The following is a 115,343-nucleotide window of genomic DNA, read 5'->3' as shown; positions in this document are numbered from 1 at the left end:
GACCACCTATAAAGTAAGCACTTTGTAAATCCTCACTTTGTAGCCACTTATATGTATCGTTTGTAAGACTGTCTTTATCACTTAATATAATTGGTTGCTTATCTTGACCTGCTTTTGCTGCAATAGTAAGTGCATCTACTTCTCCACCATTTGCATTTGTTATATATACTTTATCTACATCATGATTTTTATCTATTTCTTTTGCTATCAATAAAGATGTCTCATATCTATTAGAACCATTCAAACGTGTTTGACTAGCACTTACAGTTGATTTTATTTGATTAGCAGTAGTTTTAGAAATAGAATTCTCATCTCCAATTATAATTATATCTTTAGGATTTAGACGCTTTAATTCTGCTTTTACACTGGCTGGTACACTGTTTTTTTCAACTAAAAGTATTGGTGCATTATATGTAGTAGCTAGTGGAGTTGATATAATACCGTCGATGCTTACATCTCCACTTATTATAATTACTTTATCTGAACCATTTTTCCAGCCTTCTTTACTTATCTTAACTGCTGTTTCATATCTATCACTTCCTGTAAGTTCTGTTATAGGAGCAGAAGTTTTTCTCATATATTTATTTACATCTTTTCTCGAAGTTATATCTTCAATTATACATTCCTGTGTTACATCATAATCTTTTAAATTTAATCCCATAGCTTCTAATTCTTGTTTATCTAAAGTCTTAGGATTAGTTGTGCTATTTATTGTTATACCCTGTAATTCCCATACATTTAAATATTCTGGGTCTTTATTGTAGTTGATTGTTCCTTCATATAATCCAGTTGATTGATTGTAGTTCAGAGTTGTATCTAGTGGCATGTCATAACATTTATATTTTAAAGTAATGCTATCAGCATCTGGCTTTTCTTTAAACTTCACACTTACTTTTGATGTACTTCCTAAAACTATACTTTTTTTCTCCAAATTTATATTTAAGTTAGCATTATTTTCCATAGCATTAGACTCAGTAGCAAATGCCATTGTAGGTGCAACAATTGCCATTGAAAGAATTCCTGTTGTTATCAATCTTGCATTTTTTTTCATATTAATCTCCTTATTTAACACAAATTTCTATTTTATTTATTTTTTATCCTACTTACTGTTAAAATTACTTTTAAAACATATGTCAAAGTGTATCTCCCAAAAATTTTAAAGAAAGTTATAAAAATAAACTTACAAAAAAACAAAAAAAATTAAATATTTAAATATTTAATTATATTCACTATATCATTTATTGCCAAAAAAATCTATAAAAGACAAATAAAAACATATAATAATTAGATTTTTATAAAATTTTATGCAAAAAAAAATTACGTGGCTACGTCCTACTCTCCCAGGCAGTTTCCCACCAAGTACCATCAGCGCTAGAGAGCTTAACTTCTGTGTTCGGAATGGGAACAGGTGTATCCTCTCTGCTATTGTAACCACATAATCTTTTGGAGCGGGTGAAGGGGATCGAACCCTCACAGCTGGCTTGGAAGGCCAGAACTCTACCATTGAGCTACACCCGCATTAAATTTTTATAGCTAGTAAAACTAGTTTTTTAAAGTTAACACTCTAAAAACTACATATATATTTTAATTAATGAACATCAAATAAATATTGGTCAAGTCCTCGACCTATTAGTATCGATAAGCTAAATACATTGCTGCACTTACACCTTCGACCTATCAACCAGATAGTCTTTCTGGGGTCTTACCCTTGCGGTGGGAAATCTTATCTTGAAGTTGGCTTCGCGCTTAGATGCTTTCAGCGCTTATCCATTCCGTACATAGCTACCCAGCCATGCCCTTGGCAGAACAACTGGTACACCAGAGGTACGTCCATCCCGGTCCTCTCGTACTAAGGACAGGTCTCCTCAAATTTCCTACGCCTGCGACGGATAGGGACCGAACTGTCTCACGACGTTCTGAACCCAGCTCGCGTACCACTTTAATGGGCGAACAGCCCAACCCTTGGGACCTACTACAGCCCCAGGATGTGATGAGCCGACATCGAGGTGCCAAACCTCCCCGTCGATGTGGACTCTTGGGGGAGATAAGCCTGTTATCCCCAGGGTAGCTTTTATCCGTTGAGCGATGGCCCTTCCACGCAGAACCACCGGATCACTAAGTCCGATTTTCATCCTTGCTCGACCTGTATGTCTTGCAATCAAGCTCTCTTTTGCCTTTACACTCTACGTACGATTTCCGACCGTACTGAGAGAACCTTTGAGCGCCTCCGTTACCTTTTGGGAGGCGACCGCCCCAGTCAAACTGCCCACCTGACAGTGTCCCAAGACCAGATTCATGGCCTATGGTTAGAGTCCCAGTACTACAAGGGTGGTATCCCAAGGATGGCTCCGCCAAAACTGGCGTCCTGGTTTCAAAGCCTCCCACCTATCCTGTACATGTAGTACCAAGACCCAATGTCAAGCTACAGTAAAGCTCCATGGGGTCTTTCCGTCCTGTCGCAGGTATCCGGCATCTTCACCGGAATTACAATTTCACCGAGTCTGTTGTTGAGACAGTGCCCAAATCGTTACGCCTTTCGTGCGGGTCGGAACTTACCCGACAAGGAATTTCGCTACCTTAGGACCGTTATAGTTACGGCCGCCGTTTACTGGGGCTTAAGTTCACTGCTTCGATTACTCTAACAGATCCCCTTAACCTTCCAGCACCGGGCAGGCGTCAGCTCCTATACATCGTCTTGCGACTTAGCAGAAACCTATGTTTTTGGTAAACAGTCGCTTGGGCCTATTCTCTGCGGCCACCGTATGGTGGCACCCCTTATCCCTAAGTTACGGGGTCATTTTGCCGAGTTCCTTAACAACAGTTCTCTCGCGGGCCTTAGGATACTCTCCTCACCCACCTGTGTCGGTTTGCGGTACGGGTACCTTTAACCTCGATAGAGACTTTTCTTGACAGTGTGAAATCAGCTACTTCGCTACTAAATTTCGCTCCCCATCACATCCCAGCATTATCAAAGCGGATTTACCTACTCTGACTGCCTCAATGCTTGGGCACACATAACCAACAGTGTGCTTAGCTTATCCTACTGTGTCATCCCATCTCTCAAACGGTTATCGGTAGTACAGGAATATCAACCTGTTGTCCATCACCTACGCCTTTCGGCCTCAGCTTAGGTCCCGACTAACCCAGGGCGGACGAACCTTCCCCTGGAAACCTTGGGTTTACGGCCTGTGGGATTCTCACCCACATCTCGCTACTCATGCCAACATTCTCACTCCCATACTGTCCACATGTCCTTACGGTCATGCTTCAACCCGTATGGGAAGCTCCCCTACCCATCATTACTGATGCCGTAGCTTCGGTAGTAAGTTTTAGCCCCGGAAATCTTCGGCGCAGGATCACTCGACCAGTGAGCTATTACGCACTCTTTGAATGAGTGGCTGCTTCTAAGCCAACATCCTGGTTGTCTGTGCAATCCCACATCCTTTACCACTTAACTTACATTTAGGGACCTTAGCTGACGATCTGGGCTGTTGCCCTTTCGACTATGAATCTTATCACCCACAGTCTGACTCCCAAGTATAAGATGACGGCATTCGGAGTTTGATAGTCTTCGGTAGGTGCAATACCCCCTAGGACATTCAGTGCTCTACCTCCGTATCTCTCACCTTGAGGCTAGCCCTAAAGCTATTTCGGGGAGAACCAGCTATCTCCGGGCTCGATTGGAATTTCACCGCTACCCACAAGTCATCCCCGAGCTTTTCAACGCTCGTGGGTTCGGACCTCCACGAAATTTTACTTTCGCTTCATCCTGCTCATGGGTAGGTCGCCCGGTTTCGGGTCTACGTCAAGTAACTGAACGCTCAGTTAAAACTCGCTTTCGCTACGGCTCCACACCTTAAGTGCTTAACCTTGCTACTTAACGTAACTCGTTGGCCCGTTCTACAAAAAGTACGCGGTCACACAAGAAATGTGCTTCCACAGCTTGTAAGTGCAGGGTTTCAGGTTCTATTTCACTCCCCTCCCGGGGTTCTTTTCACCTTTCCCTCACGGTACTATACGCTATCGGTCACTAGGTAGTATTTAGCCTTGGAGGGTGGTCCCTCCTGCTTCCCACAGGGTTTCACGTGTCCCGTGGTACTCTGGATCATATCTGAAGTTTTCTCGTTTGACATACAGGACTATTACCTTCTGTGGTGGGTCTTTCCAAACCTCTTCAATTACGATACCTCTTCGTTTAAGATATGTCCGCAACCCCAATAAAGAAAACTTTATTGGTTTGGGCTATTCCGCGTTCGCTCGCCGCTACTTACGGAATCGAATTTCTTTCTCTTCCTTCAGGTACTTAGATGTTTCAGTTCCCTGAGTTCCCCTCATTAAGCTATGTATTCACTTAATGATACTTAGACATTACTCTAAGTGAGTTTCCTCATTCGGAAATCTTCGGATCAAAGTTTACGTGCAACTCCCCGAAGCTTATCGCAGCTTATCGCGTCCTTCATCGGCTCCTAGTGCCAAGGCATCCGCCCTGCACCCTTAATAACTTGACCAGTTAAAAAGGTTTGATAGATTAGAAGCTATCAACTTCGATAATTTTTAAAAGTTATCAACTTTATATATTACAAATTAGATGTCATATCACTAAATATATATATGCAGTTTTCAAAGTGCTAACGCACAGCGCCAACAGATAAATCCTGTTGCTTAAAGTGCTAAGGCACGTCGCCAACGAATAAATTCCGTTGCTCAAAGTGCTAATTGAGTATTCGTAAAAACGAACCCTCAAAATTAAACAGTAGGCAATTCTCCTTAGAAAGGAGGTGATCCAGCCGCACCTTCCGATACGGCTACCTTGTTACGACTTCACCCCAGTTATTGATTCCACCTTCGACGACTTCTTCCAAAAGGTTAGATAATCGGCTTCGGGCGTCTCCAACTCCCGTGGTGTGACGGGCGGTGTGTACAAGACCCGGGAACGCATTCACCGCAGCATTCTGATCTGCGATTACTAGTAACTCCAGCTTCATGTAGGCGAGTTTCAGCCTACAATCCGAACTGAGAGTAGCTTTAAGGGATTAGCTCCACCTTACGGCTTGGCAACCCTCTGTACTACCCATTGTAGCACGTGTGTAGCCCTAAGCATAAGGGGCATGATGATTTGACGTCATCCCCACCTTCCTCCAGGTTATCCCTGGCAGTCTCTCTAGAGTGCCCAACTTAATGATGGCAACTAAAGACAAGGGTTGCGCTCGTTGCGGGACTTAACCCAACATCTCACGACACGAGCTGACGACAACCATGCACCACCTGTCACCAATGTCCCCGAAGGGAACTCTCCGATTAAGGAGATGTCATTGGGATGTCAAGCTTAGGTAAGGTTCTTCGCGTTGCTTCGAATTAAACCACATGCTCCGCTACTTGTGCGGGTCCCCGTCAATTCCTTTGAGTTTCACTCTTGCGAGCGTACTTCCCAGGCGGAGTACTTAATGCGTTAGCTGCGGCACCGAGGGGGGTAACCCCCGACACCTAGTACTCATCGTTTACAGCGTGGACTACCAGGGTATCTAATCCTGTTTGCTCCCCACGCTTTCGTGCCTCAGCGTCAGTTACAGTCCAGAGAGCCGCCTTCGCAACTGGTGTTCCTCCTAATATCTACGCATTTCACCGCTACACTAGGAATTCCACTCTCCTCTCCTGCACTCAAGTCTCCCAGTTTCAAGAGCTTACTACGGTTGAGCCGTAGCCTTTCACTCCTGACTTGAAAGACCGCCTACGCACCCTTTACGCCCAGTAAATCCGGATAACGCTAGCCCCCTACGTATTACCGCGGCTGCTGGCACGTAGTTAGCCGGGGCTTCCTCCTCAAGTACCGTCATTATCTTCCTTGAGGACAGAGTTTTACGACCCGAAGGCCTTCATCACTCACGCGGCGTTGCTGCATCAGGCTTTCGCCCATTGTGCAATATTCCCCACTGCTGCCTCCCGTAGGAGTTTGGACCGTGTCTCAGTTCCAATGTGGCCGATCACCCTCTCAGGTCGGCTACTGATCGTCGCCTTGGTAAGCCGTTACCTTACCAACTAGCTAATCAGACGCGGGTCCATCCTGTACTGGCTCACCTTTGATATTCAAGAGATGCCTCTCAAATATGTTATCCCGTATTAGCATACCTTTCGGTATGTTATCCGTGTGTACAGGGTAGGTTACCCACGCGTTACTCACCCGTCCGCCGCTCTTTACCGAAGTAAATCGCTCAACTTGCATGTGTTAGGCACGCCGCCAGCGTTCATCCTGAGCCAGGATCAAACTCTCAAATAAAAGTTTATCAGGCTCAGATACTATTATTATCTAAATATCTGGCTTTATGGTTTGTTTCTTGTTTTATAAATTAACCTACTGTTTAATTTTCAAAGTTCATTTTGTTCTCTTTCGAGTACAGTAATAATAATATCACCTTTCAAATAACAAGTCAATACATTTTTTTATGTTTTTTTACATTTTTTCTATTCTTTTGTATAAAACAAATTTATCTTGTTACACTTTCATGTAGAATTAATCCTTATTTTGTTTCCACTTTATTATCTATTAATTGTAAGTTATAGCTTCTAATAACCTCTATTAGTAGTTCTGCATATATACGATTCCCACTTTTATCTTCAGCTGTACTATATCCAGCATCTTCTAATGCTTGTGCCTGACTAATATAGTCTTTTGCTTCAAACAATCCATTTTTTCTATACCTTTTATTATTTACTAAAAATAAACCATGGTCTTTTACAGAGTCCTCTAATGAACCATATGACCTAAAACTTGCTACAATTTTTTCATTATAATGTTCAGAAGTTGAAATTGCTACACTTTTTCCCTTCCACGCTTTATCTGCCTTTATACCAAATAAATTATTACTTTGCTTTGTAAGTTTAGAATTGCCCCACCCAGATTCTAATATTGCTTGTCCAATTGTTATAGATGGTAATATACCATAATCGATATACTCTCTTATAGCTGAGTCTTCTAATTTCTTTATAAACTTAATTTTTTCATCACTATCTTTTAGTTCCTTATTTCCAAGATATGTGTATTCTAAATCCTTCATGTATTTTTTTGCTCTACTTTTTTGAGAAGCGTCAAATTTCAATTCATTCAATACTTTCTTAAACTTTTTTACCTTGTATACTTTTTCTCCTTTATCATTTTTGTCTTCTACTATAAATTTTTCACCAACATTTAATGTATCTTTCTTTTTTATATTACTTAAATCTTCATCATAAATTACCATATCTATAGCAAGTAACTCCTTCCAGCTTAATTGAACTTTTCCGCCCCCTGCTTCATCAGCTACATCCATATAGTATTCAATTTTAGTAGTTTTTATATCTCTTACCTTATATAAGTCTTCAAAATATTTTGTTATATTAAAAACAGCTATTATACTTGCTATTATAAACACAGTAATAAGTATCTTCTTAAATACAAGCTTTAACCTTCTTACAGCTTTATTTTTGCCTAAATTTTTTATACATTTTCTAGCCATATTATTCCCCCTTGCTAATTGTATTCCTTATCTTATCATAATTTTTATATTAAGTCGTTATATTTTAATTCTGTCTTATATAAAATTTAAATTAAGCTAACAAAAGCTAATTTAAGTATCTTCAATTAAATTTTTTTACTATTATATCCACTATATACTTGCTTGCATTTCCATCCCCATATGGATTTGAAGCTTTACTCATTTGAATATAATTATTTCTATTTGTTAATAATTGTTTTACAGAATTATATATATTTTCTTCATTTGTACCTATTAATTTAAGTGTTTTTGCTTCAATTCCTTCTATTCTTTCTGTCTTTTTTCTTAACACAAGTACTGGTTTCCCTAGCGATGGAGCCTCTTCTTGTATTCCACCACTATCAGTCATTATCATATATGATTTGTTTAAAAAATTGTGAAAATCAACTACCTCCAAAGGCTCTATAATGTGAATTTTTTTAGTGTTTTTCCCAAATACTTCACTGGCTATACTACGTATTTCAGGATTTAAATGTATAGGATATACTACCTGTACATCTTCAAATTCATCTACTATTCGCTTTACAGCTCTAAATATATTTCTCATAGGTTCTCCTAAGTTTTCCCTCCTATGAGAAGTCAATAAAATCATTCTGTCATCACCAAGCTTATCCATTATAGGGTGAGTATAATTTTCTCTTATTGTCATCTTTAATGCATCAATTGCAGTATTGCCTGTTACAAATATATTGTCTTCAGACTTTCCTTCTGAAATTAGGTTTTGTTTTGCCAAATTAGTAGGAGCAAAGTGTATATCAGCAATAATTCCTGTAAGTTGTCTATTTAGTTCTTCTGGAAATGGAGAATATTTATCATAAGTTCTAAGTCCTGCTTCTATATGACCTACTAGAACTTTACTATAAAATGCAGTTAAACTAGTAGCTAGAGTTGTCGTTGTATCTCCATGTACTAAGATTACGTCTGGCTTTTCTTTATCTATAATCATGGGAAGTTCATTTAAAACTTTACATGTTATATCATTTAAACTTTGCCCTTTTTTCATTATGTCTAAATCATAGTCTACATTTATATTGAAAGTTTCTATAACCTGGTCAAGCATTTCTCTATGTTGTGCTGTCACACACACAATACTTTTTATATGCTCTCTTTTTTCAAGTTCCTTAATTAAAGGAGCTACTTTGATAGCTTCAGGTCTAGTTCCAAATACAGTCATAACCTTGATGTCATCCATTTATATCTCTCCTAATCAACTATTTATATACTATAATTGTCTATTTATATAACAAATTTATTTATACCAAGATTTAATAATCTTTATACTCTCTTTTGATGGATAAAAGTTTTTTTCTTCATCAATTTTACCTACACAAAACACAGAAAAACCATTTATCCAATCCTCTTTTTCAAAAACTCTCCTATATGCTTCAAAGCATCTCGCTTGTTCTTCATCATTTATAATTTCTGAAGGAACATGATTCCATGGTTGAGAACTTGCATTTTCTCTATTTGAAAAGCCTAATTCTCCAAAAAATATCGGTTTATGATGAACCTTATAAAGATTATATAGTTCTTCTTTTATATTTTGTCCTCTATTATTCACAGTAGATGAATGTAAAGCAGAAACCAATTCATCAACTGTATTGACAGATTTATCACTTAACTCAAAATACGCTGCTATGGATATAAAGTCTAACTTATCAAAAAAATTATTATTTAGTTTTTGTTCATAAGATAATTTACTATTTAAATCACCTTTTCTTGTATACCACCAATTAGTTCTATATGTTACAAGCCCATCAAATTTTGATTGTACAAAATCTATTATTTCACCCCAATTTTGTTGATATTCTTCTAGGTATACAAAATTAGAGCCTACATTTAAAACCTTTACATCCAATGGATTTGCTACATCTTCTATAAGTTCATTTAATACAGTATTTTGCCAGTTATAAAAAAATCTTTTTTTATTCATAGGATTCCAATCTGTCTCATACAACTCTCCATTTTTTATCCATGGATATGCTTCCAATATTGTGGAAATACCCTGCTTGTTTAATTTTTTTATTAGTTTGATTGCCTTTTTTTTGCTATTATTATCTATTGACATGATATCAGAATTAATATCATCTACAGTTATAACTATAGGTACATTTATTGTATTCAATCCTAGCTTATCTATATCCTTCATAACTTGATTTATTTCATAATCTATAGATAAATTGGCTGATTTAATCTTGCCCTCATACTGGCTATTTACTAAACTTCTATTTTTTAATTCAATATTTACAAAATAAATTATAAATACAAAAGTTAAAATAATTCCTAAGATTAAAATATTTTTCTTAAATTTAAATTTGTTTATATTTTTATTCAAATCATATACCTCATTTTAAAATAATAAGTTTACTGTATTATCTTCTTTTATATTTCTTGATAAATAATATTGATAGAATTATAGCTACAGTTATAACAATAAAAGAAACAACAAAAAAAACTTTAGCTGTTTTACTTATATTCAATTCTCTACTTGAATCTTTTATTTCTTTATTTATTTTTGTATTGTAATTTAAATCTTTTACTTCTCCATATTCATCAATTGTTAGTGTATCTCCTTTTAAATCATTGCCTTGACTTTTATTTAATAAATAATCCATTCCTAAATATAAATTTTTTTCATCTATTGAGCTGATTACCATAATATTTCTTTGATTATTGTAAGGTGATTTTATCAATTGTATTGATGAAATGTTTTTACCATAATCGTCAATAAAGCTTATCTTATCATTTGATAAAAAGTTAGAATAGTTTTTATTGAACTTTACATTTAAGTTGCTATTTATCATCTTTATAACAGAGTTGTTAAGTGGTACTCCAAAAACTATAATATTCGTATCTTTATATTTATTGATAAACTCTTTTCCTCTAATTACATTTATATTTCCTTCATGCGAACTAATATTTGCACCTAAATTAACACCTAGTCTGGACATCCATGTCATTGCTTGAGACCCAGAATAATCTGGCATTATTACAGTTAAATCATTAAACTTATCATTCTTAACAAATGGATATGGATAACTTTCAAAATTCAGTGACTGATTTTCTTTTGTCGATAATTCCAAGTAAGAACTATTTGACACGTATGCCCAAGGATTATTACTTTCTCTTGTAACACAATTTAAATTTTTTATATTTAAATTAAACACCAACTTAACTTGATAGTAGTTTTTATTATCTATATCTTTAGGTATTTTTAATTCTAGCTTGTCATTGTCTGAATATGCTCTATCTAATTTTTTACTTCCTACAACAACATCATTTATATATACTGTAACTAATGACTTGTCAAAATCCAAATTATCAGAATATCTTAAATTTAAAACAATCTTTGAACCATTATTTAACTTTCTACCTTTTGGTATTCTAACATCAAATAAAGCTTGTTGACTAAATGCACCTTCCAATAAAATATCTGCATATCCTAATTCTTCTAAAGTCATATGTCCTAAATTTAATTCTTGTTCACCATCAATCTTTATATTAGTATCTTTATTTACAAGTATTGATGATGATAGAATTTGATTAGAAAGTCTATTGTCTATCAATACTTTAGATGCTTTTATTAAATCTTCTTCATTACTACCTATTACCACCAGCATCTTCTTATTATTGTTATACGGAGAATTTATCTGCTTAATTATACAATTTGAAGATAATAAAGTTTGTTCCTTTGCACTTAGAATATTCAAAATTTCTTCTGCTGTATTTTCAGGTTTACCAATGTATATAATGTTATCATCTGACCAGTTCTTCATTTCTGAATATAATTTAACGTCAAACTGTAACTTATCGTTCTGTGTTATTTTTCCAAATTCTGATGCTAAATTAAACACAGCTGTAGATTCACCTCTACTCATATTATCTGGAACTACTAAAGTTGTATCTAATTTAAAATTTTCTTCAATTTCTATATATGGATATGGATACTCATTTATTGAATTGCCCAATTTTTTCTGCTTATATCTAATTGATGTATAAGATTCCTTATGAATAACCATCCAGTTTCCAGTGTTAGAATCATCCTGACATATTTTGTCAGATATTGTTTTATATGCTTTTACTTTTATTTCATTATATCCTTGTATTATATAATCTTTAGGTATTGATACTTTTAATGTATCTTTATAATCTTTTTTGGCATTTAGTTTAATCGATTTTATTGGTACATTATTTATTAAGATAGTTAAACTTGAAACATCTCCATTTAATATTTGACTCTTACTAAAATTAAGATTAAATAATACTTCCTCAACATCCCAATTTTTGTTTACTTCAAAAAAAGTACTATTGCTACCTATAACTCCATCAATAGTTACATCTCTTTCAAACTTATAATTTTTGACTTTGGTTTCATCAGCTTTTACTTCATCTACAAATGCGATATTTGAAAAAAACAATACTAAAGATACAATTAATACAACAAATTTTTTCATGTTAATACCTCCTGTACATGAATTAAAATCTTTCCGTTTTATACCATTTAACTTCTCTTTTGAAAATTATATCTTTTAAATACTCTACCATTCCTTTTATAGCAACAAATAGCCATAGTTGAGAATATGTAAAATACATAAGTGCTACTATAAATATATTCTCAATTGTAGCCTCACCTTTTTCTATAGTTAAGCTTATACTCACTTCTATGATAAATAAAATGTATGATAGTATCCATATTATAATAAAGTTGATTGGAATAGAAATCTCTATTAATTTAAATACACTTAAAACAAATAAAATATCTGAGATAATAACAGATGTTAAAAATAGAAAATATACAGAAAAAAAGTAGGCTATATCAAATACAATTTTATTTTTACCTTGTTTAAATATATTTTTTATATATTTCATTAAAACGTATATATTCCCTTTTGCCCATCTGGTCCTTTGCTTTATCCAAACTTTAATAGTTTCTGGTTCCTGTTCCCATGTTATCGACTGTGGCACAAGCTTTATTTTATATCCTAACTTATATATTCTAAAGCTAATTTCTGTATCTTCTGCAATTGCTTTGCTATCCCATCCCCCAATTTCTTCTATAATACTTTTTCTCAATATAAAGTTAGTTCCTGGTATTGTACATAAATTAAATAATTGCCATCTACCAGCTTGAGACATCCATTGAAAGCTTAAGGTTTCAATATTTATAAATTTCGTCAATAGATTTTTACTTTTATTTCTAGTTCTAAACTTTCCAATAACAGCACCTAATTCATCATCTAGAACTATTGTTTGTATTAAATACCTAAGTGCATCTCTATCTGGGGTATTATCTGCATCATATACTGCTATAAACTCTCCTTTTGAAATTTTATATCCAATATTTAATGCATTTGATTTTCCCTTACCTCCAGTCATGCTATCTGTATTTATAATAGTAAAATTATAGTTTTTGTATTTACTCTTTATGCTTTCTAAAATTTCTCTACTATTATCAGAAGAGTTGTCATTTATCACAATAAGTTCCATTTTATCTTTAGGATAATTAAGTAGTAATAAAGATTCCACAGTCCTACCTATCACCTTTGCTTCATTATGAGCAGGAACAAGTATTGATACCACTGGATATCTATCAATTTTTTTTATTTTTTTATCAAAGTTCTTAAAATAAAATAGATATCCCCCCATAGCTAAAACTATATTTATAAGTAGTAAAGACCATATACTAAATAAACTAAATATAAATAGATACTCTGATACATTTAATCCTCTCATAAAATTCACCTAAAATCTTTTTAAATATTAGCACTTCATCTAAACTTTTTTATTTTAAAAATTTCTTTTTATCTATTTTTTTAAAATATATAAATATAATTACAAAAACTAAAACACTTATAGATACTATTGATATTAAAATTTTGCTGATTTTAGATATAGATTTAAACCTAGTTTCATCTTCTTTATTTTTTTCTAAATTTCTATCATAGTTGACTTTAATTTCATTACCATTATTTCTTATTTGTATCTCATCAACCTTTACCCAATTATCAAAATCTCTTAAATCCAAAAACTCTATATTTTGTTTTTCTAGGTATTCTATTGTATCTTTCAAATATTTTATATCTAAATACGAATGAAAGAAAAAACCACCACTAAAACCTCTGACAATAGATAGTGTATCTAAATTTTCTTTTATGTTTTGAAAAGTAAGTTTATCTTCTGGGTCTATATATCCCAAATTTTCAGGAATGAATATGTTAAATTCTTCTGTATCCCTAATTACATATGGATACGTATTTGTGCTAAATTTTTTATCATTATTTTGATGTTGCCCTACATAAGTAGAAAAATATTTTTTTAATTCTTTATATCCTTCAGATTCTATTGCATAATGAGGAGCTTCAAATGCAAGAGGATAAATTCCATTTTCTATACATATTCTAAGCCCTTTTAAAACCCTATCTTTCACAAAAATTGTCATATTTTCTTTTAATGGCTCATCTTTTTCCCCATCCCAAAATTCATATCCTTCTCCAGAAACTTCTTCATTTTTATATTTATGTGTGTATCCATGTAATATCACTGTACCACCCTTATCTTGCATATATTTTACTGCTTTAACAATCTCAGGGCTTTCTGATAAAGTCGTTATCTTATGATTTTTAGGATTTACATAAGCTGGTATCAAAGCAATTGTAAATGGTATATTCTTATTGCTTAAATAATCAGCTATTTTTATTAATTCTTTTGGTTCTCTAAATGCATGTACATCTTCTATTCTTACGAATATACGACCTTTATTGAAAGTTTTAACATTAAACACATCATTTAGTGAATCACAAAATATATAAAATAAAACACCATCTAAATCCAACTTTGACACATAGAAAAGATTTTTATCATTTACAATATACGGATATTCATTTACTGTATCACTAATAGTTCCTATAATTTTATTGTTTTTATCTGTTGATTTTACAATATTAAATAAATAGTGTTCCTCCAAGTTATACTCTTTACCTTTATAGGTTACACTGTTTATATTATTTGTTTTTTTTACATATTCTAAGTTATATTTCTTATATTCCAACAGATTTTCTATACCATGCCCTAACCAGCAGATGACTCCTTTATAGGAATCTAATGAATTAATTAAGGTGTTAGTTTTTTCATCATTACTATATGAATTTTCATTTATTCCTATAATAAATATATGACTATAATAAGTTTCATTTATCTCATTATCATAGTTGCTTAATTTTAATAACTCTATATTTGAGCTAAATCTACCTAATAGAGTCCTCACAATTTTCAAGATATCTCGATTGTAAGATGTTTCTTTCTTAGAATCATAAATAACCAGTACCTTATTTGTATTAGAATAAGTCTCTACCGCATATGAGCATATATTAAAATTTGACATTATCAATACTATTAAAAGCGCAATTAACACTTTAGATAAATTTTTATTGTAAGTTTTAAACATCATACTGCAATTCCTCTTCAACCATATTCTTAAAATTTATACTGTCTCCAAAAGTATCTTTATACTCTAAAATTGCAATTTTCACATCTATATTTACATATCTTCCTTTATTATTTAAATCTAAGTTTAACTCTTTTATCCTCTTCTTTATTCTATCTCTAACAACTTTTGAGCCTTCTAATGCTGTGTTTGGCATCAGTATTCCTATCATATCTTTTTGTAAACTGTATATTATATCTTCATTTCTTGTACATTCCACAATATTTGAACTAATATATTTTACTATTTTGTTAGTTTTACTTTCACCAAATATAGTCTGTAGGTTTTCATAATATGGTAATTTTACTATCATAAGAGAAAAAGTAGTAGTATATCTGACTGACTTACTTATTTCCATATCTACATCATTATAAAAAATTTTTAAGTTTCTAAGCCCAGTTTCATTATCTATAGTTACTAGTTCCTTATATTGTTCAGTTAATTTTATATTTGTAAGTTGTAATTCATTTATGTTTTTATTTATGTTCCCCATTATAATTGAAGATATTGGTATTGCTATTATCCATATATATGATATAAACTCAACATCTATATTGTGAGTAATATTGTTATATAAAATATAGGATGTATATATAAATATAGTTATTGAACTTGTTATTAAACCAACTACTGAGTTTGATAAATAAGTTAACATTATTATAAAAAAAATAACTGATAACATTATAAATACATTCAGTTTATTTTCTGTTCTAATAGATAGTATTACTATCCCAACAATTAAAAATATAAAAACAAACAAACTTAACATTAATAAATCTATCTTTTTATTTGTCCCATTCATTTTTTATAAATTTACACCTCCAATTATTTTATTAAGTTGCCCATTTTTTCTAATTATTATTAAAATCAATATGTAAATAATTTTTTAACTTAATAAAAATAAATTAAATTATATATATATAAATAAATAATAAAAAAACAAGCAAATATTTAAAATTAATGCTATCTATTTGCTTATCTTTAAAATAATTATCATGTATGTATTTATAGTAAATAAATTATATATATCTATAACATATACATATTTATGTATAAGCAAAAAAATAAAACTGTTCAATAATTAGAAAATAATTTCTAAATAAGAACAGTTTTATTAAGTAAATATTATTAAATAAATAATACTCTATTTTGATTTTAACTCTATCCAAGCCTTATCATATAACTTGATGTTTTCACCAATATCTTCAAAAGTTTCACATTTAGCAAGTACATCCTTAGATGGATATGCAACAGGATTGCTAGTTATTTCTGGGTCCAATAACTTTAGTGCTCCTGTATTAGGTGTTGAATATCCAATATACTCAGCATTTACTTTTGCATTTTCTGGGTCTAGCAAGAAGTTTATAAATAACTCAGCTTCTTTTTTATTTTGTGCTGTTGTAGGTACACACATAGCATCCACCCACTTGTTTGTACCTTCTTTAGGTATAGCATAATCAAGGTCAGGATTTTGATCCATCAATGTAACTGCATCTCCAGAATACAACATGCCCATTGCAACTTCTCCACCTAATAATCTATCTTTTCCTTCATCGTTTACATATGCTAAGACCAAATCCTTTTGCTTTATTAAAAGATTTTTTGCTTCATTTATTTCTTTTGGATTTACACTATTCATACTGTATCCTAATTTTTTAAGGGTTATCCCTATAGTATCTCTAACAGAGTCAAACATCATCATGTTTCCTTTATATTTTGGATTCCAAAGTATATTCCAACTATCTATAGGCTCTTTAACTTCTTTTTTATTATATAAGATTCCAAGAGTACCCCACATATATGCAACACTATATTCATTAGTTTCATCATATACAGGATTTAAAAAACTCTTATCTAAATACTTCATATTAGGTATATTTTTAAAATCTATTTTTTCCAAAAGACCTTCATTTTTCATTTTTTCTACCATATAATCTGATGGAAAAACTAAATCATAATGAGTGCTACCACTCTTAACCTTTTGATACATCATTTCATTAGTATCATAAGTTGAATACTGAACTTCTATTCCTGTTTCTTTTTCAAACTTATCTATAAGAGATTCATCTATATAATCACCAACATTATATACATTTAGAACCTTTGTAGAATCTGTTGACTTATTACATCCTGTAAATAAAGTTGCTGTAATCATACCTACAGTTATAAGGGATATTATTTTCTTAAACTTAATCATTATTTAGTCCCCCTTACTATAGATTCTTTTTTATTAGCCAATAGAAGTAATCCTAAAACCACCGCAAACATTATCGTTGATAATGCATTTATTTCAGGCTTTATACCTCTTCGAGCCATTCCATAGATTTCTATAGAAAGATTACTTACACCATTTCCAGCATTAAAGAAACTTATTATAAAGTCGTCTATTGACATAGTAAATGCAATCAAAAATCCAGAAACTATACCTGGTTTTATTTGTGGTAAAATTACTTTTCTAAGAGCATACATAGGTGTTGCTCCTAAGTCCATAGCTGCATCTTCTATATTATCAGGTAATTGCTTCATTTTTGGTAAAACTGAAAGTATAACATATGGCAAACAAAACATTATATGTGCTAATAACATTGTTGTAAAACCAAATTCCATTTTTACAAATACAAATAGACTCATAAGGGCTACTGCTGTAACTATTTCTGTATTTAAAATAGGAAGGTAGTTTACATTCAGTATTAATTTTTTACTCTTCCCTCTCATCTTATGTATTCCTATAGCACTTATAGTTCCTACTATTGTTGATATTACAGATGCTAATATAGCTATAACAACAGTGTAATATAAAGCACTCATTATACTTTCATTTTGAAGTAATTGACCATACCATTTCCACGTAAATCCATTCCATCTTGCCATTGATTTTGAATCATTAAAAGAAAATAGTACCAATGCAAATATGGGTGCATACAAAAATAAGAATACTAATGCTAAATATATATTAGAAGTTATTTTCTTTAATTTTAAAATAGTAACCCACCACCTTCTTTGTCAGATTCATCTCCAAATTTTGACATTATCGACATGGATATTAATATTACTATCATCATAAATATCGATATAGCTGAGCCAAAGTTCCAATCTCCAACAACTGTGAATTGTTGTTCAATTAAATCTCCAACTAACATTATTTTACCTCCACCTAGCAGTCTTGATATTGCAAAAGTAGTAACTGCTGGCATAAATACCATAGTTATTCCAGACATTACTCCAGGCAAACTCAAAGGAAATATAATTTTTCTAAATACTGTCATGTTATTTGCACCTAAATCATGAGCAGCATTTATTAAATCATTATCCATCTTTGAAAGTGCTGTATATATTGGAAGAACCATAAATGGTAAAAAGTTATATACCATACCTAAAAGTATAGCAACATTAGTATACAAAATTGCTAATGGCTGTATTCCAAACCATCCTAAAAACGTATTTAAAAGTCCATTTTTTCCTAATATAGCTACCCATGCATACGTTCTTAAAAGAAAATTCATCCACATAGGAAGAATAAACAACAGTATTAATGAACCTCTTCTACTTACATGAGCTTTTGAAATTATATATGCCACTGGATAACCAACTACAAGACATATCAATGTAGCTACTCCTGCTAAAAGAATAGAACGAGCAAATACTTTAATATATATAGGGTCTATTACTTCTTTATAATTCTCAAGTGTAAATGCATAACCTGTACTTGAGTCTTTTGTAAAACTGAAAAATACTACTAGTATTAAAGGAATTATTACAAATATCGCACTCCAAACTACATATGGATATGCTAAAAAAGATTTCTTCTTCATATTAGTTACTCTCTTTTCTCATTATATGGATGTCTTCTGGATATATGTCCATGCCTAGTTCTACTCCAACTTCAGCATTTTTAGTATTATGAAGTATCCACAATCTTCCATTTTCATTTAATTCTATTTCATAGTGCACTCCTTTAAATACTGTAGATGTAACTTTCCCCTTTAACATTCCTTCTTCTGGCTTTACCATTTTTATATCTTCTGGTCTTATTACTACTTCTATATTTTCATTTTTTTCAAATCCTTTATCTACGCACTCAAACTCTCTATTACAGAAATTTACTTTATAATCTTCCATCATAATTCCATCAAATATATTACTTTCACCTATAAACTTTGCTACAAATGAATTTTTAGGTTCATTGTATATATCTTGAGGTGTTCCCATTTGTTGTATTTTACCTTTGTACATTACAACAATAGTATCTGACATAGTAAGAGCCTCTTCTTGGTCATGAGTTACAAACACAAATGTTATTCCTAATTTTTTTTGAATTCTTTTTAATTCTATTTGCATTTCTTGTCTTAATTTTAAATCTAATGCTCCAAGTGGCTCGTCTAGTAACAATACTTTTGGTTCATTAACTAAAGCTCTTGCTATTGCAATCCTCTGTTGTTGTCCTCCACTTAATGAGTCAACTTGTCGTCTTTCAAAGCCTTCTAGTGCAACAAGTTTTAAAACCTCTTTCACTTTAGCATCTATTACATCTTTTGGAGTCTTTTTAATTTTTAGTCCAAAAGCTACATTTTCATATACATCCATATGTGGAAATAAAGCATATTTTTGAAACACTGTATTTACTTGTCTTTCATACGGTGGCAAATTATTTATCTCTTTACTTTCAAATAAAACTTTACCATCATCAGCATACTCAAACCCTGCTATTATTTTTAATGTAGTAGTTTTTCCACATCCACTTGGTCCAAGTAAAGTTAAAAACTCATTTTTCTTTATATCTAAATTGAAATTATCTAAAACAGTAAGTTCCTCATAATGCTTAGATATATCTCTTAATTCTATTATATTTTCTACCACTTATTAAACACCTCTATTCTAAAATGATGGTGGCGTACTTACCCAAATCACTTTTGCTGTCGTTTTACCTTCGTTTGATATATAGTGATTTGCTCTTGGTCTAAAGTAAAAGCTTTCTCCTTTTTTTACCTTATTTTTCTTTTCGCCTATATGAACATATATTGAACCTGCTAATACATATCCAAATTCTTCACCTTCATGTGGCTTTTCTTCTTTATATTGTCCACCTGGATACAATGTTATTATTATTGGCTCCATTTCATTTTTTTGTGAATTTGGAATTAACCACTTTAATTTATATTTTAAATCTTCATCTTCAGTTTCAAACATGTCTTCTTTTGTAAAACTAATTCTTTCGTCATCTATTTCATTAAAAAATTCCCTTAAATTTGTACCTAATATCTCAAGTATATCTATAAGGGTAGCTATGGATGGTGATGTTAAGTTATTTTCTAGTTGAGAAATAAATCCTTTTGACAATTCACATCTATTAGCTAACTCTTCCTGGGTCAGTTGTTTTTCTGTTCTTAATCTTTTTATCTTTTCACCTATATCCATGTTGCACCTCCTAATTTTTGTTTTATTTTACTAAACATTTTGTTTACTAAACATTGAGTTTAAAATTTGTAAACAACATAGGTAATTATATATAAAATTTAGATATAATACAAGACTTTTTTGCTAATTTTTTTATTTTTTTAGTTAGAATAAATACAAGTATTTTAAAGGCTTTGAAAATACACAATTTGAATGTGTTTATATTAATATCTATAAAGTTTAGTATCTCTAATTATAAATAAATCAATTCATATAACATATATAAAAGCTTTTAAAGTCTTAGAATATGTTAAGTAAATAAAAAATTGCTAAAAATCTATATTTTATAGTTTTTTAGCAATCCATATCTTTTAATATTTGAAATTTTATATATTTACAAGAAAATTTTTATTTATAATTACTATATACTTCTAATTAATTCTTTATAGAGCTATTTAGCCATATTTTGAGTAGCAGGTTTTTTATCTCCGCTCACATACAATTTTATAAATTTTATATCATCTATTATAAATCTATGTTTGATTTTACTACAATCTAATTTAAACAAATTGAATAATATTTGTGTAAGATATCCTAGACCAAATGCACTTATTATAGTTCCTATGCCAACTTTTCCACCTAAGAAAAATCCAACTATTAATGCACCAACTTCTATAGTTCCTCTTATTAAGTTAAGTGATTTTCCTGTTTTCTTTTGAAGAGCAACCATCAAACCATCTCTGGGTCCACTTCCTAGACCACTTCCCATGTAAAATACCATTCCAAGAGCTACAAGCCCCAAACCTAAAATTAACATAATTATTCCTATTAATACACTATCCGTCTTTGGAATTAAGTTAGTATATAGAAGTAAGTCCATAAAAAAGCCAATTAATAACATATTGAATACAGTTCCCCATCCTACATTTTCACCTAGAATAACATCAGCTATAACTACTATAGAGCCTACAATTATAGAGGCAGTCCCTATAGTTATTCCTACATGATTTGAAAGACCTTGATGAAACACATCCCAAGGAGATAAACCTAGGTTACAATTTATCGTCAATACTATACCAATTGAACATATAAATAGACCTAAAACCAGCTTTGAAAATTTCCATAATACTTTTTGTAACAAAATCTACCCCTCCTAAACATAATTTAACTACTCACCTTAAATACCAAAAGTCAGCAGTTTTCGTGCAAAAATCCTATCTTATAAATTTTATAATCTAACTCTATGATACATCATTTTATGCTAAATAACTACCATTTTATTACAATTTGGTTACAAATTTTCAGATTATTTTTTTGAAGAAATAATTTATGTTTTCTACAATTAAACACTATATTTTCAATTTTATTTATAATTAAATAATAAAAGCTATTTAAACATATTTTATTATATTTAAATAGCTTTTATTTTATTATGGTAATATTATTGTTAGTATGCAGCATTTAGTTTTTCTTCTATTTTCTTTTGAATAAATCCAAATACAAATAATATGAACCAATACACAAATCCTGCTACTAAGAAAGCTTCTAGATATTTATATTTACTACCGCCATTATAATTTGCTGTTGCCATTATTTCTATTACCCCTATAGTAAAAGCTAGTGATGAACCCTTAATTAAATCTACAAAGTGATTAGATAATGCAGGTATAGCTACTCTTATAGCCTGTGGCATAACTATTCTTCTAAATATTTGTACATTACTTGATGATATTTTTATTTACATGAATTTAAACTTTATTTATATACTATAATTTAGTTTTATAATTTTTAAACTTACACATCACTCTTTACTTTAATATAAGTTAAATTTAAAACATTCATTTTTATGGATATTTCTACAAAATATAAATTTATTTTCCATTTACCCCAAAATAATCGTATTATACTTTTCATACTTTGTCTAATCGTTTTTTTCTATGTACTTTTTTAATAGAATTAAATTTTACTATATCATTGTAAAATTATAAATGTACGAAATTACAACGATTATTAATCTAACACTAATAAGAAAATACTTTTTATTAAAAACAAAGATATTAAAATAAAAAAAATACTGTTAAGTAGATATTTACTTAACAGTATCAATATTATTTGTATCTAAATCTATTTTGACTTTATAAATCTTCTTCGGTTTATCTTTGATACACCTACTAGCATAACTGACATGATTATCATTGAAACTCCACCTAAAATTAATTTAGAGTATGTTGTTGTTTTATTCATAGAGTCGCCTCCTTTATTACCAAAACCCCCAGCTTCCTTTGGATTACCTTGACTTCTATCTATATTCATATCTCCATTTTTACCATTCATATCACCCTTATCCATATTTCCCATTCCTGGTGGTGTTTTACCATCCATGCCTTCAGGTGGCTCTGGCATGCCACTCATCTTATCATCAGAATTTTCTGTGTCTTTACTTTCACTTGAACTATTATCATCAGAAGTTTCCTTAGTTGAAGAAGATTCTCCACTTAATTGAGCTTTTATAGTTTTACTCATATTTTCTGCAACTTCTAAAACTCCTGGTATTGACTTTCCACCTTTACCCATAGGCCCTCCTGACTTTTCATTAGTATCATCACCACTTTTATTGGTATTTGTATTATTCTCATTTTCACTATTATCTGTAGTGTTATTTTGAGTATCATTATCCGTATTAGTTTTGGCTTTGCTTAATGTTAATTCAGCATTAACTTCTTTTTCATTACTTTTGTTTTCAAAACTCTTATTTTTATTGTTAGAATCTTTATTATTAGATTCTTTATCACCAAATCCCTTATTATCACTAGAGTCTTCAATTGAAGATGTTATATTTTTTTCAAATTCTTCATAAGTATAAAATGCTGTTGGGTCTTCTTTTACATATGATGCTATCAAGTCATGTAATTTTGTTGTCATATTTTCCAGATAATCTGAATCCAAGTACTTGGTTACTATTTCTTCTAGATATTCATGATACTTAGCTTTATATGTATCATTTTTTAATAATGCAGATATTAAAGGTCTCTCTTCCAAATTACCTGTTGTAGGTTCATCAATAGCTATAGATTGACTACCTCCACCAAAACCACTAAATCCACCAAATGACATATTAAAGTCCCATGGCAACATAGAAAACACTCCATCTTGTTCATATAAATAGTAATTATGAGCGAAACTACCTTGATAACTATCAAGATTTAATAAAGCTGTACTTATTGCTATATTTTTGAGGACAGAATCTACATCAAGATATTTTTCAACATCCTCACCTGTATCTAAAGATTTTAGTAGTTTTGTAACTTTAGACCAATCAGCAGTTTTCTTGTCACTTTCAACGATTAGATTTGAGTAACTATCTGGGTCATCACCCTCATATTGTAATGAGGCTCCTTCATCTGATTTGTATAAGTCTCCAGTTACATCTCCAAAATTATTTTCAAGATAAGATTCTTTTAACCCTTCTACTGCCAAATATAATCCATGATATTCACCATTTATAGAAACTTTAGCATATGCAAATTCTGGAGTAGCTAATCCCATCTCCTCACAGACACTATAAGTTAAAAATTCTCTCATATAAGATGGGTCAGAATAACAGTTATTAAGGTTTAATTGAGTAAGACCTTCCATACTTTGACTAGTATTATATTTATCGAAATTAATCTTATAGCTATATCTATCACTATCACTATTTGCTACAGATGTAAGACTTGAATTTCCTTTAGTTCTTATACCAACGTTTCCATATGTGTCTCCATTTACAGTTACTTTTGCAACTTTAAATTCTTCTTTTATAGCATTTTCATTCATATCTTCCAAGTCACTTTCATCTATTTCTATATTAACTTCCATAACCTTGTCTCTGTCAAAATATTTTTCAATATATACATTGCTATATAAATCAACATTTTTATTACCATATGTACTGTAAACTCCAACTACTGCACATAAAAATATAACCATAATTGAGATAAGAAGGGTAAATTTTTTATCTTTCATAAAAGATTACTCCTCTCTATGCTACATAGTCACCATTATAACTTACAAGAACTGCATTAGTAACTCCATCGACTTGGCTTAAGTCATTTATAAGACTTGTTTCTCCGTCTTTCATTCTTACTTCAAATACCAATTCTATACCTTTTTCTGGTGTAACACTTTTTGATTTTATTTGATATTTAGAAAATACTTTTTTAATTTTGTCAGTTGCAATATCTTCTGAATTCTCATTATTACAATTTACCATCAGTATATATGGTGTTTCAGATATTGTTTTGTTTGAAAAGAATATTAGAATCAATCCCATGATTATTGAACCCATAACAGCTAATGGAATCAAACCTGCACCTAAAACTATGCCTGAGCCTAATGACCAAAATAGAAATACCAAATCCATTGGGTCTTTAATTGCTGTTCTAAATCTTACTATAGATAAAGCACCAACCATACCTAGAGATAAAACTACATTTGATGTAACTGCCAATATTACGAAAGTTGTAAGCATTGTAAGTGCTACAAGTGACACATTAAATGGTCGAGAATACATAATACCCATATAGGTTTTTTTGTAAATCATATATATAAACAAACCTACTAAAAATGCTGAACCTAGAGCTAAAGCACTATCTACAAATGAAAAACCTGATACATTTTCTATAAAACTTGATTTAAAAATATCGTTAAACGTCATAACTAAAATCATCCTTCCTATTTTTTAATTTTTTTATTTTATTTGGACGCTCTTTACCTAAAATTTGAATTTAAATCCTATATATACAATCTACTTGATGCATACTTTGAAACTGCTGTAGAAGTAGTTTTATTAATCTGAACCAAATCTTTTATAAAATCTGGTATAAACTCATCATATTTAACTTCTAATACAGTCATATTTTCATCAATAACTGATACTGTTGGCAATTCTTTATTGAATAAATTGACTGAATTTACAGAAGTCTTAATATTGCTATCGATTGTAACTCTTACATTTCCAAGTGGATAGACAAAAGCTTCTCTATCATAATCAACTATACTTTTTGCCTCCAATCTTTCACATTTTATTTTTAAATAAAATTCTCTTAATAAGCAGTTTGTCGATTCTTTTAAAAACTCAATGTCATTTTTTAATATCTTCTCTACTTCTTTTTTAGTTAAACTAGCTGACAGTTTTGATGTCATATTATAATGTTTTATTTTCTTCTCCAATTTTATATAAGAAAGGTCATTATTATAAAATCTTATTCTAAACTTTTCTCTCATTGCAACTCCATTTAACTTATCTAAAAGTGCTTTATCTTCAGGAGTGTCAAAATATAAACTTCTGATAAGATACTTTCCATCTTTTGATGCATTTCTATCTTTTTTCATTATTGGATAAAGCCTTGATTTTAAAGCTAGGACATCAGCTTCAGTTATTTTGTGTTTCATCTCAAATCTATAGTTTAACTTCTTATCCATTATTATCACCTCTCAATTCATTTAACTATGTTTGATTTATTTTATATTTAGAGTATACTTCACTTGACTTTGTTAAATCTCCGTAAAATAAGTGCATCTTTATGGCATATATGTGGCAAACAAGATTAAGCTGATGAGATTTCTATAAATTTATTAAATTTTATATGGTATTAGATTCTGTATAGTCAGTGAATAGTTGTTTTAGAGGTAAAAAAAAGAAGATGTTATTTATAGATAAATTAAATATTTCAAATAAAAAATCAAGTTTCTTATTCAAAATGATATAATCCATAATTCCATCTTCTAAATTTATAATACTAAATAATTAAATTTATATGCTTAATTATGTTAAAATTAGTTTTACTGCACTCCAAACAAGTACTAGTGCCATAATAATATTAATTACTTTATAATGCTTGTTTATATATTTTTGTAAAATACCTCCTGCTAGAGCCCATGTCAAAGTCCCAGATATGCCTACAATACTATTACAAACTGCTGCTGATAATAAATATTCAACTGACTGTGACACAGGTATTACATACCCTGTATATACAGTAATAGCAAATATTATAATTTTTACATTGACAAACTGCAGAATAAATCCAGTCCAAAAGGATTCTTTCTTCACATCACTATCATTGTTTGGCTTGCTCTTAGCTACTTGTATTGCTAACCAAATAATATAAAGTGCTCCTATGTACTTCATAATACCAGTAATCATTGGTATAAACTTTGATAATTCAAGGCATCCAAGAGCACATATAAACATAATACATATAAATCCCATACTAATTCCTATAACCACTGACTTTCCTTTTTTCCATCCATTATTACTAATTGTGTTTAATGCAAGAATATTATTAGGTCCTGGTGTAAAACCTGTAACAAATGCGTATGGTAAAAAAGACAATAAAACTTCACTCAACACTTGTAATCACTCTCCTTTTATATTATAATACTATAAATCAAACAATAAAAAAAATCGAAATATTTAAATCTATACTTCAATTATATTGAATGAAATGAGGATGAGCATGTATTTTAAATACCTACAAACTTTTAAAACCATAATAGAAGAAGGTAGTTTTTCTAAAGCAGCAAATAAACTCAATTACACACAATCAACAATAACATTCCAAGTACAACAGTTAGAACAAGAGCTATCTACACACTTATTTGAAAAGATAGGAAGAAAAATGGTTCTAACTAAAGCTGGCAAAAATCTAATACCTTATGTGGATGACGTTCTATGTTCTGTTGATAAAATGAAGAATTTTGGTACTGACTTGTCTGAGTTACGTGGTGATTTACATATCGCAATGGGAGAAACTCTTATTTGTTATAAAATACCTCCTATTTTAAAACGTTTTCATGAAATGGCACCAAATGCAAGGCTATTTCTTCGCTCAATGAATTGCTATGATATTAGAAATTCTTTGCTTGCAGGAAGCATTGATTTAGGAATATTTTATAAAGATATTGGAGGCTTGGGAAATTCTATTTCTACCTATACTGTTGGAGAATCACCTTTGACACTAGTTGCATCTCCAAAAGTAAAAAAACAATTCCCTGATTTTATTACTCCAAACCAAGAATTAGATATACCTTTCATAATAGATGAGCCAGCATGTATTTTTAGACAAATGTTTGAATCATATTTAAATGAAAAAAATATTACTCTAGACCATACGATTGAACTCTGGAGTATACCTACTATTAAAAATTTAGTAAAAAATGATATGGGAGTGTCATACCTTCCTACGTTTGCAGTAGAAGATGATTTGAAGACAGGAGAACTATGTGCAATAGATACAGAGTTAGATGATAGAAGCATTGTAGCAGTATGTGGCCATCATAAAAATAAGTGGATTAGTCCACTTATGCAATTATTTATTGATTTAGTTGTTTCAAATGAAAAATAGATAGACTTATTTAAAATAAGTCTATCTATTTCTTATCATATTAATTATTTTAATTACACAACTTCTTCGTCATATTCACTTGAAAATTGGCTATTATAAAGTTCTTCATAAAATCCTTTATTTTCAATAAGTTCTTTGTGATTTCCTTGTTCAATAATAGTACCTTCTTTCATTACTAATATTAAATCCGCATCACGAATAGTGGATAATCTATGTGCAATAACGAAGCTAGTTCTTCCCTTCATTAAGTTATTCATTGCCTTTTGAATCTCAACCTCTGTTCTAGTATCTACGCTAGAGGTTGCCTCATCAAGAATTAACACTGATGGGTCTGAAAGTATTGCCCTGGCAATTGTTAAAAGTTGTTTCTGACCTTGAGATAGATTAGAAGCATCCTCAGTCAATACGGTATCATAACCTTTAGGTAAAGTTCTTATAAAGTGGTCTACTCTTGCTGATTTTGCTGCATTTACAATCTCATCCATTGTAGCATCTGACTTACTATAAGCAATATTTTCTTTTATACTACCATTAAATAGCCATGTATCTTGTAGAACCATTCCAAACATAGTTCTAAGTTCTCCACGTTTTAAGTCTTTTATATTAACTCCATCAATAGTAATTCTTCCACCTTGTATCTCATAAAACCTCATAAGTAAATTTACAAGAGTTGTCTTCCCAGCTCCTGTAGGTCCAACAATTGCAATCTTATCTCCTGCATTCAATTTAATATTAATGTCTTTCATAAGAATAGAATCATCACTATATCCAAATTTAACATGTTCAAATTCCACTTTACCTTTAGGCATGTTGATAACTTTTGAATCTTCTTTGTCCTTTATTTCTTCAACTTCATCCATAACTTTAAAAACTCTCTCTGCAGATGCAATTGCAGCTTGAAGCATATTTACAATATAAGATATCTCTGTAGTAGGCTCTGATGCTTGATTTACATATTGTATAAACGCCTGTATACTACCAAGAGTCATTGCTCCAGTTGATGCAAATACACCTCCCACAACTGCTATAATAACATACCCAATTTGATTTATAAATCTAATAATTGGAGATATAGCATATGATGAGAATTGAGCTTTTCTACTAGCATTATAAAGATTTTGATTTAATTCTTTGAAGTTTTTTATAGTATCTTTTTCTTTACTAAATGCCTTGACTACTATTTGACCAGTAAACATCTCTTCTATATTGCTATTTAATTCTCCCAATGCTTTTTGATTTTCTGAAAATCTATTTTGTGATTTTCTTGCAATTATAACAGTAATACCTAAGGAAACAAGCAATGTTACAGCTGATACTATTGTAAGTGGTATACTTATGCTTATCATCATTACAATAGAACCAATCACTGTGACCACTGCCGTAATAAGTTGCATTAACCCTTCTTGTAAACTATCTGCTACCTTCTCTAAATCATTTGTTACGATACTAAGTGTTTCCCCTTTTTTGTGGGAATCATAGTACTTAAGAGGAAGCTTATTTAATTTATCACTTAAATCTTTTCTCATGTTAAGAACTAAATTTTGTGCAACCCCTGACATAATATATTGTTGTATATATATGAATACTGCACTAATCAAATATAACCCTAGAAGTATTGATATTATACCTCCCATAGTACTAAAATTCACACTGAACTTTGTACCTGTTTGAACTGCAGTTTTAATCCCATTAAATAATTGGTCAATAGCTTTTCCCATAACCATTGGTGCTAAAACTGTAAGAGCTGAACTTACTAATACTGAAATAAAAATCATTAATAACTTAAATTTTTGTTTCTTCATATATTTCAATAATCTTTTAGTAGTCTTTTTTGCATTTTTAGCTTTTTCTGCTGACATACCATCCTCAAAACTAAGTACATCTACATCTTGTTTTTCTGTTATTTTTTCACTCATATTACACCTCCAAATACACAGATTGATTCTTCACTCTATGCAAGTTCTTCTTTACTAAGCTGTGAATCTGCGATTTGCTTATAAACTTCACAATTTTCAAGTAACTCTTTATGTTTTCCTATACCTACAATTTCTCCATCATTCAAAACTATAATCTGATTAGCATCCATAATTGTACTTATACGCTGTGCTATAATTATGGCTGATGAATCTTTAATTTCATTCTTCAATGCTTTTCTAAGCCTTTTATCTGTATTGAAATCTAATGCAGAAAAGCTATCATCAAAAACATATACTTCTGGTTTTCTAACTAATGCCCTTGCAATAGATATTCTCTGTTTCTGGCCGCCAGATAAGTTATTTCCTCCTTGTGCTACGAACGAATCATACTTATCTTCCATATCAGAAATAAATTCATCAGCTTGGGCTACATTTGCAGCATATTTTACTTCTTCAATACTTGCATCTTCTTTTCCATATCTTATATTTTCTTCTATTGTCCCACTAAATAAAAAGGCTTTTTGTGGTACAAATCCAATCTTGTCTCTAAGCTCTTTTTGAGGCATGTTCTTAATATCTTGACCATTTATAGATATTTCTCCAGATTGAATTTCAAAAAAACGTGGTATTATATTTGCAATAGTAGATTTACCAGAACCAGTGCTTCCTATAATTGCAGTTACTTCTCCAGATTTTGCTTCAAATGTTATATTGTTTAAAACAGGTTCCTCCGACTGTGAATATGAAAAAGTTACATTTTTAAATACTAAATGGCCTCTTTTTGAAGTAATATCTTTATATCCATTTCCATCTACAATTTCAGGTTCTATGTCTAAGATTTGGTTTACTCTATCTGCACAAGCTCCTGCTCTAGGTATGTACATAAATACCATTACTCCCATAATTAAATAAAATAATATTAAGATACAATACTCAACCAGTGCCATTATATGACCTATCTCCATATTTCCATTACTTACTCTCATACCACCAAACCAAATTATACTCACTATACCTAAGTTCATTATTAACATTACAACAGGCATAAGTACTGCAAATATTTTATTTATTGAAATTGCTGTTTCAGAATAATCTATTGCAGTTCTATCAAATCTCTTTTTTTCAAAACGACTTCTATCAAAAGCTCTTATAACTCTTACTCCAGTTACTACTTCACGTAATACTCTATTCATATTATCCATCTTTATTTGCATCATTTTAAACAATCTGATAACTTTTTTACCAACCAAAAACGCAGATAACATGAATAGAAACATTACTGTAACAATAATAATTGTCATTACTTTATCTATAGAATATGCTAAGAATAAACCACAAACTGTTATGATTGGTGCTGGTAATACCAACTGAATAAACATAAACAAAGATTGACCTATTAAAGTAATATCACTAGTACTCCTAGTAATCATTGAAGCTGTTCCTATTTTATTAAAATCATTTATTGATAAATCTTGTGATTTTATAAATACTGCTTCTCTAATATCTCTACAAAATCCAGATGAGAGATTTGATGATACTTTGCAAACTAAAACAGCTGATAAAGCTGTTATACCTGCTGCTATCAACATAATTAAACCTGTCTTTACAATATAATCTACATCCCCCTTTACTACACCATTATTTACTATACTTGCTGTAAGTGTTGGTATATATAAAGTTCCAAGAGTTTGTAAAAATGTAAACATCAGCACTGTAACAATTAAAACTCTATATGGTTTTAAAAAACGAATTAATTTTTTCATACAATCACACTCCTTTATAGAATATTATGATAAACTATACTGTAACAGGATAGTCAAGGAGGAATTTTAATTATGAGTCAAATTTCGAAAAATTATTTCACAACTGGAGAATTTGCAAAGATTTGTGGAGTCAATAAAAAGACGCTTTTTCATTATGATGATATAGGTCTTTTCTCTCCAGAGTTAAAGAAGGAAAACGGATATAGATACTACTCATACCATCAACTCAGTATTTTTGGTATAATCTCTTCTCTTAAGGAAATTAAAATGCCTTTAAAAGAAATTAAAGCTTATATAGATAAACGAACTCCGAATTTACTAATTGAACTTTTAGAAAAGAAAACTCTTGATATTAACAATGAAATTGAAAAATTGAATAATATTAAGGCTTTAATGGAGTCTACTATTTCATTTACTAAAAAAGCATGTAATATAGATGCAAATACGATTACTTTAGAAGAACATGAGGAAGAGTATTTAGTCAAAACGCCTCTTACTTATAAAGAACCCTTTCTTGGAGATGATGATGAAAACTTTTTATATGAATGTATTAACTTTATGGATAACTATGATTTAGGTGATGATGGTATGATTGGTTCAATCATTAAAGGCGAAGATATAATGAATAGAGATTTTGAGTCATATTCATATTTATTTACAAAAGTTAATAAAGACTATAAGAAATATCCTACATCAATCAAACCAAAAGGGCTTTATGTAACTGCTTATCATAAAGGAAGTTATGAAACTATTAATAAAACTTATGAAAAACTATTAGAATTTTTCAATCAAAATAATTTATATATGGGAGATTTTGTTTATGAAGAATATCTCCTATATGATATAAGTGTAAGAGATTCTAATGAATATCTAACTCAAATATCAGCAGAAGTTAAAATGTAAAAGGAGATACTAAAGAATACAAAAATGAATGTAAAGATTAATAATGAGTATAGCAAATTAAATAAATTTTATAATAGTATTATCTAAAGCATACAGAAGTTTATTTAAAAAGATGTAGGTGATTTTATATAAAATCACCTACATCTTTATTTATATTTAAACTAATTTCTAGAGTTATCTAATAGCCATTTTTCTGCATCTTTATAAAGTCTATCAACCTTCTCTGGTCTACTTAATAACATGTTCTCAATCTCCTTTAACATAAACTTCTTTTATTTTTAACAATACTCAATTCATTATCTTACTTTATTACCCTTTATCCATACACCTTTTATATTTCTAGTTGCTGCTATATCTTTAATTGGGTCACCTTCAACCATTACTAAATCAGCTCTTTTTCCCTCTTTTATTACTCCACGGTCATTAAGACCTAATAATTTTGCTGGTAAACTTGTTGCACTCTCAAGTACTTCAATTGTATTAAGACCTGCCTTAACTAATAATTCAAATTCACGATGAAGAGATTCCCCATGTTTCACTATACTAATAGAATTTTCATCATTATTTGCATCAGTTCCAGCTAATATCATCACTCCAGCTTTTTTCAATGTAGCTGTATTTTCTATTGCTGTTTCTAACCTAACATCTTCTCTTCCTGTAGCTTTTTTTATATTTGATACTATACTTTCCATCATAACTATAGTTGGAATTGATATAAGATTTTTCTCTTTTATCCTTTTGGCTACATCATCAGATAATTTACCTATAAAAGGAATATGATTTATTACATCAACATTTGCTTTTTCTGCATATTCATAAGCTATAGTTGTAGGTGCATGAGCAAATACTTTTTTACCATGTTCATGAGATATTTCAACTACTCTTTTTATTGTCTCAAAATCAAAAGCCGTTTTAGATGTTTTAGGGTCTTCTATTATGATTTTTACAAAATCTGCTCCTTGTTTAATTTGTTTCTTAGCAAAATTTTCAGCATCTTCAATAGTGTGTATTTTACTATCTTTAAACCCCATTCCCATAAGATGAGGGTGAGATTCTGGTGCAACAGGTTCATATACACTACGAATATCAGTTAATCCGTCTAAATTTCTTAAAGATTCTACTACATCTTTACTATTAGTTGCCATATCAAGCATAGTAGTTATACCCCAATCAGTTGCGTCCTCCAAGTTTTTTAAACTATCCAAATGTATATGAGAATCAATAAATCCTGGAAGTAAAGTGCATCCTTCTCCATCTATAGTAATATCAGATATTGTTTTTGATGATATCACACCATCTTCTATTACAACACTCCTTTGTTCTGAAAGTTTTTCTCCATCAAATATTTTAACATTAGTAATTTTAGTTATTGCCATACTTCACACTCCCTTTATTTTTATTTATTAAAAATTTAATTCTTATTTAATTAAAAATTTCTTACTTTGATATTTTCTTAATTTATATAACTAATTATATATAAATTAATTTACCTAAACTATGTGTTATAATCTAAACTTTAATGTAAAATATACTATATTGATTGTGCTATAGTACAATCAAATATAATTAGAGGAGGTTTAGCATGAAATTAACAGATTTAATGAAAGATATATCTCAATATATCTCAGTATTAAAGCCATTTCCAGATGAATATATAGACATTACTAGCTTGAATATTTATAAGAATAATCAAACTGAATTTACTACTGGATGTTTATATTTAGGAAATATATCAGATATTACTGTGGATTTGAACAATATAAATTTTTTAGGTATATTTATACAAAATGAAGTTAACATTGATTTAGAAAGATATAATTTAAACTCAGATATTTGTATCATAAAATCAAAAAAAGAAAAATATGACCTTTTTAGTGAATTGTTAAATATTATGAATCAAGAAATACGTCTTAGTTTATGTTCTCAAAGGTTTTTTGATGTGGTTTCTGAGAATAAAGGCATACAATATTTAATTGATATAGCACATGAAGAATTTGGCTATCCCATGATAATTCGTGACTCTACCTTCAAAGTTTTAGCTCATTCTTATGATGTTAGTGATATATTGCAACTTACTGAAGATTCTAATGGAGATAAATATTTAGACGAAGAAACAATAAATTACATAAAATATCAAAATATACATAAAAAAATACATTATAATAAATCTATTAAAGAAGAAAATAAACCAGACAGCTGGCTTGGTACATTAATCTCATCCGTGTGTGTAGAAGAAATTGAAATAGCTCATATAGCTATCTGTGAATGGAAAATTCCATTTAATGAATTTCACTTCAAATTATTAGAATCACTTAATAAAGCTTTATCTCTAGAATTGCAAAAAAATAATCTGTTTAATATAGATAAAAAACTTATTCCTAATTATATACTTTCTGATTTGTTGGAAAAAAAGTATCTAGATGATGATACTATAAGCAGAAGATTTCATTATCTAAATTGGACTAAGTCAAATTCATTAAACATAATGGTAATAGTAAACAAAGATAATAATTACTTTGACAGTAAAGTTCCTTTTATTATGCAGTCTTTAAGTGCATTTATACCATCTAATAATTGTGTAGTATACAAGTCTACTTTAGTTGTTTTTATTAATGATTCTTTAATTCATAATTTAATTGAGCATGAAAATAAAGAATTTATTAATTACTTAAAACTAAATTCACTTTATGCTGGAATAAGCCCAAGATTTTCAAAGCTATCTGATAGTTGGAAGTATTATATTCAAGCCAAAAAAGCTAGTGAAATTGCTCAAAAATATGACATAAACTTTTCTCCATTTGGAAAAAGCATACCATATATCCTCTACGAGCTACTTAGTACCAACTATGATTTATATGACCTCAATCATCCTGCTGTAACCAAACTAATTGAAGAAGATAAAAAAAATGGTTCTAATTTTTTAGAGACCTTAAAGCAATATATCTACTTTAATAATTCACCAAGCAAAGCAGCTGAAGTTTTAAATATCCATAGAAATACTCTGTTTTATAGAATTAATAAAATAAAAGAAATTACAGGTATTACACTAGATTATGCTGATGAAATACTTCAGATTTATATTTCTATAAAAATGATTGAAATTAACTCAAGAAATAAGACCTGTTTCAACACATATACAGGCATGTAAAAATATTTTGACACACTTAAATCACTATTGTAAAAGATATTTGATAGATTTTACCCTCTCAATATGACAAAATAATTATAAAAGGAGCGATAGCTACATGGAAATTGGAAAGAAACTGAAAAATGCTCGTATAAATTCTGGATTGACACAGGAAAAAGTTGCAGAAAAAATTAATGTATCACGACAAACAATTTCAAATTGGGAAAATGAGAAATCTTATCCAGATATTACAAGCGTCATCAAACTAAGTGATTTGTATTCCATTAGCTTAGATGAATTATTGAAAGGAGATAATAAAATGATTGAACATTTAAAAGAAAGTACAAATCTAGTTAATAGTAATAAAAAGTTAATAACTGCAATTATTATCAATATTATATTACTTATTTTATTTGTGCTATTTAATAGCTTTATACCAGACAACTACTACTTTATGGTTAGTGTATTTTGTACAGCAATAATAAGTTCATCAGCATTGTTCTACCAAATTATAAGAAAATTTTAGGAGGTGTACTCATTATGGAAGTGAATAAAACTATGCTTATTTTGATATGTTTTGCTGTAGCTCTTGTGGGTTCAGTTGGTGTTGTATATCAAATTTATCATATGACTGTGATTGATGCAAAAGCTCGTGGATTAAAACATCCTAAATTGTGGGGATTGTTTGCTATGAATGGTAATAATTCGAGTGGTTTAATAATATACTTAATAGGTAGACGAAAATACCCTATTATAGATATGTCTAAAGAAGATTGTAAAGAAATTGAATCTAGAAAAAAATCAGTTGGAGTTGGATTGATTTTTTTGGCTATCAGCGCTATAGGTTTGGTAATATGTATTACATTATTTTGAGTTAAGAAAATGCTAATTGCTTTTGGAGATACAGATACACAAGAGTATATTGATAATCCTAAAAACATGACAATTGTAGATTTTAATACTCTTGTTAATATTGAACCAACTACTTTGAATATTTTTTATATGCCTATAGGAACAGACCTAGAATTTCGCTCTGATAAAAGTGGAAAATATTTTATTGACACAAACACAAGGAAAGAAATTAGAGAACTAGTTAAACATCCTGCACAAATAGCATTTGAAAAGAATCTAAAATTTTTAAATCAGGAAAATTATCCAGTAGAATTCTTTCAAAACTTGTTTCAGAAAAGCGACAAACTTGAACCCTTCATTGTGGGAGAGACAGATTTTCCAAGTGGAGAAGTCACAGAACTTACAATACCATTTATGAATCCTACATATTTTTAAACTATAAAACTTATTGACAATTTGGTTTTAATAAATAGAATTCTTTTAAAATACATAGTGCTTAATTAGACATGAAAATAAGGCTATGCTTTTTATGGTCATAGCCTTTAACAAATACTTACAAATTCACTACATGAGTCAATTTTTTTAATAATTTAACTATATACTCAAACTATATCTTCTAAATTCACTGTATATATAATTCTTCTTCAAATAAACAGTAAGAATTTTTTCCAGAAGCCTTTACATTATAAAGAGCTCTATCTGCATTTTTAAACAATTCTAAAAATGAATTTCCATTTTGAGGATGTCTTGCAATACCTATACTAACAGAAGCCTCAAAGCTAAAACTTAAATCATTGTAGTTCTCATAAAGTACTCTATTTAATTCTTTAGCTTTTTTATGCAAATTTACTTCTGAATGATAATCTTGCATATATACTACAAATTCATCTCCACCAATTCTTCCAACTAAATCTTCATTACCAAAACTATCTTGTATCTTCTCAGCAAACGTTTTTAATACAAAATCACCAAATGGATGCCCAAAATTATCATTTATTTCCTTAAAATCGTCCAAATCAATAATGAATAATGCATCTTTTTTATTACTTTTATTTGTAGATATAACTTCTTCTACTAATTTTTCAAAGGTGCCTTTATTGTATATATTTGTCAATGAGTCACTTTCTGCTCTAGTTTTCAACTCTTCGTATTTTTTTATATCACTATCTACATCTACAATTACGCCTACAACCTTCAAAAGTTCATTTTCATCATTAAAAATCTTTGTTACTGATGTTCTACACCAAAGGTATTCGCCATTAGATTTTTTTAAACGATAGATTACCTGATTATGTTTGTTATTTTCTTTAATACACTTAAGAAACTCTTCAAATCCACTATAATCTTCCTGATGAACTAATTCTTTATCCATAATCTCTTTTAAAAGATTGTCACATTTACTACTATATCCAAATTTTTCATTCCATGCTTGAGATACAAATGATTTATTTTCTTTAGCATTCCATTCAAAGACAACAGAGTCAGTCTGTTCAACAATAATTTTATAACGTTCATTACTGAGCCTTAATTCTTCCTTATGAATTATTTCTTGCTCAAGTATTTCATACTTCATAGATAATTTAGTTTTATCTATAATAGATTTAAATAGATAAAACACGATAAAATTAATATATAAAATACCAACACTTGATATTAAGTTTAGAAATTTTAAACTTTCAGAACTAAAAAAATTATTTACATCAAAGATAGAAATAGTCAGAAATAAGCTGAACAAAGGTATTGCAAGTAAAATAACCCAATACTTTATTGGCATATCTGAATGTACATCTTTTTTAAATAAACAAACTATCTTGCATATAAATAAAAAAACTATCTTAGATAAAATTGTGGCTGGTACTCTTATAGTATTGTTTTCAAACATTATTTCGAAGCCTTCTTTTATAAATAAAACAAAAATACTTGTTACCACAATTTCTGATAATATAAAGAATACATTTAATAAAACAGTCGCAAACAATCGTGTCTTTGTATTTCCTTCATATAAAAATGATGATGAAAAAATAAGGATGAAAATTAAAGGTGTTGTGATTACAGGATTTAAAGTTATTAAATTACAGGCTCCTAAACATATTATAAAACCCAATCTAGCATATCTTACAGTTCTTGTATATCCTTCTTTCTGACCTAAAAAATCTGATAAAAACATATGGACAACAAAAGCTTCAAAGATAACTGTTACTAAATTTGTAATATCAAAAAGCAGTTGTTCTTTCATACATATTTTTTATAAAATAAGAAGCTTACTTAAGCTAAATACACTTCAGATTTTACTTTTCCTTTCTGCATGTATATTTAAGCATCTACTTTAATTGTCAACCATTATAATATATGTCAGCTTAATATTGTTCTTTTTTCAACAGTATACAATAGATATATGTAAAAAACAACTTCAAATATTGACATATTTCTTTAATATATATCAATATTATCTTTATAACTTAAATACTATAGTAAACTTAGCTCCTTTTTTACCATTTTCCGCATATATACGTCCACCATGTTTATTTACAATAGATTTAACTATTGATAATCCAATTCCATGATTTCCCCCAACTCCCTTATAAAATCGTTCAAAAACATGAGGTAAATCTTCTTTATTAATCCCAATCCCATCATCTTCAACTACAACAACTATATTTTTTTGATTATATTTACATACTATTTTAATTTCACTCTTAGCATACCTTAAAGCATTTTCTATAAGATTCATAAATGCTTTGGATACATTTTTTTCATCACATTCAAATAGAACCATTTCTTCATCAAACTCATAAATAAATTTTATACCTTTATTTGCCGCTCTTACATTTTGTCTAGAACCACAGTTTGAAAGTACTTCCCTTAAATCACATTCTACAAGGTCATAATCTTTAGTTATATTATCAATTTTAGAAATATATAACAAATCTTCAACCATATCACTCAACCTATCACTTTCTTCAAGTATTATATCACTTGCATGTTTGCTATCTATTACATTATACTTTATGGCTTCTGCATAACCTTTAATGGACATAAGTGGAGTCCTAAGTTCATGAGAAGCATTTTGAAAAAATATTTTTTGTTCATTATCATACTTATCAAGATATTCAGCACTCTTATTCATAATATTTGAAAGTTCTACTAATTCCTTATCTGAAAAGTCAAAGTAAGTTCTTTTAAAATCTCCTTGACCCATTTTTTTTGCAAAACCACATAACTCTTTTATCGGCTTAGCAATTTTTTCAGATAAAACTACTGCTGTAAATATTGCTAATATCCCAGCAAAACACATTACAAATATCAATACAATATTTATCTTTTGAACTAGATTTAAAGTCTTTGATATATCTATAAAAAGAATCAAATATTTATCTTGTTCTCCATATATACTAGTAATTTTTACAGTCGAAATATAATAATCTTTACTTCCAGTGGATATACGTGTGTTTTCATCTGAGTTTAAGTCGAATTTTTCATTTTGGATACACTTTTTAATCGATTCCATCTCATCAATATTCTTTAAGAAATCATCCTCTCTTGTTGGAAATATCAAGTTATACTTTGAATCAACCACCATAGCATCAGCATCTGATTGTGTTTCTGCCATCCTAACTTTATCTTGTACATTTCTCATAAAATTAGATAATGCTTTTGGAGGAAGCTTTCCATCATCTTGAGGAGGCTTAATAGGTCTAAAATTGCTATCCATATGTTCTACTATTTCTGTAGATTTTGTTAGTTCTTCATTTGCAGTCGTTTTTATGTACGTATCAAGCAATATATTAAAAGATACTAATATTATCATAAAGACTACAATTATTAAACACAATATGCTCAATAAAATTCTAGTTTTTATGCTTATATTTTTCTTTGAAAATTTTAATTTAAATATGGATTTAATCTTATTTCCTCTCTTTTTATCATTTTTATTTTCCATCTGAATTTTTCTCCTTTAATCTAAACCCAAAACCCCAGACAGTTTCTATCAAAATATTTGTATCTAAAATTTTTTTACGTAGTCTCTTTACCGTATCGTCAGCAGCTCTTGTCTCAACTTCTATATCATATCCCCATATTTTATTTAATAATTCATCTCTAGAAACTGCTCTGTCTCTATTTTCAAACAAATAAGTTAATAAGTTGTATTCATTTGGTGTTAAGTCTATATTGTCACTTTTATTTGTAACGATTTTATTTTTTTTATTTATTGTTATATCACCAAATTTCAATTCCATATCTACAGAATCACCATACTTATCATAAATTTGTTTCTTTTCAAATTCTATCCTTCTAAATATCGACTTTACTCTCATAACTAAAGACATTGGGCTAAATGGCTTTGTAAAATAATCATCACTACCCAAAGTTATTCCTGTAATATAATCTATATCTGTATCTCTTGCAGTAAGCATTATTATTGGAACAGTACTCTTCTCACGAAGTTTCGTACATACATCAAAACCACTTAAACCAGGCATCATTATATCTAGGATTACTAAGTCACACTCTTTTTTATTAAATTGCTCTAAAAGTTCGTCACCTGTTTTAAAATCCATAACATCATGGCCTTCATTTTTTAAGAATGTCTTTACCAAATTTCTTATATTATCTTCGTCATCTGCTATATAAATTAACTTATTCATACACTCACTCCTTAATAAACTCTTAATTTAAATTAAATAGTATAAATACATTGATTAAACAATAAAACCCCAATCTATAAGATAAATAATATTTTTTACTATATTTAAATTATATCAGCTTTTTATGGTACATTAGTTTTAAAATTGTTTAGATTTTAAGGCAATTTTAAGGCAAAAACAAATTATTATAGAATTTATCAGACTCAATACAAAATGTTATAAAATAATAATCCAACTTCTAACTATATTTATTCATTTTCTACCAAAACTGATATTTCTCAGACTTTTTATTGAATATTCAAACAATTAATATTATAGTTATATTAAGTAATACAGTTTACTTCAAGCATAAAAAACATTTATTCATATATCATACTTATTCCATTCTCAATTAATTTTATGGATTTCTTAAACTCACTGACAAAATTATATTTCAACAAAATAAAACTAGGTAAAGTATCTCTGAAGGGAGAATTTAAAATGAAAAAAACGCTTAGATATCTTTTATTTTTAATTATTCTATTAAGTATGTATTTTTTAGCTGTTAAATTGAATTTTGACTTCTATCGTAAATTTGGCACTGGTTTTATGCAAGACTTTAAAAAATTTATTTTTATTAATTTAATCTCCTCTGGTGGCATTGGTTTATTGTTAGGAACTGAATTATTTATTAAGGAGTATAAAAAAAATGGCAATTGGTATATTGATATTCCAAGATTAATCCTTCTCTGTCTTCCATCTTTTTTACTAACATTAATGCCTGTATTAATATTTATGTTTCCAGTTGGCAAAATTCCAATTATAGGTAGTTTTATTATGCTTGACCGAATACCACTTAATATAATAATTTTTAATATATTATTTGGATACTTCTTGATAACGAGTTTTCGTAAAAAATAATAACTAAATAACTTAAATAAAAATAGCTATCTTTAAATAAATTTTATTATTTAAAGATAGCTATTTTTTACTTAAACCCAATTATATTCTTATACTAATTTATAATCTTTTGGATTCAGTTTACTTGCTGCTGCTTCATCTACTATAACTATAGTATCTTTGTGAAGTTGAAGTATAGAACCAGGAACTTCTGGAGTTATATCTCCATAAACAGTTTTATATACTGCATCAGCTTTTTCTTCTCCTGAAGCTAAAAGTAATATTTTTTTAGATTTTAAAATTGAACCAATTCCCATACTTACAGCTTTTTTAGGAACATCTTCTCTTGATTCAAAGAATCTTGCATTAGCTTCTATTGTAGATTCTGTTAATTCAACTACATGAGTTCTTTTTGCAAATTTATTATCAGGTTCATTAAAACCTATATGAGCATTACGACCTATTCCAAGTACTTGTACATCTATACCACCTGCTCTATCAATAGAAGCTTCGTAATTTATACATTCTTTTTCAATATCATCAGCCATTCCATTTGGTAAATGAGTATTTTCTGACTTAATGTTTACATGATTAAACAGATTTTCTTTCATAAAATAATCATAACTTTGGTCATTAGATATTGGCAACTTATAGTATTCATCTAAATTAAAGCTTATTACATCTGAAAAATCTACTATATTTTCATTATATTTCTTAACTAAATCTCTATACATACCTATTGGTGTACTTCCCGTAGCTAATCCTAATATTGAATTTGGCTTTAAAACTATTTGAGCTGCTATCATTTCAGCTGCTTTTTTACTCATTCCATCATAATCTTTACATACTAATACTCTCATTTTGTTCCTCCTAAATTTTAGCTAATACTTTAATTGATATAAGTTTAATTTATTACTATTTTTATATAACTTTTATTTTATTTAAAGCTTATTTTTTACATTCTACATATTTTTGTATACTACTTCACCCAAGCATAGAGTCATCTTGCAGTCCAAGTTTTCATCAAACACAGCTATATCTGCATCTTTACCTATATCTAGACTTCCTTTTTTATCATTTATGCCTAAAGATGTTGCTGGGTTCAAGGATGCTAAATTAATTGCTTCATTTACTCTAAGGTTTGTATTATTTAAAAAGTTAAGTACCATTTTATTTAAAGATAATACACTACCAGCTAATGCACCATTTTCAAGTCTTGCTTCATTGCCTTTTACTATAACTTTTTGACCTCCAAGAGCATAATTTCCATCTTCAAGCCCACCCGCTTCAATAGAATCCGTTATTAAAATCAATTTTTCTCTACCTTTGTTGTTCAATATAAATTGAAATAAATCTTTATTTATATGGATTGTATCTGCTATTAATTCACTATATACATCAGTTGTAAGTGCTGCACCAACAACACCAGGATCTCTATGGTTTAATCCAGTCATTGCATTAAACATATGAGTTATATTTGTTACACCTAAGTTTATAACTTCTTTAGCTTGCTCATAACTTGCATTACTGTGACCTATAGATAAAACTATATTTGTACATCTTTTGATTTCTCTAGTAAAGTCAAAGTCTATATCCTTTTCTGGAGCATAAGTTATTACCTTGATAACGTTCTTGTATTCTTTGATAAATTCATATTTTGAATTTATTATAAATTTTTCATTTTGTGCCCCCTTATAATTTTCATTTATAAAAGGTCCTTCTAAATGTGCTCCTAATACTTGAGCTCCTCCAAGTTTTCTACTTTTAGCTTTTTTGATAACTTCAAGTGCATCATAAACATGCTCTTTATCCATTGTCATTGTAGTTGGAAGAAAAGATGTTACACCATGTCTCATTATTGATTTTGAAATTGTCTCTATAGATTCATCAGTTGAATCCATTGTGTCTTTTCCCATGTTTCCATGTATATGAATATCAATAAGACCTGGAGAGATATATTTACCACCAACATCTATAACTTCACAATCATTTGGTATCTCATCAGATATATCAATTATTTTTTCATCAAATACTAGTACTTTGTTTTCTAAAATTTGATTCTTTAATATTATTTTCCCATTAATTAAACATTTCACCTTATTCACCTACTCACTCAATACTATTTCATATTGATATTTATCTGTTCTAAATATCGATATGGTATACTCTATAGGATTACCTTCTTTATTATAAGAATTCCTATGAAGTTTAAGGGCTAAAGAACCTTCTTCTGTTTCAAGTAGCTTACTTTCTTCATCTGAAAGTATAATTGGCTCCATTACTTGCTCAGCTTTTTGTATCTTATAGCCATATTTCTCATTCAAAACTCTATATAATGAAGAATTATCTAATATTCCTTTTGTAAGACCTTTACACATTTCTTCTGATAGATACACTATTTCTAATCCAAATGGCTCTCCATCTGTATATCTAAGTCTAATAATTTTATATATATTTGTTGTATTATCACTTATTCCAAGCTTTCTTTTTACTAAATCGTCTGGTAGTTCCATCTCAAAGGATAATATATCAGTTCTTATGTTTACTCCTTTTTCTTTCATTACATCAGTAAAACCTTTTACATTTGAAAACTGATACTTCTTTTTTTGCTTTGCGACGAATGTACCCTTTCCTTGTACCCTATAAAGAAGACCTTCTGTAACTAAGCCAACAATAGTTTTATTCACTGTCATGCGACTTACATTTTGTATATTACAAAGTTCTCTTTCTGGTATTATTGCATCACCTTCTTTAAGTTCACCAGTTTCTATCATCTCTCTTATTATGGCACTTAGTTGAGTATGCAATGGTATATTACTAGATTTATCCACTATTTTCATAAAATCACCACTTTTCAATATGGTATATACCAATTTTGGTATATACCAATTATACTTTAAAAGAAAATTTATTTCAATACTTTTAACTTATTTTGTAAAAATTTTAGGGAAATCTAAAGACAAAAAAGAAATTGGAGTTTATACTATATAAGAAGCTAAATAATTGAAAATGCATGAATAATTACATTATTTATTATAAATTTCACTAATACTAATATATATACTGTGAAACACTACTACATAAGAGTAGTATAACTAAATTGTAAATATAAAATGAGAGGATGATTTTAATTTGATAAAAATAGGTGATTTTAATAAACTTATAGTAAAAAGAAAAACAGAATTTGGATATTTCCTAGATGGACAAACTAATAACACCAAGGATGATGTGCTTCTTCACAATAGATTAATAGGAAAAAATGAAATAAATATAGGCGATGAAGTAGATGCTTTCATATTTAAAGATTCTGATGACAGAACTGCTGCAACTTTAATACCTCCTTTAGCTAAAGTTGGAGATGTTGCTTATCTAAAAGTGGTTGATAACACTGACATTGGTACTTTTATAGATATGGGGCTTACAAAAGACATACTAGTTCCTTTTAAATCTAAGACCTATCCATTGTTTAGAGATGAAAAATATTTATTTTATATATATTTGGATAAAAGCGGAAGAATCGCTGCTACTACAGACATAGATTCATATTTAGAAACAGACCATACTTACAATGTAGGAGATATGGTAAATGGAGTTGTATATGGGTTCCAAACCAATAACTCTGCTATGATATGTGTTGACAATAAATATGCTGGTGTAATCCTTCATAATGAATACTTTACAGAATTAAAAGCTGGAGATGTTCTTGAAAATTTACATGTTATAAAAATATATGATGATGGTAAATTAGGGCTTTCTCCTAGAGGAAACAGAAAAGATGAACTTGATACCTTAGAAAATAAAATTTTAAGCTATTTAGAAGGTTCAGATGGATATATGAGATTTAATGATAAATCTGACCCTAAAGATATTTCTATCTTATTTAATTCAAGTAAGAAAAATTTCAAACGTGCTCTTGGAGTACTTATGAAGAAAGATTTAATTTATCAAGATGAAGATGGAACTTATTTAAAATAAATTATATAACACAAAAATCGAAGTAAAAATGAAAGATATTTTCTATTTCATATTTACTTCGATTTTTTATTTAGGTTACTACCTATATTTATTGTGCATTTACTACATCTATTATGTCTAGTTCCCAAATCTTTTTAATTGGTTTTCTTACTGAAAGTAAAGTTATTATTATCATAGTTACCACAATGATAAACAGCAAATCAAAAGGTATTTGCCACTCTATATGAAACTTTAATGTTACTAAAGATACAAATATATACCTATGTAATATTAATCCAAGTACACTCCCCAGTAAACAACCACTTAAAGCATATGTACTTGACTCTACTATTACCATTTTTCTTAATTGCTTATTGGACATGCCTATTGCACGCATAATACCATAGTAATTTATTCTACTTGTAACACTTATATTCATACTGTTTATGATATTAAACATACTTATAATGGCAATTATAAATACAAACCCATATACAAAAATTACCATAGTGTAAAATGAATTTCTAGCTTCTAAGTTACCTTGTCGCTTATCTCGAACCTCTAAATTATCATCTAGTACACTTCTTATATTTTGAATTAAATTTCCAGGAGCATCTTCATCAACTTGAGTATCAATTATTACATAGTCTTTCATACCTGTTACATTTGTAAAAGTATTTTCAGATGTTATAATATTTCCAATATATTTATCTTCATTAGTAGTGAATACTACTGGTATTTTTGATTTATCAACACCCATACTATGTAAGTATCCAGCTATATTATAATCATGTTCTACCAATGCTCTTTTATAATCATTGGTTATATTTACAACTACTATTTGACCTACTACTATAAACATCAATAAAACGGATATAATAACCAAAAAAATATTTTTATGTCTTTATTAGAAAATATCTTCATATTAACACCCTCACTTTATAACATTCCATTTGTAACCCATTCTTCTAACTGTTAATAGAAATTTTGGATTTTCAGGATTATCTTCAATCTTATTTCTAAGCCTTCTCACATATACTGACAGAGTGTTATCATCTACAAAACTACCATTTCCATCCCATAACTTGTCCAATATATTTTTTCTTGTAAGTATGATATTTTTATTTTTCATAAATAGGCACAATAATTTATATTCTGCTGTAGTAAGCTCCAGCTCAATTTCATTTTTAAAAACACGATTTTCAAGTAATTTAACAGTAATACTATTTGACTTTAGTTCAGTTACATTTTCATTTGTAAAATTATAACGCCTAAGTAAAGCTTTTATTCTTGAAATTAACTCATTTAATTTAAAAGGTTTTGTTATGTAATCATCTCCACCCATATCAAGCCCCATGACTACATTTACTTCTTCATCAGAAGCAGTTAAAAATATAATTGGCACATTAGAAACTTCTCTTACCTTTTTACAAATATCAAAACCATTACCATCAGGTAAGGATACATCCAAAATCAGTAAATCATAATTTTTTTCTTTGTACATTTGCAATGCTTCTTTTACTGTTCTTGCTATATCAACACTAAAGCCACTCTTTTGTATGGAAAATTCTAATCCATATATCAAGCTTAAATCATCTTCAACCAACAATATACTACTCATCTCAATCACTTCCATTTTATTTATTTTTATTTTTCATTTATTATATACTTAACTTATTATATTTTTACTCTTTTAAAAATACAATACTTTGAAATCCTAATAATTAAAAAAGCTTAAAATACACTAAGTATTCTAAGCTTTTCTTAATCACATTTTATCTATTTGTATTATTTATTTTTTAAAATACTATTTTCAATACTGACTTTATCAAACATTTCACTATCTTTACTATTATCTATAAAAATATCACTTATATTTCTAATATTTGTTGAATAGTTACCACTAAGTCCCATCTTATCGAAATTCATATTCCCTAGCTTTTGTATCACAAATCCCATTGATGCAAGTAAAATAGCAAATATTATATACTGACTAAAGTTACTCATATAATAATTTATAATAGTATATTCATTTCCTGTGAATGCCAACTGTTTTGTAGATAGCATAGTATATATGTATTCAGTACAATTTATAAATACATATATACCATAAATAACCAACATGACAGACAAACAATACATTGTAATTGAAACCTTTGATATTTTTTTAATTGTTTAACTCTAAAAGCTTTTTTCAACTTCTCAATAAAATTTTTCATTTTAACTCCTCCAATACATTATTTAATAAAATATAATAATATTAGTATATAGAGTTAATGTGTTTATAGTATTAAGTTTTCATGAAGTTTATATGAGTTATTGATTTTGTATAAGCTTATTTCCAGCGTTTTAATTTTGGAAAGAAATTATTCATCATACTCCTTGCTTCATCTTCAGTCATACCTTTATTACTTTGAACCATAGGAGGTATACAGATTTCTATCATCTCTTCCATACTTATATCAGCAGTAAATTCACCATCTTTAAAACAATAACTACAGTAATCATCACTTTTACTTCCATCTTTATTTGTTCCATACAATTCATTAGTACATCCCATTGGCATGCCACAACATTGACAAAATCTAGTTTCTTCCATATATAATCACTCCTTGTATATTTTTCTTTGGCTCTTGACCATATTTAAATTATAGCAATATTAATATGACATGATTATGTCATATTAACAATAAAAAGACTAATAAAATTATATATTAATATATAAATTCTATTAGTCTATATTTTATTTACTCACTTAAGTTTTGGATTCTTAAATAAAAATTATATTCTATTTACTTTAGTCTTTATTGCTGCTTCTTTAACTGCTTCAGCAACATTTTTTACTACATTTTTGTTAAATACATCTGGTAATATATACTCTGGACATATTTCTTCATCAGTTATTGTATTAGCAATTGCATATGCAGCCGCTATTTTCATTTCTTCATTTATTTCTTTAGCTTTCACATCAAGTGCCCCTCTAAATATTCCTGGAAATGCTAAAACATTATTAACTTGATTAGGGAAATCTGAACGACCAGTTCCCATTATAAACGCTCCACCTAGTTTTGCTTCCTCTGGCATTATTTCTGGAGTAGGATTTGCCATTGCTAATATTATTGGTTTTTCAGACATACTTTCAACCATTTCTTTTGTTACAGTTTTTGGACCTGAAACACCTATGAATACATCTTTACCTTTTATAACATCTTTCAAAGAACCTTTTTCATTTCTTATATTAGTTACATCTAACATTTCTTTTTGAACCAAATTTAATCTTTCCATGTTGGCTTCCAGTGCACCACTTCTATTACATAATACTATATTTTTAACATTCATTTTAAGTAATATTTTTGCTATTGCTATACCTGCAGCACCTGCTCCATTTATAACTATTTCTAAATCTTCTATTTTTTTGTTTTCAATTAACTTTATTGCATTTATTATTGCTGCTGCCACTACTATTGCGGTACCGTGTTGGTCATCATGAAAAACAGGTATACTCAAAGATTTTTTTAATCTATCCTCTATTTCAAAACATCTTGGAGAAGATATATCCTCTAAATTTATTCCACCAAATACTGGTTCCATTAATTCCACAGACTTAACTATTTCATCTACATCATTAGTCTTTAAACATATTGGAAAGGCATCTACATCTCCAAATTGCTTAAATAATATAGATTTACCTTCCATAACAGGTATAGCTGCTTCAGCACCAATATTGCCTAATCCAAGTACAGCACTTCCATCACTAACTACTGCTACTAAATTACCTTTAGAAGTATATCTATAAACATCCTCTTGATTTTCATGTATTTTTAGACAAGGCTCTGCAACACCTGGCGTATATGCTGTTGATAAATCATCCTTAGTTTTAACTTCTACCTTACTTTCTACATTTATTTTCCCTTTATTAATTTCATGCATTTCTAATGCCAATTTTGCATAATCCTTAGACATCAATCTTCCTCCTTAAAATGTTTACAATTAAATTGTTTTGTATATTTAGTATTTATATAAATTTTCAAAATTTATTTACATTCATAAATTGCTCTTCCTTGTTCATAGATATTATTTCCATAACTATCTATAGCTACTGTAAGTTTAAGGTCTTCTACTACAATCTTTCTTATAGCTTCAGGTCCTAAGTCTTCATATGCAATAATTTCACATGATTTTATCGAATTTGAAATGTATGCACCAGCTCCTCCTATTGCTGCAAGGTAAACTGCTCCATACTTCTCCATACCTTGTATAACTTCTTCACTTCTTTTTCCTTTACCTATCATCAATCTAAGACCTCTCTCTAAAAGAGGTATCGTCAAATCATCCATTCTATAGCTCGTCGTTGGACCTGCTGCTCCTATAACTTCTCCTGGTTTTGTTGGAGTAGGACCTACATAGTATATACCTTGACCATTTACATCGAATGGTAACTCTTCACCTTTATTTATACAATCTATCAATCTTTTATGAGCTGCATCTCTTGCTGTATAAAGTATACCACTTAGACTAATTGTATCTCCACAATTTAACTTAGCTATATCAATCTCACTTACAGGTGTAGTTATCTTTATCATTTTATTTTTCCTCCTAAATTACTACCTTTTTATGTCTTGATGCATGGCAGTTTATATTTACAACAACAGGAATACCTGCTATATGTGTAGGAAAAGTCTCTATATTTAAACCTAAAGCTGTTGTAGTTCCTCCTAACCCCTGAGGTCCTATCCCCAATTTATTAATAGAGGCTAATAATTCACTTTCTAATTTTGCAATATTTTCATCTTCATTAAATTCGCCTAGTTCTCTAAAAAGTGCTTTTTTAGCTATTTGAGCACATTTATCTACAGTTCCACCTATACCAACTCCAATTACCATAGGAGGGCATGGATTAGGTCCAGCTTCTGAAACTGTATCAATAATAAATTTTTTAATTCCTTCTAATCCATCTGATGGCTTTAACATCTTCATTTTACTCATATTTTCGCTTCCAAATCCCTTAGCAGCAAACTCTATTTTAATTTCATCGCCTTTTACCATTTCATAATGAATAATGGCAGGAGTATTATCCTTTGTATTTATTCTACTAATTGGACTTACAACAGATTTTCTCAAATATCCTTCCTCGTACCCTTGTCTTACTCCCTCATTTATAGCATCAGTAATTGTATCTCCTTCAACTAAAACCTCTTGTCCTATTTCAACAAAAAATACAGCCATACCAGTATCTTGGCATATTGGTATATTTTTTTCCTTTGCTATTTCAGCATTTTCAACTAATATATTTAATATGTTTTTTCCAACTTCACTTTTTTCAGTTTTAGCTTTCTCTTTTATACAGCTTAAGACATCATCTCCTAAGTATAAACTAGCTTCTATGCAAAGTTTTTTTACTTGTTCAACAATTTGTTCAGATTTTATCTTCCTCAAGCGAACATCCCTCCATTACTTTATAAAAAATATTCGTAATCATATTTACACTTTACCATCATTTTTAAAATTTCTCAATATTTTTATATCAATTACATAATAGTAGTTAAATGTTTATTTTTAAGTCATTATTTATTTTATTAATCATATAATTTTTTGTCATCAATTTTTTATCTGAAATATCTATTTTTTTATTACATCTGTAAACTCTACTTTTATAAGTTTCTGTAAATCAAGTGGTGATAATTCTATTTGGTATCCTATTTTTCCAGCACTTACTATAATTGTATCTAATTGTTTTGCACTTTCATTTACAAAAGTCTTATAAAGCTTCTTCATCCCTACAGGAGAACAACCACCTCTAATATATCCTGTAAGCTTATTTATATCTTTTACATGAATCATATCCACACTTTTTTCTTTAGCTACTTTTGCAGCTTTTTTTAAGTCTAAATTTTCATGTACTGGTATTACATATACATAAATACTCTTACTAACTCCTTGAGTTACTAGAGTCTTATATACTTCATTTACATCTCTTCCTATATCATGTGCTACCTCTACACCATCTACATGTTCACTTTTGACTTCATAAGATAGTACCTTATAATCAATTTTGTTTGAATCTAAAATTCTCATAGCATTAGTTTTTACTTTAATCATACATTCACTTCCTTTTTATAAAATACGAACATTATCCATATTTTCGAATATTCTGTACTATTTTAATAGAGTATTATAGTTAAAATAATTATATTTTAAAACAACAATATTATTATAACTCTATATTAACTTCAAAACTTCATTTTTTTCCAATTCACTAGAATTTTTTAGTTCTTTTTTTATTCTCACAGGAGAATCTCCTAAAATAAAGATATTATCTGCTAAAAATAATGCTTCTTCAATATCATGAGTTACAAATAAAACAGTTCTTTTTTCTTTTTTAAGTATGTCTTTAAAATTATCCATTATTATTTGTTTATTCTTTGCATCAATAGATTTAAAAGGTTCATCCATTATAATAGTCTTTGATGGATAGATAAATGCTCTAGCAATATTCACTCTTTGCCTAAGTCCTCCACTAAGCATCTGAGGATAAAATTTTTTATATTTAATAATTCCAACCAAATCTAAATATTCATCACAAATTTTATCTAATTGAGTTTTACTGTAGTATTTATTTACAACTATCTTTATATTTTCTTCTACAGTTAGCCAATCTATTAGCCTATCTTCTTGAAATATGTAACTTACATCTAGCTTACTCCCAATTTTATTTGAACTTTCTTTAATATTTAAATTACAAGTATCATTTTCTATAATACCACTTATTATATTTAAGAGAGTAGTTTTTCCACATCCAGATTTCCCAAGTATACAGTTAACATTATCTATATAAAAATCAATATTAAAATTTTTAAATATAATATGATTATCATATTTTTTATTTATATTCTCAATACTTAACCTTATCTTTTCCATAAAAAAGCTCTCCTTGACAAAAATTTTTGAGATACTTGTAAAATGACTGATATTAAAACTATTATAATTATCCATGCAAATATCCCAGATGTATTAAAATTAATTTTTTCAGTTTGTATCATAGTTCCAATACCATATGTAGGTTGACTATATACCTCTCCTGCTATAGCGACTTTTAAGCTTAGTGAAAATGTCGATACTAATATAGATATAATTTGAAATTTTATAGCTGGTAAATAGATTTTCAACACCTTATCTATAAACCTTATCTTATACACGCTTGCCATTTCTAATAAATTTTTATCAATATTCAATATTGCTCCTAAAACACTCTCGTATAAGATTGGAAAAACTATAGTAAACCCAACTATAAAAGGTGTAGTATCTTTTTTAAACCAAATTAGTGCAAGTACTACTAATATCATCGTTGGTATTGAACGTGCTAGAGCATTAATTGGCTTTAATAAATTTCTAAAAATCCTGCTTAAGTATGCTACTATAGACAATATGATAGCAAAAATCAAAGCAAATAAAAAACTAAAAAAACATCTACCTATTGAGTAAAGTATGTCTATATAGAAATTAGAATTCAATGCTATTTCTTTGATACTACTAGAGACTTGATTTATAGTTGGCAAGAATATATCATTGTTAATTTTTAAAGCAATAATTTGCCACAAAAATAAGAGGATAACACAAGAAAGTGTTACCTCTAATTTGTCTATAAATTGTTCTTTAATTTTCTTATTTTTCAACAAAGTATATTGCTTCATCTGGCACTTTGCCTCCTACTGTTTTATCATCAAAATTAGCTAATTTTTCATAGTAGTTTTTGTAATCATTAATCATATCTTTAACTGGAATATACTTTAAATTAGCTCTTTCAAGAGCTTTGCCTATTATTTTAGGTTCAGTAGATATTTTTATCTTCTCAGAATATTTACCTAATTCCTCAGGATTTTTATTTGCCCAATCCACACTATTTGATAATTGTCCTAAGAAAGAATCTACAAATTCTTTATTATCTCTTAAAAAATCAGATTTGATAATTAATGTAGATTGAGGATATCCATCCTTTGAACCACTTACTTCTTTCCATGAATCATTTAAACTTTTTATAATTTTTATATTTGGATTTTTGGACATTAAAGCACTAAGTGCAGGTTCTGGAACAATCCCTGTTGTAATTTTTCCTGTAGCCAATAGTGGTACTAATTCACTTGCAGAGTTTACATAATTAAAATTTATATCTGCTGGATTTATATCCTTTTGTGATAAAAGACTTCTTATTGTTATATCTGGAGTAAGACCTTTCCCTGTACATCCAACTTCTTTCCCAATTAAATCAGAATAATCCTTTATATCCTCTGTTGATACTAAATAAAGAGACCCCATACCTACAGTACCAACTATATTATAACTTGAAGTTTTATTATATGCTATTGCAGCCATATTTGATGGAACTATAGCTATATCTACATCTTTTTTCATTACTCTAGTAGAAATTGCCTCTGGTGTTTTCTCAATGCTATAAATTGTTTCATATCCATCTTTAATTGCTGGATTTTCATTTGCTAATTTCGCTACTGCTACCGCTGGCAATCCATCTGGAACAGCTACCTTTACTTCTTTAACAACTGCTGGTTCTTCTTTTGGCTTTTCATTTTGTCCTTGTGAACACCCCACTAAAAAAATTACACTTAATGCTGCTGATAACATTATATAAATATACTTTTTCATCTCTTCCTCCCGAAACTAACTTTTTATAAAATAATTATATTTATTTATATTAATTTCTGTTAATTTATCGAATAATCCTTCTTATTTAAATAATTTTATTTACTATTTACCTACACTCTATTTTAATATTTTTTCTTTCTCTTACTTGGACTTTTTTGTTGTTTTTTATTGTTTCTATTATTTGCATTATATTTTTTATTTTCAGTAGAAGACTTAGACTTATTTTTATTAGAATTATTTCTATTAAAATAAGGTTTCTCATCCTTTGGTTTTATTAGACATCTATGTCCAAAACCTATCAAATCCTCTCTTCCAGCTTCAACTAGTGCAGAATATACCAAGTCATAGTTTCTAGGTGCTCTATACTGTAATAAAGCTCTTTGCATTGCTTTGTCTCGTTTTGATTTTGGGACATAAACTGGCTTCATTGTAAGTGGGTCTATTCCTGTATAAAACATTGTAGTTGACAGTGTCCCAGGAGTTGGATAAAAATCTTGAACTTGCTCTGGTTGATAATGAGTATCCCTCAAATATTCAGCTAACTCTATGGCACTATTTAGTGTAGACCCTGGATGACTAGACATTAAATATGGTATCAAATATTGTTTTTTACCTAATTCTTCATTTATAGCAAAAAATTTCTGTCTAAACTTATCATAAGTTTTTCCTGCTGGCTTTTGCATATATTCTAAAACTTCTTCTGATATATGTTCTGGAGCCACCTTCAGTTGACCACTTACATGATGTTCTATTAGCTCTCTAAGAAACTTATTATTTTTATCTGCCATTACATAATCATACCTAATACCAGAGCGTACAAAAACCTTTTTTATGTTAGGTAATTTTCTTACAGCTCTAAGTAAATGTAGATACTCACTATGGTCTGCATCTAAGTTTTTACATGGTGATGGTGATAAACATTGTCTATTTTTACATGCACCTTTAGTAATTTGTTTGTTACATGCTGGTCTTCTAAAATTAGCTGTTGGACCTCCAACATCATGTATATATCCTTTAAAATCATTTAATTTTGTTATTCCTACTGCTTCATCAATAATTGATTTCTCACTTCTACTTTGAACAGCTCTTCCCTGATGAAAGGTTATTGCACAAAATGAACAACTACCAAAACACCCTCTTGAACTTACTATGCTAAATTTCACTTCTTCTATAGCTGGTATACCACCAGATTTCTCATATACAGGATGATATGTTTTTTGATATGGTAATCCATAAACTTCATCCAATTCTTCTCTATTTAGAGGTTTCTCTGGCTTATTTTGAACTAAATACTTACTTCCATGAGGTTGAACAATTATGTTTCCTCTAAATGGGTCTTGTTCATCATATTGAATTTTAAAGGCCTCTACATATTTCATTTTATCTTCACATATTTCTTTATATGATGGAATCAATATATAGTTATCGTATATTTCTTCTAGTGTATCTGCAACATAACATGTCCCATCAATATGTCTAATATATTTGGGGTCATATCCATCATTAAGTGCATTAGCTACATCCACAATCTGCTTTTCACTCATTCCATAAACTAATAAATCTGCTCCACTATCTATCAACATTGACTTTCTAACCTTATCACTCCAATAATCATAATGGGCAAATCTTCTTAAACTAGCTTCAATTCCTCCTATTACTATTGCAACATCGCTATATGCTTCTCTTATTTTATTACAATAGACTATTGTAGCTCTATCTGGTCTATAACCCATTTTTCCACCAGGAGAATACATATCCTTATCTCTATGCTTCTTACTCACTGAATAGTGATTCACCATTGAATCCATATTCCCTGCATTAACCAAAAATCCAAGTCTAGGCTTTCCTAATTTCATAAAATCATCTGTCGTCTTCCAATTTGGTTGTGCTATTATACCTACCTTATATCCAGCATTTTCTAAAACTCTAGATATTATTGCTGTACCAAAACTATGATGGTCTACATATGCATCACCTGTAACCAACACAAAGTCTAGCTCTTCCCATCCTCTATCTATCATATCTTGTTTACTTATTGGTAAAAACCTATTTTCCATATCATCACCTGCTCAATGTATATTTAACAAATACTTTCTTAAAATTAAAAGTATCTTTTAATTTTGTTCTTAACGCTTAATTATAACACAAAAAATACTTAAAACCACAACTTAAATAATTTATATGAACGTTTTAGGTTCAATAAATCAAAATTGTGATTTTAAGTAAATCTATAATACAGTAGTTTAAACGTTTTATTCAATTAGTTAGGAAATCTTTACAAGAAGCTCATTTAAATATTTGCTTCAGACTCAACACTATTTACTTCACTACCAAATATTAAACATGCATCTTTACCATCAAACCATTTTAAAGCTGTTGCCGTTATATTTACATTTACACCAAACTTTTTGTTACGCATAAATGATTTACAAGTATCAGTTCCATCTTTTAAACAACTCATAGGGCATTTTCTACATTGTTTATTCTGATTGTTCCATAATACTTTATAACATAAATCACCTACATGTGTATCTGGGGCTGACTCAAGCATCTTTTTATTGATAAATAACAGTTCATATGTGTTTCTGTCAACAACATAAGCCCATATGTCCATGTTATCCATTACAGACTTTTGAACTTCTAAAGATTCTTCTAGCTTACTTTGGATACGCATTTTTAATAAAAACACACTAAGCGTCTTGGAAATAAATGTCAGTGTATCCACTTCATCACTGGTCCACATACGATTATATGAACATTCATCAAATCCTACAAATCCTCTAAATTCATTACCTTCTAAAATTTTACATTGTAATATTGAACATATCCCTTGTGCTTTAAGCAAATTTTTTAAATCGCTATTGAGATTATCAACATCATTACAATAAAATAATCCATCTGCATTAAAATTTAAAAGATAATTGCCTAAATGACCATAGTAAATATTCTTAAGATTATCAATTTCTGCTGTTATTCCTTCATTACACCATTCAAATGTATTTTTACAGTAGAGGTTATCATCTGAGTTTTCAAATATATAGACACGACTCACATTAAAATGTTTACCCACAATATCAAGAATCAAATTTACAGCCATTTCTATATTATTTGATTCATACAATATATCAAATATATAATTTGTAATATGTTCCTTAAAAGACCTTGCTACATTGGTATTTTCATCTGTATTTCTTGTATTTGCTATATATTGTACTTTATCAATTTTTTTATCATACAAGGCATAACGATTCTTTCCTTTACCCTTAGCTGAATAAAGAGCTATGTCCGCATTTCTAAATAACTGCATGTAATCTGTTCCATCTTTTGGAAATCTAGCAATCCCTACACTCAAAGATATTTTATAATTATATCCTTTACCTACAAAAGACCTCTCAAACGTTTTGACCAATTCCTCTGCTTTGTTCATAATATCTTTTGTTTCAGAAATATCTTTCATAAAAACAATGAACTCATCTCCACCAATTCTTCCTACTATATCAGATGCTCTAAATAAATTTATTAAATCACTTGCAATTTCACTTAATACAGCATCACCATATAAATGACCTAAATTATCATTTATACCTTTAAAGTCATCAATATCAATAATCATTAAAGTACCTTGTCTGTTTTTATCCAATGTTATATATTCTTCTATAAGTGCTTGTGATGCTTTTTTATTATATAAACCTGTTAGTGGGTCTTTTTCCGCTCTCTCTTTTAATTTTTCAGCTTCTCGTTTTGATTCATCAATATCAGTTAAACTACCTACAACTTTATAAGGTATCCCATTATCATCAAACAGTGTCGTTGCTTTTATACTAAACCATGCATAAGTGGTATCTCTAACTCTAAGTCTAATCTCACACTCCTCATACTCACTTCCTGATGAAGTGAGCTTAGTTAATAAAATAAACTTATCTATATCATCATGATATATATCAACTGATTTAATTATATTTTTCGTTGCATTTTCAGTTATAGGGTCATAACCAAATTTATTATACCAATTAGGAGAAATACTCATTTGGTCTTTTTCTATATTCCATTCAACTATAATATTTTGTGTCTGCTTTATAATAATCTCATGACGTTCTTCACTCTTTTTAAGCTCTTGCTCTAATAATTTAGCAGAAGTAATATCGACAATTACACTACATAGTACTGAGTTTCCATTTTCATCAACTATTTTTCTTCCTTTTAATAAAATCCATATAATACTACCATCTCGTTTTTCAACTCTTCGTTCGCATGCAAATGTATCATTTACTTTAAGTTGCTTATTTATATCATCAATCATTCCAGCTCTATCATCTCTTAAAATCAGCTTGATTAATTTATTATCTAATTCATCTTCTAACTGTTTACGTGTGTATCCAATCATATTTAAATAACCTTCATTTAAATATATACTATCAAAATCATCATTTATCTCAGTTATCACTATTCCACCAACAATGCTATCATTGATAGTCTCTATTTCAAACCTTTTTGAGTCTAATTCTTCTTGTATTTTCTTGAGTTCTGTTATATCAGTTAAAACTCCCTGTATATACTCATTCCCTTTACTATCTTTTATAGATTTACTTCTATCTAAAACCCAAATTATACTTCCATCTTTTTTTACAATTCTATATTCAACTTCAATTTTATCTTGTCTTTTTAATTGATTCAAAACGATACTATTAACCTTGTCTACATCTTCTTTATAAATCATATTTTTAAATTTATTTTTAAAAACTACATCTAAATCCTCTTCAGAATAACCTGTAAGTTCCAAAAACCCCTGACTTACATAAGTCATAGTCATATATTTATCTTTTAAGCAGTTTTTAACACCTCCTAATATATTATCAGTAAGTGCCTTAAATTTTTCTTTTTCATTTATAATAGTCTTAGTATTGTTATTTATAATATAAGCTATATATACAACAAAAATTAATATAACTAATAATATTTCTAATGCAAATATGTATACATCATACGAAATATTATCTGACTGAATATATACTACTTCACTTGGTACAACAGAAAAAATATACCAATCATTAATTCCAAGTGGTTGATAATTTAACATAAATTTCTTATTATCTAAATTATAGTTAGAATATCCAGATTTATCATTTTTAATATTTTCTTTTATAACTTTTAAACAATTTACTTCCTCACAATTATCCTTATTAAAAAGTTTAAATACACATGATAACATTTTGCTATTTTCGTTTGTATTTTGAGCAATTACATCTCCATTTTTTTTGGCAATATAAACGTGTGCTTTTTTATCAAATGCAGATAAGCCTAATAATTCATTCAATTTAGTTGAATCATAAGCTCCACTTAAAACACCTGCTACTTTTCCATCTTTATAGATAGGAGTAGCTAAAACTATTATTTCTTTCTTATCAATAATGGATTTTAAAGATTCTGATATGTTTTTTTCTCCATTTTTAGCTTTTTTAAAATAATCTCTATCTTTTAAATTAGTAATAATTCCATCATTAGAATAACTTTTTCCATCCAGTGTAGAAACAGACATTCTAATTAAAGAACTTCGCTTTACTCCAGACTCCATTAAATTAATCATCATATCATTATTTATATTATCTAAATTTCCCATAAAACTAGCAATAGATTCAAGCATGTCAAATTGACCACTAAGTTTTGTCTTAAGATTAATTATGTTATGCTCCGTAAATTCTGACAAATATGTATGCGTGGTCTCTTTCAACTTATTATCCAATTTAAACTTAAACTTAAAAATAGCCCCACAGGTTAAAATAATTATAATAATAAACAAGATACTAATACCTAAAATTTTTGGCTTTAGTCTGTTCACCATACTCACATCCTCATTACATATAATATATTATATGTTTATATTATATCTTCCTATTTTTATACATATTTTATTTCTTCCTATATTAGAATCAAACAACATATAGTTAAATTTATCTATAAAATTTTCATTTTACACTTCTTTTAATTATATATTAATTGATGTATAAAAATTATTCTCTTTTGTAATACTTATATTAATAAATTCCTTATAATTCTTTTCATGCTTATAAATACCTCAATCAATTTTTTAAGTTCCTCTTAGATAAGATACTATTTAACATTGTCCCACTTTAATTTAAAGATAAAATTAAACTCAATATATCCTCATTTTCAACACTTTAATTTTAATGAATATTTTAAAAATATAACTTAATTTTCTTTTGATTTTAATAAGGCTTAATAACATAGTATATACTAATTATTATTCATTATTTTTCTAATTAATCACTATACTTTTTATATAATCAATCCTGTTTCCAGATTGAATTACCATTTTCTTAAGCTTCAACACTATAAAATAATTATAAGCTTCATACTCATCCTTGAAACTTAGTTTCCGAATAATAATTCTAGCATGTCACTTTAATATCCTTTTATTTTTCTAATTTTGCTCATATAACAATATAGTCTATAATAATAACAAATATCTTTTAACGCTTATTATAAATACTGTTTATATAAATTTCCATTCTAAATTATAACATACAATATTACTCTATTTCTGTTAAATGTAAATTTTTACCATATAAAAATCTAAAAAAAAGATAGCTTTTTAGAAAAACTATCTCTTATAATTTAAAATTACTATACTATTATTTTTAATTAAAAATTAAAGGCTAAAAAGTAGTAGAGTTTACTTTTTAGCCTTTAATTTTATTAATTATTCATTTATTTCGTGTAAGAATAGCCCACATCTTACCTTAGGTTCAAACCATGTTGACTTAGCTGGCATTATCTTGCCTGCATCTGCTACTTTTATTAAATCCTCAATACTAGTAGGATACATTGCAAACGCTACCTTCATATCTTCATTAACTCTTCTTTCTAATTCCTCAATACCTCTAATTCCACCAATAAAATCAATTCTTTTATCTACTCTAGGATTTTCAATTCCTAAAATAGCATCAATCACATAATTTTGTAGTATAGAAATATCTAATGAGTCAACTGGGTCTTCTATGTCTAATAAATTCTTATTTGCCTTCATTTTGTACCATTTATCACCCAGATACATTCCGAAAGTTCCTTTTTTGTCAGGTTTATATTTTTCTTTACCTTTCATTTGTTCTACATCAAAATTTTCTTTTATTTTATTTATAAATTCTTCTTCATTTAAACCATTTAAGTCTTTGATAACTCTATTATAATCTAAAACCATTAGATTTTCATCTGGTGCAATCATTGCTATAAAATAATTAAATTCTTCTTTTCCAGTATAGTTTGGATTTTTAACTCTCATTTCTTTAGCTACATTTTCTGCTGAAGCTGTTCTATGATGACCATCTGCAATATATAAATAATCTAATTTTCCAAATGCATTTACTAAATTACATATTATATCATCATTATCAATCTTCCACACTGTATGCTCTATCTTGTCATCTGTTATAAAATCATATAAAGGCTCATGATTATCCATAAAATCATTTATCATATCATCTATTAATCTTTGATGTTTGTAAGTTACAAGTATAGTTCCCGTATTAGCATCACAGTATTTTATATGATTAGTTCTATCAACTTCCTTTTCTGGTCTAGTGTACTCATGTTTTTTTATTGTTCCATCTAAGCTTTCATCAACTGAAATACATGCAACTATACCAACTTGAGCTCTGCCATCCATAACTTGTTTGTATATATATATACAATCTTTTTCCTCTTTTACTAGAATTTCTTGTTTTCGAAATTCGTCCAAATTTTCTCGTGCTTTTAAATAAACTTTTTCATCATATAAATTTATATTTTCATCTAAATCAATTTCTGATTTATCTATATGCAAAAATGAATATGGATTCCCTTTTGCAATTTCTCTAGCTTCTTCACTATTCATAACATCGTAAGGAAGTGCTGCTACTTTATCTACTATATATTTATTTGGTCTAATCGCCTTAAATGGTTTAATCGTTGCCATTACTAAATTCCTCCTAATTGTATAAAATATTTTATAATGCTACCCCTATTAGATTGTTGAAGTCAAGAAAGTAGTCTTGAATCACATTTACAATTTCTTCTCCAATTCTTTCTTGAGCCTCTACTGTAGATGCACCAATATGAGGTGTAGGAGAAACTCTTGGGTGATTTACTAAATCTAGATTTAATGTAGGTTCTTGCTCATAAACATCTATAGCTGCTGCTGATAATTTACCCTCATCTAATGCTTTTAGTAAATCTTTTTCGTCCACCAAACCGCCTCTTGCACAGTTTATTAAATAAGCTCCATTTTTCATCTTATTTATTTCTTTTTCAGTTATTACTGCCCCCTTATTCTTATCAAAAGGTATGTGTAAAGATAAGAAATCTGCTTTTTGTAAAACTTCTTCCATATCACAGAATCTATATTTGTTAAAGCCTTGTGCTTCACCCATTATATCAGTATATATGACATTCATTCCTAATAGTTCTGCCCTCTTTGCAACTTCTTTTGCAATTCTTCCAAAACCTATAAGTCCTAATGTTTTTCCATTAATTTCTGTACCTTTGTATTTTTTCTTTTCCCATTTTCCATCTCTCATAGTTACATTTGCAGTATTTATGAATCTTGCAAGTACAAATAATTGACCTATTGTAAGTTCTGCAACAGATATACTGCTTGCATTTGGAGTATTCATGACTTTTATTCCATTAGCTTCTGCATATTTAACATCTATATTGTCTAATCCTACCCCACCTCTTACTATCAATTTTAACTTTTTACCTTCTAATGCTTTGTCTATTACATCCTTAGTAACCTTAGTAGCTGAACGTACTACAAGCACATCAACATCTTTAAGTTTATCTCCTAAAACATCTTTTTCATAAAACTCTTCTATCACATTAAAATCTAACTCTCTCAATTTTCTCGCTGCATCTTTCTCTATTCCATCAGTAATTAATATATTATACATAACAAACTCCTCCAATTATATTCACTTAATTTTTCCAATTTTTATTTTTTAAAGTATTTTCATCACTAAAAAACTTTATTTAAATTACACTTTCTATTTATATAATTTTCAAAATATTTTTTATTAAAGTCATATCAAATTTCATTAATGTTTGTTAAAAATTTAATATGTAATTTTCATAAAACACATTTTATTTTATATATTTTAAATTTAACTTAAAATACACATAATTTTGTAATATTACTTATTAAAACCTAATATATCATCAATATTATCTAATAATTCTTGTACATCTTCGACAGTATAGTCACCCATATGTGAAATTCTAAAAGTTTTTTCTTTTAAATTGCCATAGCCATTTGCTATTTGGAATCCTCGTTCTTGTAATTTTGAATTTAAATTTGATACACTAATACCTTGAGTATTTTCTATAACAGTAAGTGTATTGGATAAGTGATTTTCATTGGTAAAAATTTGGAAGTGTTTTTTAGCCCAGATTCTAACTAAGTTTGCCATGTCTTCATGTCGTTTGAATCTGTTATCTAGGCCTTCATCTAATATATTATCTAATTGGAAATCTAAAGCGAACATGTGAGAAAGAGATGGTGTTGAAGGGTATTGGTAGTTTTTCTTGATTAAGTATTCATACATTTCTAACAAATCAAAATAAACTCCTCTAAAAGGTACTTGCTTAGCTCTATCGATTGCTTTTTGAGAAAATGTGCAAATAGACATTCCTGGTGGTAATCCCAGTGCTTTTTGTAATGATGTTATACAAATATCTATTCCAATCTTATCAACCTCGACTTTTATTCCACCGGCTGAACTTACAGTGTCTACACAGTAGACCACATCTTTATATTTTTTAACAACTTCTCCAATTTCTTCTATTGGATTTCTTATTCCAGTTGAAGTTTCATTGTGAGTTACGGTTATTAAATCATATTCTCCGGTAGAAAGCACCTTATCAACCATTTCTGGTGTTGTTGCCTCTCCTAATTCAACTTTAAATATATCCGCTGGGACATTATTAGCCACTGCCATTTTGTACCATCTATCACCAAAGGACCCACAGGAAAATACTGCTGCCTTTTTGGATGTACAGGAACGAATGGAGCCTTCCATTAAACCAGTTCCGGACGACGTGGATAAAAGTATCGTGTTGTTGGTATAGAATAGTTTTTGCATTTTTTCACTTATACTTTTTTGAAGTATAGATGCATCTTTCCCTCTATGTCCTATCATTGGTGTAGCCATCTTTTCCAAGACTTCTGCTCTAACATCAATAGGACCAGGAATAAATAATTTCTTACTCATTATAATTCCCTCCTTTTTTAGTTTGTAATATGGATAGTGTGTTTACTGTCCTTATTTTTAATATCTATAATATCAAGCTAAATTAAGTATGTCAACATAAAAATTATATTTTATATATAATTTATTTTCTATATTTTGTGAAATCATCCATTTTACACCTCATCATTAGTTTGAATTTTCTGAATTTTACCTATAAAAAAAATACACTTTTTAAATATATAAATTATTTTTTTTAACGTGTAAATTTAATGCTATTATAAGAATTTTTTTTAAGTATAGCTAAGTTATTTTTATCTTATGTTTTTCAATTTTATATTTTTTTACACATCATTTTACATAGCAAATATGTAATCACTTAAATCTCAATATATTCAACTTTTTCTTCTGATTCAGCAAAGAACCATTCTTCATCAGAAAAATCACCTTCTGCTATTTGACCAATAGGCATCTTCATATATTTTCCAGTTGCTGTTACTGCTATCTCTCCATTTGGCAAAATTATTTCTCCTGTACCTTCAAATAATTTTCTATTTTCTTTAGTTATCCTTCCAACTACTTTTATAGTAGCATCTGTTGGTACTGGCTTTTTATATTTCAATTCCAAAGATACTGTAACCCCCCATATTTGGTCATCATTTATACTTACAGCTCTTCCAATAGTCTCATCTAATATTGCAGCAGACATACCTCCATGAACTCTTCCTGGATAACTCTGATGCCAATCTTTTGTATTACAAATTGATACAAGTTCTCCATTTTCAAGTTCATAAAAATCTGCTTTTAATCCTAATTCATTTTGCGTTCCACAAACTAAACAAGATTTACTACTATTTTGCTTTTTTAAAACCTTATATTTTCCCAAAAACTCCATCTCCTAACTAATATTGACAGTCACTTAATATTCATAATACTAAAATATATTATATAATATTAATTAAATCCCTGCAAATTTCTAATAAACAAAAATAGGCTATTTCAGCATTAAAATCTTAATCCAAAGTGTTATTTTATAAAAAAGCACAACGTGATTTTATGTAATTAAAATTACCTAAAATCATGTTGTGCTTTAAAAATAAAATATCTCTTCTACCCCAAATATAAAACTATTTCACAATAAATTTTTTACTAATGCCCCCCATTATATGACCAAATCGTATTATATAAATTAAACTATAATTCTAAATTTCATTTACTATTAATTCTCCCATTTTCTTTGTACCAACAACAGTTCCTATACTATTATATATATCACTAGTTCTGTATCCTTTTCTAAGTACATTTTGTACTGCATCTTCAATGCATTTAGCTTCATCTTCTAGATTAAAGCTATGTCTTAACATCATTGCGACAGATAAAATAGTTGCAATTGGATTTACAATATCTTTTCCAGCTATATCAGGAGCACTCCCATGTATTGGTTCATACATTCCAAAGCTATCTTCTCGAAGTGATGCAGATGGTAACATACCTATAGAACCTGTAACCATGGATGCTTCGTCAGATATTATATCTCCAAAGATGTTATTAGTCACTATTACATCAAATTGGCTAGGGTCTTTCACAACTTGCATAGCAGCATTATCAACATACATATGTGATAGCTCTACATCATCAAATTCTTTAGCTAAGTTCTCCATAATACCTCTCCAAAGTCTTGAACTTTCAAGCACATTTGCTTTATCTATACTGACAAGCTTCTTCTTTCTATCTCTAGCGATTTCAAAAGCCCTTCTTCCAATTCTTCTTATTTCATTTTCATTGTATACCTCTACATCATAAGCCTCTTCAACACCATCAATAATCTTTCTTCCACGTTCTCCAAAATAAATGCCCCCTGTTAACTCCCTCACAACAACAAAATCAATGCCTTTTTCTACTATATCTGCTCTAAGTGGCGAAGATTCCTTTATACTTTCATATATAGTTGCTGGTCTCAAATTTGCAAATAAGCCTAAGGATTCTCTCAATTTCAAAAGACCTGCTTCTGGTCTTGCATCCCCTTTACATTTATCCCACTTTGGACCCCCAACAGCTCCAAGTAATACCGCCTCGTTTTTTCGACATATTTCAACAGTTTTATCAGGTAGAGGTTCTCCAGTTTCATCAATTGCACATCCTCCAGCCAATACATATTCACAATCAAATTTATGATTAAATTTATAACAAATTTTATTTAAGACCTTTATACCTTCTTTTATAATTTCTGGCCCAACACCATCACCTTTTATGACTGCTACTTTACAATTCATACACCATTACCCCCTGTTTACCTTTATTGAGTTAATTAAACCTTCATTTGTTATGATATTTTGCATAAACTCAGGAAATGGTTCAGCCTTATATTTTGTTCCTTTTGTTATGTTTTTTATTACACCTGTTGAAAAATCCACTTCTATAGTATCACCTTCTTCTATGCTATTAGCTGCTTCCTCACATTCAAGTATTGGAAGCCCTATATTTATAGAATTTCTAAAAAATATTCTAGCAAAAGTTGATGCAATTACACAGGATACTCCACTTTCTTTTATTACGATTGGAGCATGTTCTCTTGATGAACCACATCCAAAATTTTTAGTTGCAACTATAATATCTCCTGCCTTTACTTTAGATACAAACTTATCATCAATATCTTCCATACAGTGTGTTGATAGTTCCTTATAATCAGCTATATTTAAATATCTAGCTGGTATTATTACATCTGTATCTATATTATCACCAAATTTAAAAACTCTTCCATTAGCAATCATAAACTTTACCTCCCTTAAATTATTTCTGATGGTTTTGATATTTTTCCAGTTATAGCTGATGCTGCTGCTACAGCTGGACTGGCAAGATAGACTTCTGAATCAACATGACCCATTCTTCCTACAAAGTTCCTATTTGTTGTTGAAACTGACCTTTCTCCTGCTGCAAGTATACCCATATGACCTCCAAGACATGGTCCACATGTTGGTGTAGAAACAGCTGCTCCTGCTTCTATAAAGATAGTAATATATCCTTTTTCTATTGCTTCAAGATATACTTTTTGAGTTCCAGGAAATATCATCACTCTAACCCCATCTGCAACTTTTTTACCTTTCATGATTTCAGCTGCAACTTCAAGGTCTGATATTCTTCCATTTGTACAAGAGCCTATTACAACTTGGTCTATCTTTATATCGTTATCAATCTCATCTACTGTTTTAGTATTTTCAGGAAGATGTGGAAAAGCTACTGTTTCTTTTAATGTAGCTAAGTCAATTTCATATACTTCATCATAAATTGCATCTTCATCTGCTTCGTATACATTTACAACTTTTTCTGTTGTTGTACATTTATGTGAATTTATATATTCTATAGTTTTATCATCTACTGGAAAAATTCCATTTTTAGCCCCTGCTTCTATTGCCATATTACAAATAGTAAATCTATCATCCATAGATAGATTACTTACTCCATCTCCACAAAATTCCATTGATTTGTAAAGTGCCCCATCAACACCTATCTTCCCTATTATATGAAGTATCACATCTTTTCCAGTTATCCATTTATTTGGCTTATTCTTTAGGACAAATTTTATTGCACCAGGTACCTTAAACCAACATTTTCCTGTAGCCATGCCAGCTCCCATATCAGTTGAACCTACGCCAGTGGAAAAAGCGCCTAATGCTCCATATGTGCAAGTATGAGAATCGGCACCTATGACTACATCTCCTGCTGTTACTATACCTTTTTCAGGAAGAAGAACATGTTCTATTCCCATATCCCCTACATCAAAGAAATTGACCACTCCTTTGGATTTTGCAAAACTTCTTGTAAACTTACACTGCTCTGCACTCTTTATATCTTTATTAGGTGTAAAATGGTCCAAAACTATTGCCACTTTAGATTTATCATAAACATCCTCAATTCCTAACTTTTCAAATTCTCTAATAGCTACTGGTGATGTTATATCATTGCCTAAAACTATATCTAAGTTTGCTTCAATCAATTGTCCTTTCTTAACCTCATTTAAATTAGCATGTTTCGCTAAGATTTTCTGCGTCATAGTCATCCCCATTTTCTGCTTCCTCCTCAATATAACTTTTATTTATTGCATTCATAAGAGCATTAATAGCTGCTGTATTTATATTTTCTGATATGCTTACCCCAAAATAAACTTTATCATTATGTTCTATTCCCACATAGGCCACACCTCTTGAATGTGAACCTTCCTCTAATGCATGTTCCCAATAATATCTAAATTTATAATCTTTCATTCCACATTGTTTTAATGCATTATTAAATGAATCTACTGGCCCATTTCCTATTCCAACAATCCTTTGTTCATTACCCATATAAGTTACTCTTGCAGTCATCTCAATCATATTAGTATCATCAGAATCATCACTTTCATAGTTTATCTCATCCATTGATTTTATCTTATATTTCTTAACTTTATATGGACTCTCAACATCAATATATTCCTTCTTGAATAAGTTAAATATTGACTCACTGCTAAGTTCCGCTCCTATTCTATCAGATTCCATTTTAACCACATTTCCAAAATCAGCATGCATATTTTTAGGTATCATGAAACCATAATCTGTTTCCATTATATAAACAGCTCCACCTTTTCCAGATTGGCTGTTTATTCTAATGATTTCTTTGTATTCTCTTCCTATATCATGAGGGTCTATTGGTAAATATGGAACTTCCCAACAACCATCATTTCTATTGCTAATTGCTATCATACCTTTTCTAATAGCATCCTGGTGAGAACCTGAAAAGGCACAATGTACAAGATTTCCTGCATATGGATGTCTATCATGTACTGTAAGTTTTGTACAGTCTTCATATATTTCTATCATTTTATCAATATTACTAAAGTCTAATTCTGGGTTTATTCCTTGTGTATAAAGATTAAGACCCACATTTACTATGTCCATATTACCAGTTCTTTCACCATTTCCAAATAATGTACCTTCAAGTCTATCTGCTCCAGCTAATAATCCAAGTTCACTTGCTGCTGTACAAGTTCCCCTATCATTATGAGTGTGTAAACTCATTATAATAGAATCTCTACAGCTTATATTTTCACAAAACCATTCTATTTGGTCTGCATATATATTTGGTGTTGCCATTTCTACTGTTGATGGAAGATTTATTATAACTTTCTTTTGTGGCGTTGGTTTCCACACATCTATAACTGCCTCACATATCTCAAGTGCATAATCCATTTCTGTACCTGTGAAACTTTCAGGTGAGTATTCAAAAATAAACTCTGTTTCAGGATATTTCTTTGCTTCTTCATTGAATAATCTTGCTCCCTCAACTGCTATATCTATGATTTCTTGTTTACTCATATTAAAAACCACTTCTCTTTGAAGGACAGATGTAGAATTATATAAATGTATTATTGCTTTCTTACATCCTTTTACTGATTCAAATGTTTTTTCTATAAGATGAGCTCTAGATTGTGTAAGTACTTGTATAGTTACATCATCTGGAATCATATTTTCATCTATTAGCTTTCTTAAAAATGTATACTCTGTATTTGATGCTGATGGAAAGCCTACTTCTATTTCTTTAAACCCTGTATCCAAAAGCATTCGGAACATTCTGACTTTTTCTTCTACATTCATAGGTGTTGGCAGTGATTGATTTCCATCTCTTAAATCGACACTACACCAAACTGGAGCTTTTGTTATTTCGTTATCTGGCCATTTACGATTTACCATTTTCATTCTATTATATTTTTTATATTTTCCATATTTCATGTTATTTTCCCCCTTTTCTGTTTTTTGTATTCAGTATACCTTATATCGACGCAATTCTACCCCTTTTCAATTCATAAGTACAAATGTTAGATTTATCATTAGAATAAAAATAACCCCATCTCTAGTAAAACTAGAGACGAGGTTTTGCTCGCGGTACCACTCTATTTAGCTTTTTAAAAAGCTCCCTTAGTAATAGCTACTACTAATTATTATAATAGCTATTTTTCCTATAACGTGGAAATACGGTTATCCTAAGTTACACAACTCAGGAAACAGCTCCTAGACAAGTTCAGAATTATCAACTGCTAAATCACACCATACTTTAGCTCTCTGGAAGTTTCATGATTCTTACTACTTCTATTCATCGCTTTTAAAATCATTTAAATTTTCTAAATATTTTGATTTAATAGTTATTATATACACATTAAAATGTATTGTCAACATAAAAAAATAATTATCTGTATTTTTTTATTATTTATTTTTGTCAAGTAATATTCTAAATCATGCTAACTATTGAAAATAGTATGGTATTACCCCTTAAATTTTTTTATCTTTTCATCTATTGTACTCAATAATTTTTTTTCATCTTCCAAACTCAATGCATTTAATCTAATTTTGTAATTAAAATTATCAGCACATATATTTAATATATTTTTTGTTACTTCTATTTTTTCTATTACTTTATAGTTAAATTTTTGATTTTTTCTAGCTTTTATACTGAAAATACATTGATTATTTATTGATATTGAATGATTATCAAGAGTAAGATATACTTTTCCCTTATATCTATTTGAAAAATCACGACCTTGCTTAAAAAGAAAAACCGCTGTTATTATACATAAAAGATATAAAAATGTTGTTGAGTATATAAAAATTGTGGCCAAAATTATAAGAGCTAAAACCATATTTATAACCATTCCCTTTTTGAAATAACCATTGTCATAATAATTCATGTAGATAAACTTATTTTTACTCAAATTTTCTCACTCCTAAAATTCTAAAAATTTATATTAAAAAACTCTACAATTTCATCTTCATGATAATTTATTACTAGTTCTTCTGGAAAATCCACTGATTTTAAAACTTTCTCTGCACTTTCAAATTCACCTATAGAGTAACATATATGCGAATCTGTACCAAGAATAACTCTTACACCATATTGTTTACATAATAGTAACATTTCACTTGCATTTTCCCAAGTTCCAGTTCTATGAGAATTTGAACTTAATGAAGAGTTATTTATTTCTAAAAGAATATTTTTATCCTTTGCTTTTTTTACTATAGACTCATAATCTAAAGGATATCTACTATCATCTGGATGCCCAATTATCTTTACTCTAGGTTTATCCATCACTTTTAAAATAGCATTTGTATTTTCTTCTTTTGTACCTGAAGCTATACAAGGTCTATGCAAACTTGCAATTATATAATCTAAATGTTGTAGCATGTCTTCTGGAACATCTAAGTTTCCATCATAATCCATGATATTTCCTTCTATACCTCTAAGAATTTTTAAATCTTGTATTTGGCGTGGAAGTAGATGTAAATTATAGAAGTAAAATGGATGTGGTCCTCCTGGCATATTAGGACCATGGTCTGATATGCCTAAATATTTTATATTTTTTTGAATTGCTTCTTCAACATTTTCTTTAAAAGTACTATGTGCATGTCCACTTATTAAAGTATGACAATGTACATCTATAATAGCTTTTTTCATTAATTTTCCTCCTAATACTGTATATAAATTTTTATAGATAGTTGAAGGGCTATTTTAAAACTAAAGCTGTCAAAATAGACAGAGTAATGTTTTAAAACAGCCCCCCTTTTTGATTATTTTATATTTCTAAGTCTTTAAATTTATCTTTAAATAATTCTCCAATACTTCCTAGAGATTCTTCTACTTCTAAAAACTCTGTTATATCCTCTTCTGGCTCTCTAGTTGCTTCTTTTATCGAAACTAACATTCTCTTAGTTTTTGGTTTAAAATCAAGAATTTTAACTTTAATTTCGTCTCCAATATTAACAACATTAGTAACTTTAGCTACTCTAGTATCACTCAATTCAGAAATTGGTAAATAAGCATCTACACCTTCTTCGATTTGAACAAAAGCTCCCTTTTCTATAATTCTAAGAACTTTAGCATTAACAACATCATCAACTTGTAATTCTTTTGCTATTAAATCCCATGGGTCATTGTTTATATCTTTTAATGCTAGTGCAATTTTTTTAGTTTCTTGATTTACATCTAATACATAAACTTCCACTTCTTGACCTTCAGAGACAACATCTTCCACACTTTCAACTCTTGTCCAAGATAGGTTATTTATATGTGCTAATCCTTCAATTCCACCAATATCTATGAATGCACCATAAGACATTATCTTTGTTACTTTACCATCTCTTTTCTGACCAACTTCAAGGGAATTAAACAATTCTTCTTTAGCTAATCTAATACGAGCTTTTTCTTCTTCTCTTTCATGTTTTATTCTAGCTCTTTCGGCTTCCTTTTCTGCCTTAATTTGAACTCTTCTTTCTTCTCTCTCTTTATTTATACGTTCTTGTAATACGTCTCTATGAGATGCTACAAATCTATTTTTTCTAGCATCCATTTCTTTTATATATACTTCTAAGTTACGACCAACAAATTTAGACGTATCTGTAATAAACTTTGTGTCAAGCTGAGAAATTGGTATAAAAAATGTATATGTATTGTAATTAGCAAATACACCTTTTTCTATATTTTTTTCAACGTTTACAGTTATTATTCTATGTTCATCATAAGCTTTGTGTAAATCAGCAAAATCATTTTTTCTATCTAATTGTAACTTAGATAAAGTTATTGTTCCATCTTTTTGAGATACTTTTGTTATTATAGCAGTTATTTCATCATTTATATGATATAACTCTTCTATAGATTGATTTTTTTCTATGTTTAATTCACTTATAGGTATTATTCCATCAAACCCATAACCTAATTCTAGTTGTACTTCATCATTTCTCACTGCAGTTATTTTTCCAGTTATCAATTCCCCAACTTTCACTTTGCTGAACACTTGCTCTTGTTGCTCAAGTAGCTCTTGCATTGTTAAATCATTTTCCATTATATAAACATCCTTTCCTCTTATTGATTATCATATCTGTAAATATTATACCATTAATATTGCAAATACTTACATTTTTCTTACTATAATTTTAAATTTTAATTCTAGTTTGTATCTTTGTAAATTATAAAAAATATCTTCTTAAATTAAAATACAAATTTTAATTTTTAACTAATAATATATGCTCCTAAAAACTTTCTACTATTTATATTTTACTCCTCTATTACTTTAGGTTTTGATAGAGAACATTTATAAAACACAAAGAAACAAATTGCTGTAATAGTGGCTGCTGTTATATCTGCAATTGGCTCTGCTAAAAGTACAGCAAAAAGTTTTTCATCAAAAAACATTGGAAGTATAAATATTAAAGGTATCAAAAGTACAACTTTTCTAAGAAGAGCTAAAATTAAAGATATTTTTGCTTTTCCAAGCGCTAAAAATGTCTGCTGGCAAGCTAATTGTATTCCAAACATAAAAGAGCCAGCAAAATATATTTTTATACTCCAACTAGTCATACTAAGTAATTGTGGGTTTTTGTTAAATATACTTACAAAGAACGTAGGGAATATCATAAGTAAAATCCACAAAATTGCAGAGTATGTAAAACATGACAATAAACATAACTTAAAAGTCTTTTTTACTCTGTCAATCTGTCCTGAACCATAATTGTAACTTATTATTGGTTGTGCCCCTTGTGTAAATCCCATGTTAGGAAGCATAAGAATTTGCATTATACTACTCATTATTGCCATTGAACCTACTGCTAAATCTCCTCCATACATCTGTAATTTGCTATTTAGGGCTATAAGCACTAAACTTTCTGTAGATTGCATTATAAATGGAGAAATTCCCAGACCTAATACTGGCAAAATAATACTTGCTTTAGGCATCATGTATTTCTTTTTTATCTTAAGTATACTTTTCTTTCCAAATAGAAATACCAATACCCAAATAGCAGAAACTCCTTGTGCAATTATAGTGGCTAATGCAGCTCCTTTTACCCCCATACCAAATCCAAATATAAAAATTGGGTCTAGTATTATGTTTATCAAAGCTCCTATAGCAACCGTAATCATACCAGTTGTCGCAAATCCTTGAGTATTTATAAAGGTATTCATACCTAGTGAAATTTGAACAAATACTGTCCCTATTAAATAAATATTCAAATAATCCATTGAATATCCAATTGTAGATTCGCTTGCTCCAAATAGCCAAAGTAAGGGTTCTTTTCCAATCTGAAAACCTATAGTCAATAGTATCGCCAAAATAACTAATACAGAAAAACTATTACTCATTATTTTCTCTGCCCCATCATTATCTTGTTCCCCCATTTTTATAGCAGCTAAAGGTCCTCCCCCCATACCAATTAAATAACTACATGAAGTTATTATAATTATTATAGGAAATGCTACTCCAACACCTGCCATAGCAACTTCGCCACTTTCCATTCTACCAATAAAGATTCTATCTACTATGTTGTACAAAACATTCACAATTTGTGCAATAATAGCTGGTGTAGCCAATTTAAAAAGCAATTTGCCTACATTCTCACGACCTAAATCAGTATTTGAATTTTCCATCTTAAAACCTCCTTAATAATTTAATGTTTAAATCTATTACTATTAAAAATACATTTTATATAAAAACTTTATTTTATTGATAGGCAAGTTTAAATTAATTTCCTCATAAATACTACTATACTATATTTCTTTTATGATAGTAAACATTTTAAGACCAAATGAATTTAAATATTTTGTCTAAATAAAAAATATTTTTCACATATTTTCATAAAAAAACTATCCAATAGTATATTTGGATAGTTTTATATTATATGTAGAGAAAGGGCTGACACTATGACTCCAGACAATAAATTTCCTAAAAATACTCCTATAAAAGCATCTTTTATTCTCATTTTTAGTATTGAGGCTATCGCAGACGCAGTCCATGTTCCTGTTGTTGGAAGTGGTATGCCTACAAATAGTATTATACCTATTATTGAAACGCTTTTTAATTTCTTCATTCTTGAATTTATTTTTTTATCAATTGTGTTAGCAAGTCCCTTAAATAACTTTTTACCTTTCAAAAATTGCAATATATGTCTAAATGTCAATATCAAAGGAATTGATACTAATGTAGAACCAATCACACTAAATACATAAACCCATATAGGATTTAAGCCCATTGCAATACCTATAGGAATGGCTCCTCTTAACTCTGTTACAGGAACCATAGACAAAATTAATATGTGCAAATATCCCAAACTATCCCCTCCTATTCTAAGTGATATAAAGCTATGAATTTATTTGTTCTATAACCTCACCATTTTTCTTATTAACCAAAAATGCATTTTTAGCTAAGGAAAGCATAGGTAAATCACTTTTAGAGTCTGAATATGCATATGAATTTTCATAATCAATCTCAATTCCAAGCTTATCTAATACAGTATTTATTCTCTGTATTTTTTCAATTCCCTTGCAGTTTTCGCCAATGAATTGGTTTTTGTATCTTGAATTTTCACAAAATAGCTCAGTGCCTATAACCTCATCTGCGAAATCATAATACTTAAAGTACTTCATATATGCATATGGAGATGCAGTTATCATAATTACAACATTATGCTCTTCTTTGTTTTTATAAATTACTTTTTTTATAGACTCATTAATTTTTTTCATTATACAACTATCAAAAAAATCTTTTAACTCGTCTTCGCTAAAATCTACTATTGGATAAAAGATTGCCTCTTTTGCTTTTTTCAAAGGTACTATTTTAACCAAATACATCATTAGAGTAAAAATTATGTATGGCAATTTTATAATAGTCTTAAGTGTTTTATTTTTTAAAGAATAAATAAAAAAGTCTACCATACTATCAGTATTTATAACAGTATAATCTATATCGAGCAATAATACACTTTTTTTCATAAGTATTTTCCCATCCTATCACTAAAAAATTAATATTATTAAACATGTAATTACCCATAAGATTACGTTTATTTTTAAAGCATTATCTTTTAGTATAATGTCAGTAGGATTTCCTTCATTTGTTTTGTTAATTATATAATTATATCTAAGTACACCATAAACTACAAATATTGTTGTAAATATCATATCTGGTTTTTCTGGATTACTTGTAGAATATAATGCATAGCATACAATTGTAGAACTTAGTATAACTATCATCATTTGATTTAAATTTTCTATATCATAATCTTCTAGTATTTTTCTATGCTCAACTGCATTATCTTTTAAAATTATGATTTCTTTTTTGCGCTTTCCAAGAGCTAAATACAGAGATAAAAAAAATGTACATAATATTATCCAGTTTGATAATCTAACATCTATAGCTACACATCCTGCATAAACTCTAAGTATAAAACCAAGAGATATAGAAAACACATCTAATAGAATTATATTCTTTAACTTAAGAGAATATAATATATTATTTATCAAATATAAAATGAGAATTATAGTTAATTTAAAATTAATAACCGTTGACAAGCAAATTGAAATTAAAGCTAAAACAACAAATAATATATTCGCACTTCTTTTACTTATTCTTCCACTTGCTACTGGTCTATTACGTTTTTTAGGATGTCTTTTATCTTTATCCATATCTATAGCATCATTTAATGCATATGCTGATGATGATATCAAACAAAAACACACAAAAGCTATAAATGTATTTAACAATAGACTTATATTTAGTATATTGTTTGAAAATATTATAGCAGCAAATATAAATAAATTCTTTATATACTGCTTTATTCTCATTAATCTTATATAATCTGAAATTTTAGTAAGAAGATTAATTATTGTATTTGTCTGTTTCATAAACTTACTACCCTTTCAACATTATTTTTTAAACAGGATATGATTTTATCCCAATATTTAAAATTTCTATAAATCCATTTATATTACTAATTATTATAGTGACTAGCAACAATGATAAAAATATATTGTACATACTTTTTTCATTTTTTCTAAGTGCTTTAGTAAAGTAAGCTAACAAAACTATAACAGCAAAACTAAAATTTATAGTCATTATACTTGAATTAGTCAGATTGTACCCTATTATACCATGTAAAACTAAATTAAATAAAATTATTCCCATACACAATTTAGGAACTCTTTTTTCTGAGTTCTCAATAACAGCTAAAACACAAAAACAAAATGCTAATAAAGTAAGGATAACTGGTATCGTTGCAACTTCTCCATTTTGTAAAAATAGTCCTTTTTTAATCTCTGCTCCAGGAAAATAAAAAACTGAATACAATAATCTTTCTATAATCATTGCAACTTTTTCTAAAATAGGCTCTCCACTTATAAACTTTGTATCATATTGTATTACATTTCCAAGATTCATAAAACTTTCATAAGATTTTGTTGAAACTACACAAATATATGCCATTAAAATAAATGTAATTAAATGCTTTAATATTTTTCCTATTTTTAATTTAAATTCAAATATTATGTTGAGCAAATACAAATATATATTACTAATAGTTATTCCAAATAATGGTATAGCTGCTAATTCTACTAAATAAGAGTTTTTTCCGTTCATTTTATTTGCAATAAATATAAAAAATATTAATGTAAACTGACTATATATAAATCTTTCTACATTTAAGGTCATAAATAGTTGTGGAAAAGAAAATATCATTATCATAGTAAGTAAAATTAAGGTTAACCTCTGCATTTTTATTTTTTTAATATGATTAAAAACTAAAGTTATAGATATAGCACTAGTTACTATTTGTAGACAAATCAATCCAAATCCATAAGCAGTATTAAAATCAGTTGTCCCTGGATTTGCTATCGAAGTACATAGTAAATATATTGGATATGCAAAAATTGATATAATAGCTGAAAATAATACGTGCTTGCTATTGTCTTGATTTATAGCAAATACATTTAAATTGAATAGTACACCTGTATCTGTATCTAATAACACATCATAAGTGTTGTTCAAATCATAAAATATTGTAGTTTTAGAAAAGAATGCTATTGTTATTATTAAATAAGTTATTATGACTAATATAAATAAAAACATCTCATTTTTATATTTAAATATATTATTTTTCAATATATATCACCCTCCATTCATTATATAGGATTTGTTACTACCTACAATTTATTCTTTTAATTATAATAATCACTTTTATAATATCCTTACTTGTTTTATTGTAATTGAATAATTCCTTATTTACAACCACAATATTTACTTTATTAAAAGCTATAATTAAATAAAAATTATTTGTGTAATATATATTGAAAGCTTATAAAATTAGAGTTTGCAAGTAATTTTATTGTAAAATATTGGAATAATTCAATGTGAAAATAGATACTGTCAGTTAGTATAGATAAAATTTACCCATAATAAATTAAAGCATAATATATAAGGAGACAAAATCATAATTTGTCTCCTTATATATTAAACCTTATTAAATACTATACAAATTTTAAGTACAATATAAACTGACTATACTGTGACATTATTAACTCCATGTTCTTCCCATTGCTTAATTTCTCTTAATCTGTCAATTATCGGTAAATGTTGAGTACACTCAATTTCACATTTTCCGCAAGCTATACATTCTTTAGCTTTTGCTTTACTATTCATTGTATAATTCCAATGTGCTAGCCCATAGACCGATTTTGTCATTTCTTCATCACTCTTTTTAAACATCTGTTTTTCATTATAAAAAAGCATATATGCTGGAGTGTTTATATCTTTTGGACATACTTTACAATATCCACAACCTGTACATATTTCATTCATATTTTTACTTAATCTAGTTTCAATATCATGTATATCTTCATCTGAATATATTTTATGCTCATCTGCAATTTTACAAGCATCATCTATATCCTGCTTTTTATTAACTCCTATTAACGATATATTTATTTGTGGAATTCCTATGTTAAATCTTAAGGCTGATTCTATAGTACTTTCACCTTCTCTTGCTAGAAAAGAAAGCTCTTCATTGTACTTTGGAATAGTTCCACCACTTAATGGATTCATAGCTACAACACCATATCCATTTTCAATAGCATGTTTAGCACCTTTTAATCTATATGGAAAGTTTAGTATATTAATTCCCATAGTAACACCTTCAAACTTATTTTCATCAAGAACCTTTATGACTTCATCTCCTGGCTGATGAGATGAAAATACTATGTGGTCTATCAATCCTTCTTCTTTACATTTTAATAGACCCTCATACTGACCTCCAGGTCTCATTGCAAATTCATAATGTTCCATCTTTCTAATATTCCATATATGATAGAAATTTATTTTAGATACGCCCAATCTTTCTATTGACTTTTTCACAGCATCTACTGCTTTTTCTGCTGTGTCGTATACTTTTGGCTTTCCTTTTGTAGATACGTAAAAGTCTGTTTTACCTTCTTTTATCATTTGTCTAAAAGCTAGTCCAAATATATCTTCGCTTCTGTCATCACAATACCCTGGTGCTGTATCAAAATAATTAATGCCCTTTTCATATGCATATTTAATTAAATCTGCATTTTCTTGGTCATTTTTTTCTAAATCAAATCTTAATCCTCCATATCCAACTACCGAAACCATTTTCCCAGTCTTTCCATATTCAACGTATCTCATAATAAATTCCTCCTTAGGTATATTAAGACTTAATTTCTCTATAAAAAATATTATACCATAAATATTTTCTGAAAATATTTATGGTATAATATTTTTTTTATGAATTATAAATTTTTATACTTATGTCTTTATAATCAAATTAAAAGCTATAAAAAGGTTCAATATGCACTATTACCTGAGCATTTTCATTAATTTCTTCTTGTATTTGTTTCTCAATTTTATGTGTTAAGTCATGTGATTGCTCTACACTTATAAATGGGTCTACCATTACATGCATATCAATATAAATAACACTCTTACTACCTCTACTTCTAATATTATGAACATCTCTCACTTCATTAAATTCAAATACAATTTCCCTTATATACTCTTCATCTACAGCTACTCTATCAACTAAAATTCCAATAGACGGTTTAAATATTCCATAAGCTGAATAAATTATAAACCCAGAAATAATAATAGGAACTACAGATTCTATTATTACTGGAAATCCTAACTTAACACCAACTAAAGTAACCAATACTCCTAAAGACACAAATATATCACTTCTTGTATGCAATGAGTCTGAAATTAAGACATAACTATTCAGTTTAGTTCCAACTCTATACTCATATATACAGACAAAAATATTTATAAAAAGAGTAATGACTAGAGCAATTAAACTTTCTATAGTTATAGAAGGTGTAACTGGGTTTGCCAGTCTTGATATAGAACTAAGAATTATCTTAACTGCTATAACAAATAGCATACCACTAATAAATAAACTGGTTATAATTTCAAATTTTTTATGCCCATAAGGATGATCTTTATCTTTTGGTTTAGATGCAAAAAAAATACCTATTAATCCTACTATATTAGATGCTCCATCTGACAGAGAATGAAACCCATCTGCTGTCATACTATAACTTTTAATTTTATTACCAATAATTATTTTTAATAATGCTACAGCAAAATTGGCAAATAAAATTATCCATAACACTTGCTTCACTTTTTTATAATTATCCATAACTGTATACCTCCTCCCTTCGACTTAATCGAAAAAAGACTATGTATCAATATCAATTGACTAGATAAAGCAAATTGTATATATGCACACTTACTATATTTATATTCAAAGTTGGTTGTACTTGTTCATTCAATTTAAAAATTAATTATGAATTAAAAATCATAATATAGGTTTTGTATACAAAAAAATAAGTTATAAATAGTATTTAAAATACTATCTATAACTTAAGTTCATAATATAAACTATTAATTTTCTATACTAAACCTTCTTTAACTAAGAATGAATGAGCAACCTCTTCTGGTGATTTTCCAAGCTCATCAACTTGATAGTTAAGTTCTCTCATAGTTTCTTCATTTATTTTTCCTGAAAGCATATTCATCACTTTTTCTAACTCAGGATATTTCTTAAGAGTATCTTGTCTCACTAATGGAGCCGCATAATATGGAACAAAGAAGTTTTTGTCATCTTCTAATATCTTAAGATTAAACTTCTTAATAAGACCATCAGTTAAAAACGCATCTACAACTTGAGATTCATTATTATCTAAAGCTGTATATCTTAAACTTCCATTCATAGCTTTTATATCTTTGAATTTTAGACCATAATCTCTAGAAATACCTACAAAACCATCTTCTCTATTTTCAAACTCTAAAGTTGGTGAGAAAGTAAAGTCACTACTATATTTAGTTAAATCAGAAATAGTGTTTATTCCATATTTCTCAGCAGTTTTAGGCATCATGGCTAATGTATAAGTATTGTTAAATCCAATAGGGTCAAGTAAAGTTAATTGATTCTCTTTTTCCATAGTATCTTTAACAACTTTATATGCTTCATCAGCATCTTTAATTGGAGCATGCTTCATTACATTTACTAAAAGTGTACCTGTATAATCTACATACATATCAAGTTCACCAGATTTAATAGCATTAAATGCAACAGATGAACCACCTAGATTTAAATTCTTTTTAACATTAAGGTCTGTATTTTTCTCTATCAATTCAGCATAAACATTACCAAGAATAAGTTGTTCTGTATAATCTTTTGAACCTATAGTTATTGTCTCTTTTTTGCTTGAAAAACTTGAACCAAAAGTAACAAATAACATTGCAATAATTATTATAGCAGATACTACTTTAAGCCCTATATAATTTTTCTTTGGAGCCTTTGGATTTAAGCCTTTTGGAGTAACTGCAACTTCAATCTTACTAAATAAATAATCAACTAGCAATGCAATTATACATGATGGAATTGCTCCTGCTAAAATCATATTGTTATTTACAGTTTGTACACCTGAAAATACTAAATATCCCAGACCACCAGCACCTATAAATGCTGCAAGAGTCATAAGACCAACCGCTGTAACAGCAGAAATTCTAACCCCACCCATTATTATAGGCAAAGCTAAAGGAAACTGTATTTTAAATAAAGTTTGATTTCTTGTAAGACCAATACCTTTAGCCGATTCTAATACTACTGGGTCAATACTTGTTATACCTATATATGTGTTCTTTACAATTGGTAATAATGAATATACTACTACCATAAATATTGCTGGTTTGCTTCCTATACCAAGTACTGGTACAAGAAGACCCAAAAGTGCCATTGATGGAACTGCTTGAACTAAGTTTACAAATCCAAGCACAATTTTTCTAAGAGATGGTATTCTTGAAATAATTATTCCTAGAGGAACACCCACTAGTATAGCTATCAAAATAGATGTAACAGTTAAGCTCATATGTTGTATCAAAAGCTCTATAATCTTATCTTTTTGCAATAGTATAAAATTAAAAAAATTATCCAAGAACACTCACCTCCATCTCTAGGAATTGCTCACTTAAAACAGAAAGTAAACTACTTCTAGTAATCAGTCCTACTAATTTATTTTCACTTGAAACAACTGGAATATATCCAACTGAATTACAGTTCATTATATTTAGTATTTCTACTAAATTATCACCTTCATTTACATGCAAAGGCTCTCTTGACATAATATCACCAAGCAATGTCGATTTATCATGACGGTCTTTCATATCTTTTACAGTGACAATACCTTTTAGTGTTCTAGCTCTATCTATGATTAGTAAGCTATCAACCTTACTCGTTCTCATAATTTCTATACCTTGAGTTACAGTTCTTGTTGAATTAACAGCAATAGGATTTTTTATCATAATATCTTTTGCTTTTATATATTCTGGATTATCCCAGACTCTATCTTCTCCAATAAAGTCTTTTACAAAATCATTTGCTGGATTTCTAAGTATGTTCTCTGGAGTATCATACTGCGCTATTCTTCCATCTTTCATAATACAAATCTTATCAGCTATCTTTAAAGCTTCATCCATATCATGAGTTACAAATATTATAGTTTTTTTCAGTTCATCTTGAAGAGAAAATAATTGTTCTTGTAAAGATGTTCTTGTTATTGGGTCTAAAGCACTAAAAGGCTCATCCATTAATATTATTTCAGCATCAGTTGCAATGGCTCTTGCAACACCAATTCTTTGCTGTTGACCCCCACTAAGCTCTGAAGGATACTTATTTAAAAAATCATCACTATCAAGACCTACCATTTCAAGTAATTGTAAAGTTCTTGCCTCAATTTCTTCAACTGACTTTTCCTTTTTTAAACGTGGAATTAACTCTATATTCTCTTTTATTGTAAGATGAGGAAATAGACCTGTGTTCTGTATAACATATCCTATTTTCCTTCTAAGTTCTATTTCATTTTCTTGAGAAATTGGTTTACCATTAATATATATTTCACCAGATGTAGGTTTTATTAATTTGTTTATAAGCTTCAAAGTAGTAGTTTTCCCACAACCACTTGAGCCAATTAAAACTACCAATGTGCCTGTTTCGACAGCTAGAGAAATATCATCTAATATTACATTATTTCCCATTTTCTTGGTTACGTTTCTTATCTCTATCATAATTTATCATCCCCTCTTTCGACAAGCAACCCTTGCCAACGCAATAAGTTGTTTTTATAATTATATCACAATATCCCCTTTATGTAAACAAAGTACGACTTTTGGGTTAATACATATTAGTAAACATTACTATAAATATCAAGTATTTGTATACAATACTCAAATTTAAAAGATATAAAAAAAAATAAAAAAATCTTAATAAAACAATACAACACTAGCCTTAATTATATATAATTAAGGCTAGTGTTAATTCATTCATTTAAACAAATAGTCATCACTGAATACTATCCATATACTCAAATAAAGTAATGTCTTTGTAAGTTTCTTTTTTGTCGCTTAAGTTTGATATTGTAACTCCTAATAGTCTAATTTGTTTTCCATTCATTTCAACATTTCTCAATAAATTGTCAACACTATTTCTTATATCATTATATTCATCAATATAATGTTCTAAACTAAGACTTCTAGTTATCTGTGTAAAATCCTCATACTTAACTTTTAATGTCAACGTCTTTCCAAATTTCTCAGAGTTTTTTAATCTATGGCACACTTCCTCACAAAGTTCATCAAGGATATTACGTGTTTCCTCTTCGTCAATATCCAAGTTATGACTTAGTGTAGTCTCTGCTCCAACAGATTTTCTAACTCTATTTGGCTCTACTGGTCTATCATCTATACCCCTTGCAAATTTATATAAGTCATATCCTTTTTTCTTAAATATGTTCTCAAGTTCAAATAAATCTAAACACCTTAAATCATATCCTGTTTTTATCCCTAAATTTTTAAGAGTATTTGAAGTGACTTTTCCAACACCAAAAAATTTATTTACAGGCAATTTATCTAAAAAATCCTGAGCATTTTCTTCATTTATTACAGTCAAACCATTAGGCTTTTTTAAGTCTGATGCTATCTTAGCAAGAAACTTATTATATGAGATACCCGCTGAAGATGTAAGTCCAACTTCCCTAAATATATCTCTTTTAATTTGCTTTGCTATTTCAATTGATGAATCAATATTCTTTTTATTTTTTGTTACATCTAAATATGCTTCATCTAAAGATAGTGGCTCTACTAAATCTGTGTATCTATAAAATATATTTCTTATTTGATTTGATACACTTTTATATACCTCAAATCTAGGTCTTACAAAAACTGCATATGGACATCTATTGTAAGCTACAGTGGATGGCATAGCTGAATGTATGCCAAATTTTCTAGCCTCATAAGAACACGTTGCAACTACTCCTCTGCTTTGTGGATTTCCACCAACAACCACAGGTCTACCTTTTAATTTTTTATTGTCTCTTTGTTCTATAGACGCATAAAAAGCATCCATATCTATATGAATTATTTTTCTATAAAATTCCATTCTTATCACCTTAAAGTATAACTAGATTAAATTTATTTACATCACTGTTTTAATTATACCAAACTTATGTTTCTTTATGCTATTTTTTCATCTATTTTATTTATATGTCAATACTTTCTCTTACTAAAACAGTTTATAATCAATTAATTCAATACAATTTATAAAAAATCATAAAAAACACTTGCAAAAACTAGGTAAAAGCTTTACAATAGGTATTCCAAGGAACTAAATTAAAATTCCTTATGGATAACAGTATATATATTAATTTAAATGGGATGTTTTAAAAATAAAAGACTGCCTTATACAAGACAGTCTACTGATTTTATTATAATTGTAATGGACTGCTCAAACTATTACTTTAAAACAGCCCATATTTTTTTGTATAATTATATTTTTAGCTATAGTAAAGATTTTGTGAAGGATACTCTGGGTCACAAGTTACATCTATACCAAGCTTTCTAAATGTTTGTTCATCATCTCTATTTAATATAGTAGTAGAATGTGCTTGACACCCTTTTAATAAAGCTAACTTTTCCATAGCAAATTGTGCAGTTGGATTAGTTACAGCACAAATACTAAGAGCAGTTAAAACCTCTTGACAACTAAGTGAAACATTTCTACTTGCTAAAGTTTTTGTTTTTAAATTTATAATAGGCTCTAATATTACAGGTGATATTAAGTGCATATCATCAGATATATTAGCTAAATGCTTAATTGCATTCAGTACTGCTGCTGCTGTTCCATTCATTAAGTCAGAACCTTTACCAGTTAATATTGTCCCATCTTCTAATTCTAGTGCCACTACAGGACAAGTATCATTTTTATCAGCATTTTCTTTTAACTTATTACTGTAATTTCTAGCAGGTAAAACAACGTTTCTATCTTCTGGCTTTAAATTAAGCTCTTCCATAATCATTTTCATTCTATCATAAGCACCTTTATCAACTTGTCCCTTTTTATACTCACAAGCAGTTTTAAAGTATCTTCTTATAATTTCTTCTATAGAAGCTTTTCTTATTACTTCATCATCTATTATTCCAAAACCAACTCTATTAACACCCATGTCAGTTGGAGATTGGAAAATTGATTCTTTTCCAGTTATTTTTTCTATTATTTTTTTTAGCACTGGGAATAACTCTAAATCTCTATTATAGTTTACTGACATTTCACCATACGTTTCAAGATGGAATGAATCTATCATATTTACGTCTTTTAAATCTACTGTAGCTGCCTCATAAGCTATGTTTAAAGGATGTTTCACAGGTATATTCCAAACTGGGAATGTTTCAAATTTAGAATATCCAACTACATTTCCTCTTTTATTTTCATGGTATAACTGACTTAAACAAGTACCAAGTTTTCCACTATTAGGTCCTGGTGCTGTTACTACTACAATTGGCTTTGTAGTTTCTATATAATCATTTGCTCCATATCCTTCATCACTAACTATAGTTTCAACATCTGAAGGATATCCCTTTGTTGGATAATGTTTATAAACTTTGATTCCTCTACGCTCTAACTTATTTATGAATACAGTCGTTGCAGGTTGTCCCTCAAATCTAGTGATTACTACACTGTTTACATCTAGCTCATAACCTCTTAAATCATCTATTAATCTTAAAACTTCCATATCATAAGTGATACCAAAGTCACCTCTTATTTTATTTCTTTCTATATCTCCTGCATACACACAAATTACAACTTCAACTTTTTCTTTCATATGTTGTAATACTTTTATCTTTGCATTTTCATCAAACCCTGGAAGTACTCTTTTTGCATGAAGGTCTCCCATTAATTTTCCTCCAAACTCCAAATAAAGCTTGTCAAAATTATTTACTCTTTCTAAGATATATTTAGACTGCTCTTCTAAATATTTTTTGTGGTCAAATCCTATTTTCATCTTAACACCTCACTAAATTAAATTTCTTTTTGATAACAGTATATTTATATATATTTTTTTAGTAAAACATCTTATAAAAAAATGTTAATACTTTTTCACTCAAAGTAATATTATACATTTAAGATTAATTTTTTTCAAGATAGTTTTATGGTAAATAAGATATACTTATATTATTAATAAAATAAGAATATTATATTTAAATATATAAAATATAATATTCTCATCTTAACATTAATTTATTTTAATATATTTATACATGCTTTATTCTAAATTTAAAACTTTCCTAATATCTTCTATCCCTTGATAAACTTCTTGTTTAGAAAAATTCATAGCCTCTAATTCTTCATCAGTTTTTTCCATAAGCATAGTATAAAATTCTATTGCTATATACTGCATATTTTCACTATTTACAGTTTTAGCTTTATCAAATAAAATTTCTTCTGCTTCATTCACATTTCCCTGGAAAACTAATCTTTTCAAGGTTATTAATATAACTTCTTCTTCAGTATTATATACTAAATCTTTCTCTTCATATTCACTGTATTTTTTCCCCAATAAGAATCTTGCAACCATCAATTTTATCTCATTGAAAATCTTATCCACTATAGCCATATTTACATCTCCTATAAATAAAATTTATTTTCTTTTTAATTATACCAAACTTTATAGAAAAAATTATTGTATGTAAATAAAATGATGAATAAATAAATTTTAAATAATAAAAAAAAGAAGGTAGCGGGGGATCTCCGACTACCTTCAAACACTAGATTGTGATTGGTTTGGTATTTTGTTTATACCCACCATAAGCTTTTTTAAATCATTTAAATTGATTTTTTTAGCATCCACATCCTCCATCAAAACCGTCACCACATTCGCAAAGTATTAATAATAATATTAAGAAAGGTATCCATGCACATAAGTCCATCTCAGCCCAACAGTCTTGGAATGCTAAGAATAAGAAAAATAATATTATTATCCACCAAGCACATCCGCCAAATCCGCCTTCACCAAAAAATCTATCCAACATAATATGTTACCTCCTAGTTATTTTGTATGTGGAGTTTCAGCTCCTAAAATATACTATGTTTAAGGTCTTATATTTGCTAATGATTTTTTTAAATTTTTTTATACAATTTTTCAGAAAACACTATTGACTTACACTTAATTTATTTCCATCACTATCTATAACTATCTCTCCATTATTAAGTAAGAAAAGTTTTTATATCTAATTTTTTTAATATTTCTAATACTTCTTTATCAGGTTCTTTTTTTTGTGAGCAAGTAATAGCAGCATATTTTGGTGAAATAGATTTTAAAAATGCTTCACTTAATTTATCATACCTTCCATGATGAGGAATTTTCACAAAATCGTATTTTAAAGTATTTTCACTTATAAATTCAGCTAAACGTTCTTCTTCTGCATCTCCTGCAAATAAAAAATTGTGTGTGCCATAATTTATACTAGTGATTATTGAGTAATCGTTTGAACTCTCATACTCACTTTTTAAAGCTGGTTGTATGCTTATATTTGCATTATTAACTACAATATTCATTTTTTCTTTCAATATTATGGGCTCTATACCAGTTTTTTTAAGTGAGTTAACATATTCATCATATTGTTTACTGTCTTTTTTATAATTTGCTTGTATTAAATTATTCACTTTAACACTGGACAACACACTATCAACTCCACCTATATGGTCTTTATCTAAATGAGTTAAAATTAGATAATCAAGTGTATTTATTCCTTTTTCTTTTAACTTATTAACTATTTGTTCACCATCTTTATCTTCTCCTGTATCAATCATTATGGCTTTTTTGCCTATCTCAATTAATATGCAATCTGACTTTCCAGTATTTAGTATAGTAGTTTTAAATGCAGTATTTCCTATATCATTTTGAATATTATTTTGACTCATACTATTTTTCTCACTATCTAAATAAGATTTACTTGTTGACTCTGTCTTACCATTAGCAGTTACATTTACTACAATCAATAGAACTGCAATCAAAGATACTGTTGTAATTAAAAACATGATGTCTTTTAATATTATTTTCTTCATCCAAAAGCTCCTATAAATTTTATTTATTACATATTTATAGTATAGCAATGCTGACATAATAAAATACACCTAGAAAAAGGGCAAATTCTAGGCATATTTGTGGCATTAAATATAACAAATAGTTTAGTTTTATAATTGTAACTAAGTATTTTTTAAAATATTAATTAATACTATCTTTCTAAATTTAAATCTTCAAACTCTTTTATTTTATCATTAGATAAAACACTCTTCTTAGTTGACTGTCCATTTTTTCTATCAAAAGTATTTTTAGCTTTTGCACCTGATAAGAACTTACCAGCTCCATTAATACAGCCTTCTTCGCACATCATTCCTTCTATAAAATTACCTTCTAATCTACCTAATTTAGCCATTGTCATTGTTTTCTTAATTTGTCTTGGTCCAGAAACTTTTATAGGCTCAAAATCAAAACTGATACCTTTTTCAGCAATATAATTTTGTATTGATTTTGTGAGCCCACCAGATGCTCCAAATCCTCTTCCAAAAATTGAACCATCATTTATATCATCATTTGAGCATTTTGACAAATCTACATTAAAAGCTTCAAATAATGCCATTAATTCTTCAAAAGTAAGTACATAATCTACTGCATCTTTTAAACATTCCTCAGTTGCCTCACTCTTTTTTGCAGTACATGGACCTATAAATACTACCTTAGCATCAGAATCAAATTTTTTTACGAATCTTCCTGTGGCTACCATAGGTGATACTGTAGAAGATATTTTATCAACTTCATCTGGGAACATCTTCTCTATATACTTAAAGAAGCCAGGACAACATGAATTGGTCATATACTTATCTCCAGATTTTATTCTTTCAATAAATTCATTACTTTCATGAACTGTAACTGCATCTGCTCCACAAGAAGCTTCTATCATATCTATAAATCCTAGTGATTTTACAGCATTTTTTAATTGTCCATATGTAATATTACTATCAATTTGACCTGTTATTGCTGGAGCTACTATAGCATACATATTTTCTTTTCTTGCAAGTTTTTTTGCAACTGGTGCTATCAAACTCTTGTCACATATTGCTCCAAATGGACAGGCTGACATGCATGCACCACAATTTATACAATTATCTTCATGTATCATAGCCTTCATAGTATCCCTGTTAAAATCTAACGCCCCAGTTGGGCATACACTTTTACATGGTCTTACAACTTCTGAGATAGCATCATATTGACATGAACTTTTACACATTCCACAAGCTTTGCATAAATCATGGTTTATATAAGCTCTTCCATTTATATAAGAAATTGCTCCAAACTTACAAGCTTCTTTACATCTATGTGCCAAACACCCTCTACAAAGTTCTGTTACTGTAAATTCATTTATTGGACATCTATCACATGCAGCTTCTACTATATACATAATTTGCTCATTAGAACCTAAATTTACTGAATCTGGATTTATATTTTCATATTTAGCATTTGGTGTCAAACTCAGTGCAAGCTGTGCTCGTTCAAGAACTACCTCTCTCTCTTTATAAACGCAACATCTATATCTTGCTTTCTCTCCTTTAATTATTTCATATGGAATTTTTTCTATATTTTCTTTTGTTAAATTTTCTTCAATTGATAACTTTGCTACAACTGTTAAAACTTCATGTTTTAATCTTTTTAGCTGTGTTTCGAACTCAAACATAAGTACTCCTCCCTATAAATCACCTATTTCACCTATATTTATACTATTATGTATATTGTATTTTTTATTTATTTCCATAAATTATTATAACACAGGCATAGTTTTTGTTAAGTTATATACAAAATATTATATATCTAATTTTTATTTTAAGTACTTAAACATCTTGATATAAATCTAAATAAAAATAGAGTTATCCTAATGTTAAATTACAACTTAGAACAACTCTATTCTCCATCTATATTTTTTATGATTATCTATAGATTTATTTTTCTAGATTTATATCACTAAAATCTTTTATTTTTGTATTTGCTAAAACACTTTTCTTAGTTGATTGAGAATTTTTTCTATCAAATGTAGCTTTAGCTTTTGCTCCTAGTAAGAACTTACCAGAACCATTAATACATCCACCTTCGCACATCATACCTTCTATAAAGTTTCCTTCTAATTTCCCTAAATTAGCCATAGTAATTGTCTTCTTAATCTCTCTTGAACCAGAAATTTTTACAGGTTCGAAATTAACTCCAATACCTTTTTCAGCAAGATAATTTTCTATAGCTTTTGTAAGTCCACCAGCAGCACCAAAGCCTCTTCCAAATATTGATGCATCATCTATATCTTCATTTGAACACTTAGCTAAGTCTATATCAAAGGCTTCAAATAGTGCCATTATTTCTTCAAAAGTTAGTACATAGTCAACAGCTCCTTTTAATTCCTTTTTAGCTGCTTCATTCTTTTTAGCTGTACAAGGACCTATAAATACTACTTTTGCATCAGGTTCATAATTTTTTATAAATCTTCCACTAGCTATCATAGGAGATACAGTAGAAGATATTTTTCCTACAAGGTCTGGGAATGTCTTTTCTATGTAACCAACAAATCCTGGGCAACAAGAGTTTGTCATAAAAGTGTCTCCTTTTTCCATTCTTTCAGCAAACTCTAAACTTTCATGAACTGTAACTGCATCTGCTCCACAAGCTGCCTCTAGTACATCGACAAAACCTAATGATTTTATAGCATTTTTTATTTGACCATATGTAACATTTGCTTCAACTTGACCTGTTATAGCTGGAGCTACTACTGCGTACATTTTTTCTTTTTGTACTAATTTTCTAGCTACTGGAGCTATCAAACTCTTATCAGATATCGCTCCAAATGGGCATGCTGACATACAAGCACCACAGTTTAAACATTTATCTTCATGTATCATAGCTTTCATATTTTCTCTATCAAACCCTAAAGCATTAGTTGGACATACGCTCTTACATGGTCTTACAACCTCTGAGATGGCATCATACTGACAAGCTTTTTTACACATTCCACAAGCCTTACATAATTCATGATTTATATAAGCCATTCCTCCAACATGTGTAATAGCCCCAAATTTACAAGCTTCTTTACATCTATGTGCTAAACAACCTCTACAGATATCAGTTACTGTAAATTCATTTATTGGGCAACTATCACATGCTGCTTCTAAAATATATATTATTTGTTCATCTTCTCCTACATCCATTGTATCTAAATCTATTTTATCTTGACCTGGCAATAGTCCCATACTTACATTTACTCTTTCAGATATTATAGCTCTTTCTTTATAAACACAACATCTGTATGTAGGTTTCTCGCCTTTTATTATTTCATATTGAATATTATCCATTGCTTCTCTTGTAAGGTTATCTTCTTTTCCAAGCCTAGCTATTGCAGTTAAAACATCATGTCTTAATTTGTGTATTTGTGTTTCAAATTGAAACATGTTAATACCACCCCCGTAAATAATTTTATACGGTATTATTATAGCATAATATTTCCTTTTATTAATATATATGTAAAATATTATATATTTAATTTTTATTTTATCGAATTCATATATTGTTTTTTTATTTTATTATATAATAATAGTGATATTTCTGAAATTTCACTATTTTTAAATTTTATTTTTAACCTATTTTATAATATTTTTTATTATTTTTTTAAATTTTATTTTTTATTTTTCAATTTATATATTACATTTTTTGATATTAAATTTACCAGACTCTCTCAGATTTCTATTTTATTTTCTTTCATTATTAATATATTTTTTAATAAATTTTTTTAAATTATAAAATTGATTAACTTTTTTTAAAATTTCAATTGCTTTTTTTTAAAATTTATGCTATATTAATAGAACAGACTTAATTTATTTAGTTTGTATTTTTTAATAAAGCGGAGGTTTTTTTATAATGAAAAACGGAATAGTAAAATGGTTTAATAGTGAAAAAGGATTTGGATTCATATCAGTAGAAGGAGAAGATGATGTTTTTGTACATTTCTCAGCTATACAAACTGATGGATACAAAACTTTAGAAGAAGGCGAAAAGGTTAGCTTTGATATAACTCAAGGTAATAGAGGACCTCAAGCTGAAAACGTAAATAGAATATAATTATTTAATTTAAATATATATATTTTAGAAAAAGGAGCTACATAAGGCTCTTTTTTATTGTTTAAATTTATTGTTTAAAAAATAAAGAAGTTACCTTAAAAAAGTGCTAAGCTTAAAACAACTTATTTAAAGTAACTTCTTTATTTTATAGTATATTATTTATACAGACTTCTCTACCTAAATTTACTTGATATTATTAAACATAATTCTCTCAATACTTTGCATGCTATAACTGTTGATACTCCTGTCGTATCATAATCAGGGCTAAGCTCTACAATATCACAACCAACTATATTTATATTAGATTTTTTTATAATCTTAAAAACATCTTGAAATTCTCTATAATTTATACCACCAGGTTCTGGCGTGCCTGTTCCTGGAAATACAGATGCATCCAACACATCTAAATCTATAGTTAAATAAACATTTTTCCCATTCAATTTATTAATTATCTTTTCAAATGTATTTATTCCACCGACTTCCATATAGGTATGTTTTTGTTCTATTGCAAACTTAAATTCTTCTCTTGTTCCAGACCTTATTCCAAATTGAAATATTTTATCATCTCCAACAATATCCCATACTCTTTTAATTACTGTTGCATGAGAATTTTTACTGTTATTATATTCTTCTCTTAAATCTGTGTGAGCATCAAAATGAATTACATACACATCATTATACTTCTCATAAACTGCTTTAAAGGCTGGTAAAGTAACTAGATGTTCTCCACCAATCATAAATGGAATCTTTAAATCTTCAACTATACTAGCAGTTTCATCATATATTTCTTTCAAAACTTGTTCTGTATCTCCAACACTAATTTCCAAATCTCCATAATCACATATATTATAATCTTCTAAATCCAAGTCTAAAAAAGGACTATATGTCTCAAGACCATAAAATTCTTTTCTCATTGAGCTACTTGCAAATCTAGCTCCAGGTCTATTTGAAGTAGTTCCATCAAACCCTACTCCAAACACTATCAGATTTGATTCTTCATAACTTTTATCCATACCCATAAATGTATTTATATGATAGAAATTACTCTTCATTTAGCATCTCCTTTACATATTGAGGTAACATAAATGAACCTAAATGGATATCACTATTATAATACTTCGTTTTTAAATTTAATTTTTCCCAGCCATCTCTATCTTGATTCTTTATTGGGTCTAGTTTTTTTGAAGCAAAGCCAAATAACCAATGTCCAGATGGATATGTTGGTATATGTGCTTGATAAACTTTAGCTATTGGAAATATCCCTTTTAACTTATCGTTGGCTCTTTTCATTTCCTTAGCATTAAACTCGAAATAAGGACTTTCACTTTGATTTACCAAAATTCCATCATCAGTTAGTATTCTATAACAATCTCTATAAAAATCATTTGAAAAAAGTCCTTCTCCTGGTCCTATTGGGTCAGTTGAATCTACTATTATAAGGTCATAAGATTTGTCATAAGCTTCCTTAACAAATTTAACTCCATCTTCAAAATATAAATTTACTCTTTCATCATCTAATTTACACGAACATATATCTATATACTCTTTAGACACATCCACAACCATTTTATCTATTTCAACCATATCAATTTTTTCTATTTTAGGATAACGACTTAACTCTCTTACTGTACCGCCATCTCCACCACCTATAACTAAGACTTTTTTAATATTTAGATTTGTAGCCATAGGAACATGAGTTATCATGTCATGATATATAAACTCATCTTTATATGTCACCATCATTAAACCATCTATTGTCAGAAACTTACCAAATTCCTCACTATCAAACACATCTATTCTTTGAAATTCAGATTTTCCTTCAAACAAATGTCTATCTACTTTTATAGAAAATCTTACATTTTTTGTCCATTCCTCTGTATACCAAAGTTCCATATAATAATCCTCACTTTCATTTATCTATTTTACGTTTATACTGCTTCAGGTTTATGAGTGATTTTACCTAAATCTTTTTTTGAATATTTTTTTATTTTTGTTGTCAATCCTCTTGGAATTTCTGTGGACTCACTTCTTTCTGATTTTAGAAGCTGTTCCAATAATTCAAAACTTTTCCATGGGTCTATATCACCACAAGTGAAAAAATCCGCCGCTGCATAACCATATTCAGGCCAAGTATGTATTGTCAAATGAGATTCAGCAATTATTACAGCACCTGAAACCCCCCAAGGATTAAAATGGTGAAATACAGAATCAACAATTGTAGCCTTTGCGTTTAATGCTGAATCATTCATAAAATTTTCTATAAGATGTGGGTCTTTAAGTATACTCTCATCACAGTTATAGTATTCTACTAGTATATGTCTTCCTAGTGTTTCAAATTTCATTTCAATCCCAACTCCTTTTACATATTTATATGTACTATTGTATTTATCCAATAACACAATTTATTTTATAACGAGTATTGTATCTAAGTTTTTATCTTGCATATCAGTCAAATATGCATTACTCTTTTTTAAAAAAACAATATACTCCATAATTTCTTTTGTTATTAATTCTCCTGGAGTAACAATTGGTATGCCTGGTGGGTATGCCATTATTGATTCTCCACAAATTCTACCTATGCATGACTTAATATCTATGCTTTCTTTAGATGCATAAAAAGCTTCTCGCGGATTAAGCTCAATAGTTGGATTTATTTGAATCATATTAAACTCATTTAACTTGGTTTCTTTTCTATAATTTTTTTCAATTATAGAAAGAGCCTTAACCAATCTGTCAATATCTGATTTGTTGGTTCCAATAGACACAAGTGCCAAGATATTGTACAAATCGCCTAGTTCTACTTGAATTGAAAACTTTTTATACAACAAATCATACACTTCAAAACCAGTTAAATTTAACCCTTTTACATTTATACATAATTTAGTTTCATCTATAAATTTAACACCTTTTCTTTTTAATATTTCGGTAGACAAAACATCTATTCCATCTATTTTATTTAATCTAGCTTTTGCATATCTAGATAAATTTAATGCTTTTGATAATTGTTCTTCTCCATTTTCAACTAGGTTAACTCTTGCTCCATCTATACTTGCCATAAGTAAATAAGATGCAGATGTAGACTGTAACATGTTGATTGACTGAAGTACTTTTTCAACTCTTATATTTTCTCTATTCAATAAAAGTGCTGAAGATTGTGTCAATGCTCCTCCAGTTTTATGTATACTTACAGCCACCATATCTGCTCCTAAACTTATTGCAGAAGGAGGTAAATCTAAATGAAATGGAAAATGAGCACCATGAGCTTCATCTACTAATACTAAAAGATTATTTTTATGACATAATTCTATGATGCTCTCAAGGTCTGCACAAGCACCATAATAAGTTGGATTAAGTAAAAATAAAGCTTTTATATCGCAGTTTTTTTCTATTTCCTCTTTAACTTTATCAATAGTAATATTTAAACTTATACCTAATTGCTCATCAAATTCTGGTTGTATAAATATTGGTATTCCTCCACAAAGTATTAAAGCATTTATTACTGACTTATGAATATTTCTTGGTAGCAATACTTTTTCTCCTGGATTTATTACACTTAAAATCATTGCATGTATTGCTTGTGTAGTACCATTAGTTATAAAGAATGCTTCATCAGCCATATAAGCCTGTGCTAATAAATCTTGTGCATTTTTTATGACTCCAGTTGGATTAGATACATTATCCATAGTGGGTGATGAGTTTATATCCATTTTCATGAGATTTTCACCTAGATATTTATTTAATATATCTACACCTCTATTTTTCACATGTCCAGGTACATCAAAGCAAGCTATATCTCTTTTTGAATATTCTTTTAATGATTCCAATAATGGAGCACATTCATAGTTCAATTCAACTGCATTTGCGAACTCACTGTCCATGACTTTAAATTCATCCCCTCTCTATATTCTAATATTTTCATTGTTTTTATTTATTATTTCTATTTTTTATTTTTACTTTTATTAAACTCATGATATTTATTATATTAACAAACGAGTATTTTTACAAGTATTTTTTTATTTCATATCAAAAACCTATACCTTAGTGTTATCAATATTTATAAACTTTTATATTTTTTATTGTTTATATTAATTTTTTTTAAAATTAGTATTTGTAAACTTTCTTATTTTTAGTCAATTTTTTATTTTTATTTTTTTCAAGTTTTACTAACGCTTTAAGTTTAATATTTTTAATTAGTATGTATTCTATTACTAAACTTTTATACTATTTTTATTTTATATATTAAAATCCATAGTTTAGTGTAACTAAATAATTTTCATATTTGTAGATTTAAATTTTTTATAAAAATTATTAAAATTTAATCTAATACTATAGAATAAATTCTATTTGTACAAACAAAAATAGAGTAGTAAATAAATTCACTACTCTAGATTTATAGTATCATAACATTATAGACTTATAGCATTTTTTGTACATTCCTTTATATTTGCTACTTTACTCATAATTATAACTGTTAAAAGTTCTGAAACAGCCATACTTACCCATATTCCATTTACTCCAAATAACTTAGAAAAAACAAGTAGTATAATTGGCAACAGTAGGATTGAACGTAAAACGCCTATAATATTAGAATGTACTGGCATTTCTATCGCCTGATAATACATCATAGTTGTCAAATTCTTCCCAATCATAAGATAGGCTAAATTAGCCATATTAAGTGCAACATAGGCCATTAAAATAATTTCTCTATCACTTGTAAATATTTTTATAATTTCTTTTCCAAATAAAAAACATATTACTGTAAACATTATAGATACAAAGAAACTCATTTTTGTTGCCATATTATAATAGCCTAACATTTTTTTACTTTCTTTAGAACCAAAATTATAGCTTATAAGTGGTTGAACACCTAAAGTTATACCCATTAAGAGATTATAAATATTAGTAGTTACATAGTTTACTACAGCATAAGCAGAAAGACCTACATCTCCAACAACTCTTGTCAAAACTATATTATGTGCAAGTATAATTATTGAAAAAGCACTCTCTGCAAAGAATGAGGGAAATCCTATATTAAATAATTCTTTTAAAACACCCTTTTCTATCTTTGCTGAACCAAAAGATAACTTACCTTTTTTAAACATAAAATGAGGTAACATTATTATAAGTGTAGATAGTTGACCTAAGCCACTTGCAATTGCTGCACTTTTTACACCAAATCCAAGCTTAAATATAAATAGATAATTTAAAGTTATATGAAATATTGTTCCTGACACAGTAGCTATCATAGCAAGTTTTGGTCTTCCATCATTTCTTAAAAAACTACAAAAAACAAGACCTAGCAAATTTGGTAGACAGAAAATAGCATAAAATGTTAAATATTCAGAAGATAATCCTACTAAATTTTCTGTTGCTCCCATAATTCTAACTATATGCTCTGAAAAAAGTATACAAATTATTGTAAGAGATAAACTACCTATTATTAAGATTTTTATCACTTGTCTAAATATATTTACAGCCCTTTCATCATCTCTAGAACCAAATTTTTTGGAGACTAGTACTCCTCCTCCAACTGCCATTAAACTGGATAATCCTAAAAATACCATTACAAGAGGCATTACTATACTAACAGCTGTAAGTGCTGAATCGCCTAGTCCTTTTCCCAAAAATATTCCATCTAATATTGTATTAAATGATGATACAAACATAGCAAGAGCTGATGGTATAGCATACTCTAAAAATTTTTTTGCCATTAAAAATCTCCCTCCCATAGATTATTATAATAAATATTATTTCACTATATAAAATACTAATCTATCCTCTGAGGGTAGAGTCAAGTTTTTTTGTATACTATTTTTTTCTTATTTCTAATTGAACCAATGTCTTTTCTTTTGTATCTGAATCTACTCTGGAAAGCATCCATATTTCATTAAAATTTCCAACAAGTTCTATATTATTATTCTTTGCATAATCTATTATTTTTTGATAATAATCATAGGCATTATTCCAATTATCATCATATATAATTGTTAAATATTCACCTGCTGGTAAAATATGCTCATTCTCATATTCTTCTCTTTCTTTAAAATCTACTATATCATCATATAATAATGCTTTACCTTCTTTGATTACTTTCTCATATGAAATACTACCTGAGATTATAGGATATACATCATTATACTTATCTTGAATGTGTAAAATAATATGTCTCAGATACATCTCAAGTTCCACTTCATCCTTTGAATTACATTTATATACATTTACTTTTCTTTCTTTATTGTATTTTATAAATACATTATTTAAATCATATTTTAACAATTCATTTACTTTAAATTCTATATCATTTAGATAATTTTTCACATCTGATAGTTCTTTTATTTTATTTTCTATCATTTTATTTTGTCTATCAATTGTATTCATCATAGAATCAATTGAACTGTCTGAATCAATTAATTTTTTTATATCTTCAAGAGCCATCCCCATAATCTTACAGTACTTAATTACATCTATACTCATAAATTGTTCTCTTGAATAATACCTATATTTATTTTCTTGATTTACATATGCTGGTTTTAATATACCTACTTTATCGTAGTATCTTAGAGTTTTTATTGATAAATCAAAAAGTCTAGACACTTCTCCTATTGAAAAATATGTTTTTATATTATCCCCTCCCTTTATATTTTGCATTAAAATAGTACTACATTAACCTATAAATATCAATATAAAATTAATTGTATTTTTAATTAATTTTATATTGATATTTATATATTAAAAATAATAAAATAATGATAGAATTATAAAAAAATAAGAGAAGCTTTTAAAAGCTTCTCTTATTCCATCTCTGCTATAGGTATCGTTTTCCAATGTTTTCTTAAAATTGCTTCAACATTTTCTGAATCCTTTGCTCTCATAAACTTCACTGCCTCAATATGTTGATTATTGCTGTAAGTTAGCATTTTATACAATTCTTCTTCATTGTCGCTAGTATATGACTTTGACATAAAATTATATCTAAGAGAGTTCAACATATTTATTAACACCTGATTATCTGATTTTGCTATGTATATATCGTGAAATTCATTGCTTAGTTTTAAGTAGTTATTGTAATTTTTATACTTTATAGAGATAGCCATCATTTCTGTTAACTCGTCCATTTTTATTAAATCTGATTCAGTTAAATTTTCTAAAGATGAAGAGCCTGCTAACGCATCTAACATACCAATTACAGAGTATGTGTCTAGTTTTTCCTTTTCCTGAAACTCTTTTACCACAAATCCCTTATTAGGTATCTTTTCTAGTAAATTTTCACCTGCCAACCTCGTTAGTGCTTCCCTTGCTGGTGTTCTACTAACTCCAATAGAGTTACAAATTTCAGATTCAGTAATTCTCTGATTAGCTTCATACTCTCCATTTTGGATTTTTTTTGATATATAGTCATAGACTTGAGTTGTAAGTGGATCTACTTTCATAAGACACTCCTCCATATTAAGATTATAAAAGTTAAATCTCCCTACAACTTCAGTAGAGAGGTTTTGTTTTATCTTACTTATCTATATAATATCATAACTTCTATATTTTTTACACTTCTTTGTATATTTTGAAATACTAAAATTTTTATGATAATTTAAAACAAAAATGTAGCAAAACCTTTGATAAATCAAAATTTTTGCTACATTTTTATTTTTAACTTAAATTATTATACTTAAAATACACTAAAAATAATAAATGATTTAGAATCCATATGGATTTTTAATTCATTGTTTTCTATCTGTATATTTTTATTTATATTTTTAAGATTATACTTTATAGGTATTTCCTCTATAAAGTTACCTTCTATATTTAATGATATATTTTCAGGATTGTTACTTCTATTTATTAAAATCAGTATCCTATCATTATATTCATTAAATCTTATAAATGCAAACACATTGTCATTTTTAGTATATATAAATTCTGTTTCTCCAGAACTTAAAATTTTATTTTTATTTCTGATTTTTATAATATTTTTATAAAAATTTAACATATCTTCATCTTCATTTTTCCATGGATATGTTCTTCTATTGTCTGGGTCTACATCTCCACAAAGACCTGCCTCATCTCCATAGTATATATATGGTACTCCTTCAAATGTCATCTGCGTAGCTACAGCAAGTTTCATCAAATCTATATCATTATTTAATTCAGTTTTAGCTCTTGTGACATCATGTGTTCCAATTAAATTTAAATTAGACTTAAATGATTCTTCTGGATAATTTTCTTTAATTTGCATATATTTATTGCTAAGTTCATATGAATTAATTTCTCCTTTTAAAAATGAAAACATATTATTTCTAAATGGATATCCCATAACAGAATCTAATTCTTCACCTAATAAATAGCTTCTCCTTTGACCATAACTAATCTTATTTGAGGCATCTTCCCATACTTCCCCTATAAGTATAGAGTCATTATCAGCTTCTTTTAGTTGCTTTCTCAGCTCTCTTATAAACTCAGTTGGCAGTTCATCTGCAACATCCAATCGCCATCCTTTAATCCCCATATTCATCCATTTGTTTATGACACTATCCTTGTCATATATTATATAATCCATATAGCTTTTTTCTAATTCATTTGTATTTGGCAAGGTCTTTATATCCCACCAACTTTTATATTTATGAGGAAATTCTTCAAACACATACCATGAATAATATGGTGATTCTTTTGATTGATATGCACCTAAACTATCATAATTTCCATACATATTAAAATACTTACTATCTGCTCCAGTGTGACTAAAAACACCATCAAGTACTATTGATATATCTTTTTCTTTTGCTTTATCAATTAATTCTTTAAATGTATCTTCATCTCCAAACATAGGGTCAATCTTTTTATAATTTCCTGTGTCATACTTGTGATTACTAGAAGCTTCAAATATAGGACTCAGATATAATATACTCACTCCTAATTTTTTTAGATACCCAAGTTTATTAATTATTCCCCTTAAATTTCCACCATGAAAATCCCATCTTATAATATCCCCTCTATTGTCCTTTATGTACATAGGTATATCGTCCCAATTGCCATATATAAAGCTGTTTTTTTTAGGATTATCAACCTTCCCATTACGATTTCCATTGTTAAATCTATCTACAAATATATGGTAAAGTACTCCTTCTTTGTACCAGTTTGGCACTTTAAAGTCTCTATAAACAGTAATTTGATATTTATTGATATCATTATAATTATATTCACAAGTGTATCCATTTTCTCTATTCTTTCCATAGAATACAGTCTTTTTCTCACCATTTATTTCAGCAATCACTTTAAAATAATAAAAATAAACACCAGTTGTATCAAATTTTCCAACCTTACAATAAAAATACTTTCTAAGTGTATTATTGTTTAATTCTTCATTTAAAATTATTGTTTTTGATTCATCTTCTTTGTTTATTTCTAGGGAAATAGACTCAACATTATATCCTTCATTTACTTTGACATTAATCATCAATTCTTCATCAAATTTTAAAGCTCCAAACGGAGCCTTAAAATTTTTATCCCAAGAGTTATATTCTATTATGTTTTGCATTTATAATCACACCCTTTTAAACCAAATGTCTTTTGCATATTCAGAAATTGTTCTATCAGAAGAAAAAAATCCTGAATTAGCTATATTAACCAAAGACATTGTATTCCATTTTTCTTTATCACGATATAGTTTGTTTATATTTGCTTGAGCTTGCCCATAATTTTCAAAATCCCTCAATACAAAGTATTCATCATTGTAAGTGGTAAGTGAATTATAAATACTTCTACCTTCTTCACCTAGGTTAGGAATAAATCCATTTATTAAGTCATCTACTACTCTTTTTATATCCATGTTAGAATGATACAAGTCAAGTGAAGAATATCCACCAAACTTATTATAATTAAGTACTTGCTCTGCACTAAGTCCAAATAAAAACATATTTTCTTTTCCTACTTGTTCACATATTTCTACATTTGCACCATCTAATGTTGCTAAAGTTATAGCACCATTCATCATAAACTTCATATTACTTGTTCCTGATGCTTCTTTTGTTGTCGTTGAAATTTGTTCACTCACATTTGCTGCTGGTATTATTATCTCTGCTAATGATACACCATAATTCTCTATAAATACGACTTTTAACTTGTCCTTTACTCTAACATCATTATTTATAGTACTTGCAACTGAATTTATAAATTTAATTATGCACTTGGCTAAATAATATCCTGGTGCAGCTTTTGCTCCAAATATAAAAGTTCTTGGGTCAATATTTAAATTAGGATTGTCAAGTAATTCATGATACATATGGAGTACATTAAAAATATTCAATAGCTGCCTTTTATAAGCATGCAACCTCTTAACCTGAACATCAAATATAGAATTAGGGTCGATATTTAAATCGTATTTATCATTTATAAAATTTGCTAAATTTACTTTATTATTGTATTTTATATCATCAAGTCTTTTTAAAACAGAAGAATCATTTTTAAATTTTTCAATATTCTTTAGCTGTAAAGTATCTGTTTTCCATGAATCACCAATTAAATCTGTTATTAAATTGCTAAGTTGCGGATTTGAACTTATAAGCCATCTTCTATGTGCAATTCCATTAGTTTTATTGTTAAATTTATTTGGTTCGTCTTGATAAAAATCTTTTAAAACTTCTGTTTCAAGAATTTGAGTATGAAGCTTAGCAACTCCATTTACACTGTGACTTGTTACAATACATAAATTTGCCATATTTATGTTGTCCCAGTCTATTATACTCATTCTTTTTATTTTATCTTGGTCATATCCTTTATTATTTAATTCTTCTACATACCTTCTGTTTATTTCTTCTATTATCATATAAATTCTTGGTAATAGCTCTTTTATCATACTTACAGGCCACTTTTCCATTGCTTCTGACATTATAGTATGATTAGTATAAGATACTGTTTTTTTAGTTATCTGCCATGCTTCATCCCAAGATAAGCCTTCTTCATCAAGTAAAATTCTCATAAGTTCTGGTATACACAAGGTAGGATGTGTATCATTTATATGAATTGCCACCTTATCAAATAAATTACTGATGTTTAGTTTATTCTTTTTATACTTCCTTATTATATCTTGTACACCTGCACTTACAAAGAAATACTCTTGCTTCAGTCTCAATAATTTTCCTGCATAATTTGAATCATCAGGATACAACACCTGTGAAATTTCTTCAGTATAGTACTTGTGTTTTAGGGCCTCTTCATAACTTCCTGAATAATTTAGAGCATTTGAAGTAAGTTCTCCAAAGTCTCTTTTTGGTATCTCACTTTTAAATAATCTTAAAGTATTGATACACTGATTTTGGTATCCGATTATTGGGATATCATAAGGCATTGCCATTACAGGAAGATAGTTTTTATGGACTACTTTTAAATGGTTTCCCTCCTTAATCAACTCTACTTCTCCACCAAACTTTACCATCGTCGCTTCATTTGGTCTTACAGTTTCCCATGCATAACGTCCTTCTGTAAGCCAGTTATCAGGTACTTCGACCTGATAACCATTTACAAATTTTTGTTCAAATAAACCATATTTATATCTAATTCCATATCCTTGACCACTTATGTTCAAAGATGCCATAGAATCTAAAAAACATGCTGCTAATCTTCCAAGACCACCATTCCCTATGGCTGGGTCTACCTCAGCTTTGATTAAATCATCTAAGTTAATTCCTAATTCTAGTAATCCTTCTCTAACTTCTTCTTCAATATTTAAATTTAGTAAATTAGATTTTAATTGTCTTCCTATTAAAAACTCTAGACTAAAATAATAAACCTCTTTTTTCTTATCTAATTTCGTAGCAACCCATTTTTTTGCTATTTCATCTTTCAGTAGACTACATAATACATTTAACAATTGTTCATCAGTAGCTTCCTTGATAGACTGTGCATATAAGCTATACATTTTCACTTCAAATTTTTGCTTGAATTTCTTTTTGCTTATTGTTACCAAAAAAACCACTCCTTTAATCACATATGTCTCTATATGTTTCTATATACTCCTTAGCTGATTTTTTCCAACTATTATCAGTATTCATTGCATTTTCAACTACTTTAATCCATTTTTCTTTATCTTTAAAAACTTTAATTGCATTTTGCAAACAGAAAAACATCTCATGAGCATTGTAATTTTTAAAACTAAATCCATTACCTTCTCCAGTAAATTGATTGTAAGGTATTACAGTATCTTTAAGTCCTCCAGTTTCTCTAACTACTGGTAAAGAACCATATCTCATAGCTAGCATTTGACCTATACCACAAGGTTCAAATAGTGATGGCATCAAGAATATATCACTTGCAGCATAAATTTGTTGAGCCAACGATGCATTGAATGTAATTCTAGCAGATACTTTATCTGAAAAATTAGAATCATAATAATTAAACATTGATTGATATTGATGTTCCCCAGTTCCTAAAATGACAATTTGTAAATCTTCCCTCATAAGCTCAGGCATCATATAGGCTATTAAATCAAATCCTTTTTGAGAAACTAGTCTTGAAACTATCCCTATTAATGGAATAGATGAATCCTTTTTTAATCCTAATATATCTTGTAATCTTAATTTATTTTCCAATTTTTTCTCAATAGAATTTACATTGTAATTGACAAATATATCCTTATCTTTCTCAGGGTTATTCAGGTCATAATCTATGCCATTTAATATTCCTTTTAATTTGCCTGATTCCTTTCTAAGTAAACCATCTAATTGTTCTCCATAAAAAGATGTTTGTATCTCATTTGCATAAGTAGGACTAACAGTTATAACTTTATCTGCAAAATTTATTCCAGCTTTCATAAAATTTATTGAACCATAATACTCTATATCTCCATTATCAAAATATTTTTCAGGTAAATCTAATATATCATTTAAGACATACTTATCAAATACACCTTGATATTGTAGATTATGTATAGTATACATAGTTTTTATATTTTTATACCCCTCAAGGGTTGCATATCTCTCTTTTAAAATTAATGGTAACATACCTGTGTGCCAATCATTTATATGTATTACATCTGGATAAAAGTCAATTCTACTTATAGCTTCTAATACAGCATCTGTAAAGAATGTATATCTTTCTGCATCATCTCCATACCCATAAATACTCTTTCTCTCATCTTCTCTTCTAAAATAAAATTCATTGTCTATAAAATAAAATTTAACACCATCTAGTTCCATTTCTAAAAGACCACAATATTGATTTCTCCATCCAACGCGTACACTAAAAACGGCTATTTCTTTTAATTGATCTTTTAAATAACTTGGTATAGTTGAATATTTAGGCATTATTACCCTTACATCTACACCTTCTTTTTTTAATTCTTTAGGCAATGCATAAGATACATCTCCTAATCCTCCAGTTTTAGCAAAGGGCCAACACTCTGCTGTTACATAAAAAACCTTCACTAGCTATTCCCCCTTCTAAAAAATATTTTTATATATTCGTATTTTTTTCTACTACAATAGGATATTTTTCATCTCCTTTTAACTCTTTTCCTTTTGATACACTTGTATTTTTATCTAGTATTGCATTATATAGTTTTGCATTTGACTTTATTACACAATTTTGCATTACTATTGAGTTTTCTATAACTGTTCCTTTTTCAACATTAACTTTTCTAAATATAATGCTATCTTTTACAGTACCTTCTATTAAGCAACCTGATGCTATAAAACTATTTTCTACCTTTGCACTATCTGTGTAAATTGTAGGTGACTCATTCTTTTCTTTAGTAAATATTTTTCTTTCAGAATACAGTAATTCATCAGCCACTTCTATTTCTAATAAATCTTTGCTCATTTGAAAATATGATTCAACAGAATTTACACATTTCAAATATCCTGTATACTCATAAGCTCCTATTTTCATATTTTCTGCTTCTTCAACAATGAACTCTTCTAAATAACAATAATTCCCTTTATTTACAATATTATATATACATTCTACAAAATCTTCACGTTTCATAATATATGTTTCCATACATATATTTGCTCTAGGGAATTTTCCTAAATTATTTCCTACATTTATTACTCTGTTATTACTATCTAAGTTTAAGGTTAGATTACCAGCAAAATCTTTATTTGCATTGTTTACATTTTTATATATTATAGTTATATCATTATGAGATTTTTTATGGTACTCCAAAGCCTGAGAGTAATCTAGGTTACATAACATATAACTTGGAGCTATTAAAATGTATTCTTCTTCACTTTTCTCTATATAATCAAGATTAGCTAGTATTGTGTATATATCTCCTTCTCTATGTGAGTAAGTATTTCTATACTTAGTATTTTCTGGGCTAAAAATTGATAAACCGCCCTTTTTTCTACTTAAATCCCAATCTTTTCCACTACCTATATGGTCTGTCAATGATCTATACTTTTCTTTTGCGAATATTCCAACTTTTGTGATTCCTGAATTTATCATATTAGATAGAGCAAAGTCTATTATTCTATATCTTCCAGCTATTGGTGTAGAAGCTATCGGTCTTCCATAATTAAGTTTATTTATTGCAGGGTCTCCTTTTTTGTTTAAATTTATTATACCTAAACATTCATTTCTCATCTTAAAGACCTCCTTCTATTAATACGCATCTAGGCTCTATATTTTCATATTCAGAAACTACATTTATCTCATTATTTACATTTTTTATCTGAACATTGTCATTTATAGTTGCACATTCACCTATCATAGCTTTTTCTATAGTTACATTTTCTCCTATTACAACATTTGGCATGATTACTGAATCAATTACTTTACTTCCTTTTCCAACAACAACTCCATGTGATAATACAGAGTTTCCTACTTCTCCTAAAATTCTACAACCATCAGCTATCATTGATCTATGAACATTTGCACTTTTGCCTATATATTGAGGAGGCATTGCCATTGTATTTGTATATATCTTCCATTTAGGGTCTGATAAATCCAGTGTTTCTGGAGATTTAATTATATCCATATTTGCATCCCATAAACTTTGTATAGTTCCTACGTCTCTCCAATACCCCTTAAATGGATATGCATACATTCCAACATTATCCTCTAACATTTTAGGTATTAAATTCTTTCCAAAATCATCATAATTTATATCTGAATTTTTTTCTGCTTCTTTAAAATAACTTCTCAACATTTTCCAATCAAATATGTATACTCCCATAGATGCCAAATTACTTTTAGGTTCACCTGGCTTTTCTTCAAATTCATAAATACTTGAATCTTCATTTGTATTCATTATGCCAAATCTAGAAGCTTCATCCCAAGGTACTTCAATTACTGCAATCGTAGCCTTAGAGCCTTTTTCTTTATGAAATTTTAGCATTTTACTATAATCCATCTTATATATATGGTCACCAGATAATATTAATACATATTCTGGATTATAGGTATCTACAAAATCCATATTCTGATATATAGCATGTGCTGTACCATTATACCAATTTCCCTCTTTTTCATTCATAAATGGTTGTAATACATATACTCCACCATTTATTCTGTCTAAATCCCAATGACTTCCCATACCTATATGAGAATTTAATATCAGTGGTCTATATTGAGTTAAAACACCTACAGTATCTATACCAGAATTTGAACAATTACTTAAAACAAAGTCAATAATTCTGTACTTTCCTCCAAATGATACAGCTGGTTTTGCAATTCTCTTTGTGAAAACTCCAAGTCTTGAACCTTGCCCCCCTGCCAAAATCATAGCTAACATCTCTTTTTTCATTTAATGACACTCCCCTCATCTAGTAATTAATATTTATAATTGCATTTTTACCTTTATAAACTTTTAGTCAATAAATGTTGTGTATAAATTTTGCCCAAATGATAATGTAATAAGAGTAAAATAATATAAACTATACAATTTCTATAATGTATACCCCATAATTACTTTATTGAAGTATACATTATTTTCCATAAGTGCTATAGTACTTATAATATTCAATTCCTAGTTAGAAAATAATATAAACATTTATTTTATAGATATAAAAAATATTTTTTATAAATCAATTTATATCATACAAACATACTTAAATTTTTATGCTTTTTTGATTTGATAATAATAGAACATAATATGACATGATTATCTAAAAATCTTTAAATAATTACTAGCTAATTTTATTTTTTGTTATTTGCTCATCTATGATTAAATCAGTGAATTATAAAATTTTAGTTCTATTGTTAGACATATTCATTATGTTTGATATTTTTATAACTATATATGTTATCAATATAAATATCCAAATTAAAGTTACTTTCTTTTCCTATATGTTTTATTTAATATTATATAACACTTTTTACATTAGTAAAGGGTAAATTGTATAAAAATTCTGTTAATTTATTTTTAAAATCGCGTTTTATAAATAAAAACAAAGAAGAAGACCTAAAAAACTATAAGTCTTCTTCTTTTCAATGTGCATTCTATACTATATTTAATTAATTCGACATTTAATTTCCATTTCCTTCCTACTATAAAAAAACTCTTTTATTTTTTTAATGAATCATTTCCACTAAATGCATCTTTTACATCTAATATATCATTTTTATCATCACTCATGACTTCTTTTATTCCTTTGAATGTTCCTAAGAAATTAACTGCTTCTGAAGGTAAAACCAATTTTGTTGACTTACCTTCAGCCATTTTTTCAAGTGCTTCCATAGATTTTAATGCTAAGATATTATTGTCAATGTCAGACTCTTTCATAGCTGAAAATACTAATTTCAAACCTTCTGCAGTAGCCATTTGAGTTCTTTTAATCATTTCAGCTTCACCTTGTGCTTTAGCAATAGCTGTTTGTCTTATAGCCTCAGCTTCACCTTCTGCTACCAATATAGCAGACTCTTTTTCTCCTTCTGCTACACGTACCATAGCTTCTTTCCTTGCTTCTGCTGTTAATATAGCAGATTGTTTTTCTCCTTCTGCTTGTAATATAGCAGCTGACTTATTACCTTCTGCTTGAAGTATTGCTTCTCTTCTTTCTCTTTCCGCTCTCATTTGCTTTTCCATCGCAACTTGAATATCATGAGGAGGCATTATGTTCTTTAACTCTACTCTATTTACTTTTATTCCCCATTTATCTGTTGCTTCATCAAGGATTGTTCTCATTTTTACATTTATTATATCTCTTGATGTTAGTGTTTCATCTAAATCAAGTTCACCAATTATATTTCTTAAAGTTGTAGCTGTTAGATTTTCAATAGCAGCTATTGGATTTGCTATTTCAAATACATATCTAACTGGGTCTGTAACTTTATAATATACAACTGTATCAATCTGCATAGTTACATTATCTTTAGTTATAACTGGCTGAGGTGGGAAATCTATTACAATTTCTCTCAAGTCAATCACATATGCCATTTTATCTAAAAATGGTATCAAGAAATGTACTCCTGTTTCAGCCACTTTTTGAAACTTACCAAGTCGCATTATTATACCTACTTTAGATTGTTTTATTACTCTTATACAAGTTAAACTTATTGCTACTACTACTATTATTAATACAATACTTAAAACAACTTTCATGCCCATAAATATATCCTCCTTTTATTTTATTGATTCGTCACACTAGTTGCAGAATTTACTTTTTTAACAACTAGTTTTACCCCTTCTATTTTTAATACTTCTACTGTAGAGCCCTTATCAATCTTTTCATCATCTATAGAAATAGCAGTCCATGTTTCATGTTCAACTACAACTAAACCAGTTTGATTTGGAGAAATTTCCTCTGTAACAACACCTTTTTTAGATATCATTGCTTGTAAATTGGTATTAGATTTATAAGTTTTATCTTTTTTTACAATTTTCTTAGTAGCTACAACTAACATAGCTATAGAAATTACAGCAAATATTAAAACTTGTAAAAATATACTCTTTATAAAAGTACTTAAAAATATAAGTATTACTGCTCCCACACTAAACCATATTAGTGTTAAGCTTGGAGTCAACATTTCTGCTATTCCAAATAAGACTGCTACTATTAACCATATCAACTTCATACTATCTACCCTCTTTTCATATGAATTATCAAACACTATATAAATCATATTCTTTATACAATATATTTGAATATGATTTTAAACAATCAACCAAAAACCAATAAAATAAGTCAATTTGAGATTAATTTAATAGTATTATATCAGCATACTTTGTTAAAGTTGTTACAAAGTAGTATCAAATATTAGTAATTAAATAATCAAAAACTTGTTCATTGTTAACGAAATGTTACTTATTAAATCTGTTGCATTTACTGTATACATACTTTTTCCTAACTTATCTCCTATATAACCATGTACATATGCTCCACTCACTGTAGCTTCAAGTATATCCATACCTTGACCTACAAAAGAAGTAATCATACCAAGTAAACAGTCTCCCATTCCACCAGTTGCCATACAACTATTTCCTGTAGGATTTATATATGTTTCTTTACCATCTGTTATGATAGTTTGATATCCTTTTAAAAGGACAACTACATTGTATTTTTGAGCAAATTCTTTTGCCACATCTACTCTATGTTCTCTTATATACCCAATTGAGTCACCTGTCAACCTGGCCATTTCTCCCAGATGTGGAGTAATTACAAACTTATTTTTCCACTCTAAAAACTTATAGCATCTATCCTTCATAACATTTAATCCATCTGCATCCAATATTATTGGACAACTAGAGTTTTCTACTACTCTAAGTAATCTCTCAAAAGTTTTGTGATTATCTCCCATTCCTGGACCAAAACCAATTGCATTGCTAGAACTCAATAGTTTATCAACTCTCTCTTCTTCAAAATTTACAGTCATTGCTTCAGTGAGTCTAATAGATACTTTTTCTTGTACATCTTTACTACTAATCAAAGTTACAAGACCACTTCCACTTTTAACAGCAGATTCAGTTGCTATGAAACTAGCCCCATAAAATCCTTTTGAGCCTGCAACTATAGATACTTTTCCAAAATCACTTTTAAATCCATTCTTATCTCTTCTTCTAATATTATTTTTTACAAAACTCTCATCAGTTATGAATTCATCATTATGGTATTTTCTTGTAATAAAATCTGGAATACCTATTTTTTCTACAATTACATCCCCAATAAGTGAGTTTACATCATAATTTAAAAAACCTCTTTTATAAAACTCAAAACTAATTGTTTTTTTTGCTTTAATACAAATTCCAAGTATACTTCCTTTGTCACTATCTATACCAGATGGTATATCTATAGAATATGTATTTTTGCTGTTATCATTTACTATATCAATTACTTCTTTAAAAATACCAGTTATTTCTCTCTTTAGTCCTGTTCCAAATATTGCATCTATTACAACATCACTTTTAGATACTGCTTCCTTAAACATTGTTAAATTTTTATTTTTAATTATACTCTGTTTTTCTGTTTCAATAATTTTATCTACTTTATTTTTATTTATATAGTCATTATATTCCTCGCTTAAATCATTTTTATCAATATTTATAATATTAATCCCCATATTTAAAAGTATATTATAATTGATTTTAGAACATTCACTTAGTTTCTTGATATTACCAATTAAAAAGACATTTACATTTTTTTCTTTTAGCTTTAAATGTCTTGCTATTCCAAGACCATCTCCACCATTATTTCCAACACCACATACAATTGTATAATCATTATATATATCTATATCCATGTTTCTCATTGCAGATATTACTGCATTTTCCATCAATACAATCATTGGAATTCCCAATTCTTCTACGCATGCATTATCAACACTTCTACTTAAATTCGCTGTACCTATCAACACATATCATCACTCCTATAAAATTAAATACTTCCTAAAATATTTAAATAAAAACATATAAATATCTACTGAAGTCTTTTTAATCTTGTAAACATCTTGAATAAAAACATCAAAAATAAGATTCCTAAAAATAATTAAAAAAATAATAAAAATTCTGAATTGAAATAATCATTCAATTTATTATATCATATAATTTTGGTCATTATATTACTTCAAAATCTATTTTCATTAATTCTATAAAAAGTTTACCTTTTGCTCAATTTGTTTCTAAAATCCAAATGAATTTTAATTTTTATTTATAAATTAAAATTTAAGAAAACTACCCAATCCTATACATAAAACTTTTTTTATTCGAACTCAATTTTCTGACAATTTAATAATTTTTCAAAATTTATTGTTGACTTTTATTTTTTACTGTATTAAACTAATTACTATACAAAATATAAAACAAAATTTTCAAAATTATTAAATTAAAAGGAGAGGTAAATATGAAGACTTTATTAAACAAACAAGTACGATTTTTTAGTAGCCAATTTAGTTAGGGTTTGTAGCTAAGTTAAGACAAATTGTCATAACATAGATACAGACCCCTTAGGATTACCATTTTTAAGGATTGTATCTATGTTGGCTATAGTGATTGTTGTTAAAGTTTTTATTTTATCATCATATTATAGAGAGCCACATGGATTATACTGTGTGGCTCATTCGTGTTTTTGCCATACAGTTATATGTACTGTGTGGTTTTTTTATATCCAAAATTTAATTTTCAATTAGATTTAAAAAATTATTTTAAAATATTTTCAAAGGGGTGTTTTATTTATGTCAGGTATTATATCTGTAATGACGCAAAGTTTAATTTTATCAATCATGGCACTGGGGGTTTATATAACTTACAAAATCTTAGATTTTCCCGATATGTCTGCTGATGGTAGCTACACAATGGGAGCTTCTATTGTAGCATTTTCTCTTACTAATGGGATTTCTCCTATAGTAGCAACTTTAATGGCTATTTTATGTGGTTGTATTGCTGGTCTTGTAACTGGTATACTTCACATTAAATTTAAAATATCTAACTTACTTTCTGGTATTTTAGTTATGGGAATGCTCTACTCTATCAACCTAAGAATAATGGGAAAATCAAATATCCCACTATTTAGTTTTAAGCATTTATTCAATGGAGAAATATCTCCTATAGTTTTAGCTCTAGCATTTGTACTTATCTGTAAAGTACTTTTGGATTTATTCTTAAAGACAGGTCTTGGATACACTCTAAAAGGTGTTGGTGACAACTCTCAAATGATTAAATCTTTGGGTATAAACATCGGTTCTATAAAAATATTAGGGCTTATGATTTCAAATGGACTTATAGCTTTATCTGGTAGTTTGATGGCTCAATTCTTAGGATTCTCAGATGTAAATATGGGTATCGGAACTTTAGTACTTGGAATTGCTTCTATCATAATTGGTATTACATTATTTAAGAAATTTACTTTTATTAAAAATACTACTGCAATAATTGTTGGTTCTTTCATATACCAATTCACTATATACTTTGCAATGAGTTTAGGTATGTTATCAACTGATTTAAAACTAATAACTGCCATAGTTATAATAGCTTTCTTAGCTACTGGTAACTTAAATATCTCACTAAAAAAAAACAAGTGCAAGGCTAGTACCAAAAATAAATCTGAAAAAAGAGGTGTTATAGATGTTACAAATTAAAAATATTTCAAAGAGTTTCCCAAATCCATATGGTCAACCTAATACTATATTTGAAAATTTATCCCTTAGTATAGAAGACGGTGAATTTGTAAGTATCATAGGTAGTAATGGAACTGGTAAATCTACTTTATTAAATATAATATCTGGATTATTAAAAGAATCCTCTGGTGAAATCACTCTAGATAATACTAATATAACAAATTTAGCTGAACACAAAAGAACTCAAATAGTAAGTAGAGTTTTTCAAGACCCAAGCTTAGGAACTTGTCCTTCTATGAC

93 protein-coding genes, 1 tRNA gene, 3 rRNA genes, 1 pseudogene and 1 other annotated feature (2 of these 99 running past the window's edge) are annotated in these 115,343 nt (G+C 28.6%); of the genes and pseudogenes, 11 read left to right on the top strand and 87 right to left on the bottom strand.

Annotation, left to right across the window (positions count from 1 at the left end; translation table 11 throughout):
* The 23 genes from IC758_RS05200 to IC758_RS05090 form a co-directional block, all read right to left on the bottom strand.
* Window positions 1–1,051, bottom strand: the 5' portion of a protein-coding gene (locus IC758_RS05200; protein ID WP_227860809.1) for an N-acetylmuramoyl-L-alanine amidase. The gene continues 971 nt to the left of window position 1, outside the view; 1,051 of the gene's 2,022 nt are visible here — the first part of the coding sequence; it begins with the start codon at window positions 1,049–1,051; its stop codon lies beyond the left edge, outside the window.
* Window positions 1,052–1,319: 268 nt separating this feature from the next.
* Window positions 1,320–1,436 (bottom strand): 5S ribosomal RNA (gene rrf / locus IC758_RS05195).
* 8 nt (window positions 1,437–1,444) lie between these two features.
* Window positions 1,445–1,518: transfer RNA gene (locus IC758_RS05190), tRNA-Gly, on the bottom strand.
* Window positions 1,519–1,609: 91 nt separating this feature from the next.
* Window positions 1,610–4,508, bottom strand: a 23S ribosomal RNA gene (locus IC758_RS05185).
* A gap of 263 nt (window positions 4,509–4,771) precedes the next feature.
* Window positions 4,772–6,274 (bottom strand): 16S ribosomal RNA (locus IC758_RS05180).
* The 16S, 23S and 5S rRNA genes sit together here with 1 tRNA gene alongside, the layout of an rRNA operon.
* Before the next feature lie 241 nt (window positions 6,275–6,515).
* Window positions 6,516–7,490, bottom strand: a complete 975-nt coding sequence (locus IC758_RS05175) for a glycoside hydrolase family 73 protein (RefSeq protein ID WP_227482915.1) — start codon at window positions 7,488–7,490, stop codon at window positions 6,516–6,518.
* Window positions 7,491–7,611: 121 nt separating this feature from the next.
* Window positions 7,612–8,721: a non-hydrolyzing UDP-N-acetylglucosamine 2-epimerase gene (gene wecB / locus IC758_RS05170; protein ID WP_227436609.1), complete on the bottom strand. Its 1,110-nt coding sequence runs from the start codon at window positions 8,719–8,721 to the stop codon at window positions 7,612–7,614.
* 57 nt (window positions 8,722–8,778) lie between these two features.
* A complete protein-coding gene (locus tag IC758_RS05165; RefSeq protein ID WP_227855761.1) occupies window positions 8,779–9,864 on the bottom strand; it encodes a glycoside hydrolase family 113 in 1,086 nt (361 codons plus the stop codon).
* 37 nt (window positions 9,865–9,901) lie between these two features.
* Window positions 9,902–11,983: a cellulose biosynthesis cyclic di-GMP-binding regulatory protein BcsB gene (locus IC758_RS05160; RefSeq protein WP_227860808.1), complete on the bottom strand. Its 2,082-nt coding sequence runs from the start codon at window positions 11,981–11,983 to the stop codon at window positions 9,902–9,904.
* Between the two features lie 22 nt (window positions 11,984–12,005).
* Window positions 12,006–13,262: a glycosyltransferase gene (locus IC758_RS05155; RefSeq protein ID WP_227436615.1), complete on the bottom strand. Its 1,257-nt coding sequence runs from the start codon at window positions 13,260–13,262 to the stop codon at window positions 12,006–12,008.
* 49 nt (window positions 13,263–13,311) lie between these two features.
* Window positions 13,312–14,976: a DUF2334 domain-containing protein gene (locus IC758_RS05150; protein ID WP_227851474.1), complete on the bottom strand. Its 1,665-nt coding sequence runs from the start codon at window positions 14,974–14,976 to the stop codon at window positions 13,312–13,314.
* Entirely contained in the window at window positions 14,966–15,814 is an 849-nt protein-coding gene (locus tag IC758_RS05145) for a diguanylate cyclase domain-containing protein (protein ID WP_227436619.1), read from the bottom strand. The genes IC758_RS05150 and IC758_RS05145 overlap by 11 nt, the downstream gene beginning before the upstream one ends.
* Before the next feature lie 342 nt (window positions 15,815–16,156).
* Entirely contained in the window at window positions 16,157–17,209 is a 1,053-nt protein-coding gene (locus IC758_RS05140; RefSeq protein ID WP_227482919.1) for an ABC transporter substrate-binding protein, read from the bottom strand.
* Window positions 17,209–17,883, bottom strand: coding sequence for an ABC transporter permease (locus tag IC758_RS05135; protein ID WP_227436781.1), 675 nt, complete (start codon window positions 17,881–17,883; stop codon window positions 17,209–17,211). The genes IC758_RS05140 and IC758_RS05135 overlap by 1 nt, the downstream gene beginning before the upstream one ends.
* 104 nt (window positions 17,884–17,987) lie before the next feature.
* Entirely contained in the window at window positions 17,988–18,824 is an 837-nt protein-coding gene (locus IC758_RS05130; protein ID WP_227436623.1) for an ABC transporter permease, read from the bottom strand.
* A gap of 1 nt (window position 18,825) precedes the next feature.
* Window positions 18,826–19,869, bottom strand: coding sequence for a spermidine/putrescine ABC transporter ATP-binding protein (potA, locus tag IC758_RS05125; RefSeq protein WP_227436625.1), 1,044 nt, complete (start codon window positions 19,867–19,869; stop codon window positions 18,826–18,828).
* Window positions 19,870–19,887: 18 nt separating this feature from the next.
* Window positions 19,888–20,427 (bottom strand): helix-turn-helix domain-containing protein, encoded by a 540-nt coding sequence (locus IC758_RS05120; protein WP_021383760.1) that lies wholly within the window; start codon window positions 20,425–20,427, stop codon window positions 19,888–19,890.
* A 430-nt stretch (window positions 20,428–20,857) separates the two neighbouring features.
* Window positions 20,858–21,547, bottom strand: coding sequence for a YczE/YyaS/YitT family protein (locus IC758_RS05115; RefSeq protein ID WP_227436626.1), 690 nt, complete (start codon window positions 21,545–21,547; stop codon window positions 20,858–20,860).
* Window positions 21,548–21,853: 306 nt separating this feature from the next.
* The gene (locus IC758_RS05110; RefSeq protein ID WP_255630960.1) at window positions 21,854–22,099 is read right to left on the bottom strand and encodes a hypothetical protein; all 246 of its coding nucleotides are present in this window, start codon (window positions 22,097–22,099) and stop codon (window positions 21,854–21,856) included.
* Between the two features lie 431 nt (window positions 22,100–22,530).
* A complete protein-coding gene (locus tag IC758_RS05105; protein WP_227860807.1) occupies window positions 22,531–24,411 on the bottom strand; it encodes a CotH kinase family protein in 1,881 nt (626 codons plus the stop codon).
* 16 nt (window positions 24,412–24,427) lie between these two features.
* Window positions 24,428–25,102 carry a DUF4956 domain-containing protein gene (locus IC758_RS05100; RefSeq protein WP_407812130.1) on the bottom strand — a complete coding sequence of 225 codons (675 nt, stop codon included), beginning with the start codon at window positions 25,100–25,102 and terminating at the stop codon, window positions 24,428–24,430.
* A gap of 77 nt (window positions 25,103–25,179) precedes the next feature.
* Window positions 25,180–25,869, bottom strand: a complete 690-nt coding sequence (locus tag IC758_RS05095) for a polyphosphate polymerase domain-containing protein (RefSeq protein WP_227436630.1) — start codon at window positions 25,867–25,869, stop codon at window positions 25,180–25,182.
* A gap of 343 nt (window positions 25,870–26,212) precedes the next feature.
* On the bottom strand, window positions 26,213–26,800 hold the full coding sequence (locus tag IC758_RS05090; protein ID WP_227436633.1) for a LysE family transporter: 588 nt from the start codon (window positions 26,798–26,800) through the stop codon (window positions 26,213–26,215).
* Between the two features lie 106 nt (window positions 26,801–26,906).
* Between IC758_RS05090 and IC758_RS05085 the strand changes: the two genes are divergently transcribed.
* The gene (locus IC758_RS05085; protein WP_227436635.1) at window positions 26,907–27,794 is read left to right on the top strand and encodes a LysR family transcriptional regulator; all 888 of its coding nucleotides are present in this window, start codon (window positions 26,907–26,909) and stop codon (window positions 27,792–27,794) included.
* 53 nt (window positions 27,795–27,847) lie between these two features.
* Here IC758_RS05085 and IC758_RS05080 read toward each other — a convergent pair whose 3' ends face one another.
* Both IC758_RS05080 and IC758_RS05075 read right to left on the bottom strand, forming a co-directional pair.
* The gene (locus IC758_RS05080; protein WP_227824783.1) at window positions 27,848–29,710 is read right to left on the bottom strand and encodes an ABC transporter ATP-binding protein; all 1,863 of its coding nucleotides are present in this window, start codon (window positions 29,708–29,710) and stop codon (window positions 27,848–27,850) included.
* Between the two features lie 35 nt (window positions 29,711–29,745).
* Entirely contained in the window at window positions 29,746–31,473 is a 1,728-nt protein-coding gene (locus tag IC758_RS05075) for an ABC transporter ATP-binding protein (protein ID WP_227860806.1), read from the bottom strand.
* Between the two features lie 72 nt (window positions 31,474–31,545).
* On the opposite strand from IC758_RS05075, the gene IC758_RS05070 reads away from it, so the two are divergent.
* On the top strand, window positions 31,546–32,376 hold the full coding sequence (locus IC758_RS05070) for a MerR family transcriptional regulator (protein ID WP_227482926.1): 831 nt from the start codon (window positions 31,546–31,548) through the stop codon (window positions 32,374–32,376).
* A gap of 296 nt (window positions 32,377–32,672) precedes the next feature.
* Here IC758_RS05070 and IC758_RS05065 read toward each other — a convergent pair whose 3' ends face one another.
* Window positions 32,673–33,752: an amidohydrolase family protein gene (locus IC758_RS05065; RefSeq protein WP_227824780.1), complete on the bottom strand. Its 1,080-nt coding sequence runs from the start codon at window positions 33,750–33,752 to the stop codon at window positions 32,673–32,675.
* A gap of 206 nt (window positions 33,753–33,958) precedes the next feature.
* Here IC758_RS05065 and IC758_RS05060 point away from each other — a divergent pair, with 206 nt between their 5' ends.
* The 4 genes from IC758_RS05060 (at window position 33,959) to IC758_RS05045 (ending at window position 36,790) form a co-directional block, all read left to right on the top strand.
* Window positions 33,959–35,524, top strand: coding sequence for a PucR family transcriptional regulator (locus IC758_RS05060; protein WP_227436647.1), 1,566 nt, complete (start codon window positions 33,959–33,961; stop codon window positions 35,522–35,524).
* A gap of 97 nt (window positions 35,525–35,621) precedes the next feature.
* Window positions 35,622–36,029 carry a helix-turn-helix domain-containing protein gene (locus IC758_RS05055; RefSeq protein ID WP_227860805.1) on the top strand — a complete coding sequence of 136 codons (408 nt, stop codon included), beginning with the start codon at window positions 35,622–35,624 and terminating at the stop codon, window positions 36,027–36,029.
* A 14-nt stretch (window positions 36,030–36,043) separates the two neighbouring features.
* Complete coding sequence (locus IC758_RS05050) at window positions 36,044–36,376, top strand: hypothetical protein (protein ID WP_227436650.1); 333 nt, start codon at window positions 36,044–36,046, stop codon at window positions 36,374–36,376.
* Between the two features lie 9 nt (window positions 36,377–36,385).
* The gene (locus tag IC758_RS05045) at window positions 36,386–36,790 is read left to right on the top strand and encodes a DUF2185 domain-containing protein (protein WP_227851469.1); all 405 of its coding nucleotides are present in this window, start codon (window positions 36,386–36,388) and stop codon (window positions 36,788–36,790) included.
* A gap of 187 nt (window positions 36,791–36,977) precedes the next feature.
* On the opposite strand, the gene IC758_RS05040 is transcribed toward IC758_RS05045, so the two are convergent.
* From IC758_RS05040 to IC758_RS05030, 3 genes are all read right to left on the bottom strand, one after another.
* Window positions 36,978–38,591, bottom strand: coding sequence for a sensor domain-containing diguanylate cyclase (locus IC758_RS05040; protein ID WP_227860804.1), 1,614 nt, complete (start codon window positions 38,589–38,591; stop codon window positions 36,978–36,980).
* 216 nt (window positions 38,592–38,807) lie between these two features.
* Window positions 38,808–40,295 (bottom strand): sensor histidine kinase, encoded by a 1,488-nt coding sequence (locus tag IC758_RS05035; RefSeq protein WP_227860803.1) that lies wholly within the window; start codon window positions 40,293–40,295, stop codon window positions 38,808–38,810.
* The gene (locus IC758_RS05030) at window positions 40,285–41,001 is read right to left on the bottom strand and encodes a response regulator transcription factor (protein ID WP_054269556.1); all 717 of its coding nucleotides are present in this window, start codon (window positions 40,999–41,001) and stop codon (window positions 40,285–40,287) included. Before IC758_RS05030 ends, IC758_RS05035 begins: the two co-directional genes overlap by 11 nt.
* Before the next feature lie 480 nt (window positions 41,002–41,481).
* Here IC758_RS05030 and IC758_RS05025 point away from each other — a divergent pair, with 480 nt between their 5' ends.
* Complete coding sequence (locus IC758_RS05025) at window positions 41,482–41,901, top strand: hypothetical protein (protein WP_227482933.1); 420 nt, start codon at window positions 41,482–41,484, stop codon at window positions 41,899–41,901.
* A gap of 89 nt (window positions 41,902–41,990) precedes the next feature.
* Here IC758_RS05025 and nagB read toward each other — a convergent pair whose 3' ends face one another.
* From nagB to IC758_RS05010, 3 genes are all read right to left on the bottom strand, one after another.
* A complete protein-coding gene (nagB, locus tag IC758_RS05020; RefSeq protein WP_227436662.1) occupies window positions 41,991–42,740 on the bottom strand; it encodes a glucosamine-6-phosphate deaminase in 750 nt (249 codons plus the stop codon).
* Between the two features lie 102 nt (window positions 42,741–42,842).
* Entirely contained in the window at window positions 42,843–43,976 is a 1,134-nt protein-coding gene (gene nagA, locus IC758_RS05015) for an N-acetylglucosamine-6-phosphate deacetylase (protein ID WP_227860802.1), read from the bottom strand.
* Between the two features lie 9 nt (window positions 43,977–43,985).
* Window positions 43,986–44,720, bottom strand: coding sequence for a GntR family transcriptional regulator (locus IC758_RS05010; protein ID WP_227436666.1), 735 nt, complete (start codon window positions 44,718–44,720; stop codon window positions 43,986–43,988).
* Window positions 44,721–45,012: 292 nt separating this feature from the next.
* On the opposite strand from IC758_RS05010, the gene IC758_RS05005 reads away from it, so the two are divergent.
* Window positions 45,013–45,855, top strand: a complete 843-nt coding sequence (locus IC758_RS05005; RefSeq protein WP_227482934.1) for a S1 RNA-binding domain-containing protein — start codon at window positions 45,013–45,015, stop codon at window positions 45,853–45,855.
* An 88-nt stretch (window positions 45,856–45,943) separates the two neighbouring features.
* Here IC758_RS05005 and IC758_RS05000 read toward each other — a convergent pair whose 3' ends face one another.
* The 40 genes and pseudogenes from IC758_RS05000 to IC758_RS04805 all read right to left on the bottom strand — a co-directional run bounded on the left by IC758_RS05000 (window position 45,944) and on the right by IC758_RS04805 (window position 92,899).
* Window positions 45,944–46,696, bottom strand: coding sequence for an ABC transporter permease (locus IC758_RS05000; RefSeq protein ID WP_227860801.1), 753 nt, complete (start codon window positions 46,694–46,696; stop codon window positions 45,944–45,946).
* 72 nt (window positions 46,697–46,768) lie between these two features.
* Complete coding sequence (locus IC758_RS04995) at window positions 46,769–47,455, bottom strand: response regulator transcription factor (RefSeq protein ID WP_227860800.1); 687 nt, start codon at window positions 47,453–47,455, stop codon at window positions 46,769–46,771.
* 167 nt (window positions 47,456–47,622) lie between these two features.
* Complete coding sequence (locus tag IC758_RS04990; protein WP_227860799.1) at window positions 47,623–47,976, bottom strand: hypothetical protein; 354 nt, start codon at window positions 47,974–47,976, stop codon at window positions 47,623–47,625.
* A gap of 193 nt (window positions 47,977–48,169) precedes the next feature.
* Window positions 48,170–48,433 (bottom strand): zinc ribbon domain-containing protein, encoded by a 264-nt coding sequence (locus tag IC758_RS04985; protein WP_227436676.1) that lies wholly within the window; start codon window positions 48,431–48,433, stop codon window positions 48,170–48,172.
* Window positions 48,434–48,615: 182 nt separating this feature from the next.
* Complete coding sequence (locus tag IC758_RS04980) at window positions 48,616–49,797, bottom strand: NADP-dependent malic enzyme (protein WP_227436677.1); 1,182 nt, start codon at window positions 49,795–49,797, stop codon at window positions 48,616–48,618.
* Between the two features lie 71 nt (window positions 49,798–49,868).
* Window positions 49,869–50,417: a Fe-S-containing hydro-lyase gene (locus IC758_RS04975; RefSeq protein WP_227436679.1), complete on the bottom strand. Its 549-nt coding sequence runs from the start codon at window positions 50,415–50,417 to the stop codon at window positions 49,869–49,871.
* 13 nt (window positions 50,418–50,430) lie between these two features.
* Complete coding sequence (locus IC758_RS04970; RefSeq protein ID WP_227860798.1) at window positions 50,431–51,270, bottom strand: fumarate hydratase; 840 nt, start codon at window positions 51,268–51,270, stop codon at window positions 50,431–50,433.
* A gap of 183 nt (window positions 51,271–51,453) precedes the next feature.
* The gene (ybaK, locus tag IC758_RS04965; RefSeq protein WP_227436683.1) at window positions 51,454–51,933 is read right to left on the bottom strand and encodes a Cys-tRNA(Pro) deacylase; all 480 of its coding nucleotides are present in this window, start codon (window positions 51,931–51,933) and stop codon (window positions 51,454–51,456) included.
* A 120-nt stretch (window positions 51,934–52,053) separates the two neighbouring features.
* A complete protein-coding gene (locus tag IC758_RS04960; RefSeq protein WP_227860797.1) occupies window positions 52,054–52,752 on the bottom strand; it encodes an ABC transporter ATP-binding protein in 699 nt (232 codons plus the stop codon).
* Complete coding sequence (locus IC758_RS04955; protein WP_227860796.1) at window positions 52,740–53,525, bottom strand: ABC transporter permease; 786 nt, start codon at window positions 53,523–53,525, stop codon at window positions 52,740–52,742. The genes IC758_RS04960 and IC758_RS04955 overlap by 13 nt, the downstream gene beginning before the upstream one ends.
* Entirely contained in the window at window positions 53,497–54,492 is a 996-nt protein-coding gene (locus tag IC758_RS04950; RefSeq protein ID WP_227860795.1) for an ABC transporter substrate-binding protein, read from the bottom strand. The genes IC758_RS04955 and IC758_RS04950 overlap by 29 nt, the downstream gene beginning before the upstream one ends.
* Before the next feature lie 122 nt (window positions 54,493–54,614).
* Window positions 54,615–56,549, bottom strand: coding sequence for a YgiQ family radical SAM protein (locus IC758_RS04945; protein WP_227831593.1), 1,935 nt, complete (start codon window positions 56,547–56,549; stop codon window positions 54,615–54,617).
* A 233-nt stretch (window positions 56,550–56,782) separates the two neighbouring features.
* Entirely contained in the window at window positions 56,783–60,331 is a 3,549-nt protein-coding gene (locus IC758_RS04940) for a diguanylate cyclase domain-containing protein (protein WP_227855780.1), read from the bottom strand.
* A gap of 879 nt (window positions 60,332–61,210) precedes the next feature.
* Complete coding sequence (locus IC758_RS04935; protein WP_227855781.1) at window positions 61,211–62,461, bottom strand: DUF1015 domain-containing protein; 1,251 nt, start codon at window positions 62,459–62,461, stop codon at window positions 61,211–61,213.
* Window positions 62,462–62,492: 31 nt separating this feature from the next.
* On the bottom strand, window positions 62,493–63,434 hold the full coding sequence (locus IC758_RS04930) for a D-2-hydroxyacid dehydrogenase (protein WP_227436698.1): 942 nt from the start codon (window positions 63,432–63,434) through the stop codon (window positions 62,493–62,495).
* A gap of 240 nt (window positions 63,435–63,674) precedes the next feature.
* Window positions 63,675–64,751: a pyridoxal-phosphate-dependent aminotransferase family protein gene (locus tag IC758_RS04925; RefSeq protein ID WP_227436700.1), complete on the bottom strand. Its 1,077-nt coding sequence runs from the start codon at window positions 64,749–64,751 to the stop codon at window positions 63,675–63,677.
* 355 nt (window positions 64,752–65,106) lie between these two features.
* Window positions 65,107–65,622: a PaaI family thioesterase gene (locus IC758_RS04920; RefSeq protein ID WP_227436702.1), complete on the bottom strand. Its 516-nt coding sequence runs from the start codon at window positions 65,620–65,622 to the stop codon at window positions 65,107–65,109.
* 307 nt (window positions 65,623–65,929) lie between these two features.
* A complete protein-coding gene (gene leuB / locus IC758_RS04915; RefSeq protein ID WP_227436704.1) occupies window positions 65,930–67,000 on the bottom strand; it encodes a 3-isopropylmalate dehydrogenase in 1,071 nt (356 codons plus the stop codon).
* A gap of 6 nt (window positions 67,001–67,006) precedes the next feature.
* Window positions 67,007–67,498 carry a 3-isopropylmalate dehydratase small subunit gene (gene leuD, locus IC758_RS04910; RefSeq protein WP_227436706.1) on the bottom strand — a complete coding sequence of 164 codons (492 nt, stop codon included), beginning with the start codon at window positions 67,496–67,498 and terminating at the stop codon, window positions 67,007–67,009.
* A 14-nt stretch (window positions 67,499–67,512) separates the two neighbouring features.
* Window positions 67,513–68,790: a 3-isopropylmalate dehydratase large subunit gene (gene leuC / locus IC758_RS04905; protein WP_227436709.1), complete on the bottom strand. Its 1,278-nt coding sequence runs from the start codon at window positions 68,788–68,790 to the stop codon at window positions 67,513–67,515.
* Window positions 68,747–70,489, bottom strand: a complete 1,743-nt coding sequence (gene leuA / locus IC758_RS04900; protein ID WP_227436712.1) for a 2-isopropylmalate synthase — start codon at window positions 70,487–70,489, stop codon at window positions 68,747–68,749. The genes leuC and leuA overlap by 44 nt, the downstream gene beginning before the upstream one ends.
* Window positions 70,490–70,618: 129 nt before the next feature.
* Window positions 70,619–70,863: a binding site (T-box leader), on the bottom strand.
* A 156-nt stretch (window positions 70,864–71,019) separates the two neighbouring features.
* The gene (locus IC758_RS04895; RefSeq protein ID WP_227845900.1) at window positions 71,020–71,466 is read right to left on the bottom strand and encodes a hypothetical protein; all 447 of its coding nucleotides are present in this window, start codon (window positions 71,464–71,466) and stop codon (window positions 71,020–71,022) included.
* Window positions 71,467–71,486: 20 nt separating this feature from the next.
* On the bottom strand, window positions 71,487–72,206 hold the full coding sequence (locus IC758_RS04890; RefSeq protein ID WP_227482944.1) for a phosphatase: 720 nt from the start codon (window positions 72,204–72,206) through the stop codon (window positions 71,487–71,489).
* Between the two features lie 118 nt (window positions 72,207–72,324).
* The gene (locus tag IC758_RS04885; protein WP_227855783.1) at window positions 72,325–73,590 is read right to left on the bottom strand and encodes a 30S ribosomal protein S1; all 1,266 of its coding nucleotides are present in this window, start codon (window positions 73,588–73,590) and stop codon (window positions 72,325–72,327) included.
* Window positions 73,591–73,802: 212 nt separating this feature from the next.
* A complete protein-coding gene (locus tag IC758_RS04880) occupies window positions 73,803–75,170 on the bottom strand; it encodes an MATE family efflux transporter (RefSeq protein ID WP_227436718.1) in 1,368 nt (455 codons plus the stop codon).
* 242 nt (window positions 75,171–75,412) lie between these two features.
* On the bottom strand, window positions 75,413–75,850 hold the full coding sequence (locus IC758_RS04875; RefSeq protein WP_227436720.1) for a COG2426 family protein: 438 nt from the start codon (window positions 75,848–75,850) through the stop codon (window positions 75,413–75,415).
* Between the two features lie 31 nt (window positions 75,851–75,881).
* Entirely contained in the window at window positions 75,882–76,511 is a 630-nt protein-coding gene (locus IC758_RS04870) for an HAD family hydrolase (protein ID WP_227436722.1), read from the bottom strand.
* A 21-nt stretch (window positions 76,512–76,532) separates the two neighbouring features.
* The gene (locus tag IC758_RS04865) at window positions 76,533–77,420 is read right to left on the bottom strand and encodes a decaprenyl-phosphate phosphoribosyltransferase (protein ID WP_227824770.1); all 888 of its coding nucleotides are present in this window, start codon (window positions 77,418–77,420) and stop codon (window positions 76,533–76,535) included.
* Between the two features lie 28 nt (window positions 77,421–77,448).
* A complete protein-coding gene (locus IC758_RS04860; protein WP_227436727.1) occupies window positions 77,449–78,672 on the bottom strand; it encodes a DUF6080 domain-containing protein in 1,224 nt (407 codons plus the stop codon).
* Between the two features lie 396 nt (window positions 78,673–79,068).
* Complete coding sequence (locus IC758_RS04855; protein ID WP_227855785.1) at window positions 79,069–80,211, bottom strand: aldo/keto reductase; 1,143 nt, start codon at window positions 80,209–80,211, stop codon at window positions 79,069–79,071.
* Between the two features lie 139 nt (window positions 80,212–80,350).
* On the bottom strand, window positions 80,351–81,217 hold the full coding sequence (locus IC758_RS04850) for a cation diffusion facilitator family transporter (protein ID WP_227436730.1): 867 nt from the start codon (window positions 81,215–81,217) through the stop codon (window positions 80,351–80,353).
* Window positions 81,218–81,470: 253 nt separating this feature from the next.
* The gene (locus IC758_RS04845; protein ID WP_227855786.1) at window positions 81,471–83,018 is read right to left on the bottom strand and encodes a glycine betaine ABC transporter substrate-binding protein; all 1,548 of its coding nucleotides are present in this window, start codon (window positions 83,016–83,018) and stop codon (window positions 81,471–81,473) included.
* On the bottom strand, window positions 83,011–84,147 hold the full coding sequence (locus IC758_RS04840; protein ID WP_227436734.1) for an ABC transporter ATP-binding protein: 1,137 nt from the start codon (window positions 84,145–84,147) through the stop codon (window positions 83,011–83,013). The genes IC758_RS04845 and IC758_RS04840 overlap by 8 nt, the downstream gene beginning before the upstream one ends.
* Window positions 84,148–84,421: 274 nt before the next feature.
* Window positions 84,422–85,516 (bottom strand): DNA polymerase IV, encoded by a 1,095-nt coding sequence (gene dinB, locus IC758_RS04835; RefSeq protein WP_227482947.1) that lies wholly within the window; start codon window positions 85,514–85,516, stop codon window positions 84,422–84,424.
* A 394-nt stretch (window positions 85,517–85,910) separates the two neighbouring features.
* A complete protein-coding gene (locus IC758_RS04830; protein ID WP_227436738.1) occupies window positions 85,911–87,416 on the bottom strand; it encodes a DUF1846 domain-containing protein in 1,506 nt (501 codons plus the stop codon).
* Between the two features lie 261 nt (window positions 87,417–87,677).
* On the bottom strand, window positions 87,678–88,028 hold the full coding sequence (locus tag IC758_RS04825) for a DUF6483 family protein (RefSeq protein ID WP_227436740.1): 351 nt from the start codon (window positions 88,026–88,028) through the stop codon (window positions 87,678–87,680).
* A 223-nt stretch (window positions 88,029–88,251) separates the two neighbouring features.
* On the bottom strand, window positions 88,252–88,443 hold the full coding sequence (locus tag IC758_RS04820; protein WP_054272897.1) for a hypothetical protein: 192 nt from the start codon (window positions 88,441–88,443) through the stop codon (window positions 88,252–88,254).
* A gap of 120 nt (window positions 88,444–88,563) precedes the next feature.
* A pseudogene (locus IC758_RS04815) lies at window positions 88,564–89,479 on the bottom strand (ComEC/Rec2 family competence protein).
* A gap of 170 nt (window positions 89,480–89,649) precedes the next feature.
* Window positions 89,650–91,146 (bottom strand): 4Fe-4S dicluster domain-containing protein, encoded by a 1,497-nt coding sequence (locus tag IC758_RS04810; protein ID WP_227436744.1) that lies wholly within the window; start codon window positions 91,144–91,146, stop codon window positions 89,650–89,652.
* A 262-nt stretch (window positions 91,147–91,408) separates the two neighbouring features.
* The gene (locus IC758_RS04805; RefSeq protein ID WP_227482949.1) at window positions 91,409–92,899 is read right to left on the bottom strand and encodes a 4Fe-4S dicluster domain-containing protein; all 1,491 of its coding nucleotides are present in this window, start codon (window positions 92,897–92,899) and stop codon (window positions 91,409–91,411) included.
* A gap of 466 nt (window positions 92,900–93,365) precedes the next feature.
* On the opposite strand from IC758_RS04805, the gene IC758_RS04800 reads away from it, so the two are divergent.
* Window positions 93,366–93,566 (top strand): cold-shock protein, encoded by a 201-nt coding sequence (locus tag IC758_RS04800; protein WP_227436749.1) that lies wholly within the window; start codon window positions 93,366–93,368, stop codon window positions 93,564–93,566.
* A 173-nt stretch (window positions 93,567–93,739) separates the two neighbouring features.
* Here the strand turns inward: IC758_RS04800 and speB are convergent, their stop codons facing one another.
* The 15 genes from speB to IC758_RS04725 form a co-directional block, all read right to left on the bottom strand.
* Entirely contained in the window at window positions 93,740–94,618 is an 879-nt protein-coding gene (speB, locus tag IC758_RS04795) for an agmatinase (RefSeq protein WP_227436751.1), read from the bottom strand.
* Window positions 94,608–95,459 (bottom strand): polyamine aminopropyltransferase, encoded by an 852-nt coding sequence (gene speE, locus IC758_RS04790; protein ID WP_227436752.1) that lies wholly within the window; start codon window positions 95,457–95,459, stop codon window positions 94,608–94,610. The genes speB and speE overlap by 11 nt, the downstream gene beginning before the upstream one ends.
* A 35-nt stretch (window positions 95,460–95,494) precedes the next feature.
* On the bottom strand, window positions 95,495–95,908 hold the full coding sequence (gene speD, locus IC758_RS04785; protein WP_227436754.1) for an adenosylmethionine decarboxylase: 414 nt from the start codon (window positions 95,906–95,908) through the stop codon (window positions 95,495–95,497).
* 60 nt (window positions 95,909–95,968) lie between these two features.
* Complete coding sequence (locus IC758_RS04780; protein WP_227855788.1) at window positions 95,969–97,444, bottom strand: aminotransferase class I/II-fold pyridoxal phosphate-dependent enzyme; 1,476 nt, start codon at window positions 97,442–97,444, stop codon at window positions 95,969–95,971.
* Window positions 97,445–97,972: 528 nt separating this feature from the next.
* On the bottom strand, window positions 97,973–99,277 hold the full coding sequence (locus tag IC758_RS04775; RefSeq protein WP_227855789.1) for an MATE family efflux transporter: 1,305 nt from the start codon (window positions 99,275–99,277) through the stop codon (window positions 97,973–97,975).
* A 97-nt stretch (window positions 99,278–99,374) separates the two neighbouring features.
* Window positions 99,375–100,214 carry a MerR family transcriptional regulator gene (locus IC758_RS04770; protein WP_227436759.1) on the bottom strand — a complete coding sequence of 280 codons (840 nt, stop codon included), beginning with the start codon at window positions 100,212–100,214 and terminating at the stop codon, window positions 99,375–99,377.
* A gap of 143 nt (window positions 100,215–100,357) precedes the next feature.
* The gene (locus tag IC758_RS04765; RefSeq protein ID WP_227436760.1) at window positions 100,358–100,996 is read right to left on the bottom strand and encodes a GntR family transcriptional regulator; all 639 of its coding nucleotides are present in this window, start codon (window positions 100,994–100,996) and stop codon (window positions 100,358–100,360) included.
* 233 nt (window positions 100,997–101,229) lie between these two features.
* Complete coding sequence (locus IC758_RS04760; protein ID WP_227436761.1) at window positions 101,230–103,095, bottom strand: glycoside hydrolase family 13 protein; 1,866 nt, start codon at window positions 103,093–103,095, stop codon at window positions 101,230–101,232.
* Window positions 103,096–103,101: 6 nt separating this feature from the next.
* Window positions 103,102–105,522, bottom strand: a complete 2,421-nt coding sequence (locus IC758_RS04755) for a glycogen/starch/alpha-glucan phosphorylase (RefSeq protein ID WP_227860794.1) — start codon at window positions 105,520–105,522, stop codon at window positions 103,102–103,104.
* 13 nt (window positions 105,523–105,535) lie between these two features.
* The gene (gene glgA / locus IC758_RS04750) at window positions 105,536–106,978 is read right to left on the bottom strand and encodes a glycogen synthase GlgA (protein ID WP_227824764.1); all 1,443 of its coding nucleotides are present in this window, start codon (window positions 106,976–106,978) and stop codon (window positions 105,536–105,538) included.
* Between the two features lie 28 nt (window positions 106,979–107,006).
* Window positions 107,007–108,137, bottom strand: coding sequence for a glucose-1-phosphate adenylyltransferase subunit GlgD (gene glgD, locus IC758_RS04745; protein WP_227436767.1), 1,131 nt, complete (start codon window positions 108,135–108,137; stop codon window positions 107,007–107,009).
* Window position 108,138: 1 nt separating this feature from the next.
* Window positions 108,139–109,299: a glucose-1-phosphate adenylyltransferase gene (locus IC758_RS04740; RefSeq protein ID WP_227436768.1), complete on the bottom strand. Its 1,161-nt coding sequence runs from the start codon at window positions 109,297–109,299 to the stop codon at window positions 108,139–108,141.
* 759 nt (window positions 109,300–110,058) lie between these two features.
* Window positions 110,059–111,102 (bottom strand): SPFH domain-containing protein, encoded by a 1,044-nt coding sequence (locus IC758_RS04735; RefSeq protein WP_227436770.1) that lies wholly within the window; start codon window positions 111,100–111,102, stop codon window positions 110,059–110,061.
* Between the two features lie 20 nt (window positions 111,103–111,122).
* Entirely contained in the window at window positions 111,123–111,569 is a 447-nt protein-coding gene (locus IC758_RS04730) for an NfeD family protein (protein ID WP_227436772.1), read from the bottom strand.
* A gap of 189 nt (window positions 111,570–111,758) precedes the next feature.
* Window positions 111,759–113,345, bottom strand: coding sequence for an NAD(P)H-hydrate dehydratase (locus IC758_RS04725; RefSeq protein WP_227482955.1), 1,587 nt, complete (start codon window positions 113,343–113,345; stop codon window positions 111,759–111,761).
* 816 nt (window positions 113,346–114,161) lie between these two features.
* Between IC758_RS04725 and IC758_RS04720 the strand changes: the two genes are divergently transcribed.
* Window positions 114,162–115,064 (top strand): ABC transporter permease, encoded by a 903-nt coding sequence (locus tag IC758_RS04720; protein ID WP_227482956.1) that lies wholly within the window; start codon window positions 114,162–114,164, stop codon window positions 115,062–115,064.
* Window positions 115,051–115,343, top strand: the start of a protein-coding gene (locus IC758_RS04715) for an ABC transporter ATP-binding protein (protein ID WP_227834715.1). Its footprint extends 463 nt past the window's final position; 293 of the gene's 756 nt are visible here — the first part of the coding sequence; the start codon lies at window positions 115,051–115,053; the stop codon falls past the right edge of the window. The genes IC758_RS04720 and IC758_RS04715 overlap by 14 nt, the downstream gene beginning before the upstream one ends.

This window comes from Clostridioides sp. ES-W-0016-02 (assembly GCF_020641035.1).
GTDB lineage: Bacteria > Bacillota > Clostridia > Peptostreptococcales > Peptostreptococcaceae > Clostridioides.
The sequence above is the reverse complement of the archived record's forward strand: the minus strand, read 5'-3'. Positions and strand labels throughout refer to the sequence as shown.

Bases quoted from the DNA above. Each gene is read 5' to 3' on its own strand.
- IC758_RS05175 (WP_227482915.1), bottom strand. From the start codon at position 7,490: ATGGCTAGAAAATGTATAAAAAATTTAGGCAAAAATAAAGCTGTAAGA.
- wecB (WP_227436609.1), bottom strand. From the start codon at position 8,721: ATGGATGACATCAAGGTTATGACTGTATTTGGAACTAGACCTGAAGCT.
- IC758_RS05160 (WP_227860808.1), bottom strand. From the start codon at position 11,983: ATGAAAAAATTTGTTGTATTAATTGTATCTTTAGTATTGTTTTTTTCA.
- IC758_RS05155 (WP_227436615.1), bottom strand. From the start codon at position 13,262: ATGAGAGGATTAAATGTATCAGAGTATCTATTTATATTTAGTTTATTT.
- IC758_RS05150 (WP_227851474.1), bottom strand. From the start codon at position 14,976: ATGATGTTTAAAACTTACAATAAAAATTTATCTAAAGTGTTAATTGCG.
- IC758_RS05145 (WP_227436619.1), bottom strand. From the start codon at position 15,814: ATGAATGGGACAAATAAAAAGATAGATTTATTAATGTTAAGTTTGTTT.
- IC758_RS05140 (WP_227482919.1), bottom strand. From the start codon at position 17,209: ATGATTAAGTTTAAGAAAATAATATCCCTTATAACTGTAGGTATGATT.
- IC758_RS05135 (WP_227436781.1), bottom strand. From the start codon at position 17,883: ATGGCAAGATGGAATGGATTTACGTGGAAATGGTATGGTCAATTACTT.
- IC758_RS05130 (WP_227436623.1), bottom strand. From the start codon at position 18,824: ATGAAGAAGAAATCTTTTTTAGCATATCCATATGTAGTTTGGAGTGCG.
- IC758_RS05120 (WP_021383760.1), bottom strand. From the start codon at position 20,427: ATGGATATAGGTGAAAAGATAAAAAGATTAAGAACAGAAAAACAACTG.
- IC758_RS05110 (WP_255630960.1), bottom strand. From the start codon at position 22,099: ATGCCACAGGCTATAAGAGTAGCTATACCTGCATTATCTAATCACTTT.
- IC758_RS05105 (WP_227860807.1), bottom strand. From the start codon at position 24,411: ATGAAAGATAAAAAATTTACCCTTCTTATCTCAATTATGGTTATATTT.
- IC758_RS05100 (WP_407812130.1), bottom strand. From the start codon at position 25,102: ATGACGTTTAACGATATTTTTAAATCAAGTTTTATAGAAAATGTATCA.
- IC758_RS05095 (WP_227436630.1), bottom strand. From the start codon at position 25,869: ATGGATAAGAAGTTAAACTATAGATTTGAGATGAAACACAAAATAACT.
- IC758_RS05085 (WP_227436635.1), top strand. From the start codon at position 26,907: ATGTATTTTAAATACCTACAAACTTTTAAAACCATAATAGAAGAAGGT.
- IC758_RS05080 (WP_227824783.1), bottom strand. From the start codon at position 29,710: ATGAGTGAAAAAATAACAGAAAAACAAGATGTAGATGTACTTAGTTTT.
- IC758_RS05075 (WP_227860806.1), bottom strand. From the start codon at position 31,473: ATGAAAAAATTAATTCGTTTTTTAAAACCATATAGAGTTTTAATTGTT.
- IC758_RS05070 (WP_227482926.1), top strand. From the start codon at position 31,546: ATGAGTCAAATTTCGAAAAATTATTTCACAACTGGAGAATTTGCAAAG.
- IC758_RS05065 (WP_227824780.1), bottom strand. From the start codon at position 33,752: ATGGCAATAACTAAAATTACTAATGTTAAAATATTTGATGGAGAAAAA.
- IC758_RS05060 (WP_227436647.1), top strand. From the start codon at position 33,959: ATGAAATTAACAGATTTAATGAAAGATATATCTCAATATATCTCAGTA.
- IC758_RS05055 (WP_227860805.1), top strand. From the start codon at position 35,622: ATGGAAATTGGAAAGAAACTGAAAAATGCTCGTATAAATTCTGGATTG.
- IC758_RS05050 (WP_227436650.1), top strand. From the start codon at position 36,044: ATGGAAGTGAATAAAACTATGCTTATTTTGATATGTTTTGCTGTAGCT.
- IC758_RS05045 (WP_227851469.1), top strand. From the start codon at position 36,386: ATGCTAATTGCTTTTGGAGATACAGATACACAAGAGTATATTGATAAT.
- IC758_RS05040 (WP_227860804.1), bottom strand. From the start codon at position 38,591: ATGAAAGAACAACTGCTTTTTGATATTACAAATTTAGTAACAGTTATC.
- IC758_RS05035 (WP_227860803.1), bottom strand. From the start codon at position 40,295: ATGGAAAATAAAAATGATAAAAAGAGAGGAAATAAGATTAAATCCATA.
- IC758_RS05030 (WP_054269556.1), bottom strand. From the start codon at position 41,001: ATGAATAAGTTAATTTATATAGCAGATGACGAAGATAATATAAGAAAT.
- IC758_RS05025 (WP_227482933.1), top strand. From the start codon at position 41,482: ATGAAAAAAACGCTTAGATATCTTTTATTTTTAATTATTCTATTAAGT.
- nagB (WP_227436662.1), bottom strand. From the start codon at position 42,740: ATGAGAGTATTAGTATGTAAAGATTATGATGGAATGAGTAAAAAAGCA.
- IC758_RS05010 (WP_227436666.1), bottom strand. From the start codon at position 44,720: ATGAAAATAGTGGATAAATCTAGTAATATACCATTGCATACTCAACTA.
- IC758_RS05000 (WP_227860801.1), bottom strand. From the start codon at position 46,696: ATGTTTATAGTAGTAGGTCAAATAGTAGTTGTAAATATAACCAATGAT.
- IC758_RS04995 (WP_227860800.1), bottom strand. From the start codon at position 47,455: ATGAGTAGTATATTGTTGGTTGAAGATGATTTAAGCTTGATATATGGA.
- IC758_RS04990 (WP_227860799.1), bottom strand. From the start codon at position 47,976: ATGTATTGTTTGTCTGTCATGTTGGTTATTTATGGTATATATGTATTT.
- IC758_RS04985 (WP_227436676.1), bottom strand. From the start codon at position 48,433: ATGGAAGAAACTAGATTTTGTCAATGTTGTGGCATGCCAATGGGATGT.
- IC758_RS04980 (WP_227436677.1), bottom strand. From the start codon at position 49,797: ATGTCTAAGGATTATGCAAAATTGGCATTAGAAATGCATGAAATTAAT.
- IC758_RS04975 (WP_227436679.1), bottom strand. From the start codon at position 50,417: ATGATAAAGATAACTACACCTGTAAGTGAGATTGATATAGCTAAGTTA.
- ybaK (WP_227436683.1), bottom strand. From the start codon at position 51,933: ATGATTAAAGTAAAAACTAATGCTATGAGAATTTTAGATTCAAACAAA.
- IC758_RS04960 (WP_227860797.1), bottom strand. From the start codon at position 52,752: ATGGAAAAGATAAGGTTAAGTATTGAGAATATAAATAAAAAATATGAT.
- IC758_RS04955 (WP_227860796.1), bottom strand. From the start codon at position 53,525: ATGAAGCAATATACTTTGTTGAAAAATAAGAAAATTAAAGAACAATTT.
- IC758_RS04950 (WP_227860795.1), bottom strand. From the start codon at position 54,492: ATGAAAAAGTATATTTATATAATGTTATCAGCAGCATTAAGTGTAATT.
- IC758_RS04945 (WP_227831593.1), bottom strand. From the start codon at position 56,549: ATGGAAAATAGGTTTTTACCAATAAGTAAACAAGATATGATAGATAGA.
- IC758_RS04940 (WP_227855780.1), bottom strand. From the start codon at position 60,331: ATGGTGAACAGACTAAAGCCAAAAATTTTAGGTATTAGTATCTTGTTT.
- IC758_RS04935 (WP_227855781.1), bottom strand. From the start codon at position 62,461: ATGGCAACGATTAAACCATTTAAGGCGATTAGACCAAATAAATATATA.
- IC758_RS04930 (WP_227436698.1), bottom strand. From the start codon at position 63,434: ATGTATAATATATTAATTACTGATGGAATAGAGAAAGATGCAGCGAGA.
- IC758_RS04925 (WP_227436700.1), bottom strand. From the start codon at position 64,751: ATGAGTAAGAAATTATTTATTCCTGGTCCTATTGATGTTAGAGCAGAA.
- IC758_RS04920 (WP_227436702.1), bottom strand. From the start codon at position 65,622: ATGGAGTTTTTGGGAAAATATAAGGTTTTAAAAAAGCAAAATAGTAGT.
- leuB (WP_227436704.1), bottom strand. From the start codon at position 67,000: ATGAATTGTAAAGTAGCAGTCATAAAAGGTGATGGTGTTGGGCCAGAA.
- leuD (WP_227436706.1), bottom strand. From the start codon at position 67,498: ATGATTGCTAATGGAAGAGTTTTTAAATTTGGTGATAATATAGATACA.
- leuC (WP_227436709.1), bottom strand. From the start codon at position 68,790: ATGGGGATGACTATGACGCAGAAAATCTTAGCGAAACATGCTAATTTA.
- leuA (WP_227436712.1), bottom strand. From the start codon at position 70,489: ATGAAATATGGAAAATATAAAAAATATAATAGAATGAAAATGGTAAAT.
- IC758_RS04890 (WP_227482944.1), bottom strand. From the start codon at position 72,206: ATGAAAAAAGCTATTATAGATGTACATTGTCATACTTTAATAAGTGGA.
- IC758_RS04885 (WP_227855783.1), bottom strand. From the start codon at position 73,590: ATGGAAAATGATTTAACAATGCAAGAGCTACTTGAGCAACAAGAGCAA.
- IC758_RS04880 (WP_227436718.1), bottom strand. From the start codon at position 75,170: ATGGAAAATTCAAATACTGATTTAGGTCGTGAGAATGTAGGCAAATTG.
- IC758_RS04870 (WP_227436722.1), bottom strand. From the start codon at position 76,511: ATGAAAAAAAGTGTATTATTGCTCGATATAGATTATACTGTTATAAAT.
- IC758_RS04865 (WP_227824770.1), bottom strand. From the start codon at position 77,420: ATGAAACAGACAAATACAATAATTAATCTTCTTACTAAAATTTCAGAT.
- IC758_RS04855 (WP_227855785.1), bottom strand. From the start codon at position 80,211: ATGAGATACGTTGAATATGGAAAGACTGGGAAAATGGTTTCGGTAGTT.
- IC758_RS04850 (WP_227436730.1), bottom strand. From the start codon at position 81,217: ATGGATAATTATAAAAAAGTGAAGCAAGTGTTATGGATAATTTTATTT.
- IC758_RS04840 (WP_227436734.1), bottom strand. From the start codon at position 84,147: ATGATAGAGATAAGAAACGTAACCAAGAAAATGGGAAATAATGTAATA.
- dinB (WP_227482947.1), bottom strand. From the start codon at position 85,516: ATGGAATTTTATAGAAAAATAATTCATATAGATATGGATGCTTTTTAT.
- IC758_RS04830 (WP_227436738.1), bottom strand. From the start codon at position 87,416: ATGAAAATAGGATTTGACCACAAAAAATATTTAGAAGAGCAGTCTAAA.
- IC758_RS04825 (WP_227436740.1), bottom strand. From the start codon at position 88,028: ATGGCTATAGTGGATAAGATTTTCAATGAGATAAAATTGATGGTTGCA.
- IC758_RS04820 (WP_054272897.1), bottom strand. From the start codon at position 88,443: ATGTTGGATAGATTTTTTGGTGAAGGCGGATTTGGCGGATGTGCTTGG.
- IC758_RS04810 (WP_227436744.1), bottom strand. From the start codon at position 91,146: ATGTTTGAGTTCGAAACACAGCTAAAAAGATTAAAACATGAAGTTTTA.
- IC758_RS04805 (WP_227482949.1), bottom strand. From the start codon at position 92,899: ATGTTTCAATTTGAAACACAAATACACAAATTAAGACATGATGTTTTA.
- IC758_RS04800 (WP_227436749.1), top strand. From the start codon at position 93,366: ATGAAAAACGGAATAGTAAAATGGTTTAATAGTGAAAAAGGATTTGGA.
- speB (WP_227436751.1), bottom strand. From the start codon at position 94,618: ATGAAGAGTAATTTCTATCATATAAATACATTTATGGGTATGGATAAA.
- speE (WP_227436752.1), bottom strand. From the start codon at position 95,459: ATGGAACTTTGGTATACAGAGGAATGGACAAAAAATGTAAGATTTTCT.
- speD (WP_227436754.1), bottom strand. From the start codon at position 95,908: ATGAAATTTGAAACACTAGGAAGACATATACTAGTAGAATACTATAAC.
- IC758_RS04780 (WP_227855788.1), bottom strand. From the start codon at position 97,444: ATGGACAGTGAGTTCGCAAATGCAGTTGAATTGAACTATGAATGTGCT.
- IC758_RS04775 (WP_227855789.1), bottom strand. From the start codon at position 99,277: ATGGCAAAAAAATTTTTAGAGTATGCTATACCATCAGCTCTTGCTATG.
- IC758_RS04770 (WP_227436759.1), bottom strand. From the start codon at position 100,214: ATGCAAAATATAAAGGGAGGGGATAATATAAAAACATATTTTTCAATA.
- IC758_RS04765 (WP_227436760.1), bottom strand. From the start codon at position 100,996: ATGAAAGTAGATCCACTTACAACTCAAGTCTATGACTATATATCAAAA.
- IC758_RS04760 (WP_227436761.1), bottom strand. From the start codon at position 103,095: ATGCAAAACATAATAGAATATAACTCTTGGGATAAAAATTTTAAGGCT.
- glgD (WP_227436767.1), bottom strand. From the start codon at position 108,137: ATGAGAAATGAATGTTTAGGTATAATAAATTTAAACAAAAAAGGAGAC.
- IC758_RS04740 (WP_227436768.1), bottom strand. From the start codon at position 109,299: ATGAAAAAAGAGATGTTAGCTATGATTTTGGCAGGGGGGCAAGGTTCA.
- IC758_RS04735 (WP_227436770.1), bottom strand. From the start codon at position 111,102: ATGGGCATGAAAGTTGTTTTAAGTATTGTATTAATAATAGTAGTAGTA.
- IC758_RS04730 (WP_227436772.1), bottom strand. From the start codon at position 111,569: ATGAAGTTGATATGGTTAATAGTAGCAGTCTTATTTGGAATAGCAGAA.
- IC758_RS04720 (WP_227482956.1), top strand. From the start codon at position 114,162: ATGTCAGGTATTATATCTGTAATGACGCAAAGTTTAATTTTATCAATC.